The organism is Clostridium sp. AT4 (assembly GCF_001517625.2).
GTDB lineage: Bacteria > Bacillota > Clostridia > Lachnospirales > Lachnospiraceae > Enterocloster.
Genome location: NZ_LN999828.1, coordinates 1,306,719 through 1,420,994, shown reverse-complemented (window position 1 = coordinate 1,420,994; position 114,276 = coordinate 1,306,719). Strand labels below are relative to the sequence as shown.

Annotated in this window: 119 protein-coding genes, 2 tRNA genes and 2 pseudogenes (2 of these 123 running past the window's edge); 105 read left to right on the top strand and 18 right to left on the bottom strand. The window is 47.4% G+C overall.

Annotated elements, in window-relative coordinates; all coding sequences use genetic code 11:
- The 5 genes from BN3656_RS12955 to mobC form a co-directional block, all read right to left on the bottom strand.
- Positions 1–152, bottom strand: the start of a protein-coding gene (locus BN3656_RS12955) for a BlaR1 family beta-lactam sensor/signal transducer (RefSeq protein ID WP_066548918.1). It extends 1,645 nt beyond the left edge of the window; the window shows 152 of its 1,797 coding nt (coding positions 1–152); its start codon is at positions 150–152; the stop codon falls past the left edge of the window.
- Between the two features lies 1 nt (position 153).
- The gene (locus BN3656_RS12950; protein WP_066548916.1) at positions 154–540 is read right to left on the bottom strand and encodes a BlaI/MecI/CopY family transcriptional regulator; all 387 of its coding nucleotides are present in this window, start codon (positions 538–540) and stop codon (positions 154–156) included.
- A gap of 211 nt (positions 541–751) precedes the next feature.
- Entirely contained in the window at positions 752–1,099 is a 348-nt protein-coding gene (locus tag BN3656_RS12945; RefSeq protein ID WP_066548915.1) for a helix-turn-helix transcriptional regulator, read from the bottom strand.
- Positions 1,100–1,320: 221 nt separating this feature from the next.
- Positions 1,321–2,724 (bottom strand): relaxase/mobilization nuclease domain-containing protein, encoded by a 1,404-nt coding sequence (locus BN3656_RS12940; protein WP_066548914.1) that lies wholly within the window; start codon positions 2,722–2,724, stop codon positions 1,321–1,323.
- Positions 2,673–3,014 (bottom strand): plasmid mobilization relaxosome protein MobC, encoded by a 342-nt coding sequence (gene mobC, locus BN3656_RS12935; RefSeq protein ID WP_066548912.1) that lies wholly within the window; start codon positions 3,012–3,014, stop codon positions 2,673–2,675. Before mobC ends, BN3656_RS12940 begins: the two co-directional genes overlap by 52 nt.
- 649 nt (positions 3,015–3,663) lie before the next feature.
- On the opposite strand from mobC, the gene BN3656_RS12925 reads away from it, so the two are divergent.
- The 5 genes from BN3656_RS12925 to BN3656_RS12900 all read left to right on the top strand — a co-directional run bounded on the left by BN3656_RS12925 (position 3,664) and on the right by BN3656_RS12900 (position 6,921).
- A complete protein-coding gene (locus BN3656_RS12925) occupies positions 3,664–3,993 on the top strand; it encodes an HTH domain-containing protein (protein WP_066548907.1) in 330 nt (109 codons plus the stop codon).
- 533 nt (positions 3,994–4,526) lie between these two features.
- Complete coding sequence (locus BN3656_RS12915; protein ID WP_096807433.1) at positions 4,527–4,706, top strand: DUF6462 family protein; 180 nt, start codon at positions 4,527–4,529, stop codon at positions 4,704–4,706.
- A gap of 95 nt (positions 4,707–4,801) precedes the next feature.
- Positions 4,802–4,996, top strand: coding sequence for a CopG family transcriptional regulator (locus BN3656_RS12910; protein WP_066548902.1), 195 nt, complete (start codon positions 4,802–4,804; stop codon positions 4,994–4,996).
- A gap of 14 nt (positions 4,997–5,010) precedes the next feature.
- Positions 5,011–6,249, top strand: coding sequence for a tyrosine-type recombinase/integrase (locus tag BN3656_RS12905; RefSeq protein ID WP_066548900.1), 1,239 nt, complete (start codon positions 5,011–5,013; stop codon positions 6,247–6,249).
- Positions 6,250–6,435: 186 nt separating this feature from the next.
- A complete protein-coding gene (locus BN3656_RS12900) occupies positions 6,436–6,921 on the top strand; it encodes a methionine--tRNA ligase subunit beta (RefSeq protein WP_066548898.1) in 486 nt (161 codons plus the stop codon).
- Between the two features lie 380 nt (positions 6,922–7,301).
- Here BN3656_RS12900 and BN3656_RS12895 read toward each other — a convergent pair whose 3' ends face one another.
- A complete protein-coding gene (locus BN3656_RS12895) occupies positions 7,302–7,892 on the bottom strand; it encodes an IS630 family transposase (protein WP_167544881.1) in 591 nt (196 codons plus the stop codon).
- A gap of 115 nt (positions 7,893–8,007) precedes the next feature.
- On the bottom strand, positions 8,008–8,229 hold the full coding sequence (locus BN3656_RS16705; RefSeq protein WP_179297091.1) for a helix-turn-helix domain-containing protein: 222 nt from the start codon (positions 8,227–8,229) through the stop codon (positions 8,008–8,010).
- Between the two features lie 306 nt (positions 8,230–8,535).
- Between BN3656_RS16705 and BN3656_RS16910 the strand changes: the two genes are divergently transcribed.
- The 9 genes and pseudogenes from BN3656_RS16910 to BN3656_RS12845 all read left to right on the top strand — a co-directional run bounded on the left by BN3656_RS16910 (position 8,536) and on the right by BN3656_RS12845 (position 11,975).
- Entirely contained in the window at positions 8,536–8,679 is a 144-nt protein-coding gene (locus BN3656_RS16910; RefSeq protein WP_242963007.1) for a PIN domain-containing protein, read from the top strand.
- Positions 8,680–8,714: 35 nt separating this feature from the next.
- On the top strand, positions 8,715–8,939 hold the full coding sequence (locus tag BN3656_RS16905; protein ID WP_242963005.1) for a PIN domain-containing protein: 225 nt from the start codon (positions 8,715–8,717) through the stop codon (positions 8,937–8,939).
- A 36-nt stretch (positions 8,940–8,975) separates the two neighbouring features.
- Positions 8,976–9,215: pseudogene (locus BN3656_RS12875) on the top strand (lysine--tRNA ligase); the annotation flags it as partial.
- A 180-nt stretch (positions 9,216–9,395) separates the two neighbouring features.
- The gene (locus BN3656_RS12870; protein WP_081423014.1) at positions 9,396–9,692 is read left to right on the top strand and encodes a hypothetical protein; all 297 of its coding nucleotides are present in this window, start codon (positions 9,396–9,398) and stop codon (positions 9,690–9,692) included.
- A 26-nt stretch (positions 9,693–9,718) separates the two neighbouring features.
- Positions 9,719–9,928, top strand: coding sequence for a hypothetical protein (locus tag BN3656_RS12865; RefSeq protein ID WP_066548896.1), 210 nt, complete (start codon positions 9,719–9,721; stop codon positions 9,926–9,928).
- Between the two features lie 376 nt (positions 9,929–10,304).
- Positions 10,305–10,441: pseudogene (locus BN3656_RS16470) on the top strand (transposase); the annotation flags it as partial.
- 207 nt (positions 10,442–10,648) lie between these two features.
- Positions 10,649–10,855, top strand: coding sequence for a helix-turn-helix transcriptional regulator (locus BN3656_RS12855; RefSeq protein ID WP_066548890.1), 207 nt, complete (start codon positions 10,649–10,651; stop codon positions 10,853–10,855).
- Positions 10,856–10,889: 34 nt separating this feature from the next.
- Positions 10,890–11,138: a hypothetical protein gene (locus tag BN3656_RS12850; RefSeq protein ID WP_066548888.1), complete on the top strand. Its 249-nt coding sequence runs from the start codon at positions 10,890–10,892 to the stop codon at positions 11,136–11,138.
- Positions 11,139–11,246: 108 nt separating this feature from the next.
- On the top strand, positions 11,247–11,975 hold the full coding sequence (locus tag BN3656_RS12845; RefSeq protein WP_066548887.1) for a YebC/PmpR family DNA-binding transcriptional regulator: 729 nt from the start codon (positions 11,247–11,249) through the stop codon (positions 11,973–11,975).
- 278 nt (positions 11,976–12,253) lie between these two features.
- Here BN3656_RS12845 and BN3656_RS12840 read toward each other — a convergent pair whose 3' ends face one another.
- Positions 12,254–13,216 carry a DUF4397 domain-containing protein gene (locus tag BN3656_RS12840; RefSeq protein WP_066548886.1) on the bottom strand — a complete coding sequence of 321 codons (963 nt, stop codon included), beginning with the start codon at positions 13,214–13,216 and terminating at the stop codon, positions 12,254–12,256.
- A 134-nt stretch (positions 13,217–13,350) separates the two neighbouring features.
- On the opposite strand from BN3656_RS12840, the gene BN3656_RS12835 reads away from it, so the two are divergent.
- The 22 genes from BN3656_RS12835 to pgeF all read left to right on the top strand — a co-directional run bounded on the left by BN3656_RS12835 (position 13,351) and on the right by pgeF (position 35,272).
- Positions 13,351–13,626 carry a YabP/YqfC family sporulation protein gene (locus tag BN3656_RS12835; protein WP_066548885.1) on the top strand — a complete coding sequence of 92 codons (276 nt, stop codon included), beginning with the start codon at positions 13,351–13,353 and terminating at the stop codon, positions 13,624–13,626.
- 26 nt (positions 13,627–13,652) lie between these two features.
- On the top strand, positions 13,653–14,876 hold the full coding sequence (locus BN3656_RS12830; protein WP_066548884.1) for a sporulation protein YqfD: 1,224 nt from the start codon (positions 13,653–13,655) through the stop codon (positions 14,874–14,876).
- Between the two features lie 7 nt (positions 14,877–14,883).
- On the top strand, positions 14,884–15,879 hold the full coding sequence (locus BN3656_RS12825; protein WP_066548883.1) for a PhoH family protein: 996 nt from the start codon (positions 14,884–14,886) through the stop codon (positions 15,877–15,879).
- A 5-nt stretch (positions 15,880–15,884) separates the two neighbouring features.
- Positions 15,885–16,382, top strand: a complete 498-nt coding sequence (ybeY, locus tag BN3656_RS12820) for an rRNA maturation RNase YbeY (protein ID WP_066548882.1) — start codon at positions 15,885–15,887, stop codon at positions 16,380–16,382.
- A gap of 119 nt (positions 16,383–16,501) precedes the next feature.
- On the top strand, positions 16,502–18,208 hold the full coding sequence (locus BN3656_RS12815) for a polysaccharide biosynthesis protein (RefSeq protein WP_242963004.1): 1,707 nt from the start codon (positions 16,502–16,504) through the stop codon (positions 18,206–18,208).
- Between the two features lie 81 nt (positions 18,209–18,289).
- Complete coding sequence (locus BN3656_RS12810) at positions 18,290–18,694, top strand: hypothetical protein (RefSeq protein ID WP_331467965.1); 405 nt, start codon at positions 18,290–18,292, stop codon at positions 18,692–18,694.
- 63 nt (positions 18,695–18,757) lie between these two features.
- Positions 18,758–20,005, top strand: a complete 1,248-nt coding sequence (locus BN3656_RS12805) for an NAD(P)/FAD-dependent oxidoreductase (RefSeq protein WP_066548879.1) — start codon at positions 18,758–18,760, stop codon at positions 20,003–20,005.
- 22 nt (positions 20,006–20,027) lie between these two features.
- Positions 20,028–21,671, top strand: coding sequence for an FAD-dependent protein (locus tag BN3656_RS12800; protein ID WP_066548877.1), 1,644 nt, complete (start codon positions 20,028–20,030; stop codon positions 21,669–21,671).
- 85 nt (positions 21,672–21,756) lie between these two features.
- A complete protein-coding gene (gene proB / locus BN3656_RS12795) occupies positions 21,757–22,620 on the top strand; it encodes a glutamate 5-kinase (protein ID WP_066548874.1) in 864 nt (287 codons plus the stop codon).
- 15 nt (positions 22,621–22,635) lie between these two features.
- On the top strand, positions 22,636–22,857 hold the full coding sequence (locus BN3656_RS12790; RefSeq protein ID WP_066548872.1) for a DUF896 domain-containing protein: 222 nt from the start codon (positions 22,636–22,638) through the stop codon (positions 22,855–22,857).
- Between the two features lie 38 nt (positions 22,858–22,895).
- Positions 22,896–24,140: a glutamate-5-semialdehyde dehydrogenase gene (locus tag BN3656_RS12785; protein ID WP_066550850.1), complete on the top strand. Its 1,245-nt coding sequence runs from the start codon at positions 22,896–22,898 to the stop codon at positions 24,138–24,140.
- Between the two features lie 20 nt (positions 24,141–24,160).
- Positions 24,161–24,739 carry a signal peptidase I gene (gene lepB, locus BN3656_RS12780; RefSeq protein WP_066548870.1) on the top strand — a complete coding sequence of 193 codons (579 nt, stop codon included), beginning with the start codon at positions 24,161–24,163 and terminating at the stop codon, positions 24,737–24,739.
- Between the two features lie 97 nt (positions 24,740–24,836).
- Positions 24,837–26,345 (top strand): tRNA (N6-isopentenyl adenosine(37)-C2)-methylthiotransferase MiaB, encoded by a 1,509-nt coding sequence (gene miaB, locus BN3656_RS12775; RefSeq protein WP_066548866.1) that lies wholly within the window; start codon positions 24,837–24,839, stop codon positions 26,343–26,345.
- Between the two features lie 32 nt (positions 26,346–26,377).
- Entirely contained in the window at positions 26,378–29,017 is a 2,640-nt protein-coding gene (mutS, locus tag BN3656_RS12770) for a DNA mismatch repair protein MutS (RefSeq protein ID WP_066550849.1), read from the top strand.
- A gap of 6 nt (positions 29,018–29,023) precedes the next feature.
- Positions 29,024–29,947: a tRNA (guanosine(37)-N1)-methyltransferase TrmD gene (trmD, locus tag BN3656_RS12765; protein WP_066548864.1), complete on the top strand. Its 924-nt coding sequence runs from the start codon at positions 29,024–29,026 to the stop codon at positions 29,945–29,947.
- A 102-nt stretch (positions 29,948–30,049) separates the two neighbouring features.
- Entirely contained in the window at positions 30,050–31,333 is a 1,284-nt protein-coding gene (locus tag BN3656_RS12760) for a hemolysin family protein (protein WP_066548863.1), read from the top strand.
- A gap of 114 nt (positions 31,334–31,447) precedes the next feature.
- Positions 31,448–31,795 carry a 50S ribosomal protein L19 gene (rplS, locus tag BN3656_RS12755; RefSeq protein WP_066548861.1) on the top strand — a complete coding sequence of 116 codons (348 nt, stop codon included), beginning with the start codon at positions 31,448–31,450 and terminating at the stop codon, positions 31,793–31,795.
- Between the two features lie 79 nt (positions 31,796–31,874).
- Positions 31,875–32,429, top strand: a complete 555-nt coding sequence (gene lepB / locus BN3656_RS12750; RefSeq protein ID WP_066548859.1) for a signal peptidase I — start codon at positions 31,875–31,877, stop codon at positions 32,427–32,429.
- A gap of 43 nt (positions 32,430–32,472) precedes the next feature.
- Positions 32,473–33,390 (top strand): ribosome biogenesis GTPase YlqF, encoded by a 918-nt coding sequence (ylqF, locus tag BN3656_RS12745; RefSeq protein ID WP_066548856.1) that lies wholly within the window; start codon positions 32,473–32,475, stop codon positions 33,388–33,390.
- Positions 33,391–34,047: a ribonuclease HII gene (locus BN3656_RS12740; protein ID WP_066548854.1), complete on the top strand. Its 657-nt coding sequence runs from the start codon at positions 33,391–33,393 to the stop codon at positions 34,045–34,047.
- Positions 34,044–34,385, top strand: coding sequence for a YraN family protein (locus BN3656_RS12735; protein WP_066548851.1), 342 nt, complete (start codon positions 34,044–34,046; stop codon positions 34,383–34,385). Before BN3656_RS12740 ends, BN3656_RS12735 begins: the two co-directional genes overlap by 4 nt.
- Positions 34,386–34,420: 35 nt before the next feature.
- Positions 34,421–35,272, top strand: a complete 852-nt coding sequence (pgeF, locus tag BN3656_RS12730) for a peptidoglycan editing factor PgeF (protein ID WP_066550848.1) — start codon at positions 34,421–34,423, stop codon at positions 35,270–35,272.
- A gap of 68 nt (positions 35,273–35,340) precedes the next feature.
- Here the strand turns inward: pgeF and BN3656_RS12725 are convergent, their stop codons facing one another.
- Positions 35,341–36,525, bottom strand: a complete 1,185-nt coding sequence (locus tag BN3656_RS12725; RefSeq protein ID WP_066548847.1) for a ribose-phosphate pyrophosphokinase — start codon at positions 36,523–36,525, stop codon at positions 35,341–35,343.
- A gap of 234 nt (positions 36,526–36,759) precedes the next feature.
- Here BN3656_RS12725 and BN3656_RS12720 point away from each other — a divergent pair, with 234 nt between their 5' ends.
- From BN3656_RS12720 to BN3656_RS12625, 20 genes are all read left to right on the top strand, one after another.
- Positions 36,760–38,175 carry a DUF512 domain-containing protein gene (locus tag BN3656_RS12720; protein WP_081422954.1) on the top strand — a complete coding sequence of 472 codons (1,416 nt, stop codon included), beginning with the start codon at positions 36,760–36,762 and terminating at the stop codon, positions 38,173–38,175.
- 15 nt (positions 38,176–38,190) lie between these two features.
- Positions 38,191–39,519, top strand: a complete 1,329-nt coding sequence (gene der, locus BN3656_RS12715) for a ribosome biogenesis GTPase Der (RefSeq protein WP_066548845.1) — start codon at positions 38,191–38,193, stop codon at positions 39,517–39,519.
- An 18-nt stretch (positions 39,520–39,537) separates the two neighbouring features.
- On the top strand, positions 39,538–40,170 hold the full coding sequence (gene plsY, locus BN3656_RS12710; protein ID WP_066548842.1) for a glycerol-3-phosphate 1-O-acyltransferase PlsY: 633 nt from the start codon (positions 39,538–39,540) through the stop codon (positions 40,168–40,170).
- A 32-nt stretch (positions 40,171–40,202) separates the two neighbouring features.
- On the top strand, positions 40,203–41,213 hold the full coding sequence (locus tag BN3656_RS12705; RefSeq protein WP_066548841.1) for an NAD(P)H-dependent glycerol-3-phosphate dehydrogenase: 1,011 nt from the start codon (positions 40,203–40,205) through the stop codon (positions 41,211–41,213).
- 165 nt (positions 41,214–41,378) lie between these two features.
- Positions 41,379–42,587, top strand: a complete 1,209-nt coding sequence (locus BN3656_RS12700; protein ID WP_066548839.1) for an ABC transporter substrate-binding protein — start codon at positions 41,379–41,381, stop codon at positions 42,585–42,587.
- Positions 42,588–42,670: 83 nt separating this feature from the next.
- Positions 42,671–43,552 (top strand): branched-chain amino acid ABC transporter permease, encoded by an 882-nt coding sequence (locus BN3656_RS12695; protein WP_066548837.1) that lies wholly within the window; start codon positions 42,671–42,673, stop codon positions 43,550–43,552.
- 10 nt (positions 43,553–43,562) lie between these two features.
- Positions 43,563–44,624, top strand: coding sequence for a branched-chain amino acid ABC transporter permease (locus BN3656_RS12690; RefSeq protein ID WP_066548834.1), 1,062 nt, complete (start codon positions 43,563–43,565; stop codon positions 44,622–44,624).
- On the top strand, positions 44,624–45,382 hold the full coding sequence (locus BN3656_RS12685; protein WP_066548831.1) for an ABC transporter ATP-binding protein: 759 nt from the start codon (positions 44,624–44,626) through the stop codon (positions 45,380–45,382). The genes BN3656_RS12690 and BN3656_RS12685 overlap by 1 nt, the downstream gene beginning before the upstream one ends.
- Before the next feature lie 14 nt (positions 45,383–45,396).
- Entirely contained in the window at positions 45,397–46,107 is a 711-nt protein-coding gene (locus tag BN3656_RS12680) for an ABC transporter ATP-binding protein (RefSeq protein WP_066548825.1), read from the top strand.
- A gap of 53 nt (positions 46,108–46,160) precedes the next feature.
- On the top strand, positions 46,161–47,642 hold the full coding sequence (spoIVA, locus tag BN3656_RS12675) for a stage IV sporulation protein A (protein WP_066548820.1): 1,482 nt from the start codon (positions 46,161–46,163) through the stop codon (positions 47,640–47,642).
- A 105-nt stretch (positions 47,643–47,747) separates the two neighbouring features.
- A complete protein-coding gene (locus tag BN3656_RS12670) occupies positions 47,748–49,349 on the top strand; it encodes an MBL fold metallo-hydrolase (protein ID WP_347461118.1) in 1,602 nt (533 codons plus the stop codon).
- A gap of 43 nt (positions 49,350–49,392) precedes the next feature.
- The gene (rnhA, locus tag BN3656_RS12665) at positions 49,393–49,872 is read left to right on the top strand and encodes a ribonuclease HI (RefSeq protein ID WP_066548816.1); all 480 of its coding nucleotides are present in this window, start codon (positions 49,393–49,395) and stop codon (positions 49,870–49,872) included.
- A gap of 128 nt (positions 49,873–50,000) precedes the next feature.
- The gene (locus BN3656_RS12660) at positions 50,001–50,762 is read left to right on the top strand and encodes a lysozyme inhibitor LprI family protein (RefSeq protein ID WP_066548812.1); all 762 of its coding nucleotides are present in this window, start codon (positions 50,001–50,003) and stop codon (positions 50,760–50,762) included.
- A gap of 134 nt (positions 50,763–50,896) precedes the next feature.
- Positions 50,897–51,709 carry a DeoR/GlpR family DNA-binding transcription regulator gene (locus BN3656_RS12655; protein ID WP_066548809.1) on the top strand — a complete coding sequence of 271 codons (813 nt, stop codon included), beginning with the start codon at positions 50,897–50,899 and terminating at the stop codon, positions 51,707–51,709.
- 133 nt (positions 51,710–51,842) lie between these two features.
- Complete coding sequence (locus BN3656_RS12650; RefSeq protein WP_242963003.1) at positions 51,843–52,805, top strand: nucleoside hydrolase; 963 nt, start codon at positions 51,843–51,845, stop codon at positions 52,803–52,805.
- 21 nt (positions 52,806–52,826) lie between these two features.
- Positions 52,827–53,702 (top strand): sugar ABC transporter permease, encoded by an 876-nt coding sequence (locus BN3656_RS12645; protein ID WP_066548806.1) that lies wholly within the window; start codon positions 52,827–52,829, stop codon positions 53,700–53,702.
- The gene (locus BN3656_RS12640; RefSeq protein WP_179297090.1) at positions 53,692–54,519 is read left to right on the top strand and encodes a carbohydrate ABC transporter permease; all 828 of its coding nucleotides are present in this window, start codon (positions 53,692–53,694) and stop codon (positions 54,517–54,519) included. Before BN3656_RS12645 ends, BN3656_RS12640 begins: the two co-directional genes overlap by 11 nt.
- Positions 54,520–54,567: 48 nt before the next feature.
- On the top strand, positions 54,568–55,995 hold the full coding sequence (locus BN3656_RS12635; RefSeq protein ID WP_081422953.1) for an extracellular solute-binding protein: 1,428 nt from the start codon (positions 54,568–54,570) through the stop codon (positions 55,993–55,995).
- Positions 55,996–56,002: 7 nt separating this feature from the next.
- Entirely contained in the window at positions 56,003–56,824 is an 822-nt protein-coding gene (locus tag BN3656_RS12630) for an HAD family hydrolase (protein WP_066548802.1), read from the top strand.
- Entirely contained in the window at positions 56,821–57,708 is an 888-nt protein-coding gene (locus BN3656_RS12625; RefSeq protein ID WP_066548799.1) for a sugar phosphate isomerase/epimerase, read from the top strand. Before BN3656_RS12630 ends, BN3656_RS12625 begins: the two co-directional genes overlap by 4 nt.
- Positions 57,709–57,716: 8 nt before the next feature.
- Here BN3656_RS12625 and BN3656_RS12620 read toward each other — a convergent pair whose 3' ends face one another.
- Together BN3656_RS12620 and BN3656_RS12615 are read right to left on the bottom strand one after the other, a co-directional pair.
- Positions 57,717–58,250, bottom strand: a complete 534-nt coding sequence (locus BN3656_RS12620) for a flavodoxin family protein (RefSeq protein WP_066548796.1) — start codon at positions 58,248–58,250, stop codon at positions 57,717–57,719.
- A 111-nt stretch (positions 58,251–58,361) separates the two neighbouring features.
- Entirely contained in the window at positions 58,362–59,723 is a 1,362-nt protein-coding gene (locus tag BN3656_RS12615; RefSeq protein WP_066548793.1) for an MATE family efflux transporter, read from the bottom strand.
- Between the two features lie 217 nt (positions 59,724–59,940).
- Between BN3656_RS12615 and alaS the strand changes: the two genes are divergently transcribed.
- Both alaS and rpsU read left to right on the top strand, forming a co-directional pair.
- Positions 59,941–62,589: an alanine--tRNA ligase gene (gene alaS, locus BN3656_RS12610; protein ID WP_179297089.1), complete on the top strand. Its 2,649-nt coding sequence runs from the start codon at positions 59,941–59,943 to the stop codon at positions 62,587–62,589.
- A gap of 163 nt (positions 62,590–62,752) precedes the next feature.
- Positions 62,753–62,929 carry a 30S ribosomal protein S21 gene (gene rpsU, locus BN3656_RS12605; RefSeq protein WP_003504099.1) on the top strand — a complete coding sequence of 59 codons (177 nt, stop codon included), beginning with the start codon at positions 62,753–62,755 and terminating at the stop codon, positions 62,927–62,929.
- 147 nt (positions 62,930–63,076) lie between these two features.
- Here rpsU and BN3656_RS12600 read toward each other — a convergent pair whose 3' ends face one another.
- Positions 63,077–64,822 (bottom strand): NFACT RNA binding domain-containing protein, encoded by a 1,746-nt coding sequence (locus BN3656_RS12600; RefSeq protein WP_066548784.1) that lies wholly within the window; start codon positions 64,820–64,822, stop codon positions 63,077–63,079.
- Positions 64,823–65,331: 509 nt separating this feature from the next.
- Here BN3656_RS12600 and BN3656_RS12595 point away from each other — a divergent pair.
- The 13 genes from BN3656_RS12595 (at position 65,332) to BN3656_RS12535 (ending at position 74,912) form a co-directional block, all read left to right on the top strand.
- The gene (locus tag BN3656_RS12595; RefSeq protein ID WP_066548781.1) at positions 65,332–66,111 is read left to right on the top strand and encodes a hypothetical protein; all 780 of its coding nucleotides are present in this window, start codon (positions 65,332–65,334) and stop codon (positions 66,109–66,111) included.
- 13 nt (positions 66,112–66,124) lie between these two features.
- Positions 66,125–66,376 carry a hypothetical protein gene (locus BN3656_RS12590; RefSeq protein ID WP_066548779.1) on the top strand — a complete coding sequence of 84 codons (252 nt, stop codon included), beginning with the start codon at positions 66,125–66,127 and terminating at the stop codon, positions 66,374–66,376.
- 9 nt (positions 66,377–66,385) lie between these two features.
- Positions 66,386–66,562 (top strand): zinc ribbon domain-containing protein, encoded by a 177-nt coding sequence (locus BN3656_RS12585; protein ID WP_081422951.1) that lies wholly within the window; start codon positions 66,386–66,388, stop codon positions 66,560–66,562.
- Positions 66,563–66,703: 141 nt separating this feature from the next.
- Positions 66,704–67,582 (top strand): YicC/YloC family endoribonuclease, encoded by an 879-nt coding sequence (locus BN3656_RS12580; protein ID WP_066548777.1) that lies wholly within the window; start codon positions 66,704–66,706, stop codon positions 67,580–67,582.
- Between the two features lie 23 nt (positions 67,583–67,605).
- Entirely contained in the window at positions 67,606–68,238 is a 633-nt protein-coding gene (gene gmk, locus BN3656_RS12575) for a guanylate kinase (RefSeq protein ID WP_066548775.1), read from the top strand.
- A gap of 89 nt (positions 68,239–68,327) precedes the next feature.
- Complete coding sequence (gene rpoZ, locus BN3656_RS12570; RefSeq protein WP_066550834.1) at positions 68,328–68,612, top strand: DNA-directed RNA polymerase subunit omega; 285 nt, start codon at positions 68,328–68,330, stop codon at positions 68,610–68,612.
- A 111-nt stretch (positions 68,613–68,723) separates the two neighbouring features.
- Positions 68,724–70,091 carry a 30S ribosomal protein S12 methylthiotransferase RimO gene (rimO, locus tag BN3656_RS12565; protein ID WP_066550831.1) on the top strand — a complete coding sequence of 456 codons (1,368 nt, stop codon included), beginning with the start codon at positions 68,724–68,726 and terminating at the stop codon, positions 70,089–70,091.
- On the top strand, positions 70,075–70,617 hold the full coding sequence (gene pgsA, locus BN3656_RS12560) for a CDP-diacylglycerol--glycerol-3-phosphate 3-phosphatidyltransferase (RefSeq protein WP_066548774.1): 543 nt from the start codon (positions 70,075–70,077) through the stop codon (positions 70,615–70,617). Before rimO ends, pgsA begins: the two co-directional genes overlap by 17 nt.
- A gap of 1 nt (position 70,618) precedes the next feature.
- A complete protein-coding gene (locus tag BN3656_RS12555; RefSeq protein WP_066548770.1) occupies positions 70,619–71,878 on the top strand; it encodes a competence/damage-inducible protein A in 1,260 nt (419 codons plus the stop codon).
- A 15-nt stretch (positions 71,879–71,893) separates the two neighbouring features.
- On the top strand, positions 71,894–73,201 hold the full coding sequence (locus tag BN3656_RS12550; protein WP_066548768.1) for a hypothetical protein: 1,308 nt from the start codon (positions 71,894–71,896) through the stop codon (positions 73,199–73,201).
- 39 nt (positions 73,202–73,240) lie between these two features.
- Positions 73,241–73,561, top strand: coding sequence for a hypothetical protein (locus BN3656_RS12545; RefSeq protein WP_331467911.1), 321 nt, complete (start codon positions 73,241–73,243; stop codon positions 73,559–73,561).
- A 10-nt stretch (positions 73,562–73,571) separates the two neighbouring features.
- Entirely contained in the window at positions 73,572–74,474 is a 903-nt protein-coding gene (locus BN3656_RS12540) for a DUF2953 domain-containing protein (protein ID WP_066548764.1), read from the top strand.
- Between the two features lie 30 nt (positions 74,475–74,504).
- Positions 74,505–74,912, top strand: coding sequence for a GerW family sporulation protein (locus BN3656_RS12535; RefSeq protein WP_066548763.1), 408 nt, complete (start codon positions 74,505–74,507; stop codon positions 74,910–74,912).
- 365 nt (positions 74,913–75,277) lie between these two features.
- Here the strand turns inward: BN3656_RS12535 and rpmB are convergent, their stop codons facing one another.
- Complete coding sequence (gene rpmB / locus BN3656_RS12525) at positions 75,278–75,463, bottom strand: 50S ribosomal protein L28 (RefSeq protein ID WP_066548750.1); 186 nt, start codon at positions 75,461–75,463, stop codon at positions 75,278–75,280.
- A gap of 174 nt (positions 75,464–75,637) precedes the next feature.
- Here rpmB and BN3656_RS12520 point away from each other — a divergent pair, with 174 nt between their 5' ends.
- The 9 genes from BN3656_RS12520 to BN3656_RS12480 all read left to right on the top strand — a co-directional run bounded on the left by BN3656_RS12520 (position 75,638) and on the right by BN3656_RS12480 (position 82,975).
- Positions 75,638–75,994, top strand: a complete 357-nt coding sequence (locus BN3656_RS12520; RefSeq protein WP_066548747.1) for an Asp23/Gls24 family envelope stress response protein — start codon at positions 75,638–75,640, stop codon at positions 75,992–75,994.
- A gap of 13 nt (positions 75,995–76,007) precedes the next feature.
- A complete protein-coding gene (locus tag BN3656_RS12515) occupies positions 76,008–77,711 on the top strand; it encodes a DAK2 domain-containing protein (protein ID WP_066548745.1) in 1,704 nt (567 codons plus the stop codon).
- A 22-nt stretch (positions 77,712–77,733) separates the two neighbouring features.
- On the top strand, positions 77,734–78,441 hold the full coding sequence (locus BN3656_RS12510) for a Bax inhibitor-1/YccA family protein (RefSeq protein ID WP_096807420.1): 708 nt from the start codon (positions 77,734–77,736) through the stop codon (positions 78,439–78,441).
- 21 nt (positions 78,442–78,462) lie between these two features.
- The gene (locus BN3656_RS12505; RefSeq protein ID WP_066548743.1) at positions 78,463–79,344 is read left to right on the top strand and encodes an ROK family protein; all 882 of its coding nucleotides are present in this window, start codon (positions 78,463–78,465) and stop codon (positions 79,342–79,344) included.
- The gene (recG, locus tag BN3656_RS12500) at positions 79,341–81,398 is read left to right on the top strand and encodes an ATP-dependent DNA helicase RecG (RefSeq protein WP_066548738.1); all 2,058 of its coding nucleotides are present in this window, start codon (positions 79,341–79,343) and stop codon (positions 81,396–81,398) included. The genes BN3656_RS12505 and recG overlap by 4 nt, the downstream gene beginning before the upstream one ends.
- A gap of 16 nt (positions 81,399–81,414) precedes the next feature.
- Positions 81,415–81,930 carry a nitroreductase gene (locus BN3656_RS12495; RefSeq protein ID WP_066548735.1) on the top strand — a complete coding sequence of 172 codons (516 nt, stop codon included), beginning with the start codon at positions 81,415–81,417 and terminating at the stop codon, positions 81,928–81,930.
- Positions 81,931–82,077: 147 nt separating this feature from the next.
- Positions 82,078–82,281: an alpha/beta-type small acid-soluble spore protein gene (locus tag BN3656_RS12490; protein ID WP_066548732.1), complete on the top strand. Its 204-nt coding sequence runs from the start codon at positions 82,078–82,080 to the stop codon at positions 82,279–82,281.
- A 184-nt stretch (positions 82,282–82,465) separates the two neighbouring features.
- Positions 82,466–82,717 (top strand): type II toxin-antitoxin system prevent-host-death family antitoxin, encoded by a 252-nt coding sequence (locus BN3656_RS12485; protein WP_066548730.1) that lies wholly within the window; start codon positions 82,466–82,468, stop codon positions 82,715–82,717.
- 3 nt (positions 82,718–82,720) lie between these two features.
- Positions 82,721–82,975, top strand: coding sequence for a Txe/YoeB family addiction module toxin (locus BN3656_RS12480; RefSeq protein WP_066548728.1), 255 nt, complete (start codon positions 82,721–82,723; stop codon positions 82,973–82,975).
- Between the two features lie 217 nt (positions 82,976–83,192).
- Here BN3656_RS12480 and BN3656_RS12475 read toward each other — a convergent pair.
- Together BN3656_RS12475 and BN3656_RS12470 are read right to left on the bottom strand one after the other, a co-directional pair.
- Positions 83,193–83,263 (bottom strand) — tRNA-Gly (locus BN3656_RS12475).
- A gap of 66 nt (positions 83,264–83,329) precedes the next feature.
- Complete coding sequence (locus tag BN3656_RS12470) at positions 83,330–84,535, bottom strand: MFS transporter (RefSeq protein WP_242963002.1); 1,206 nt, start codon at positions 84,533–84,535, stop codon at positions 83,330–83,332.
- Between the two features lie 159 nt (positions 84,536–84,694).
- Here BN3656_RS12470 and BN3656_RS12465 point away from each other — a divergent pair, with 159 nt between their 5' ends.
- The 7 genes from BN3656_RS12465 (at position 84,695) to BN3656_RS12435 (ending at position 94,623) form a co-directional block, all read left to right on the top strand.
- Positions 84,695–84,889 carry a hypothetical protein gene (locus BN3656_RS12465; RefSeq protein ID WP_066548724.1) on the top strand — a complete coding sequence of 65 codons (195 nt, stop codon included), beginning with the start codon at positions 84,695–84,697 and terminating at the stop codon, positions 84,887–84,889.
- A gap of 98 nt (positions 84,890–84,987) precedes the next feature.
- Positions 84,988–86,907: a DNA gyrase subunit B gene (locus tag BN3656_RS12460; RefSeq protein ID WP_066548722.1), complete on the top strand. Its 1,920-nt coding sequence runs from the start codon at positions 84,988–84,990 to the stop codon at positions 86,905–86,907.
- Between the two features lie 14 nt (positions 86,908–86,921).
- Positions 86,922–89,156, top strand: coding sequence for a DNA topoisomerase (ATP-hydrolyzing) (locus BN3656_RS12455; protein WP_066548718.1), 2,235 nt, complete (start codon positions 86,922–86,924; stop codon positions 89,154–89,156).
- Positions 89,157–89,310: 154 nt separating this feature from the next.
- A complete protein-coding gene (asd, locus tag BN3656_RS12450) occupies positions 89,311–90,396 on the top strand; it encodes an aspartate-semialdehyde dehydrogenase (protein WP_066548716.1) in 1,086 nt (361 codons plus the stop codon).
- Between the two features lie 44 nt (positions 90,397–90,440).
- Complete coding sequence (locus tag BN3656_RS12445) at positions 90,441–91,505, top strand: aldose epimerase family protein (RefSeq protein ID WP_066548714.1); 1,065 nt, start codon at positions 90,441–90,443, stop codon at positions 91,503–91,505.
- Positions 91,506–91,765: 260 nt separating this feature from the next.
- Positions 91,766–93,835 (top strand): DNA topoisomerase, encoded by a 2,070-nt coding sequence (locus BN3656_RS12440; protein WP_066548710.1) that lies wholly within the window; start codon positions 91,766–91,768, stop codon positions 93,833–93,835.
- Positions 93,832–94,623 (top strand): UDP-N-acetylglucosamine pyrophosphorylase, encoded by a 792-nt coding sequence (locus tag BN3656_RS12435; protein ID WP_066548703.1) that lies wholly within the window; start codon positions 93,832–93,834, stop codon positions 94,621–94,623. Before BN3656_RS12440 ends, BN3656_RS12435 begins: the two co-directional genes overlap by 4 nt.
- Positions 94,624–94,722: 99 nt before the next feature.
- On the opposite strand, the gene upp is transcribed toward BN3656_RS12435, so the two are convergent.
- Both upp and BN3656_RS12425 read right to left on the bottom strand, forming a co-directional pair.
- The gene (gene upp / locus BN3656_RS12430) at positions 94,723–95,352 is read right to left on the bottom strand and encodes a uracil phosphoribosyltransferase (RefSeq protein WP_066548698.1); all 630 of its coding nucleotides are present in this window, start codon (positions 95,350–95,352) and stop codon (positions 94,723–94,725) included.
- A gap of 98 nt (positions 95,353–95,450) precedes the next feature.
- Positions 95,451–96,272, bottom strand: a complete 822-nt coding sequence (locus tag BN3656_RS12425; RefSeq protein WP_066548697.1) for a hypothetical protein — start codon at positions 96,270–96,272, stop codon at positions 95,451–95,453.
- A gap of 177 nt (positions 96,273–96,449) precedes the next feature.
- Between BN3656_RS12425 and BN3656_RS12420 the strand changes: the two genes are divergently transcribed.
- The 10 genes from BN3656_RS12420 (at position 96,450) to BN3656_RS12375 (ending at position 105,174) form a co-directional block, all read left to right on the top strand.
- Positions 96,450–96,647 carry a hypothetical protein gene (locus BN3656_RS12420; RefSeq protein WP_066548694.1) on the top strand — a complete coding sequence of 66 codons (198 nt, stop codon included), beginning with the start codon at positions 96,450–96,452 and terminating at the stop codon, positions 96,645–96,647.
- 61 nt (positions 96,648–96,708) lie between these two features.
- Positions 96,709–96,791: transfer RNA gene (locus BN3656_RS12415), tRNA-Leu, on the top strand.
- Between the two features lie 170 nt (positions 96,792–96,961).
- Complete coding sequence (locus BN3656_RS12410) at positions 96,962–97,306, top strand: zf-HC2 domain-containing protein (protein WP_066548690.1); 345 nt, start codon at positions 96,962–96,964, stop codon at positions 97,304–97,306.
- A gap of 21 nt (positions 97,307–97,327) precedes the next feature.
- Positions 97,328–100,075 (top strand): DNA polymerase I, encoded by a 2,748-nt coding sequence (gene polA, locus BN3656_RS12405; RefSeq protein ID WP_066548689.1) that lies wholly within the window; start codon positions 97,328–97,330, stop codon positions 100,073–100,075.
- Between the two features lie 20 nt (positions 100,076–100,095).
- Positions 100,096–100,704: a dephospho-CoA kinase gene (gene coaE / locus BN3656_RS12400; protein WP_066548684.1), complete on the top strand. Its 609-nt coding sequence runs from the start codon at positions 100,096–100,098 to the stop codon at positions 100,702–100,704.
- Complete coding sequence (locus BN3656_RS12395; protein ID WP_066548678.1) at positions 100,701–101,498, top strand: MBL fold metallo-hydrolase; 798 nt, start codon at positions 100,701–100,703, stop codon at positions 101,496–101,498. Before coaE ends, BN3656_RS12395 begins: the two co-directional genes overlap by 4 nt.
- Positions 101,499–101,565: 67 nt before the next feature.
- On the top strand, positions 101,566–101,838 hold the full coding sequence (locus tag BN3656_RS12390) for an ACT domain-containing protein (RefSeq protein WP_066548675.1): 273 nt from the start codon (positions 101,566–101,568) through the stop codon (positions 101,836–101,838).
- A 32-nt stretch (positions 101,839–101,870) separates the two neighbouring features.
- Positions 101,871–103,235 (top strand): PFL family protein, encoded by a 1,365-nt coding sequence (locus tag BN3656_RS12385; RefSeq protein ID WP_066548672.1) that lies wholly within the window; start codon positions 101,871–101,873, stop codon positions 103,233–103,235.
- Positions 103,236–103,246: 11 nt separating this feature from the next.
- Complete coding sequence (locus BN3656_RS12380) at positions 103,247–103,882, top strand: histidine phosphatase family protein (protein ID WP_066548666.1); 636 nt, start codon at positions 103,247–103,249, stop codon at positions 103,880–103,882.
- Between the two features lie 29 nt (positions 103,883–103,911).
- Positions 103,912–105,174 carry an SAM-dependent methyltransferase gene (locus BN3656_RS12375; protein WP_066548662.1) on the top strand — a complete coding sequence of 421 codons (1,263 nt, stop codon included), beginning with the start codon at positions 103,912–103,914 and terminating at the stop codon, positions 105,172–105,174.
- Positions 105,175–105,202: 28 nt separating this feature from the next.
- On the opposite strand, the gene BN3656_RS12370 is transcribed toward BN3656_RS12375, so the two are convergent.
- Positions 105,203–106,489 (bottom strand): nucleotidyltransferase family protein, encoded by a 1,287-nt coding sequence (locus tag BN3656_RS12370; protein WP_066548660.1) that lies wholly within the window; start codon positions 106,487–106,489, stop codon positions 105,203–105,205.
- Between the two features lie 214 nt (positions 106,490–106,703).
- Here BN3656_RS12370 and BN3656_RS12365 point away from each other — a divergent pair, with 214 nt between their 5' ends.
- From BN3656_RS12365 to BN3656_RS12330, 8 genes are all read left to right on the top strand, one after another.
- On the top strand, positions 106,704–108,191 hold the full coding sequence (locus tag BN3656_RS12365; protein ID WP_066548658.1) for a trypsin-like peptidase domain-containing protein: 1,488 nt from the start codon (positions 106,704–106,706) through the stop codon (positions 108,189–108,191).
- 90 nt (positions 108,192–108,281) lie between these two features.
- Positions 108,282–108,614: a cyclic-di-AMP receptor gene (locus BN3656_RS12360; protein ID WP_066548657.1), complete on the top strand. Its 333-nt coding sequence runs from the start codon at positions 108,282–108,284 to the stop codon at positions 108,612–108,614.
- 189 nt (positions 108,615–108,803) lie between these two features.
- The gene (gene pta, locus BN3656_RS12355; RefSeq protein WP_066548652.1) at positions 108,804–109,799 is read left to right on the top strand and encodes a phosphate acetyltransferase; all 996 of its coding nucleotides are present in this window, start codon (positions 108,804–108,806) and stop codon (positions 109,797–109,799) included.
- Positions 109,800–109,817: 18 nt separating this feature from the next.
- Entirely contained in the window at positions 109,818–111,014 is a 1,197-nt protein-coding gene (locus tag BN3656_RS12350) for an acetate kinase (RefSeq protein ID WP_066548650.1), read from the top strand.
- 119 nt (positions 111,015–111,133) lie between these two features.
- Positions 111,134–111,661, top strand: a complete 528-nt coding sequence (locus BN3656_RS12345; protein ID WP_066548648.1) for a DUF177 domain-containing protein — start codon at positions 111,134–111,136, stop codon at positions 111,659–111,661.
- Between the two features lie 3 nt (positions 111,662–111,664).
- Positions 111,665–111,847 carry a 50S ribosomal protein L32 gene (gene rpmF, locus BN3656_RS12340; RefSeq protein ID WP_002564324.1) on the top strand — a complete coding sequence of 61 codons (183 nt, stop codon included), beginning with the start codon at positions 111,665–111,667 and terminating at the stop codon, positions 111,845–111,847.
- A gap of 243 nt (positions 111,848–112,090) precedes the next feature.
- Positions 112,091–113,149 (top strand): BMP family protein, encoded by a 1,059-nt coding sequence (locus BN3656_RS12335; protein WP_066548639.1) that lies wholly within the window; start codon positions 112,091–112,093, stop codon positions 113,147–113,149.
- Positions 113,150–113,239: 90 nt separating this feature from the next.
- Positions 113,240–114,276 carry the 5' portion of an ABC transporter permease gene (locus BN3656_RS12330; RefSeq protein ID WP_066548636.1) on the top strand. It continues 49 nt past the right edge of the window, so 1,037 of the gene's 1,086 nt are visible here — the first part of the coding sequence; its start codon is at positions 113,240–113,242; the stop codon falls past the right edge of the window.

Below are 114,276 nucleotides of genomic sequence, written 5' to 3'. Positions count from 1 at the left end.
ACTGCTAAAAGTCCGAGTAACAGCAACCACAGATTATACTGCATCCGGCTGGACAAGTTGTTTCTGAATACCCATTTGGCTATCAAAAGAATTCCGATGATACCGCTGATCAATACATTGCATAATAAAAAGCGTATCATGAAATTAGCCATGTTAATCGCCTCCTTTTTTTCCTCTCTTGGATAGAAGAGAGCGAAGCGTTTCTATTTCTGGTTCTGTCAGTTTGTCATTTTCTATGTATGCAGATAACATAGCTGTAATATCCCCGTCATAATAACGATTAAGAAAGGAATTACTTTCTTGGCAAATATATTCACTTTCTTTTACTAATGGAGTATAAACGAAAACACGACTTTGTTTTTCATAAGTGAGTGCACCTTTAGTAACAAGACGTTTAATAAGTGTTTGTATCGTTTTAGGACTCCAGTTTGTGGACTGCAGTAATTTTTCTGTTATTTCATTGGTGTTAATTGGAGCATGTTTCCATACGATTTTCATAACTTCATATTCAGCTTCGGAAATCTGCGGCAAGTCACTCATTTAAAATCCCTCCTAAAATCTTACGGTTGTAATAAAAATATTATAAGTTCTATTTTTTCTGCTGTCAATTCAAACAAACAGGTTGGTTTAAAATCTTACTTGTGTAATAATTAAAATATTACACAAGTAAGATTTGAGAGAGGAGAAAAATATAAGCAAAAATAATTGAAAATAAGAAAACCAATAGCTTCGAATAGATTCTATTGGTTTATCAAAGAGTAGGATTATCTTGTTTTCGCAGTAATTCAAGCAGATAGCGAACCATGGGTAACAAATCATTAGCTTCATGTTCTGTGCAATCACTTAATAAGGTAAAGAGCTTCTGAAGGTTTGGTTTTTGCTCGCTATTATCCGGATAGAATATCCTATCGGCTGGTATTTTCAGGTATGTAATTAATGGATATAGTACCTCGAATTTAGGATTTCCACGTCCGGCTTCTATGTTTAATATGGTACGTTGATCAAGATTAAGAATTTCTGCCAGCTTTTCCTGTGAAAGACCGAGTTCTGTGCGGTATTCACGTACTGCGTTGGCAAGATTTTGTTTTATATCCTGCATTGTAATTCACCTCGATTGTAGTTTACATTACACATCGGCAGGAGTGAATTGCGTTAGAATACATGACAGATATGGAGTACAGTACATGGTGGAACGAAAGTGGAAAATACGAAAAAACGGAATATTAGTAGAAAAAGCAGCAAGAGTTTACTACACACATCAAGGTGTATCGCAGCGAAGTGAAAAACTTCAATGCGATACATCTTTTTTGATGGAAAAAATCAGAGAGTAGTTTGGTTCTTTTCTGTTTTCCTGTCGCTAATCTTCTGAACTGACGAATTACGGGTAAGATATTGATTCAGATTATCTAATTTTCTGTTGAGAGCATTGATTTCTTTCTCAGCAGATTTATAGGTTTTCTGTAAGGTTCCTTTCTTCAAATACAAAGATTTGTATTCGTTACGGAGCTTTTCAATATCTAGAGTTTTAGGGTTCACTCCAAGGCGTTTCAACATATTTTTTGCACCGTCATGGAGTAGAAGTTCTGTTTCGTGACTTCGCAGGTAAGCATCCGGATTTTTGGATTTTTGGTACCGGACCTGATAGATATGATTGGTCTGATATTGCTCAGCATATTTTAATATCTGCCCTAAATCCTTTAATTGATGCTCGGTTTCCACAAGACTGTTTCGTGCAGTTTTGGCAAGAACCGACTTAGCTGCAAGCTGTTTTTCCAACTCGGCAATGGAGCCTGTTTCACTGTAACTGCTGGCAGCAATTTTAAGGTTTTGGATGTCCGCCCAGTGCTTCAGACCAGGACTTTGTTCAAACTTTTCTTCCGATGTGTCAATGAGCTTTTTGGAAGAATAATCTTTGACAAGCTGCTTCTTTTTTGTAGGAAATGGAATACGCTTTTTAGGCTGTATCAATGCCTTTTCTTCGATCCGTTCCTTAATTCGTTCTTTGGTGTATTCCGAACCTAAAGAGTTGGCTCTGCCACGGATAAAATGCTCACAGTCAAGTGGTCGGAATGAGATATATTTTAAAGATTTTGCATCAAAGGTTTCGCCTTTTATCTCATATCCTTTGGCACGGATAAGGTCAAGAAAGTCCTCATAAGTATCAGCAGTTTGGATGGCTTCGTCAATGTCATTATTGAGCCTGGTTTTCCATGAGGAATTGCTTTTATTGGAGAGCCATTCCTTGTATGTTTTTCCACGCTGGTCAGTTGGTGGCAGAACGGATAACTGATACTCGGAACACAGCTCATCATTCATATGCCGGATGTGATAGTAGGTCTTTTTACAGTCATGGTATTTCTCATGATTGATGTTATCTGCAGCACAGAAAATGATGTGGTTATGAACGTGTCCTTTGTCAATGTGGGTAGCCACAATGTAAGAGTATTTTCCTTCCAGAAGTTTATCGGCAAGCTCTATGCCGATTTGATGAGCTTCCTTATAAGATACTTCTCCGGGCATAAATGCCTGTATCAGATGAAATGCTTTGTTTGGGTCTACCTGATTGGTTTTTGACAGGGCAAACTTGAAATCAAAAGCAGCAGTTTCCGGACTGCATCCAAAGGAAGAAATGAGGATGCTTTCATCTGTCTTTGCTGGGTTGCAGATGTAATCTACTGCTTTATTGACGGTTGCTTGGATAGCATGGATTTTTGTGATTGCCATACCTGTTTCATCAGCTCCTTTACTTCTTTTACATCGGCTTCATAGACGTTGCCCGTGGCGTTCATACGCTTGGCAATCTGGTTTAAATTGTTCCCGATGCGAGAGAGGATTGTGTTGTATTCCCGTAGGTGTTCGTAGTTTACATCATAGACATATCCGTACAAAATCAGATGCCGGATAAAGGCGGATTTGCTTTTCATATTGGAGGCTTTCCACTTCTGTTCTAGGATGTACTGTTCATCATCGCTCAGATATATTTTCAATTCATTTTGTCTTTCTCTTTTTGCCATTGCTTTGCCCTTTCCCTTTCTTATTTATGAAGAAAATTTTGTGATATGCCGTATCCGGCGGTGTGGTTTTTGAACGTAAAAATTCAGAAATTCCCGTGGAGTAATTGCTGGGTTTTGGAGTGCAAAGGGGGTCAGGGGGATATGCCCCATGCAAGCCAATTTTTTCAAGTTTCTACTTGGAAGAAACTTGGGGAAATGGTGCCTGTGAGGGAACACAGGCAGTGCTTGCTATCTTTGGCAAATTGCCCGAAGGGAATTTGCGAGTTTTAGGCTGCATAGGCAGCCTGTCCAAAACTCATACGAGCGTTACCGCCCATTTATGGACAGCGTCCGGCTGTTCAGTTCCGTAGAACGGCATAGGTAATAAAAAAACTGCCACAGCTCACAGCAGGCATCAGATGCCCGTGAAGCTCCATAGCAGTTTGTGTGTCTTTTTATGAATTTGTGATTTTATCCATAAAAGATTTTAGCAACCAGAAGCTGCAAAGTCAATAAGAGGAAACAGGAGAGAAAAGAGTATTTATTTTGGAATAAGATGAGTTGATTGTGTCAAAAGCGGTTGCGGGAAAAAGCGTGTTTTAATATGAAAGGTTTTTTCCGGTTCGTTTTTTACAATGAGATTGGAGAATTTACAGAAAGGAGGTAAAGCATGAATACAGCAGATCGAAGAGCTGAAATAATAAATATTCTGCTTGTCAGACGTCGCATTACGGCGAAAGAACTGGCAGACGAATTTAATGTTACGGTTCGCACAATACAAAATGATATTCAGGCTTTATCTCTTGGTTTTCCAATCTATACGAAACAGGGAGGCGATGGAGGAATTTTTGTGGGAGAGAATTATAAGCCGTACATGAATACGCTGACTACTCTTGAACTGAAAGTTTTGCAGGAAATGTATGAACTGGCAGAGGGGATACATAAGAAAGTTTTATTTCAGGTTATCTGCAAGTATGGACCCGATAGGCTGGAACTCTAATCTTGTCATTCCGCTAAAGCACATAATTTTTACAACACCGTTCATAGCAGACGGGAGTGTGCTTATGTGCTTTTTGGGCTGATAAGTCCAGAGTTGATTTTATCCAAAATGCAGGCAGGAGCCTGAGAATGTACCTTGACAATTTCATATAAAAATGCGTACAGGACGTGTGGAATATGTGGAGCCACTATGCGGACACGCCAAGAGATACCTGCTTTCTTTTATAAGAGAAGGTTCATACGAAGGAATACTGAAATCTGGTATTGAAGTTAAGGTAAGTAGCGAGGGATGTCTGGCAAAATGTGCAGCAGTTGCACGGGGCAAAGATACATATTTTTGATAATGATACTTCCGGAGAAATCCGGTCAATATGGATGACGGTGCAAGACCGATGTGGGCAGAGTAATGACCTGTCACCTGTATGGATTTTTTTGTTATCTGTTGATGAGAGATAGGAGCATGGGTTCCTGTTTGTCATGGGCAGATAAAGTGCTGCCTATTTTATTAGGAAAGAGGTGATAGTTGTGGAGCGAATGAAAAATGGAAAGAGGTTTGTTCGCTACAAAGAGGGAGCAGAAATGTATAGTATGTGCCAGAGCAAGTTTGAGCAGATGGCAAAGGATGCAAAGGCAATCTATAAGGTAGACAAGCTGGTGCTTGTAAATTGCGATATTTTTGAGGAATATTTGGAAACATTCAGATTGTATGTGTGATGATTTTTATTCAAGGGATTTTGCAGTAGAAAACACTTGACTTTTCGTATACGAAAAGTATAATGGTATATAGAAGTGATTGGAGGTGCATACGGATGGCTAAAATGGGTAGACCAAAATCTGATGCCCCAAAGCTGAATACATTAAGTGTAAGGGTAACAGATAGCGAGCTGCAAAAGCTAAAGGAATATGCGGACAGTCACGGAATGACCATAACTCAATTATTGCATACAGGTGTTGATTTATTACTTAGGACACCGGATGCAGAGGTGCAAAATCTCTTTCCTTGAAGAAAGGAGTAGAGATGGCAAAAGCAAGAAAAGACAACAAAGGCAGAGCATTACGGAAGGGGGAATCCCAGAGAACGGATAATACATATGTATATACTTACACTGATCCGTTCAAGAAACGCAGATTTGTATATGCCAAAGATTTGCAGACACTAAGACAAAAAGAAGAAGATTTGATAAAAAATCAGCTTGATGGATTAGATGTTTATGTAGCTGGTAGTGCGACTTTGAATTTTGTATTTGACAGGTATATGTCAACGAAGTATGACTTACGCAAGACAACACGTTCCAATTACAATTATATGTATGACCATTTTGTAAGGGACGGATTTGGACAGAGAAAAATCGGAGAGATAAAGTATTCCGATGTAATGTATTTTTATTACTATCTGTTGAATGAGAAAGACTTGCAGGCAAATACAGTCGATACGATTCATACGGTGCTTCACCCTACATTTCAGTTGGCAGTGCGTGACGGAATAATCCGCACAAATCCTTCTGATGGTGTCATGGCAGAAATCAAAAGAAAAGCAGGGAAGAACAAAGGCATTAGACACGCTTTGACGGTAGAGCAGCAGAGGGCTTTTATGAATTATACCGCAAACAATCCAATCTTTTATCATTGGCATCCATTATTCACAGTTTTATTGGGAACCGGATGCAGAATTGGAGAAGTGATTGGTTTAAGGTGGGAAGATTTGGACTTTGAAAACCGTCTTATCAATATCAATCATAGCGTGACCTATTATGCCAGAGAGGGCAGTAAAACACGCAAGTCAGAATTTGCGGTGTCACTTCCAAAGACAGAAGCGGGTATCCGGACTGTTCCGATGATGGATGCGGTTTACAATGCATTCAAAGAGGAATATGAGGTGCAGAAAGAAAATGGTTTCAACAGTACCGTGATTGATGGTATGACAGGCTTCATTTTTTGTAACCGCTTCGGTAATATTCATAATCCACAGACTGTTAATCGGACGATTAAGAGGATCTTGGAGAACTATAATGCTGAGGAAGTAGTCAATGCCAAAAAGGAGAGACGGCAGCCTGTTATTATTCCACATTTTTCCTGTCATCATTTACGGCATACCTTTTGTACGAGGTTCTGCGAAAAGGAAACAAACATAAAAGTCATTCAGGCTGTCATGGGACACGCTAACATCGAAACGACGATGGATATTTATGCGGAGGTCACAGACGCAAAGAAAAAAGAAGCAATTGAAAACTTATCACACAATCTTGATATATTTTAGGGAAGAGTCCTTAAAATTGAATGTGTGAATTACAACTACAAAATCATTGATTTACTACTTAGTTACTACGAATTTTGCTTGCATGGTAATGAATAATACATGATAATACGTTGCAGAGAGTTAGCAAATACGTGGTAATACTTCATAATAGGGAACAATACCTCTTCTTCTTGGGTATTCCCGACAATGAAGTCATTAGACGCAAAGAAGGGCGAGAACAAGGCAGAGAAAGCTTCTTCTGCTGCAGCGGAAGCACCGGCTGCGGCTGTAAGCGTGTCCGCACCAAGTGTACAGCTTGACCTTTCTAAGGTAAAGATCGAGCCTCTGTTTGCAGATGACGTAGACTTTGAGACCTTCAGCAAGTCTGACTTCCGTGTCGTTAAGGTAAAGGCCTGCGAGGCAGTAAAGAAGTCAAAGAAGCTGCTGCAGTTCACTCTGGATGACGGAACTGGTACAGACCGCACGATTTTAAGCGGAATTCATGAGTATTATGAACCGGAAGAGCTGGTAGGCAAGACCTGTGTGGCGATTACCAATCTGCCTCCTCGTAAGATGATGGGCATTGATTCCTGCGGTATGCTGATTAGTGCAGTGTATGAATATGATGGACAGGAAGGATTGAATCTTTTAATGCTGGATGACAGCATTCCCGCGGGGGCGAAGCTGTACTAAGGCTTAGAGAAAAAGCGTGCTTTTTGAGCAGCGTACGACAGCGGTGCGACATTTTAAAGTGGCTTAACGGGTTTTAATAAGCGATGTAAATATTTTGTACTAAGAAGGACATTTTTCTAAAAGAAATTTTAGGAAGATGTCCTTTTGTGTTATGGTCAAAAAAGAATTGAAACTATGGTTTGTTACCGGAGAGATGAAGGTAAGTGCTATTGTTCGGTAACATCACCGAAAAACGAATCAGAGAAATAGGCGTGTTTGATGAATATATGGCAAAATGGAGAGCGTGACAGAGCATGTTGAAAAATATTTCTATACAAAGCCCGATAGAATGGGTATAATAAAGGTAACAAGAGGATCATCTATTATAGCAATCCATCAAATTACCGCACATAATTGCACGAACAAAACCACCCTAAACAATCTGAAACTCGAACGGTCGAAAATGCCCTTTCGATTGCTGCTGGAAGTTCTGATGCGACTCGGACTTTTTCTTTCCTTAAATATGCTTTGAGTTTTGACCACATTTTTTCTATCGGATTTAAGTCCGGGCTATATGGCGGCAAATACGCATATTTTATCTCTGATTCATCCAATACTTGTTTCACGATTTTTGCATGATGGGAGCGCATATTATCCATAACAATAACGTCAGTTTTAGACAAGGTCGGTATCAGTTTTGTTTTCAAATATTCTGCAAACCGCTCCCCAGTCGTTCCGCCGCAATAAACCGTATAGGATGTTTTTCCATTTAGCCGTACAGAGGACAAAATAGTAGTGCTGCATGGTGTATTAACAGGAGTACTGTCTACAGCCCGTTCATTCTTTTTGGAACGAGCATAATGCCTTGTCATATTCGTATTTGTACCGCTTTCATCAAGAAATACCAGATGATTTGCATCGTTCTCCGATATATGTTCTCTCCAGCTCTTCCGTTTGGCCTGGACATAGGGGACGCTCCTGTTCTGATGCATGCAGAGATTTCTTTTTATAAACATACCCGAGTTTCAGGATGGCTTTGCGAACCGTTTCATCGCTGACATGGAGTTGTAATTTTTCCAGTACTTCATTGATTGTAATAACTGGTTGCTACTGGATTAACCGGTCTATGTTTTGGATGTCATTCTGGCTCAGGGCTGGTTTACGGCCCCGCTGAGAGGTTCTGGTTTCCACAGATCCGGTTTCACGCATTCTTTTTTCAAGCCGGTAAACTGTGCTGGTATTGACAGAAAAGCATTCTGCAATTTCTTTTGCATTGTGTGTCTTGTTCCAGGCTTCGATGAGTAATTTACGTGCTTCATTGTGTAACATAATAATCACCTCTTGACTTTATCATAAACCCTTTGTCAAGTGGGTGCAGTATTATTTTGGGATGCTATAGAATGGAAGAGGTGATAAGTAATGACAGCACTGAGAAAAGATGCGATGGATTTACTGGAACGGATGCCGGAAGATAAGCTGTATTTATCATTCAGATTATGGAATGTGTGACTGGTCTTTATGGCTCAGAATCAGAAAAAGTAAGAGAACAGGCATTTGAGCAGTTAGAGAGTCTCAGACGGAAAGCACCGCAGATAGATTATGAAAGAGAATTAGCTAGTTACAGAGAGGAGAAATATGGGACTGCGAATTTTGGTTGATACAAATGTTCTTCTTGATTATCTGCTTTGCCGCAGTCCCTATGATCGGGCCGCAGAGCAGATCGTCGTTGCTTGTAAGCAGAGACGGGTATCAGGATGTATTGCGGCACATTCCATTTAGAATATGTTCTTTATTTTGCGTAAAGACGTAAACTGTTGTTAAGCATATGCGAATTATTTGAGGTTGAAGGAATCGACAAGGCAAAGATTCTCAATGCCCTGGCAGATGAAACATTTTCAGATTTTGAGGATTGTCTGCAAAAGGAGTGTGCGGCTGCATTTCAGGCGGATTATATTGTTACAAGGAACTGTGCAGACTTTAAGAGCAGCGGAACACCCTGTATAGAGCCAGCAGAGTTCTGCAAAATGCTTTCAGAATAGCATACGCCCACTCTACGCCTGATTTACGCCCCAAAGAAGTCTGATTTCCGTGTCGTTAAGGTAAAGGCCTGCGAGGCAGTAAAGAAGCCAAAGAAGCTGCTGCAGTTCACTCTGGATGACGGAACTGGTACAGACCGCACGATTTTAAGCGGAATTCATGAGTATTATGAACCGGAACAGCGGGTAGGTAAGACCTGTGTGGCGATTACCAATCCGCTTCCTCGTAAGATGATGGGCATTGATTCCTGCGGCATGCTGATTAGTGCAGTGTATGAATATTGCCTTAAATGCGCTGTTCAATATGGATGAAAAGGGAGATGATGAGATTGGAATGGAAGATGAGAAATCTGATGCGGGCGTAGATTAGGTGGCAGATAAGCTGGTACAGAGTAACAGTTCAGCCTTGCCATAGATAAACGCAAGAAATTGAAAAAAGATTTTTTGATGATTATCCGTATGGTAGCATATAAGTGGACGTTTGAACGAAGAAAAAGTGGACATTCAAGACAAAAAGTGGATGTTGAAAGTGTACTTTCCGAAAAGGGTAGCGATTTCTCAGTAAAAACGACAGTTCATATTCAGAGACTTTTTGAGAAGTTTGGTTTTGATGAGGTGTTTGGAAGAAGTGCAGCTATGGAAGTTCTTGAGTTGAAAGCTTCAGGTGTTTCAAAACTTCTTTCCAATTTGGTGCAGGCAGATATTATTGAATCAGTATCCGGTCATGGAAAAGGAAAATATAAATTCAAGAAGTAGTTAGAAAATTTCAAGAAGCGATGGCTATGGAGAATAAATTAGAAAAAATCAGTCAAAATAGTTTTATGGATAATTTTGTTAAAACCGATGACATCTTAAAAGATATGTGTGGGATTACTGAGTCCTTACAAAAAGTTGCATATCGGACGGTCAATACAGCGCTTATACAGAGAAATTGGCTCCTTGGTTATAGAATTGCAAGTGAAGCTTTCCATATTTTCATAAACTTAAAATAGATTTATTATAATCGCCTTCTTCTGCTAATGCTCTAACTTTAGCTGATAATACCTTCGTAAAATCAAGTTTACGGCTTAACGCTATTGCTAATTCCTGTAATGACATATGACATTGTATGTTGCTTCCGGTTCTCCTTCAACCACATTTTCAATGATTTCAAAAGGTATTCTATTTTTGTTCTTTATGTTCCAACCTCGCCCATTCTTTTCTTAACTGTTTCAGTGCCGCTAGTTTCCAATCGTTTACAGTTGTACGACTTCGTCCATAGTTTTTCACGATTTTCTTGTCTGTATATCTGAAAAAGAAATACAATACTAAAACTTCCTGCCATTGTTTTGACAAAATAGCTCGTTTTTTCACCCCCTTTTTCCAAGGAGGGAACTGAAAAAGTAGGTATAGGTGGGGGAGATAATAGAAGGGCAGCTGATGCTGGCTCATGTCCATATGTTAGTGAGCATCCCGCCGATATAAGTATATTGAGTTTTATGGGGTATCTGAAGGGAAAAAGCGCATGGATTAGCGCTTTGAGGTGTGGCCAAGAAGGCCGGGCTTAGAGCCCGTGTCCCGAGTTACCCATTTTACGGATAGCAGCGGATATTATGGTAAAAAGTGAAATAAATCGGCTATATTCATTGAAAATTTAACAATTTCTATATACAATGTTAAATATGCTATTTTGGCTTGGTATTGGGACAAAAAGTGAAAAAGGGGTACGGAAGATGAAGATAAGTTATAATAAGCTTCAAAAATTGATGGCAGATAATCAAATGAAACGATCCGATTTAATGAGAGTTGCGGAATTTTCGCCGTATGCGGCAACAAAATTAAATAAAAATGAACCGGTTTCTCTTGGGGTGCTGATGCGAATCTGTGAGGTATTTCATTGTGATATTGGAGATATCTGTGAGGTTATTTTAGATGAGTAATTGGATCAGAGGTTAAAAAAGAAAGGTGATAGATATGACAAACAAAGAATTACTACAGCAAATTCACAGAGACAACAGAGAAATTAAAAGAAATTTTCAGCATCTGGCCAATATTGGACTTATGGGAGTGCTTGGAAACCTTGCTGCGGAGGCAAAGGAAAAGGGCGATGGGGAAGGAAAAACACTCATTAGAGCAGGGCTGTTCTGTATCTTCATATCTGAAATTCTGATTTTGATCAGTGAAATCAATGACTGCAGGAAAGCCAGAACGAAAGAGGAATGAAATTGAAAATCTGAGCACAATTTTCTGCTTGCAAGATGAAATGAATCGTGATAGGATAGAAAAGATATTAGTACTGAAAAAGAAGATAAAAGAAAGGGTGTTATACCAATGTCAGGACATTCAAAATTTGCCAACATTAAGCATAAAAAGGAGCGCAATGATGCTGCAAAGGGGAAAATCTTTACAGTTATCGGCCGTGAAATTGCGGTTGCTGTAAAGGAAGGCGGTCCTGATCCTGCCAATAACAGTAAGCTGCGTGATGTAATTGCAAAGGCAAAGGCAAACAATATGCCAAATGATACCATTGACCGCGGTATCAAAAAGGCTGCCGGTGATGCCAACTCTGTAAACTATGAAACTCTGACCTATGAGGGCTATGGTCCCAATGGCGTTGCAATTATCGTAGATACTCTGACCGACAATAAAAATCGTACAGCAGCAAATGTAAGAAGTGCTTTTACAAAGGGAAGCGGAAATGTAGGTACTCCTGGAAGCGTGTCCTATATGTTTGATAAAAAGGGTCAGATCATTATTGATAAGGAAGAATGTGAGATGGATCCGGATGAATTGATGATGATTGCTCTGGATGCAGGCGCAGAGGATTTTTCCGAAGAGGAGGACAGTTATGAGGTGATTACAGCCCCGGATGATTTTTCTGCTGTCCGTGAGGCGCTGGAGGCTCAGAATATCCCCATGATGGAAGCCGATGTAACCATGATCCCTCAGACCTGGGTAGAGCTTACAGATGAGGATTCCATTAAGAAGATGAACCGTATTCTGGATCTGCTTGATGAGGATGATGACGTTCAGGCGGTGTACCACAACTGGGATGAATAATTATGCGAATGACTTATTTCCTGAAAAAGGCTTAAAATCCAGCTTTTAGGGTAAGGGATTCAAGAAAATGCATAAGAGATTGCATAAAATCCGTATCAGTGATGATATACGGGCAAATTTTTAAACCCTTCGAGATGGGTGTGCAAAGACCTCTTTTTGTTTATCGTAATTGACAGACAAAAGGAGGTCTTTTTTTATCATCAGCTGCCGGCGGTATTACGGTGATTAAAAGGAGTATGGGCTGCACACCAATTTAAGTGCGGCAGCCCTTTCAGCGGTCAGTTTGATACGATCATAGCCCGCAGGCCTTCTGTAGCTGTAGGAGCATTGAAAAGATAAAGCGTATAGGAAACATTGGCTTCCAGGGTGGCAGAAGCAGCTGCTATCGCATTTCCGGGGAAAGAACCGGTACGGGAGATATAGATTTGGTACCAGTTGGGATAAACGGTAGCATATGAGGTCACATTTTTATAAGCAACATTCGTAAATGGTGTATAAGAGCCGCTGCTGTTTTCAAGGGTCACGTCAAAGGGTCCCAGATTCAGGGACAGATTGCAGGTCCTGAGGCAGGCGGAACCGGATGGTGCGCTGCAGGAAGCATCGGAGATTTCCTTGAGATCCAGTCCGGAAGCAGTGTTGATAATGGCAACCGTCATAGAGGCTCCGGGACGGATGGTAATAGATTTTTGGATATAAACATATCCGTTGGCACCAGAAATGGTCATGGTGCGCCGTCCGGAGGCTGCCTGAACGTAACTGGTGATATCTCCGTTGGCCAGCTGTCCTGCGATCATCCAGCCGCCCAGGGATACATTAAAGGGCTGATATCCGGTTGAGGCGTTAAGTACCCGCACCCGTCCGAAATTGCCGGAAGCAGTACAGTTGTAGCAGGGGAAGCTGATGCCGGGAATTACGGTAATGGAGGAGCCGAAAGCAGGAAAGATGGGACGGAATACAGGAGGGTGGAAATGGGTATGGAAATGACCATTGGTATTCCAGCCCGGTCCGTCAAAGACCGGTCCTCCTTCTCCGGGATTTGGCAAAGGGATAACAGGCTCTGCGCCATCAAAGACCGGGCCTCCTTCGCCGGGATTTGGCAGGGGAATGGCTGGTTCTGAGCCGTCATAAACCGGGCCTCCCTCGCCGGGATTTGGCAGAGGCGTTACAGGTGTATGTTCCTGACGGGTTTCAGCAGCGCTTACCAGGGTGTCAGGGTATGGGTAAATGGGATGGTTATTCATGGATACCTCCCGGTTGATTGTTCATTACAGTGTATGCTGTGCTGCTGCCTGGTGTGCAAAGGGCTGCCGGAGGTATTTTCGGATGCTGAAAGCCATATACTGTTACAGTGAACGATCAGGAGGGAGAACAGAGCATGAATGAAGAAAAAAAGCGCATGGCAGCAACGGCTCTGGGGCTTCCCAAGGATGTGGTTTTGGGAGATGTACTGGTTCGTTTTACCGGTTTTCACGAAGTTTGTATTGAAAATTACAGAAGCATCCTTATGTATACAGATACTTTGGTGAGGATCCAGGCAAGAAATTGCCGTGTAACTCTCCACGGCCGGGAACTGAGGATCCGGTATTACAATCAGGATGCAATGGGGGTATGCGGTCAGATCCAATCGATGGAATTTGAACCGCTCCTGTAGGAAACATATAAAAGGAGGGAGAGCCTTTGCTTTTGTGGCTGTTTCGCAGCATAAAGGGATATGTACGGATCTGTTTAAAAGACGGCTCGCCGGAACGTTTTTTGAATCTTTGCAGTGCAAGAGGGTTTAAAATCTGGAACATCGTCTGCCGTGATAAGGGAGAATACGAAGCATATATGACTGTGGCGGATGTCAGGAGGGTAAAGCCTCTTGTGAGAAAATCCGGTGTCCGCTTAAGGATCACAGGGCGCTTCGGTTTTCCTTTTTTTATTTTCAGAAACAGGAAACGCTGGTATTATGCAGCCGGACTGGGAACTTTTTTCATACTGTTGTATGGTATGACTCTTTTTATCTGGGATATTGAATTTGAAGGGAATTACAGGTACACAGAGGATAATCTCAGGATCTGTCTGGAAAAGATGGATCTGCATTGCGGTATTTTAAAGAAGAAGATAAACTGTGAGGAAGTGGAGACATTTATACGAACGGATCTTCCAGAGGTTACCTGGGTATCGGCCAGTGTGACAGGAACCCGTCTGGTAGTAAAGATCAGGGAAAATCAGGTTTTATCCGCTGTGCCCCAGATAGATGAAACACCCTGTGATCTGGTGGCAGGGACGTCCGGAGTGATTCGCTCTATGGTAGTCAGAAGCGGTATTGCTCAGGTATCTGTAGGAGATACGGTAGAGAAAGGACAGATATTAGTCAGCGGCCGTGTTCCTGTTACGGGAGATAACGGAGATGAGATAACATCCCATCTGGTTCGGGCAGATGCAGATATCGAAGCGGAAACAGTGATTGAGTATGAAAAAGAGATCCCATTTTCAAGAATGCTGCGGATTCCCACCGGACACACGAGAAAGGGGATTTACGTAAAGGCGGGCCCATGGTCTGCTGCTGCGCTTTTTCCTGCTTTAGGGAAAAAAGAGGAGTGGGATTATTATATGGAGGAGCACCAGGCAGTACTGTTTTCTGATTACTGTCTTCCGCTTTATCTGGGAGTGATAGAGGGAAAAAGGATGATTTCCTATGAAAAAGCCTATACGAAACAGGAATTGGCTCTTCTGGCTGAACGAAAAGAAAAGGAGGAAGCGGAAAAATTAGAGGAAAAGGGGGTACAAATTCTTGAAAATAATGATAGAATAGAAAAGAGTGTATCCGGATACCGGATCAAGGGGGAGATGGTGGCGTTAGGGCCTATCAGTCAATGCCGGCCGGTGGAGGAAATCTCTAAAGAGTCAGAGGAGTGAAGACCGAATGAGTGTAATTGAAACAATGATCGATATTCCCGCAGAACATGAACAGAATGTCTGCGGTCAGTTCGATGCGTACTTAAAGAAAATAGAGCGCACCCTTCATGTGACGATGATCGCAAGGAACGGCGAGATTAAGATCATCGGGCCGGAAAAGGCGGTATCCCAGGCGAGAAGTGTATTTAACAATCTGATCCAGCTTTCCATGCGTCAAAATGCCATTACAGAGCAGAATGTAGATTACGCTCTGTCATTATCATTTACAGAAGAAGACGGACAGATTTTGGAGATTGATAAGGATATCATCTGCCGAACCATTACGGGAAAGCCGGTAAAGCCCAAAACGCTTGGACAGAAGCATTACGTGGATGCCATACGCAAAAAGATGATCGTCTTTGGAATCGGCCCGGCGGGAACGGGAAAGACGTATCTTGCTATGGCTATGGCGATCCAGGCCTTTAAAAACGGAGAGGTTGGGCGGATCATCCTTACACGTCCGGCGATTGAGGCGGGGGAGAAGCTGGGATTTTTGCCGGGAGATCTTCAGAGCAAGATCGATCCCTATCTGAGGCCTCTTTATGATGCTCTGTATCAGATTATGGGAGCGGAGAGTTATCTGCACAATTCAGAAAAGGGGCTGATTGAGGTGGCGCCATTAGCTTATATGAGAGGACGCACCCTGGATAATGCCTATATTATCCTGGATGAAGCCCAAAATACCACTCCGGCCCAGATGAAAATGTTCCTGACCCGTATCGGCTTCGGCTCCAAGGTTATTATCACAGGTGATCAGACCCAGAAGGATCTGCCGTCAGGAGCTGTGTCCGGACTGGATACGGCCTTAAAAGTATTAAAACGCATTGATGACATCGGCTTTTGCTATCTTACCAGTTCGGATGTGGTGCGCCATCCGCTGGTTCAGAAGATTGTACAGGCTTATGATGACTATGAGAAGAAAGCGGAGCCTAAAAAGAGGACTCCCAGAGATAAAGGAAGGTAAATACGATGACCATTTCCATTGAATATGAGGCAGAAAAGAAGCTGGAGCTTCCCTATGAAACCATTATAAAGGATGTGGTGGAAGCGTCACTGGACTATGAAAAATGCCCTTATGAGGCAGAGGTAAATGTAATCCTTACGGATAATGAGACCATCCGGGAGATCAACCGGGATCACAGGCAGATTGATTCGGCTACGGATGTGCTGTCCTTTCCTATGGTAGACTATGAGGCTCCTTCAGATTTTGACCATGTAGAGGATGCGGTGGAGGATTATTTTAATCCGGAGACAGGAGAACTGATGCTGGGAGATATTGTGATCTCCGTAGAGAAGGTAGAAGAGCAGGCTGAAAAGTACGGCCATTCCCAGACCAGGGAGCTGGCATTTTTAGTGGCTCACAGCATGCTTCACCTCTGCGGTTACGATCATATGGAGGAAGAGGAACGTCTGCTGATGGAGGAACGCCAGAGAGCGATCCTGGAAACCAGGGGGTATACCCGCTGATGCAGAAAGCAGGAATGTGCCTGTTTTATCTATGACGCTTCTGACGGTCTCTATCACAGATACCAGGGACTTTGATCGGATCGTGCTTAAGTGAGATACGAAAAAGGAGCAAAAAACAGATGAAAACAATGAATAAAAAGGGAGCCAAAAGAGCTGCAGATTTTGTGGTTCAGGGCAGTATTCTGGCTATGGCAGGCATCCTGGTGCGGATCATCGGGATGCTTTACCGTATGCCCTTAAATGATATTATTGGAAAGCAGGGAAATGGATATTATACCTCAGCGTATAATGTATACAATATTCTGCTTATCCTTTCTTCCTACAGTATGCCGGTGGCTATTTCCAAGATGATTTCTTCACGCCTTGCAAGGGGAGAGTATGAGAACTGCCGCAGAATCCTGCGGGCGGGTCTTTTGTATGCCACCATTGCGGGCGGAATTGCAGGCTGTGCACTGTGGTTTGGAGCAGATTTATTTGCAGGGCTGATGAAAACGCCTTTTTCCAGCTATGCCTTAAAAACCCTGGCGCCGACGATCTGGATTATGGCCTATCTGGGAGTTTTAAGAGGTTATTTTCAGGGAACAGGCACCATGGTGCCAACGGCGGTGTCTCAGATTCTGGAACAGATTGTCAATGCAGTGGTAAGCGTAGTGGCCGCCGGCCTTTTGTTTCAGACAGGAGCAGCTATGAATGCAGCGAGAGGGGCGCAGAATTATTCCTATGCGTTAGGAGCTGCAGGAGGAACTATAGGAACAGGAGCAGGAGCAGCTACGGCCCTTATTTTTTTTGTGATGCTGACTCTTTCAAAAGGGCGGGAAGTACTGGGAGAGGAAACGGATCCGGTGCACACCGCGGATGGCTCAGGCAGGGCAAAGGCGGAAAGCTACGGCCGTCTTATGTATGTGCTGACGATCACAGTTCTTCCGATCATTGTAAGCAGCGCAGTCTATAACTGTTCCAATGTGGTGGACAACTTCTTGTTCGGACAGGGGATGGACCGTCTGGGTTATACCGGTGAGGAGATTGCAGTATTCTGGGGAGCGCTGGGCCAATACCAGCTTCTTTTTAATATTCCGGTGGCGGTTTCAAATGCGCTTTCCTCTTCTTTGATCCCATCCCTGACGCGGGCCGTATCCAGCGGAAATCAGGAGGAAACGAATCAGAGGATCGCTGCTGCCGTGCGTTTTTCCATGCTGATCGCCATTCCGGCGGCTGTGGGGATCGGTGTGCTGGCAGAGCCGGTGAGCAATCTTTTGTTTGCAGGAGAGGATAACAGTCTGCTGATCCGGCTTACCATGGCAGGAGCATTGGCCGTGGTGTTTTTTTCACTTTCTACGGTGACGAATGCGGTGCTTCAGGGCTTAAACCGGCTGGATGTGCCGGTGCGCCATGCGTTTTTGTCTCTGGCAGTTCATATTATATTGGTAGAGGTGTTCCTTATGATATTCCATATGGGGATTTTCAGCGTGGTATTTGCCAATATCCTTTTTGCATTTATGATGTGTCTGTTAAATGGACGCAGCATTGCCAGATATGCGGGATATCGCCAGGAATACAAAAAGACCGTGATCCTTCCTTCTGTCTGTTCCCTGCTCATGGGAACAGCCGCCTGGAGCATATATAAAGGACTTGTTTTTTTATGCCCGGCCCTTTTAAGCGGAGGTCGTTTGGGAATGGCTGTGCTGGTATTTCCCCCGGTGGCTGTTTCTATGGCTGTATATGGGGTGCTTCTCGTGAAGCTTAAGGCAATAGATGAAAAGGAACTTAAGGAGATGCCTATGGGAACCCGTCTGGTACGCCTGTGCAAACGGGTACGCCTGATGTAGAAAGAAAGAGATTTTCGGGCTGGACAGTTGTGTTTAAAAATCAGCAGAACGCAGATACTAGCTTTACAGGAGGTCAGGATCATGAAACGAATGTATTGCTATGCGCTGCTGTTTTTGGGAACCGCTTTTTTGTGTCTGGTTCTTATCTACGGGCTTACCAGATACCGCATCCGTCAGGAAGAGCCGATTCCCAATACCATACTGGAAACAGAGACGGTGCGGGATATGGAGGGACGGGAGGCTGTAAATCAGAGCGGGGTTCTTCCGGCAGCAAAAATGACACAAGAAGAGCCGAAGGAGGAATACTTTCTGGTATCTGAGGCAGGATTTTTACTGGTATTCTGCAGCGATAAAAGCACTATCTGTCTGTATACCCATATTCCGGTCACTGATTTTCCGGAAAGGGAGAGAGCGCGGCTGATGGAGGGAATCTGGTTTCCCTCTATGATGGATGTATACCATTATCTGGAATCGTATACAAGTTAAAAGAAAATGTTTCAGCGGGCGGAATCTGCCGCCCCTGTTGCAGTCAGGAGTAAAACAAAACAGATGAAAAACAGAACAGTTGGAATTATAGGAGGAGGGGCTTCCGGGCTGATGGCAGCAATTTCGGCTGCAAGAGCGGGAGCGCAGGTGACTCTAATCGAACATATGGACCGGGTTGGAAAGAAAATCCTTTCTACCGGGAACGGAAGATGCAATCTGACGAACTACAGGATGGAGCCGGAATGCTACCGCTGCAGCCAGAAGGATTTTCCCATGAAGGTAATTCAGGGCTTTGGCGTGGAGGAAACGCTGGAGTTTTTTAAGTATCTGGGAATCGTGCCAAAAGACAGGAACGGATATGTGTATCCTAATTCCGATCAGGCAGCGTCTGTTCTTGATGTCCTTCGGTGGGAGACGGAGCGGCTTGGGATCAGGGTGCTTCTTTCCTGTCAGGTATCTGTCATAAAGCCCCAGAGGGACGGGGGATTTCTGATCCGGAGCAGCCAGGGAACGCTTCATACAGATACCCTGATTCTGGCGGCAGGAAGCAAGGCCGCTCCTTCTACCGGTTCGGACGGAAGCGGTTATGAACTTGCGAAAGCTTTAGGCCATAAGGTAATTAAGCCTCTTCCGGCGCTGGTGCAGCTTCGGTGCCAGGGAACGCTTTATAAACAGCTGGCAGGAATCCGCACAGAGGCCAGGATCCGTCTTCTGGCGGACGGTATATGCATGGCAGAGGATAAAGGGGAGCTGCAGCTGACCGATTACGGCCTGTCCGGGATTCCGGTATTTCAGATCAGCCGTTACGCTTCAAGGGCATTGGACAAGGGTTCCAGAGTAAGAGCCAGTATTGACTTTATGCCATCTTGGAAGGAAGATGAGGCGTTCCGTCTTCTTAAAAAACGGGCAGTCATGCTGAAGGAAAAGCCAGTGGGAGAGCTTTTTACGGGAATGTTAAACAGAAAACTTGCGCAGGTGCTGATCAAACTGTCCGGTATGGATCCATCTGCTCTCTGTGAACGTCTTGGAAACCGCCAGCTGGAACGGATCCTGTATCAGCTTAAAAGCTATGAGGCCATTGTTATGTCCGTAAATCCATTTTCCAATGCTCAGGTGTGCTGCGGAGGAGTTGATACAAGAGAGGTAGATCCGGATACCATGGAGTCCAGAATAAGGACGGGGCTTTATCTGGCCGGAGAGCTTCTGGATGTAGACGGGATCTGCGGCGGATATAATCTACAGTTTGCATGGTCCAGCGGATGGATCGCCGGACAGTCGGCAGCCGGAATAGAGAAGCCGCACAGAAAATAAAGAAAGAGGAAAATAAATACATATGATACGGATCAATCAGCTGAAGCTGCCTCTGGAGTACGAAAAAGAAAAACTTTTGCAGAAAGCGGCAAAGATACTGGGGATTTCTCCTACTGATATTTTGAAAATCGATATTATAAAAGAGTCCATTGACGCCAGAAAGAAACCGGAAATTTTTTACAGCTATATTGTGGATGTGACTTTAAAATCCGGAGGCTCAAAGAGGGAAGAATCCATTGTCAGAAAAAAAAAGGACCGTAATTTATCGATCAGCCATGAGAAGCCATACTGCCTGCCGGAGTGCGGAACTTCCCCTCTGGCATACCCTCCGGTTATTATCGGGACTGGTCCGGCCGGACTGTTCTGCGGTCTGATGCTGGCAAGAAAAGGATACTGCCCCATTCTTTTAGAGCGGGGTGAGGACGTAGACGCCAGAACCAGACGGGTGGAAGCTTTCTGGAAGAACGGGGTATTAAATCCAGCATCCAATGTACAGTTTGGTGAAGGCGGAGCAGGCACTTTTTCAGATGGAAAGCTGAATACGCTGGTAAAGGATACCTTTGGACGAAACAGAGAGGTTCTTAAAATTCTTTCTCAGTTCGGTGCAGACCCTTCCATCTGCTATCAGAATAAGCCTCATATTGGAACGGATGTTTTAAGCCGGATCGTAAAATCCATCCGCCAGGAGATCGAGTCTCTGGGCGGAACTGTGCGTTTTTTAAGTCAGGTTACGGATTTTAGGATAAAGGATGGAAAGCTGTATGCTTTGGAGATTAATGGAAAAGAACTCCTGTATACAGATGCCGCTGTACTGGCAGTAGGACACAGCGCCAGGGATACGTTTGAGACACTTTACCGCCACAGCGTTCCTATGGAGGCGAAAGCCTTTGCCGTGGGACTGCGTATCCAGCATCCTCAGGCCATGATCAATATGAGCCAGTACGGCATGGAGGAGTGCAGCGCGTTAGGACCTGCCAGTTATAAGCTGACCCGGCAGACTACAGCAGGCAGAGGGGTCTATTCCTTCTGCATGTGCCCAGGCGGATATGTGGTAAATGCGTCCTCTGAGCCTGGAAGACTGGCCGTAAACGGTATGAGCTACCATGACAGGGCAGGAGAGAATGCCAACAGCGCGATCATTGTGTCTGTGACCCCAGAGGATTTTTCTCACGATAATGATGAGAAAAATCCTCTAAGCGGAATTTACTTCCAGAGAGAACTGGAGGAAAAGGCGTATCAGGCAGCCGGAGGAAACATTCCGGTACAGCTTTATGGAGATTTTATCTCGGACTGCACTTCAGATCACTTTGGCAAGGTTCAGCCGGCTTTCAGGGGGCAGTATGGGTTTGCAAACCTGCGCCGGATCTTGCCGGAGGCATTGTCTGCTTCTTTTATAGAGGCTATGGAAGGCTTCGGCCATATGATAAAGGGCTTTGACTGTCTGGATGCGATTCTGGCAGGAATTGAAAGCCGCACTTCATCTCCTGTTCGGATTCCCAGAGATGAAACGCTTGAAAGTGCGATCCGCGGCCTTTTTCCATGTGGGGAAGGGGCAGGCTATGCAGGGGGGATCACCTCCGCGGCCATGGACGGCATCAAGGTAGCGGAGGAGCTGATCCGCAGATACCGGCCTCTTAAGGAGAAAACGGGAGAACTTGAGGGATAAAAAAATTGACGGGCTATCAAATTTGGTGTAAGATAAAAAACATGGCGTTTCAGCGCCTGAAAGCAGAAGAAAAAGGAGCAGTATCATGGAAGCACAGGAACGAAAGAACCTGAAGGATAAAAAAAGAATCGTCATTAAGATTGGTTCCTCCTCTCTAACCCATCCGGAAACAGGGGAGTTAAATCTTATGAAAATAGAGAAGCTGATCCGCACCTTAAGCGATTTAAGAGGACAGGGAAAGGACGTGGTTTTGGTATCTTCCGGCGCCATTGCCGCAGGAAGACAGGCTCTGGGCCATCACAAGCGCCCGGACTCCCTGGCGGAAAAACAGGCCTTTGCCGCTGTGGGACAGGCCCGGCTGATGATGGTGTATCAGAAGCTCTGCGCGGAATACAACCAGACAGCCGCTCAGGTGCTTCTTACAAAGGATACCATGGTAAATGACGCTTCCCGCTACAATGCCCAGAATACCTTTGAGGAGCTTTTAAATCTGGGAACGATTCCCATTGTAAATGAAAACGATACCGTTTCCACCTCTGAGATTCCTTATGTGGACAGCTTTGGAGACAATGACCGCCTCTCCGCGATCGTAGCTGCTTTGATCGGAGCAGATCTTCTGATCCTTTTATCGGATATTGACGGTCTTTATACAGATGATCCCAGAACTAATAAGGAAGCCCGCTTTATCAGTTTTGTGCCGGAAATCACGAAGGAGCTTCTTTTCATGGGAAAGGGAACCTCAGGAAGCGATGTGGGCACAGGGGGTATGTCTGCCAAGCTGGCAGCAGCCCGGATCGCCACAGACAGCGGAGCGGATATGGTAATTGCCAATGGAGACCATGTAGAGGCAGTAATGGAAATTGTAGGAGGGAAAGAAACAGGAACCCTGTTTTTAGCCCATACTAATCTGGATTTTGACCTGATGCATTACTTAAATAACGAGTATTAAGGACAGGAGGAGAAAATGGACGCAAAAAAGATAGATCGGATCAACGAACTTTACCATAAATCCCAGTCTGTAGGACTGACGGAGAAAGAAAAAAGTGAGCAGGCGGCTCTGCGCAGGGAGTATCTTGCAGCAATCAGAGGAAGCCTGAGAAATAATTTAAATAATATTTCTATCGTAGAAAAGGACGGATCTGTTACAGATCTTGGAAAGAAATACGGCGGTATCAAAGAGGTGTAGCAGCCCGGAGAATGAGCGAAAAGGAGCGCAGAGGGAATATGACATTAAATGAGATCGGCGGTCAGGCCAGGGCAGTTTCCAGAATACTGAACAGCCTGGGCTCCAGAGAAAAAAATATTGGATTGGAGGAAGCAGCCAGAGCGCTGCTTGAGGGCGAGGATGAGATCCTTGCTGCAAATGAGGCAGATTATGAGACGGCACGGCAAAAGGGCATGAGCCAGGGACTTTTAGACCGTCTGCGTTTGACTCCGGCCAGAGTTCAATCCATGGCAGACGGACTTTTAAAGGTCGCTTCTCTGGAGGATCCTGTGGGAGAAGTCATCTCCATGAAGCTTCGTCCCAATGGTTTAAAAATTGGCCAGAAACGGGTGCCTTTAGGCGTGATCGGCATGATCTACGAGGCGCGTCCCAATGTGACAGCTGACGCCTTCGGTCTGTGTTTTAAGTCCGGAAATGCTGTGATCTTAAAGGGAGGAAGCGATGCCGGAGAGTCCAATAAGGCTATTGTAAGATGGATCCGCACCGGTCTTGTCCGTGCGGGACTGCCGGAGGACGCCGTGCAGCTCATTGAGGATGCCAGCCGGGAAACAACAAGAGAGCTGATGCGCTTAAATCAGTATGTGGATGTGCTGATTCCCAGAGGCGGCGCCGGACTGATCCGCACCGTTGTGGAAAACAGTACCGTGCCTGTGATCCAGACAGGAACAGGAAACTGCCATATTTTTGTAGACGAGTCCGCGGATTTCCATATGGCTCTGGATATTATCTTCAATGCAAAGACCCAGAGGATCGGGGTCTGCAATGCCTGTGAATCATTGGTGATCCACAGAAAAATTGCAGCGGACTTCCTTCCATTATTAAGGAAAAAACTGGAAGAAAAGCAGGTGGAGATCCGGGCGGATGAGGCAGCCAGAGTCATTGAACCGTCCTTTAAGCCGGCAGAGCCGGAGGACTGGGGAACGGAATATCTGGATTACATTCTATCCTTAAAGCTGGTGGATTCTCTGGATGAAGCCATCCGGCATATCAATACATACAATACCGGTCATTCTGAGGCCATTATCACCTCTGATTATTTTAACGCACAGAAGTTTTTGGATGAGGTGGATGCGGCAGCTGTGTACGTAAATGCCTCCACCCGTTTTACCGACGGAGAGGAATTCGGTTTTGGAGCGGAGATCGGGATCAGCACCCAGAAGCTTCACGCCAGAGGCCCTATGGGCTTAAAGGAGCTGACTACAACCAAGTATATCATCTACGGAGACGGCCAGATCCGCAGCTGAGAAGAGAGGAACTTATTTATATGTTAGAAGAAGAAAAGAAGGGCAGAAGCCGCAAGAAAGAAAAGGAGGAGCCCTTTGATCTGAAAAAGGAGATCATCAGCTGGATCCAGATTATTGCGGCAGCTGTGATCATTGCCCTTGTGCTGAATAATTTCATTATTGCCAACAGCCGTGTTCCCAGCGGTTCTATGGAAAATACCATTATGACCAAAAGCCGTGTGATCGGCTCCAGGCTTTCCTACTTAACCGATGACCCGGAGCGGGGAGATATCGTGATTTTCCATTACCCGGATGATGAATCCGTTTACTATGTAAAGCGCGTGATCGGCCTTCCGGGAGAAACGGTGGAGATCGTAGACGGAAAGGTTTATATTAATGGCTCTGACACACCCTTAGAGGAACCTTATCTTCCTGAGCCTATGGAGGGCTCCTACGGTCCTTACACAGTGCCTGAGGGAAGCTATTTCATGCTGGGCGACAACCGCAACAATTCCAGAGATGCCAGATACTGGGAAAACAAGTTCGTAAAAAAGGAAAAGATCATAGCAAAGGTATTATTCTGTTATTATCCTCTTTCCCAATTCGGACCTGTGGAATAAATAGAGATTACCACCGGAACCGGCTGGGCTTATCTGCCCAGCCGCCTTACGTTGCCGGAAAAGAAACATTATACCATCAGAACAGGAGTAAACATACATGGAATTATCTGCAAACATCTCTTATGAGGCGCTGCACGGCGCTCCTCCGGCCTGTGAACCGGAACGCCAGCAGTATTTTATGGAAAAAGCAAAGAAGCAGCTGGAGGTTTTTAAGGATCGTTTGGGCCGTCCTCTGACCTGCTGTATCAATACCTTTGGCTGCCAGATGAACGCCAGAGATTCGGAGAAACTTTTAGGGATCCTGGAAGCCATCGGCTATGTGGCATCAGACACGGAAGAGGCGGATTTTGTTCTCTATAATACCTGTACAGTTCGTGAAAATGCCAATTTGAGAGTTTACGGCCGTTTAGGACAGCTTGGAGCAAGAAAGAAAAAGCATCCCCATATGATGATCGCGCTCTGCGGCTGTATGATGCAGGAAAAGGAAGTGGTAGAAAAGATCAGGAAGAGCTACCGCTATGTGGATCTGATCTTTGGGACCCACAATATTTTTAAGCTGGCAGAGCTGATCAGCATCTGCCTGGAAAAACTCCAGGAAGAGCTTCTGAACGAGGAGGAAGGCGTCCATACAAAACACACCATGGTGGTGGACGTATGGAAGGACACGGATATGATCGTGGAGGATCTTCCGGTGGAGCGCAAATATTCCTTTAAATCCGGCGTCAATATTATGTTTGGCTGCAACAATTTCTGCAGCTACTGTATTGTCCCCTATGTCCGGGGCAGGGAGCGCAGCAGAAAGCCGGAGGAGATTATAAAGGAAATCAAGCGGCTGGTGGCAGACGGCGTAGTGGAGGTAATGCTTTTGGGGCAGAATGTAAACTCCTATGGCAAAAATCTGGAGACGCCCATGACCTTTGCAGAGCTGCTTCGCGAGATTGAGAAGATTCCGGGACTGGAGCGGATACGCTTTATGACCTCCCATCCAAAGGATCTTTCGGATGAACTGATTCAGGTAATGGCAGAGTCCCAAAAGATCTGCCGCCATCTCCATCTGCCCCTTCAGTCCGGGAGCTCCCGCATTTTAAAGGAGATGAACCGAAGATATACCAAGGAGCAGTTTCTGGCTCTGGCGGAAAAGATCAAGGCCGCTGTTCCGGGTATTTCCCTGACGACGGATATTATCGTGGGCTTTCCAGGAGAGACAGAAGAGGATTTTGAGGAAACCCTGGATGTGGTAAGAAACGTACGCTTTGACAGTGCATTTACCTTTATCTATTCCAAGCGCACGGGAACTCCTGCGGCGGCCATGGAAAACCAGGTGCCTGAGGACGTGGTAAAGGAACGCTTTGACCGTCTTTTAAAAGAAGTACAGGATATTTCCGCAGAGGTCTGCGGACGGGATGTGCATACGGTGCAGCAGGTGCTTGTGGAGGAGGTAAACGACCATTCTCCTGAGCTGATGACGGGCCGTATGTCAAATAATACCGTAGTACATTTTCCGGGAGATGCGTCTATGATCGGTTCCCTGGTAGATGTTTATCTGGAAGAGAGCAGGGGCTTTTACTACATGGGACGGATCCATGAGGATTCAGGGGAGGCGTGATCGTGGAGATTGATATTTCACAGCTGTCTCCCATGATGCAGCATTACATGGAGACAAAAAAAGAATATCCGGACTGTATCCTGTTTTACCGTCTGGGCGATTTTTACGAAATGTTTTTCGATGATGCCCTGGCAGCTTCCAAAGCATTGGAGATTACGCTGACCGGAAAGGAATGTGGCCTTAAGGAACGCGCCCCCATGTGCGGAGTTCCCTATCATGCAGTGGATTCCTATCTGTACCGTCTGGTTCAAAAGGGTTTTAAGGTAGCCATTGCAGAGCAGATGGAAGACCCAAAACAGGCAAAAGGGCTTGTAAAGAGAGAGGTTATCCGGGTGGTAACGCCGGGCACCATTACCAGCGCTCAGGCTCTGGATGAGACGAAAAATAATTACCTGATGGGAATTGTCTATGTGGACGGCCGCTACGGTATTTCCACCGCAGATATCAGTACGGGAGAATTTTTGGTTACAGAAGTGGATTCTGACCGGGAGCTGTTTGATGAGATCAATAAATTTTCTCCCTCTGAGATCATCTGCAACAATGCATTTTATATGTCTGGGGTAGACCTGGATGAACTGAAAAACCGGTATCAGGTCATCATATCCGCTCTGGACAGCCATTTCTTTGGGGATGAATCCTGTAAAAAAGTATTAAAGGAGCATTTTAAGGTAAATTCATTAAGCGGGCTGGGATTAGAGGACTATGCTACGGGGATCATTGCAGCAGGAGCGGTGATGGAATATATGTATGAGACTCAGAAGAGCACCTTAGAGCATATTACCTCCCTCACACCCTACCGCACCGGCCAGTATATGGTGATCGACACCTCTACCAGAAGGAATCTGGAGCTTGTGGAAACCATGCGGGAAAAACAGAAGAGGGGCACTCTTTTGTGGGTTCTTGACCGGACAAAGACAGCCATGGGCGCCAGGCTGCTGCGAAGCTATATCGAGCAGCCGCTGATCCACAAAGATGAGATCATCCGGCGGCAGGATGCGGTGGAAGAGCTGAATATGAATTATATTTCCAGGGAGGAGCTGGGAGAGTATTTAAATCCCATTTATGACCTGGAGCGCCTGATCGGACGGATCAGCTATAAGACAGCCAGTCCCAGAGACCTCATTGCCTTTAAGACCTCTCTGGAAATGCTGCCCCATATCAAACGCCTTCTTGGAGAGTTTCAGACTGGGCTTTTAAAGGAGCTTGAGAGCGAGCTGGATCCTTTGGAAGATATTTGGGATCTGATCCACCGTTCCATTGTAGATGATCCGCCCATTACTGTGAGAGAAGGCGGTATCATTAAGGAAGGCTTCCATGAGGAAGCCGACCGGCTGCGCAATGCTAAAACCGAGGGAAAGACCTGGTTAGCTGAGCTAGAAGCACGTGAAAAGGAAAAGACGGGCATCAAAACCCTGAAGGTCAAGTACAATAAGGTGTTCGGCTACTATTTTGAAGTGACAAATTCATTTAAAGATATGGTGCCGGACTACTTTGTGCGCAAACAGACCCTTACGAATGCAGAGCGCTTTACCACAGATGAGTTAAAGCAGCTTGAGGATGTGATCATGGGGGCGGAGGAAAAGCTGACAGCCCTGGAATACGATCTGTTCTGTGAGGTAAGGGATTCCATTTCCTCTCAGGTAGTACGGATCCAGCAGACGGCCAGAGCCATTGCGGGAATCGACGTGTTCTGTTCCCTGTCCTCTGTGGCGACCCGCCGCAATTACGTCAAGCCCTCTATCAATGAAAAGGGCGTGATCCACATCAAGAACGGCCGCCATCCGGTAGTGGAGCAGATGATGCGGGATGATCTTTTTGTGGCAAATGATACCTTTTTAGACAATGGAAAGAACCGTCTTTCCGTAATTACCGGTCCCAACATGGCGGGAAAATCTACCTATATGCGCCAGGTGGCTCTGATCGTGCTAATGGCACAGTTAGGAAGCTTTGTACCGGCTCAGGAGGCGGATATCGGTATCTGCGACCGTATTTTTACCCGTGTGGGCGCTTCGGATGATCTAGCAAGCGGACAGAGTACCTTTATGGTGGAGATGACCGAGGTGGCAAATATCCTTAGAAACGCCACAAGGAACAGCCTTCTGGTGCTGGATGAGATCGGCCGCGGCACCAGCACCTTTGACGGCCTTTCGATCGCATGGGCCGTGATCGAGCACATCAGCAGCACAAAGCTTTTGGGAGCAAAGACGCTTTTTGCTACCCATTACCATGAGCTGACGGAATTAGAGGGTACCATTGCAGGCGTGAAAAATTACTGTATTGCAGTAAAGGAGCAGGGAGACGATATTGTATTTTTAAGGAAGATTGTCCGGGGCGGCGCAGATAAGAGCTACGGAATCCAGGTGGCAAAGCTGGCCGGGGTTCCGGATTCTGTGATCAGCCGCGCCAGGGAGATCGCCGGAGAGCTCAGTGAAAATGATATTACGGCCCGTGCAAAGGAAATCGCTCAGGCGAATGCCAATGTGACCCAGCACAGGGCAGTTCCAAAGCCGGATGAGGTGGATCTGCAGCAGCTTACCTTCTTTGATACGGTAAAGGATGATGATATTATTAAGGAGCTGGACGGCCTGGAACTTTCTACTATGACGCCGCTTGATGCCTTAAATACCCTGTACCGGCTTCAGACAAAGCTGAAAAACCGATGGAAGGAGTAAATATACATGAATTTTCATATTCTTACCCTGTTTCCTGACATGGTTATGGATGGTCTTGGCACCAGCATCACAGGACGGGCCATGGAAAGCGGGGCCATTCAGGCAGAGGCGGTGGACATTCGGACCTATTCAAGGGACAAGCACCGCCATGTGGATGACGCGCCTTATGGCGGCGGAGCAGGCATGGTAATGCAGCCCGGTCCGGTGTGCGATGCCTATGAGGATCTGTGCCGCCGCTTAAACCGCCGTCCCAGAGTAATCTATATGACCCCTCAGGGCCAGCGGTTTAACCAGAAGATTGCGGAGGAGCTGTCTAAGGAGGAAGAGCTTGTATTCCTCTGCGGCCACTATGAGGGCATTGATGAGCGGGCTCTGGAGGCTATCGGTGCAGAGTACCTTTCCCTTGGGGATTTTGTCCTTACCGGAGGGGAGCTTCCTGCAATGGTGATGATCGACTGCATTTCCCGACTGGTGCCAGGGGTGCTGGGGAACGGAGATTCTGCAGAAATAGAGTCCTTTTATGACAATCTTTTAGAGTATCCCCAGTATACCCGCCCGGAGGTCTTTGAAGGCCGTCCGGTGCCGGAGGTTCTCCTCACAGGCCATCATAAAAATATTGAAGCCTGGAGACGGGAGCAATCCATCCGCCGCACCCTTGAGCGCCGTCCGGATCTTCTGGCAGAAGCCAGTCTGACTTTAAAGGAGCAGAAGTTTTTGGACAGCCTTAAGTCTGAACTGGGACAGGAGAGCATTTTAAAGGAACTGGAAACATACATTGAAAAGCTTGTGGATCCGGAATGCGGAGAGAGCGCCGGAAAACAGGTGCGCCGCCAGATGGCTCTGGTAAAGAAGCTTTTAAATGAAAAACAGTGCACGGCAGAGGAATTAAAGGGCTATTTTAAGGTCATGGCTTTAAAGGAAAGTATGTAAAAATTTTAACGCTTATTGACAAGGGAAGGGCTTCTAGTGTAAAATTTCTTGAAACCTGTGTAAAAATAAAAAATAAACAAAAGAAATAGGAGTTGATGAATTTTGGATCTATCAGGTGATACGGTCGTCATACGTTTGGTGTTAGTAGTGGTCTGTCTGGTGCTTTCGGCGTTTTTCTCTTCTTCGGAAACCGCCCTTACAACGGTGAATCTGATCCGTATACGAAATCTTGCAGACAACGGAGATAAGGCGGCAGCCTGGGTTTTAAAGGCCAGAAGGGATCAGAGCAAAATGCTGGGAGCCATTTTGATCGGAAACAATGTGGTTAATCTTTCTGCGTCCTCCATGCTTACCGTGCTGGTAACGGATGTATTCGGAAGCCAGGCCGTAGGAGCGGCTACCGGAGTGTTGACTCTTTTAGTGCTGCTTTTTGGAGAGATTACGCCAAAAACCATAGCTACTCTGGAGGCAGAAAAAAACGCCCTTCGCTTTGCGAGAGTAATCTGCCTTCTCATGACCATACTGACACCGGTTATTTTTGTTGTAAATCTGCTCTCCGGCGGGGTTCTGCGTCTTTTGGGCGTGGATCCCAACAAGCCGACAGACAGTATTACGGAAGATGAGCTGAGAACGATCGTAGAGGTAGGTCACGAAAAGGGTGTGATCGAATCAGAAGAAAAAGAGATGATCAACAATGTGTTCGATCTGGGAGATTCTGTTGCCAGAGATATCATGGTTCCCAGGATCGACATGAGCTTTGTAGATGTGGAGGCGTCCTATGAGGAACTGATGGAAATTTTCCGCAGGGATCATTATACCCGCCTTCCTGTCTATGAGGACAACACCGACAATGTCATCGGCATTATCAACATGAAGGATCTGATCCTTTTGGAGGACAGAGCCGCTTTTTCCGTCCGCGACTACCTGCGCCAGCCCCTGTTTACCTTTGAGTCAAAGAAACTCTCCGAACTCATGATCGAGATGCGAAAGACATCAAATAATATCGTGATCGTTCTGGATGAGTATGGTGCAACCGCAGGCCTGATCACGCTGGAGGATATCCTGGAGGAGATCGTAGGCGATATCAGGGATGAATTTGATGCAGATGAGGAAGACGAGCTTAAGGAGATTTCCAAAGGAGAATATCTGGCAGACGGTTCCATGAACCTGGACGATATCAATGACCGGCTTGGCCTGGAGCTTGTATCAGAAGATTTTGATTCACTGGGCGGTTTTATGATCGACCGTCTGGAGCATCTTCCGGCAGAAGGAGAAGAGGTGGACACAGAAGAAGTCCGTCTGGTAGTGGAAAAAGTCAATAAAAACCGGATTGACAAGGTTCATATTTATGTAAAAAAAACGGTTGCAAATGAAGCGGATCTGTGATAAACTGATTCCGTTGTGACAAAGAATAGATGGTCCTCTGCTACTGAATTGCAGTGAACACGTTTTACCGCATAGAGTATTAAGAACATCCAATAAATGAAGGAGGTTCACACAATGAACGAAATTATCAAGAATATCGAAGCAGCACAGTTAAAGGAAAGCGTACCCAGCTTCCACGTAGGTGATACCGTAAAGGTATACAACAAGATCAAAGAGGGTAACCGCGAGAGAATCCAGATCTTTGAGGGCGTTGTGATCAAGAGACAGAACGGCGGAGCAAGAGAGACCTTCACCGTTAGAAAGAACTCCAACGGCATCGGCGTAGAGAAGACATGGCCATTACATTCCCCAAGCGTAGATAACGTTGAGGTTGTCCGCAAGGGTAAAGTAAGAAGAGCAAAACTGAACTACTTAAGAGACAGAGTAGGTAAGGCTGCTAAGGTAAAAGAGTTAGTTAAATAAGTAAGACAGACAAAACGGGGACAATGAAAATTGTCCCCATTTTAGTAGCTGCGGATTGAAAACAGAATCGGGGGCAGACTTGGATTTTTATATCAATGAAGATACCGCCTGGCTTCGCAGGGCAGTCAGCTGGGTGGTGAATATTGTAGTAGTTTTAGCCTGCGCCTGGTTTTTAGTCTATGGTTATGGGGGCCAGGTGGAAATCTCAGGCAATTCCATGCAGCCAGTTTTAGACGGGGGCGACGTGGTGCTTACGGACCGGATCACTTATGTGGTGAGACGTCCCAGGCGTTTTGACATCGTAGTGTTTAAACGGGAAGATGGAAGGAAAAATGTAAAAAGGGTCATTGGGCTTCCCGGAGAAACGGTACAGATTAAAAATGGCCTTGTTTATATTGATGGAAGCCCCTTAAAAGCCCCTGAGGGACTGGATCTTGTTTCTTTAGCCGGACGTGCAGAAAGTCCGGTCCTTCTGTCGGAGGATGAATACTTTCTGCTGGGAGACAACAGGGACAGCAGTGAGGACAGTCGTTTTTCCAATGTGGGAAATGTGAAGGAAAGTCAGATCCTCGGCCGGGTATGGCTGCGTTTTCTTCCCCTGTTAAAGCTTGATTTTATCCCCGGAGGACAGTGAAAAACCGGGCAGTAAAAATGAGAAGAACGAGGAGTTATAAGCGATGAATATACAGTGGTACCCGGGCCATATGACAAAGGCCAGACGGGCAATGAAAGAGGATATGAAGCTCATTGATCTGGTGATCGAGCTGGTGGACGCAAGAGTGCCCTTTTCCAGTCGAAATCCAGATATTGACGAGCTGGCAGCCGGGAAGGCGCGGATGGTTCTGTTAAATAAGGCAGATCTGGCAGACGAGGCGAAAAATGCAGCCTGGGCCGCTCTGTTTGAATCACGGGGCATCCATGTGGCAAAGATTGACGCCAGAAATAAAGGAAGCTTAAAGCAGGTTCAGGCTGTGATCCAGGAGGCTTGTAAGGAAAAGATTGAAAGAGACCGCAGAAGAGGGATTTTAAACCGTCCCATCCGTACGATGGTAGTGGGAATCCCCAATGTTGGAAAGTCCACCTTTATCAATTCCTTTGCCGGAAAGGCCTGTGCCAAAACGGGAAATAAGCCCGGTGTCACAAAGGGAAACCAGTGGATCCGTCTGAATAAAACGCTGGAGCTTTTAGATACTCCGGGTATTTTGTGGCCCAGATTTGAGGATCAGACCGTAGGTCTGCATCTGGCTCTGATCGGCTCCATTAACGACCAGATTTTAAACCGGGAAGAGCTGGCCTGGGAGTTGATCGGGCTTTTGGAGCAGATTTATCCCGGCGTGCTCACAGAGCGCTACGGGGATGCTGCTGAGGGAGAAACGGAAGACAACAGTGCCTGGAAGGAACTGTCAAAAGAGGAGCAGAATCTGAAGGCAAGCCGGATGCTGGAGCGGATTGCGAAAAACCGTGCGTGCCTGATGAAGGGAGGAGAGCTGGATCTTGCCAGAGCCTCTGCCCTTCTTTTAGATGAGTTCCGTTCCGGAAAGCTTGGAAAGCTCAGTCTGGAGCAGGCACAGGATTACACAGACAGGGTGAAATAAATGGCGCGTGAATTAAAGGGAGAACGTCTGGAAAAGGAGCTTGCCAGACTGGAGGCGATGAAAGCCTATGAAAAAGGATATGAAGATTATACGTTGATCTGCGGGATTGATGAGGCCGGCAGGGGGCCCCTTGCAGGGCCGGTTACGGCAGGGGCAGTGATTCTGCCAAAGGACTGTCAGATCCTCTATCTGAATGATTCTAAAAAGCTGTCAGAAAAGAGGCGGGAAGAGCTTTTTCTTGAGATTAAGGAAAAGGCTGTATCCTGGTGCGTAGGGACTGCTTCTCCGGCCCGGATTGATGAAATCAATATTCTGCAGGCCACCTATGAGGCCATGAGGGAAGCAATCCGGGGGCTTTCTGCGGTACCGGAGATTCTGCTCAATGACGCGGTCCAGATTCCAAAGGTAGAGATCCCGCAGGTATCTATTATAAAGGGAGATGCAAAGAGCGTATCCATCGCTGCCGCCAGTATTCTGGCAAAGGTTACAAGGGATCACATGATGGCAGAATATGATGAAATCTATCCCGGTTACGGCTTTGCAAAGCACAAGGGTTACGGCACGGCGGCCCATATTCAGGCTTTAAAGGAGCTTGGGCCCTGTCCGATCCACAGAAGAAGCTTTATTAAAAACTTTGTTGCAGAGGAAGCAGAATGAATAAAAGAGAAACAGGCAGCCGTTATGAAGATGCAGCGGCTGCCTTTCTTCAAAGTAAAGGGCTGCGGCTTCTGGAAAAGAATTTCCGCTGCCGCAAAGGGGAGATTGACCTGATCCTGATGGACGGCGCCTGCCTTGTATTTACAGAAGTAAAATACAGATCCGGTCCGGGCTGCGGCTCTCCCCTGGAGGCCATTGATGGACGCAAACAGAAAAAAATCCGCCATACGGCCGCTTATTATATGTATATCCGCCGCATTTCTCAGGATACACCCTGCCGCTTTGACGCAGTAGGTATTATGGGAGAATCAATTCAGTGGATACAGGATGCTTTTTAAAAGAATTGATTAAAAGATACAGGGGAGAATGCTCTATGATTCAGTGGAAGTATAAAAACAGTGCGAAGGTTCTTACGACAAGAGAAAAGGGAGGAGTGCCGTATCTTTCCTTTGATGTTCTTGAAAAAACCGGCCTTGTGATCAACGGTTTTTCCACCAGGCTTGGAGGCGTAAGCAAAGGGGACTGCGCATCTATGAACTTTTCTTATACCAGAGGGGACGATCCGAAGGATGTATTGGAAAATTTTACCAGAATGGCCACGGCTCTTGGGGTAGACAGAGACCGGATGACCGTATCCTGGCAGACCCATACAGTCAATGTCCGGCGTATGACCAAGGCAGATGAGGGAAAAGGGGTGATCATTCCCAGAGATTACAGGGATGTAGACGGGATGATCACAGATGTACCCGGCCAGACCCTTGTGACCTTTTATGCGGACTGTGTGCCGCTGTATTTTGTGGATCGGACCCATAGGGCCATCGGCTTAAGCCATTCCGGCTGGCGGGGGACGGTAAAGGCCATGGGGCAGGAAACTATAAAGGCCATGAAGGAGGCCTTCGGAACACGGCCTGAGGATCTGGTGGTCTGCATCGGCCCCAGCATCTGTAAGGACTGCTTTGAAGTGGGAGAAGAGGTGGTGGAGGAATTTAAAGAAGCCTTTGCTCCCAGATGGCATTCTTCCCTTTTCACAGAAGGAAAGGCTCCGGGCAAATATCAGCTGGATTTGTGGACGGCAAATGAAATCCTTTTTCTGGAAGCTGGACTAAAAAAAGAGCAGATCCACACGGCCAATATCTGTACCATGTGCAACCATGAGGTGCTTTTTTCCCACCGGAAGGCTGGGGCTAAAAGAGGAACTCTGGCAGCATTTTTATGCCTGAAATGATACGGCAATGAAAAACCCCGTCTTCGGACGGCCCTTGATGGCGGCCCGGACGGGGTTTCATGATATCATTAGATGATCTGCTGTCTTTTTCTTACAAGCTTCTGGATCTTCTCTGTAGGAGAAAGGGTTGCTCCGATGGAACGGTCATGGTTTAAGGAGTTGATAATAGCAGCGGTGTATTTGCTCATATCTGCCTCCAGATACCACTTGCGGTCAAAGAGCTCCTTTGGACGGTAATTTAAGTTGGTTGTGATCACATAATCCAGATAACCCTTCTCAAAATACTCGTCGAACTTCTCAAGTCCATTGGTGAACAGGCCGAAGGTACAGCATACGATCGCCTTGGCAGCCTTTCTCTCCTTTAATTCTTTACAGGTATCCAGCATACTTTCACCGGAGGAGATCATATCGTCAATGATCAGAACGGTCTTGCCTTCTACGGAGGAACCTAAGAACTCATGGGCTACGATGGGGTTGCGTCCGTTTACAACCTTGGAATAGTCGCGGCGCTTGTAGAACATACCCATATCTACGCCCAGGTTGTTTGCCAGATATACCGCGCGGTTCATGGCGCCTTCATCCGGGCTGATCACCATCAGATGCTCCTTGTCGATCTTTGTGGTAGTATCGTGGGAGAACAGTGTTTTTACAAACTGATACGTAGGCAGGAAGTTGTCAAAGCCGTAAAGGGGGATGGCATTCTGCACTCTGGGGTCGTGAGCATCAAAGGTAATGATGTTTTCTACGCCCATTGCAACCAGCTCCTCCAGTGCCATAGCACAGTCTAAGGACTCGCGCTTGCTGCGCTTGTGCTGGCGGCTTTCATAGAGGAAAGGCATAATTACATTGATCCGGTGAGCTGTAGAGGAGCAGGCGCCGATAATACGCTTTAAATCCTGATAATGGTCATCCGGGGACATGTGGTTGGTGTAGCCGCATACAGTGTAGGGGATGCTGTAGTTCATTACATCAACCATTACAAATACATCGTTGCCGCGTACAGATTCATTGATCACGCCTTTTGCCTCGCCAGTGCCAAAGCGCGGGCAGTGGCAGTCCAACAGATAGGAATCCACATCATATCCGCGGTAGCGCAGGTCTGCCTTGCGGCGGGTCAGTTCCTCAATATCGTTGCGGCGGAACTGCACAATGTGATCGTTGACCTTGGAGGCGAAGTCCCGGCAGCTTTCCAGGGCAGCCAGCTTTAAAGGTGCAACGGGGAGGGAATCATTAAATACGAAATTGTTAGCCATGAAAGCTTACTCCTTTGTCCATTGTAGTGACGGTTTTCCTCAGAAAACAAGGCGGACAGGCCGTCCCTGTCTGAGGGCATACATATGATATATACCATTTCCCGCCATTCCGGTCAAGGCTTTACAGAGATTTTACTGAAAAATACATTGGGAAGTTGCCATTTACAAACATAGGTAAAATTGTTATGATAGAAAAAGAACATCAGAATACAGACAGATTGAGGTTAAAATAATATGGAAAAAAAACTGAAGGGACATCTTATTTCAAAGGTAGATCCGGGTTCCATTGGCGAAGAACTGGAGCTGGAGCCGGGAGACTGTGTCCTTACGATCAACGGAAATCCCATAGAGGATATATTCGATTATGAATACTATGTAAACAGTCCGTCCATGCTTATGACGGTGAGAAAGGCTGACGGAGAAGAGTGGGAGCTTGACATTGAAAACGATTATGAGGATCTGGGACTTACGTTTGAAAACGGACTTATGAGCGAGTACCGATCCTGCAGCAACAAGTGCATTTTCTGCTTTATTGACCAGATGCCTCCGGGAATGCGGGAAACACTGTATTTTAAGGATGATGATACCAGACTGTCCTTTCTCCAGGGAAATTATGTGACCCTTACGAATCTGAAGGAAAAAGATATCGAGCGGATCATCCGCTTTAAACTGGCTCCGATCAATATTTCCGTCCAGACCACCAATCCGGAGCTTCGCTGCAAGATGCTGCACAACCGTTTTGCAGGACAATCCCTGAAACTGATCGACCGCCTTTATGAGGCAGGTACGCCCATGAACGGACAGATTGTTTTGTGCAAGGGTGTCAATGACGGGGAGGAGTTAAAGCGCTCCATTGAGGATCTTACAAAGTATATTCCCTGTATGCAGAGCGTATCTGTGGTGCCGGTGGGGCTTTCCAAGTACAGAGACGGTCTGTACCCCTTAGAACCGTTTACAAAGGAGGACGCCTGCCAGGTCATCGATCTGATCGAAATGTGGCAGAAAAAGCTGTATACGGAGCATGGGATCCACTTTATCCACGCCAGCGACGAGTGGTATATTCTGGCAGAGCGCCCCCTTCCGGAGGAGGAGCGATATGACGGTTATATCCAGCTGGAAAACGGAGTGGGAATGCTGAGGCTTCTGGCCTCAGAAGTAGAGGAGGCGTTAAAAGGGTACTCTGATGACGGTCAAAACCGTACCGTTTCCATAGCAACCGGCCGCCTTCCCTATCCTTATATAAAGAAATATGCCGGATGGATCAATGAAAAATTCCCCGGCCGCACCATTCATATTTATCCCATAAGAAATGATTTTTTTGGAGAATCCATCACTGTATCCGGCCTTCTCACCGGGCAGGATGTGATCGCCCAGCTAAAGGGCAAAGAGCTGGGAGAATACCTTCTTCTTCCGGTAAATATGTTCCGCAGCGGCGAGACCGTTTTTTTGGATGATCTCACGGCCGAGGACGCAGAAAAGGCTTTACAAGTAAAGGTGCGTATAGTAAAATCAAGCGGGCGCGATTTTGTAAAGGCGGTTCTTTATCCAGAGCTGGAAGCAGAACAAACGGAGGATGAAGCAGGCCTTGGAGCAGACTACGGCTATGAGGGCTATGAGCTTGATGAGCTGTCGGACGAGTCATATAAGTAGGAGGAATAAAGATAAATGAGCAAACCAGTGGTAGCCATCGTAGGAAGACCCAATGTGGGAAAATCTACGCTGTTTAATGTAATTGCAGGAGATACCATCTCCATTGTAAAGGATACCCCAGGCGTTACCAGAGACCGTATTTATGCGGACTGTTCCTGGCTGGATATGAATTTCACTTTAATTGATACAGGCGGTATTGAACCGGATACCAGCGATATCATTTTATCCCAGATGCGGGAGCAGGCGGAGATCGCCATTTCCACCGCAGATGTGATCGTGTTTATCGTAGATGTGCGTCAGGGACTGGTAGATGCGGATTCCAAGGTGGCAGATATGCTCCGCAAATCCAGAAAACCGGTTGTGCTGGCTGTAAATAAAGTGGACAGCATGGCAAAATTTGGAAATGACGTATATGAGTTTTACAATCTGGGAATCGGCGATCCTGTTCCTGTTTCTGCGGCATCCCGTCTGGGGATCGGTGATCTGTTGGATGAGGTGGTAAAACATTTTGACGGAACTGCCTCAGAGGAAGAGGAGGATGACCGTCCGAGAATTGCGGTGGTCGGAAAGCCTAATGTGGGAAAATCTTCCATTATCAATAAGCTTTTAGGAGAAAACAGGGTCATTGTATCTGATATTGCCGGAACTACCAGAGATGCAGTGGATACAGAGATTGTCCACAACGGTACGCCCTATGTATTTATCGACACAGCGGGACTCCGCCGCAAAAATAAAATCAAAGAAGAACTGGAGCGCTACAGTATTATCCGTACGGTAACCGCAGTGGAGCGGGCGGACATTGTGGTTGTGGTCATTGATGCCAAGGAAGGCGTTACGGAGCAGGATGCAAAGATCGCCGGAATTGCACATGACAGAGGCAAGGGAATTATTGTGGCTGTAAATAAATGGGATGCCATTGAGAAGAATGACAAGACCATTTACCAGTATACAAATAAAATCCGGGAAACTCTGGCATTCATGCCCTATGCGGAATTTATCTTTATTTCGGCTGCCACCGGACAGCGTCTTCCAAAGCTGTTTGACATGATCGATATGGTGCGCCAGAACCAGAATCTCCGTGTAGCGACCGGTGTTCTTAATGAGATCATGACAGAGGCAGTAGCCATGCAGCAGCCGCCTTCCGATAAGGGCAAGCGCTTAAAGATTTACTACATGACCCAGGTATCTGTAAAGCCGCCGACCTTTGTGGTGTTTGTAAACGATAAGGAACTGATGCATTTCTCCTATACGAGATATCTGGAGAATCAGATCCGAAACGCTTTTGGATTTAAGGGTACCTCCTTAAAATTCATCATCCGGGAACGGAAGGAAAAAGATCAGTAATACAAGGGGATATGAGAAATGGAACGCATCATTTGTCTGGCCGCCGGTTATCTGTGCGGCCTCTTTCAGACCGGATATATTTATGGAAAACTTCACGGCATTGATATACGCAGTTACGGAAGCGGCAACTCCGGCAGTACCAATGCCCTGCGTGTAATGGGAAAAAAAGCAGGTCTTACGGTTTTTATGGGAGATTTCTTAAAAACCGTGATCCCCTGCTTTATCACGCGGCTGCTGTTTAAGGATCAGCCGGAGCTTATGTATGTGTATATGCTCTATACGGGCCTTGGAGTGATTCTGGGACATAATTTCCCTTTTTATCTGGGATTTAAGGGAGGAAAGGGAATTGCAGCCACAGCGGGAATTATTTTCTCCATTGACTGGAGACTGACTGTGATCTGCCTATCCTGCTTTATTCTGCTTGTGGCAGTGACACGCTATGTATCGTTAGGTTCTTTAGTGGTATCTGTGATCCTTCTTGTCTGGGACGCAGTCCAGAATCTCCGCGGAGCCTATGGCCTGATACCGGGAAGACTGGAGTTTACAGCTGTGACAGCCGTGATCACGGTCATGGCCTTCTGGCGCCACCGGGCGAATATCGGCCGTCTTTTAAAGGGCACGGAAAATAAAGTGGGAGCCAAAAAGCAGTAAATACATAAATACAGTAACAGGAGGGGTACGATATGTCTAAGATTGGTGTGATCGGTTCAGGAACCTGGGGAACTGCTTTAGCGGTTCTCCTTACGGGAAACGGCCATGAGGTGGAGCTGTGGTCTGCGGTTCCTGCGGAGGTAGAAGCGCTTACAGCCACAAGACGCCATCCCAATCTGGGGGATACGCCGATCCCGGAGAAGATCCGTGTGACAGGAGATCTTGAGCAGGCTATGAAGGATAAGGAGCTTCTAGTTCTTTCGGTTCCATCGGTTTATGTGAGGGAAACGGCGCACAGGATGGCTCCCTTTTTAAAGGAAGGGCAGGTCATTACCAATGTAGCCAAGGGGATTGAGGATACGACTCTTAAAAATCTGTCTGAGATCATTGAGGAAGAGCTTCCGGCTGCCAGGGTTACGGTTCTTTCCGGGCCCAGCCATGCAGAGGAGGTAAGCAGGGGACTCCCTACTACCTGCGTGGCAGGAGCGCACAGAAGACAGGATGCGGAGCTGGTGCAGAACCTGTTTATGAGCCCTGTATTCCGGGTGTATACCAGTCCGGATATGCTGGGAATTGAGCTGGGAGGCGCGCTTAAAAATGTAATCGCCCTTGCTGCGGGGATTGCGGACGGCTTAGGCTGCGGTGATAACACAAAGGCTGCATTGATCACCAGAGGCATTGCCGAGATCACCAGGCTTGGTACTGCCATGGGAGGAAGCCCGGAGACCTTTTCCGGCCTGACTGGAATCGGAGATCTGATCGTTACCTGCGCCAGTATGCACAGCCGAAACCGCAGAGCAGGTATCCTGATCGGTAAGGGATATACGATGGATGAAGCCATGAAAGAAGTAAAAATGGTAGTAGAGGGTGTATACTCTGCCAGAGCGGCCAGGGCTCTTTCTAAGAAATATCAGGTGTCTATGCCGATCGTGGAGCAGGTAAATGAGGTTCTTTTTGACGGAAAGCCTGCAAAGGATGCGCTGTATGATCTGATGCTCAGGGATCGGCGGGCAGAAAATGCTCTGCTGGAATGGAAGGAATAACTTTTCGTTATAGCAGGAATCAGGGAAAACGGTTGACAATGCAGAGGGAAATTCTTATAATCTTAAGAAAGCTTTAATACAGCAGAGCATTATAATATGCAGTGAGCAGTGTTCCAGCTTTAAAGAGGGCAGGGACAGTGTCTGGCACTGCAGGAGGAGGATATTATGAAAAAAAGACTTTTATGCGCAGGACTTGCGGCAGCAATGGCAGTTTCATTAACTGCCTGCGGAGGTTCGGCAGCCGGGACAAAAGCTGAGGGAAGTTCCGCTTCAGCAGAAGCAAAATCTGAGGGCGGAAGTGAAGCGGCGAAGGTATTTAAGATCGGCGGGATCGGCCCTGTTACAGGCGGCGCGGCTGTATATGGAATGGCTGTACAGCACGGTACAGAGCTGGCTGTAAATGAGATCAATGCAGCAGGCGGTATCAATGGCTATCCGATCGAGTTCCAGTTCCAGGATGATGAACATGATGCAGAAAAAAGTGTAAATGCGTATAATACCTTAAAGGACTGGGGAATGCAGGTGCTGGTAGGAACCACCACATCAGCCCCATGTCTTGCAGTAGCGGATAAAACAGCGGCTGATAATATGTTCCAGATCACGCCATCCGGTTCCGTTGTTGAATGTGCAGCGAATCCGAACGTATTCCGTATCTGCTACTCTGACCCGGATCAGGGTGCGGCTTCTGCTACTTATATTGGAGAGCATAAGCTTGCATCTAAGATTGCGGTAATCTATGACAGCTCGGACGTATATTCCAGCGGGGTATATGAGAAGTTTGCTCAGGAAGCTCCGGCCCAGGGGATTGAGATCGTAGCAGCAGAGGCATTCACAGCCGACAGCAACAAGGATTTCTCCACGCAGCTTCAGAAGGCAAAGGATGCCGGCGCTGAGATGGTATTCCTTCCGATCTATTACACAGAGGCTTCTCTGATCCTTCAGCAGGCCAATACCATGGGCTTTGCGCCCCAGTTCTTTGGGGTAGATGGTATGGACGGTATCCTTCAGGTAGAGGGCTTTGATACCAGTCTGGCAGAAGGGCTGATGCTTTTAACTCCATTTGCAGCTGATGCAAAGGATGACCTCACAGTAAAGTTTGTAAAGGCATATGAAGATGCTTACAAAGAGACACCGATCCAGTTTGCAGCAGACGCTTACGATGCAGTTTATGCTGTAAAGGCAGCCATTGAGGATGCAAAGGCAACACCGGATATGTCTGTCAGCGATCTGTGCGAGGCGATGAAGGCATCCATGCTGAATATCAAGCTGGATGGTCTTACTGGCACCGGAATGACCTGGACAGAGGACGGCGAGCCGCACAAGGCACCTAAGGCTGTGAAGATCGTAGACGGCGCATATGCGGCCATGGAATAAATTTTCATAACGAAAGACCCGAAAGAGGGGTGTCGCAAGACAGCCCTCTTATCTGTAGTAAACCATAGAAGAGGTGTTATAGAATGAGCTTTGTTAACTATTTGATCAACGGCGTCAGCCTGGGCAGCGTATACGCAATCATAGCCCTTGGATATACCATGGTATATGGAATCGCCAAGATGCTGAATTTTGCTCACGGCGATGTTATAATGATCGGAAGCTATGTGGTATTCGTGGCAACCGGTTCCATGGGGCTTCCTCCCTTGGCAGGTGTGCTTTTAGCAGTAGTGGTGTGCACGGTTCTGGGCGTTGTGATCGAGAGAGTGGCATATAAGCCTCTTCGTGCAGCTTCCCCGCTGGCAGTACTGATCACAGCCATCGGCGTCAGCTATCTGCTTCAGAACCTGGCTCTTTTGATCTTTGGAGCCGATACCAAATCCTTTCAGTCTGTTGTAACTCTTCCGGCTCTGCGTCTGGCAGACGGACAGCTGACGGTTACAGGAGAAACAATTGTTACGATTATAACGTGTATTATTATCATGGCGGGGCTTGTGATATTTATAAACCGCTCCAAGGCAGGACAGGCTATGCTGGCTGTATCAGAGGATAAGGGTGCTGCTACCCTTATGGGTATCAATGTGAACGGTACCATTGCCCTTACCTTTGCCATTGGTTCTGCTCTTGCAGCCATCGCAGGTGTGCTTTTGTGCTCTGCTTATCCGTCTTTAACGCCATACACCGGTTCTATGCCAGGCATCAAAGCTTTCGTGGCTGCCGTATTTGGAGGGATTGGCTCCATACCGGGAGCATTTATCGGAGGAATCCTTCTGGGAGTGATCGAAATTTTGTCAAAGGCATATATTTCTTCCCAGTTATCAGATGCCATTGTGTTCTCTGTTCTGATCGTTGTACTGCTTGTGAAGCCCACAGGTATTCTTGGAAAACAGATCAGAGAGAAAGTGTAGGTGTACCGGTATGAAAAGCACAGCAAAGAAAAAAATATTTATCAATAACATGATCACCTACTGTATGGTGATCGCTGCCTGGCTGATCATGCAGTTTATGATAAGCGGAGGGCATATTTCCAGCCTCGTCAAGGGACTTTTGGTGCCTTTCTGCATTTATGTCATTATGGCTGTGTCCCTGAATCTGACCGTAGGCATTTTAGGAGAGCTGAGCCTTGGCCATGCAGGCTTTATGTGTGTGGGCGCTTTTGCGGGTGCTCTTTTTTCCAAGTGCATGAAGGGCTCCATTGATCCCACACTTTCCCTGGTGATCGCAATTTTCATAGGAGCAGCGGCGGCGGCAGTTTTTGGGATCCTTATCGGTATTCCGGTACTGCGTTTAAAGGGTGATTATCTGGCGATTGTAACGCTTGCCTTTGGAGAGATCATTAAAAACCTTGTAAATGCCATTTATCTCGGCAGAGACAGCGCCGGTTTCCATTTTTCTTTAAAGGACTCCCTTTCTCTGGGGCTGGCACCGGACGGAGAGGTGCTGATCAAGGGTGCTCAGGGGATCACAGGCACTCCTCAGGCAGCCACCTTTACCATTGGCGTGGTTCTGGTGCTGATTACGTTGTTTATTGTTTTGAATATCATCAATTCCCGGACCGGACGGGCGATCATGGCGATCCGTGACAATCGGATTGCGGCTGAGTCTGTAGGAATCAATATTACAAAGTATAAGCTGCTGGCATTTTCCGTATCTGCGGCTCTGGCAGGCGTAGCAGGCGTTCTCTATGCCCATAACCTGACTACCTTAACGGCTCTGCCGAAGAACTTTGGTTATAATATGTCCATCATGATCCTTGTATATGTGGTTTTGGGCGGGATCGGAAATATCCGCGGTTCTGTCATCGCCGCCGTTGTTCTGTATATGCTTCCGGAGCTTCTGAGAGGACTGAGCAATTATCGTATGCTGATCTATGCAGTTGTTTTGATCCTTGCCATGCTCTTTAATTCTGCACCCCAGTTTGTAGTGCTCAGAGAGCGGATTGCTCAGAATTTCAGAAAGAAAGAGAAGGAGGCGGCATAATGGCACTGCTGGAAGTAAAAAATTTAAGCATTTCCTTTGGCGGTCTTAAGGCCGTTGACGGGTTCCATATCGATATTGAAAAAGGGCAGCTTTACGGTCTGATCGGACCGAACGGAGCGGGAAAGACTACCGTGTTTAACCTTCTTACAGGCGTTTATAAGCCAAATGCGGGAAGTATTGTGCTGGACGGCAAAAATATCACAGGAAAAAGCACCATCCAGATCAATCAGGAGGGTATTGCAAGAACATTCCAGAACATCCGCTTATTTACGGATATGTCTGTGCTTGACAATGTAAAGACGGGTCTTCACAATCATCACAGGTACTCTACACTAGAGGGGATTTTCCGGCTTCCAAGATACCATAAGACGGAAAAGGAAATGGATGAAAAAGCCATGAGCCTATTAGAAGTATTCGGGCTGGCAGGAGAGTGTGATTTTAAGGCCTCCAATCTTCCCTATGGAAAGCAGCGAAAGCTGGAAATTGCCAGAGCTTTGGCTACAGATCCCAAGCTGCTCCTTTTAGACGAGCCTGCGGCAGGCATGAATCCCAACGAGACGGCAGAGCTTATGGATACCATCCGTTTTGTCAGAGACAATTTTGATATGACGATTCTGCTCATTGAGCACGATATGAAGCTGGTAAGCGGTATCTGCGAGAAGCTTACTGTCTTAAACTTCGGACAGGTATTAAGAGAAGGCTCCACCAGCCAGGTGCTCCATGATCCGGAAGTTGTAAAAGCATATCTTGGTGAATAGGAGGAGAGGATATTATGGCTATGCTTGAAGTCAGAGACCTGGAGGTGTATTACGGTGTGATCCAGGCGTTAAAGGGAATCTCCTTTGATGTAGACCAGGGAGAGATCGTGGCTTTGATCGGCGCAAATGGTGCGGGAAAGACCACAACACTGCACACCGTTACAGGCCTTTTAAGCGCCAAGGCAGGAAAGATCGTCTATGAAGGAACGGATATTACCCGTGTACCCGGTTATAAGCTGGTAAGCATGGGAATCGCCCATGTGCCTGAGGGACGGCGCGTATTTGCTACCCTGACAGTGCTTCAGAATCTGAAAATGGGCGCTTACACCCGCAAGGATAAAAATGAGATGGAAGAAACGCTAAAGATGATCTATAAGCGCTTTCCCCGTCTGGAGGAGCGGAAAAACCAGCTGGCAGGCACTCTTTCCGGCGGCGAGCAGCAGATGCTTGCCATGGGCCGCGCTCTTATGAGCCACCCCAGGCTGATCGTTTTGGACGAGCCGTCTATGGGACTTTCTCCAATTTATGTAAATGAGATTTTTGATATCATCCAGAAGATCAATGAGGATGGAACGACCGTTCTCCTGGTAGAGCAGAATGCAAAAAAGGCCCTTTCTATTGCAGACAAGGCCTATGTTCTGGAAACAGGTACTATTGCTCTTTCCGGAGATGCAAAGGAACTGATGAACAACGATCAGGTAAAGAAGGCATACTTAAGCGAGTAATACAAGTGAACCCCCTGTGCATATATTATAAAAACGTGCAAGGGGGTATTTTTATGGACAATTTTAATGTATACAGAGATATTGAAGCCAGAACCGGGGGAGAAATCTATATTGGAGTGGTGGGGCCGGTGAGGACGGGGAAATCCACCTTTATCAAACGCTTCATGGAGCTTCTGGTTCTTCCGGCCATGGAGGACGAACATCTGCGCGCCATCAGCCGGGATGAACTGCCCCAGAGCGCTGCGGGAAAAACCATTATGACAACGGAACCCAAATTTATCCCAAAGGAGGCGGCAAAAATTTCCCTGGACGACGGGATTGAAGCCAGAGTGCGCCTGATTGACTGTGTGGGCTTTATGGTAGAGGGGGCCGCGGGTCATGTGGAGAATGAGGAGGAGCGGCTGGTAAAGACGCCCTGGTTTGACCACGAGATCCCCTTCACCCAGGCTGCAGAGCTTGGAACCAGGAAGGTGATCGGAGATCATTCTACCATCGGCATTGTGGTGACGACAGACGGCACTATAGGGGATCTGAAACGTCCGGGATACATAGCGGCAGAGCGCCAGACCGTAGAGGAGCTTAAAAAACTGGGAAAGCCGTTTGTCATTCTTTTAAATTCCGTAAAGCCCTATTCGGAAGAAACTGCCCGGCTGGCAAAGGAACTGGAGGAGACGTATGGGGTGTCTGTGCTTCCGGTCAACTGTGAGCAGCTGAAAAAAGAGGACATTTTTCATATTTTAGAGTGCGTTTTAAAGGAATTTCCGGTTACGGAGATGGATTTTCACATTCCAAAATGGCTGGAGATCCTTCCTGCATCCCACTGGCTGAAGGCTCGGGTGATCCAGACGGCAAAAGAGATTTTACAGAAGGTGGAGCACATGAAGGATGTGGCTTTAAGAATACGGGAGATGAAGGATGAATCGGGAGCCATTAAGTCTCTTTCCGTGCGGAAAATGGAAATGGCAGATGGAAGCGTGGATCTTGCAGTGGAAATGGACGACAGCTATTACTATCAGATCTTAAGCGATTATGTGGGTCTTCCTATTGGGGGAGAATATGAACTGATGCAGACCTTAAGCGGTCTGGCCCGGATGCAGAAGGAGTATGAAAAGGTCAAAAATGCGCTGGCTCAGGCACGGATCAAGGGGTATGGCGTCATGATGCCAGAGCGGGAGGAAATCCTCTTAGACGAACCACAGGTGATCCGCCACGGAAACAAATACGGGGTAAAAATGAAGGCGCAGGCTCCGTCCATTAACCTGATCAAGGCTCATATTGAGACGGAAATTGCCCCAATCGTGGGAAGTGAACAGCAGGCCAGAGACCTCATCGCCTATATTAAATCCAATGCGGGAGAAAGCGAGGAGGGCGTATGGGATGCCAATATTTTCGGGAAGTCCATTGAACAGATCGTAGAGGATGGAATCCAGGCCAAGATCTCCCAGATGACAGAGGACTGCCAGATGAAGCTTCAGGATACGCTGCAGAAGATCATCAATGATAGTAATGGGGGTATGATTTGTATTATTATATAAAATTTTTATAAATATTGCAAATCATACTGTGAATATGGTATAATACCTACAAGTTGACAGACTATTATACTTTTTATTCAACCACCTTCAGAGGGGAGAATGCATATGAAACTAACCTTTATCGGAGCAGATCATGAAGTAACGGGAAGCTGTCATTTTCTTGAGGCAGGAGGCAGTAAGGTGCTGATCGACTGCGGCATGGAGCAGGGGAATAATCCATACGTCAATGCAGAGCTGCCTGTAAGCTACAGTGAGATTGATTACGTTTTTCTCACACACGCCCATATTGACCACGCAGGCCTGCTGCCGTGGATTTATGCCAGAGGCTTTAAGGGCCGGGTCATTACCACCTATGCCACGATGGATTTATGCCAGATCATGCTTCGCGACAGTGCCCACATCCAGGAGATGGAGGCAGAATGGAAAAACAGGAAGGCTAAAAGAGCCGGACGCGGCGAGGTAGAGGCTCTTTATACGGTAGAGGATGCCGAGGGCGTACTGAGCCATTTTGAGGGCGTAGCATATGGTCAGGTGTTTAAGCTGAATGACAATCTGACCCTCCAGTTTACCGATGTGGGCCATCTGCTTGGCTCTGCTTCCATTGAAATCTGGGCCAAAGAGGGGGATGAGGAGCGAAAGATCGTATTTTCCGGCGATATCGGAAATAAAAGCAAACCGCTGATCCGTGACCCTCAGTATATTTCAGAGGCAGATTATGTGGTGATGGAATCCACCTATGGAAACAGATACCACAAAAAGACCACTACCTATGTAGAGAGCCTGACAAGGATCATCCAGGAAACGCTGGACCGTTCAGGGAATGTGGTGATTCCCGCCTTTGCCGTAGGCCGTACCCAGGAGCTTCTTTATATGATCCGCCATATCAAGGAACATAATCTGGTTCACGGCCACGATGGATTTCTGGTGTATGTGGACAGTCCCCTGGCTGTGGAGGCAACACAGGTATTTACGGAAAACCTTCTGGGCTGCTATGATGATGAGACAAAGGCACTGGTAGAGCGGGGGATCAACCCCATTGATTTTAAAGGGCTGAAGCTTTCAGTTACCAGTGATGAATCCAAAAACATCAATTTTGACATGACGCCCAAGGTTATTATTTCCGCAGCCGGTATGTGCGATGCAGGCCGTATCCGCCATCATTTAAAGCATAACCTGTGGCGCCCGGAGTGTTCGATCGTATTTGCCGGCTATCAGGCCGAGGGGACCTTAGGAAGGGTTCTTCAGGATGGCGCGCCGGCGGTAAAGATTTTCGGAGAGGAAATTGACGTGCGGGCTCACATTGAAACCATAGACGGCATCAGCGGCCATGCAGACAGAGACGGTCTCCTTGCCTGGATCTCAGCCTTTGAAAAACATCCCTCCCATGTATTTGTAGTACATGGAAATGAGGAATCCTGCACCGCCTTTACAGAGGCTCTTCAAAACCAGCTCAGGCTGACGGCGGATGCCCCGTACTCCGGTTCCCAGTTTGACCTTATAAAGAACTGCTGGATCTGCCAGACAGAGCCGGTTCTGGTTGAGAAGGAGACAGAGGCCAGACGCAAGGCCACAGGCGTTTATACCAGACTGGTAGACGCAGGCAGCCGGCTTTTGGATGTGATCAGCCATAACCAGGGCGGTGCCAACCGGGATCTGGCCCGGTTTACAGAGCAGATTCTGGCTCTGTGCGAGAAGTGGGACCGGTAAAGTGCCGCTTCCTATCAATGAACAACAGGAGAGACAAAAAACAATGACAGAAGTACAGATCTATACAGACGGTTCCGCCCGGGGAAACCCGGACGGTCCCGGCGGCTACGGCGTAGTAATGCACTATACAGACCGGACCGGAAAGCGCTACGAAAAAACCATGTCCGGCGGCTATGTCTGCACCACCAATAACCGCATGGAGCTTATGGCGGCGATTGCAGGCCTGGAAGCCCTGAACCGTCCCTGCGCGGTTTCCCTTTATTCCGATTCCAAATATCTGACAGACGCCTTTAACAAACACTGGATCGAAGGCTGGGTGGCAAAAAACTGGGATCGGGGAAAGAGCGGGCCGGTAAAAAATATTGACCTGTGGAAGCGCCTTTTAAAAGCAAAGGAGCCTCATCAGGTCACCTTTATATGGGTAAAGGGCCATGCGGGCCATCCGGAAAATGAACGCTGCGACCAGCTGGCTACGACGGCTGCCGACGGAACTGATCTGATGATCGATGAAGGACTCCAATAGGAGTCCTTTTTAGATATTACAGATATCTTACAATGTATTACTCCTTTGAAAATCGTATTCACAATTATCCGTTTTTGTGATAATGTATCACTGGAAAGTGAAATTGAGTCAGACAGGGATGATGGAATATGAAAGATAAAAGGATATGGCTGGTGATTTTGGGAATTCTGGTAATCGGCATTCTGGTGACCGGTTATACCAGGTCTGTAGTAAAAAAACAGGCAGACAGTGCCGCCTTTGAGGGAGAAATATCCACAGAGGCTTCTTTGGGGCCGTTTAAGGAACAGACAGAGGAAGAGGCTCAGAAGGAGGAGAGCGGCGCTGTGCAGGAACAGGCTCAGGCAGATACGGCAGTCCCGGAAACGGAACAAAAGGAAGAAGAGGCGGGAGAACCCGCTGCAATCTCTGAGCCTGTCCCTGCAATGGCCCGGTCAGCAGTCCTGGAAAGTGGGAGAGCGGCCACAGATTCACAGGCAGACAGTCCGTGTGAAGGCGGACTTTATAGACAGCGTCTGAATGATCTGGACGCACAGATCCAGAAAATGCAGGAGCAGGAAAGGGATCCGAACGTATACTCCATTAAAACATCTGCGGAGACCGAAGTCAAAATGTGGGACAGGGAGCTGAATGCAGTGTACAATGCCCTTTTGGGAATCCTCCCTCAGGAGGAGGCGGAGGAACTTGCAAAGGAGCAGAAGGAGTGGCTCATAAATCGTGAAACGGCTGCCGGACAGTCTGGAAAGGCGGAAGGGGTAGGAAGCATCAGTTATGCAGCCAGCCTGGTGGATTTAACCAGAAATCGCGCCTATGAACTGGCAGACCGATACGAGAAAGAGGCCTGCGGGCCGCAGGATGCTGAAAACGAAAGCGATACGGCTGTTTTGCCATAAGCAGTGAGATATATTCCTATAAGGGCGTCTGAGAAATCAGACGTCTTTTTGTATTTTACAACTTTATAAAAAATAGTTGGAAAAAACCAAAAAACTGTTATAATGAAATCAAAATACCAATATGGAGGAGAGAAATGAATAAAGCAGAGGAACGATATCAGGAAATCATAGAAATATTAAAGGAAAATCCCATTGTTACGGTGGCGGATTTTGCAGAGCGTCTTTCCGTTTCTATGGAAACCATCAGAAAGGACTTAAATATCCTGTCGGAACAGGGCAAGATCGTCCGTGTCCATGGCGGGGCCGCCCTTGCAGGGAATACGGAAACGGCTTCCCCCTTTCAGTTCAGAGAAGGCGTGCGCCGCAGGGAAAAGCAGAAGCTGGGGAAAGAGGCGGTAAAGCTGATACAGAAGGGGGATACCCTGATCATAGAGAGCAGCACTACGACGGCAGAATTTGTAAAGGAGCTTGTAAAAGCTCCGGAACTGCTGAAAACCCTGACGATTGTTACAAATTCAATTCACATCCTTACATTGGTGGAGATGGGGAAGCTGTGCAAGAGAGTGTTCCTTTTAGGCGGCTGGATCAATGAGAGAGAGGGGGCTACCAAGGGGCAGTTTATGGCGGAACAGTTAAAAAGCTTCCATGTGGATAAATGCATCCTCAGCGGGGCGGCTCTTGGAAAGAACCTGATCCTGTCCTCCTACTATGAGAGCGATATGCATTTTCAGAAGCTGGCTATGGAAAGCGCGGGAGAGACCATTCTTTTGCTGGAAGCGGGAAAATACCCGGAGGCTGCTGTGTTTTCTGTAACGGCTGCCACCAATTTTGACTATATGGTAAGCAATGTGCCCTTTAAAAAAGAGGATAAGGAGCGCTTTGCAGCAGCCGGCCTTCATCTGATCTATGTGCCTACTGGCTCCGAAGAAGCAACTGATAATGATTGAAATGTGAAAAAACAAATTAACTATTGCAAAAATATTGTAAAAAACCAAAAATGATATTGACTATTGGCGAAAATAATGATAAAAAGTAATTGAAAGTTGTCGAAACAAAATAAAAGAGAAAAGGAGTCATACCATGATACCAAATCCCTTTGGCTTTTCCTATTCAGATGATATTGACATTTCAGAAATGGAACAGTCCATCGCCCGTTTAAAACGGCCTCAGGGGCGGATTGACGTTGTGCTGGATACGGATACCTTTAATGAGGTGGACGATCAGTTTGCTCTGGCGTACCTGCTTCAGTCAGAGGATCGTCTGAACCTGAAGGCAATTTATGCAGCTCCCTTTGACAACCATCATTCCAATGGTCCCAAAGACGGCATGGAGCGCAGCTATGAGGAGATTTTCAGAGTGCTGGCGATGCTGAAAAAAAGCCAGTATGAAGAATGTACCTACAAAGGTGCAGAGCAGTTTTTAGACAGCGAGGAGACTCCTGCTGTTTCAGCGGCTGCAGAGCATCTGTGCAGTCTGGCAATGGAGTATACAAAGGAAGATCCCCTCTATGTGATTGCCATCGCAGCCTGTACCAATATTGCCTCCGCCCTTCTTATGAAGCCTGAGATTAAGGGCAGGATCTTTGTGGTATGGCTGGGAGGCCTGTCATTGGACTGGCATGATAATTTTTCCTTTAATGCAAAGCAGGATGTGGCGGCGGCCCGTGTGCTTCTTGGAAGCGGAGTTCCCCTGGTGCTTCTGCCGGGCAGAGGGGTGGTAGACCATTTTTCAACCACAGGGCCTGAGCTGGAGTACTGGCTGCGGGGGAAAAATGAGTTCTGCGATTACATCATTGACAAGACCCGTCATGAGGCAGAGATTGTAAGCGGAGAAACCTGCTGGAGCCGGCCGATTTCAGACGTAACGGCAGTGGCCTGGCTGCTTGATACCTCCTTTATGCTGGACCGTCTGGAACCAAGCCCTATTATGGAGTATGACCACCATTATGCAAAGGATAAGCGGCGCCATTTTATCCGATATGTCTACAGCATCAACCGTGACCGTCTGATGAAGGATCTGTTTGATAAGCTGGCATCTATCTGATATCGAAAGAGGAAATATGAAATGAAACGGAAGAAAAGCCTTTTAAGATGCGTTGAGCCCTATTTATACCTGCTCCCGGCTGTGGTGCTGTTTGTCCTGTTTGTGTATTACCCGTTTTTAAAAAATGAGGTTTTAAGCTTTTTCACCCTTGATAAATTCAGGACAGTAAAGGGATTTGCGGGAATCCAGAACTATGTAAGGGTCTTTGGAGATGAGAAGTTTTTACTGGCTGTAAAAAACACCCTGGTCTATGTGGCTGTGACTGTGCCTGTATCCATGGTTCTGGGGTATTTTCTGGCTCTGCTGTGCAGAAAAAAGAGAAAGAGCTCCTTTGTGTATGAAGCCATGTTTGCCCTTCCCATGGCAGTTTCGGCATCGGTTGTTGCCATGATCTTTCAGCTGGCCTACAATCCGTCCATGGGTATTATCAATAAGCTCACCGGACTGAATGTAAACTGGCTGAGCGATCAGAAGCTGGCCTTGATCAGCATTATGATCGTGCAGATCTGGGCCAATGTAGGGTACAATTTTATTTTCATCTTATCCGGCGTGAGAGGGCTTTCGGAGGAAGTGATGGAGAGCGCGGCCATTGACGGCGTAAGCGGCATCCAGATGCAGACAAAGATCATCCTTCCCATGCTTTCCCCCACCCTGCTGTTTCTGCTGGTAAAGGATGTGGCCTATGCCATGACCACAGCCAGCTTTACGCTGATCATGACTGAGGGCGGGCCCAACGGAGCCACTGAAACCATGATCTCTTATATTTACAAAAAAGCCATTACGGGAACCAATTACAACGCGGCCTTTGCGGCTACGACCGTATGCTTTGTGCTGTCGGCTCTTATGATGGCATTAAGCATGGCTTTGGAGGGAAAGAAGGTGCATTATGATCAATAAGAGAAAGCTGCAGAGCCTGATTTACCAGCTGTTTTGTATGTTTGTGGGACTGGCTGTCATTTCACCGATTATATACTGTGTCCTGGTTTCCTTTATGCAGCCGTCGGAGATCCTGACAAAAGAAGTGCATCTGATACCGGATTACATTTATCTGGTAAACTATATAAAGGCTGTGACTCAGACGGATATTTTCCGCTTTATGCTCAACTCCTTTATCGTAGCCTTTGTATCAAGCGTAGTCCGGATCATTACCTCCAGCTGCGCGGCCTATTCCTTCGCATTTTTTGAGTATCCGGGAAAAAAGTTTTTATTTTATCTCACCATCGGTACTATGATCATTCCCACGGATGTGCTGTTGGTACAGAATTATTTTACCGTTTCCGGAATGAACCTGATCAATACCTATACGGGAATGATGGTGATTTTCTTTGTTTCCGGAATGAATATTTTTGTGATCCGCCAGTATTTTTTAAGCTATTCCCTGTCTTTAAAGGAAGCGGCCCATATTGACGGCTGCGGAAACCTGCAGTTTTTCCTGCAGATCCTTCTGCCGACCACCACTCTGGCCCTGGTTACGGTTTTCATTTCCTCCTTTGTGGGAACCTGGAATACGTACCTGTGGCCCCTGATCGTGACAAATGTAAATGAAATGAGAACGGCCCAGGTAGCCATTACCATGCTCAATACAGAGGCGTCCAGTGATTTCGGCGTTGTGATGGCAGCAGCGACCATTATCCTGATCCCCTCCGTTCTGGTGCTTGCTCTTTTCCAGCGCAAGATCGTAGGCGGCATGATGGGCGGAGCTGTAAAGGGCTGATGCTACAGACGTAAACGTACATAATGACATGTAAGAAAGGAATACAAGATGATGAAAAAGAAAGTGATTGCTACAACCATTCTCTCAGCGGCAATTCTTGGTTCTCTCACCGGCTGCGGAGGCGTCAAGACAACAGATGACAGTGTTGTGTCCACCGGGGCAGCCGAGGCGGCAACAGAGGCGAAAGAGGAAACAAAGGCCACAGAAAAAGCGGCAGAGGGAGAAACAGTTGTTACCTTCTGGCACAGCTTAAACGGTTCTGCGGGAGAGGCGCTGGAGACTGTCATTTCTAATTATAATGAGGGGCAGGGAAAGGAAAAGGGCATCCATGTAAACCTGGTGTTCCAGGGCTATGAGGGAACAGATAAGGCGATTTTAGCGTACCAGACCGATGACCGGAAAAATGCTCCCGACATCAACCAGGGACTGACCTCTACCATCCCCAGCATGATGGATTTAAGCTGGACCGTCGATCTTACCCCGTGGATTGAAAAGGAAGAAAACGCAGTAAAAAAAGATGATTTCTATGAGCCTATGCTCCGTTCCTGCACAGCAGACGGAAAGCTGATGGCGGTTCCCTTTGCAAACTCCAATATGCTTCTTTACTACAATGAGGATGCGTTAAAGGAGGCGGGCTTTGATGCTCCGCCTGCTACCTGGGATGAGCTGGCACAGTATACGGAGGCGCTTACAAAGAAGGGCGCAGACGGCAGTGTAGAGCGTTACGGCTTTGAAGCTCAGATTAAGAGATACCATCTGGTGAACTATATTGTACAGCAGTCCGAGGACTCCTTTGTGGGTGATAATGAGGGCGGCCGTGCAGGAGAAATGACAAAGCTTACCATTGGTGAGGACGGCACCTTAAAAACCGTTCTGGAAAAGGTAGACGCCCTTTTAAAGACAGGCGGTTATAAGTATGTGGAAGACAGTCTGAATGAGGAATTTGCCAACGGCCTTACCGCCATGTGCATGATGTCCTCCTCCCGTCTTGCCACCATTGACGGCCTGGTAGGCGATTCCTTCCAGTGGAAGGCAGCTCCTATTCCAAAGATCACCGAAGCAGACGGAAGCGGAGCAGCTCTGGGCGGTTCCTGCCTGACCTTGTTTGATCTGGGTGATGAGAAAAAGGTAGAGGCAGCCTGGGATGTGCTCCAGTACTGCTCCTCTCCTGAGGCACAGTATATCCTTTCTACCGGTTCCGGCTATATTCCTGTCAATAACCAGGTAGAAGAAATGGATGAGATGAAAGCTTATTATGAGGAGCATCCTGAGTTTAAGGTTCCTCTGGATCAGATGAAGAGCTCTTCCCCTCTGGCACAGGAGCCTCTGGATCTGGTATACAATGAAATCAACGGCGTAATGACAGACCTGATGCTGCAGTTCTGCGAGGGGAGTCTGGCCATAGATGAAACTGTAGATGCAATCGTAGGAGAATGCAACGCTCTGTTAGACGAGTATCATGCTGCTAACGACTAGGAAAAATATGACAGAAAAAAGAAAAAAAGACATACGTCTTGTTGTGAGCGACATTGACGGAACCCTGATCCGCAGAGGAGAAGGGTTCCCTAAAGAGGTGGAGCAGGCGGCGGCAGAGTTAAAAAAGAGGGGGATCCTCTTTACCTTTGCCTCCGGCCGGCTGCCCTATATGATTACGCCTTTTGCAGAGTCACTTGGAATCGAAATCCCCGTATGCGCCTGCAATGGCACGCTTCTTTACCGGAAGGATGAGATACTGGAAAACCATCCCCTTTGCCTTTTAGAGCTTCGTCCTCTGATCGAGGCGGCGCTTTTAAGAGAAATGACCGTACTGTATTCCTTAAACGGAACAGAATACTGTATGCGGGAAAATGAAGCGGTCCGGCGCAAGCGGGCGGAGCGGGGGAGCTACCATCCAATCCGCCCGGTGAGGGAAGAGGAATGGGAAAACCTTTGGGCGGATAAGGTAAATATTTCCGATGAACAGGGCGAAATTTCCAGCCTTCTGGAATGGGAGCAGCCTCTTGAGGGAAGCTGTGAGATTACCCATTACGGAAACCAGGGCCTTGAGATTGTACGGGCCGGCTTTGGAAAGGCCTACGGCGTAAGGCAGATCTGCGCCGGGCTTGGGATTTCCATGGAGCAGGTTCTGGCAATCGGGGATAATGAAAATGACAATGAGATGCTGACGCAAGCTGGTATCGGAGCCGCAGTGGGAAATGCAGAGACAGCTACCAAAGCCTGTGCAGACCTGACTGCCAGAAAGGAAAGCGGAGCCGGGGCGGCAGAGATCATCCGCCGGATCTGTTTTGAGGAGAATGAGAAATGAAACTGTCTACTTCAACCAATATGGTGTTTGAACGCATCAATATGGAGCCTATTTCCCAGGAGCGCGGAATCCTTCTCTGTGTCCAGGCGGGATACAGGGTATTCGATTTCTGCTTCCATGACCTGATTACCTTTAAAAGCCCTTTTTTAGATGAACGCTGGGAAGCATATACGGAAAAAATGTGCGCGCTGAAGGAGGAACATGGCCTCTCTTACGAACAGGGCCATGCCAATGTATATGATTTTTTGAATCCCAAAGCCGATCATGAGTTTCACCAGACCATCATGGAGCGCTGTGTCCTGGCCTCTGAGAAAATGGGGATTCCCTGGCTTGTGGTTCATCCCTCTACGGCCTTTTCGGCAGATGCAGTTTATGCAGCCTCCCGGTCCGGCAATACAGAGTATTTTAAGCGTCTCTGCGAGTTTGCCGCAAAGCACGGCGTGGGAATCGCGGTGGAAAATATGTGGGATCTGCATATTGCGCCTAAACGCTATTATGCGGATCATGCAGAGGAGCTGTGTGAGCTCACAGACGCGGTGGGCGCAGAAAATATCGGCATCTGCTGGGACTTGGAGCATGCCAGCATCATGGGGCAGGATCAGAAAAAATCTCTGAAAATCATCGGAAACCGCCTGAAGGTCACCCATGTGTCCGACCAGACCGGCGTGGACAATATCCATGTAATGCCTTTCCAGGGAAAAACCGACTGGAAGGCTGCCATGGAAGGACTGGCAGAGATTGGATATGAAGGGAATCTGAATTTTGAGGCCCAGTGGTTTTTAAATAAAGTTCCTGAGGCGCTTTTACTCCCCTCCCTGCGCTACAGCAGAGAGGTGGGAGCGTATCTGATCGGGCTTTATGAGGAAAAAAGAAGGCTTAAATAATCGGAGGCTTAAACGCAGTATCCCATTTGATAAGCCATATTGATAAAGGGCGTTTTGCTGACAGCACCGACATCCGTAACGTCTGTCGCATAGATACGCCCTTTTATTTCGTGCTTTTCCAGATGAAAAATAAAACCGTCCAGATCTCCCAGAGAGCACTCGATGATATCGCGGCCTAAACCGGCTGTAACAATATAATAGATTTCTTTTTTTCCTAAATTCTGCCATATGGGATAGGTACGGTCGATAAAGGTTTTCATCTGGGCGCAAACTCCGTGGAAGTATACGGGCGTTGCCAATACCAGAACGTCTGCTTTTTTATATGCATCCAGGATTTCAGACATATCATCTTTTTGGACACAGACTCCATCATTTTTCATGCAAAAATCGCAGGCTTTGCAGTATCCAATGTTCTTTTCTGCCAGACGGATCAGTTTTGCGAAATTTCCGCTTTCTTCCACCCCTTTTTTAAAAGCTTCACACAACATCTGAGAATTTCCATTTTTTCTGGGGCTGCTTGAAATAATAAGTACATTTTTCATTCGGTACCTCCTGATAAAGCGTTTTTGTTTGATATTACCATAAAATACGGAGATTTTCTATCTTAAATTATAAAAAATGAAAAAGAGAGAGGGGAAACGGCAGGGGTTATGTTAAAGCACATGAAACTCCAGCCATTTTCTGCTCATATACCGTTTTGTAAAGAAGATTCCCCTCACGATCCAGTCGGAGAACATACCGATCCACACGGCGATAGGGCCCACGCCAAGGCCGCGGATGAGAAAAATACATAAGGACACCCGGCACAGCCACATGGTAAGACAGGAAACGACCATGGTATATTTTACATCTCCTGCGGCCCTCAGGCCATAAGCGGGTATGAAGGACGGTACCCAGATGATCGGTTTTACAAGGGTGATGAAGGTCAAAAGTCCCAGAAACAGACGCATGCTTTCGGGCTCCATGCCTGAAAGGGTGACAATGGGGCGGGCTAAAAGGAAAAGAAGGATACAGCTTCCGGCCACGGCGATTTCTGCTGCCACGCAGAATTTCTTTACATAATAGACCGCTTCGTCCTTTCTTCCGGCTCCCAGACAGTGTCCGGTAACGGTCATAAGGCCGATTCCCACGCCAATGCCTGCGATCCCGTTAAAGCTTTCAAAATTGGAGGCCATTGCATGGGCTGCCATGGCGGTAACGCCAAGGGTAGACACACTGGACTGGATAGCAAGCTTTCCAAACTGGAACATACTGTTTTCAATGCCTGCGGGAATACCGATATGGAGAATCCGCCGGATCAAAGGCATATGGGGGCGTATGCGGGTATAATTGGCTACATAGACCGGCTGATTTTCTCTGGGCTTTACAAGGCGCAGGAGAACCAGCAGAGCACATAAGGCCCTGGCAGCCAGAGTGGAGATGGCGGCGCCTGCTACACCCTGTCCCAGGATCAGCACCAGAATGATATTTCCGATCACATTTGCAATGTTTGCGATCAGGGACATGGCCATGGGAAAGCCGGTATTTTTCTGTGCTCTGAAGATGGAGGAACCGGCATCATACAGGGCGATAAATGGGTAGGAGAGGGATGAATAGAAAAAGTATGTACGAGCAGAGTTAAATACTTCTTCATCCACTGTCCCGAAGATCAGCCTTAAAATCTGCCGGTCAAACAGGATGCAGAATGCAGCTGTTACAAGAGAGATCAGCGTTACAATAAACAGGGTCTGTTCAGCAGAGCGGATGGCATGCCCTGTCTTTTTTTGCCCCAGATACTGGGCGCAGACAATGGTTCCGCCGGTAGACAGGGCGTAAAAGGCCTGGATCACCAGAATATTGATGGAATCCACCAGGGATACGGCAGAAATGGCATAAGAGCCTACATGGGCTACCATAAAGGTATTTACCATGCCCATAAGGGTGATCAAAAGCTGTTCGGCCATCAGGGGAAGCAGCATGGCGGTGATCTGACGGTTGGTAAAAAGATGGGTGGTTTGGGATGGGGATTGGTTCATGGGGAAAAGGATCCTTTCCGGCGCATTCGCTGCGGCGCCATATTATTCTGAGAGTAAGTGTAGCATACTCCGAAACGTGCCACAATGGAGATAATAACGAAATAGAGGGCAAATATCTTGATAAATACAAGTCAATATGGTAAAATGTCGCTTATGGTTATGATTTCAAATTAAGATGCGCGTATATTGCGCGTCAAAGGATATGGAGGAAGAGAAAGTGAAAGAACCACAGTACCGCGGAGTGAACGAACTGCGCCGTATGTTCCTTGAATTTTTTGAGAGCAAGGGACATCTGGCAATGAAGAGCTTTTCACTCGTGCCTCATAATGACAACAGCCTTCTGCTGATCAACTCCGGTATGGCTCCCTTAAAGCCTTACTTTACCGGACAGGAGATCCCTCCCAGAAGAAGAGTTACTACCTGCCAGAAGTGCATCCGCACCGGCGATATTGAAAATATCGGAAAGACAGCCCGCCACGGCACCTTCTTTGAGATGCTGGGCAACTTCTCCTTTGGCGATTACTTTAAGACAGAGGCCATTCACTGGTCCTGGGAATTTTTAACAGAAGTAGTCGGCCTGGATCCGGACCGCCTGTACCCCTCCATCTATGTAGATGACGACGAGGCTTTTGAGATCTGGAATAAGGAAATCGGTATTCCTGAAGACCGTATTTTCCGCTTTGGAAAAGAGGACAACTTCTGGGAGCACGGTTCCGGCCCCTGCGGCCCCTGCTCTGAGATCTACTATGACAGAGGCGAGAAGTTCGGCTGCGGAAAACCCGGATGTACCGTAGGCTGCGAGTGCGACCGCTATATCGAGGTTTGGAACAACGTATTCAGCCAGTTTGACAATGACGGCCACGGCAATTATTCCGAATTAAAGCAGAAAAATATTGATACCGGTATGGGACTGGAGCGCCTGGCTGTAGTGGTTCAGGGCGTAGATTCCCTGTTTACGGTGGATACAAACAAGGCTCTCTTAGACCGCGTATGCGCCCTGTCCGGCAAGGAATACCAGAAGGAGCATGAGACCGACGTTTCCCTGCGTATTGTCACAGACCATATCAAGTCCTGCACCTTTATGATTTCCGACGGCATCATGCCTTCCAACGAGGGCAGAGGCTATGTGCTGCGCCGCCTGCTGCGCCGCGCTGCCCGCCATGGACGCAAGCTGGGAATCGAAGGAAAGTTCCTGGCAGACCTTTCAAAGACCGTAATCGACCTTTCCAAGGACGGTTATCCGGAGCTGGAAGAGAAGCAGTCCATGATCTTTAAGGTATTGAGCGAGGAAGAGGATAAGTTTAATAAGACCATCGACCAGGGTCTTGCCATTCTTGCCGAGATGGAGGCTTCCATGGTTTCTGCCGGTGAAAAGACCTTATCCGGAGAAAATGCATTTAAGCTTTACGATACCTACGGCTTCCCTCTGGATCTGACAAGAGAGATCCTGGAGGAAAAGGGCTGCGACGTTGATGAGGAAGGCTTTAATGCTGCCATGAAGGAGCAGAAGGACAAGGCCCGCAAGGCCCGCAAGGCAACCAACTACATGGGTGCAGACGTGACCGTATACCAGTCCATCGATCCTGCTATTACCTCTGAATTCGTAGGCTATGACAAGCTGAGCGTGGATTCTAAGATTTCCGTTCTGACTACAGATGAGGAGCTTGTAGAGGCTCTTACAGACGGCCAGGCAGGAACCATTATCACAGATGAAACCACTTTCTATGGCACCATGGGGGGCCAGCAGGGCGATAAGGGTATCATTTCCAATGAAAACGGCGAGTTCAAGGTTAAGGACACCATTCACCTTCAGGGCGGAAAGATCGGCCATGTAGGCGTGATGACAAAGGGAATGCTCCGCGTTGGAGAAGCCGTAACTTTGTCCGTATGCGAGAGAAACCGCGCCTTAACCTGCAGAAACCACAGTGCGACCCATCTGCTTCAGAAGGCTTTAAGAACCGTTCTTGGAAGCCATGTAGAGCAGGCAGGCTCCTATGTGGACGCAGGCAGACTCCGTTTTGACTTTACCCATTTCTCCGCCATGACTCCTGAGGAGATCAAAAAGGTGGAAGATATGGTAAATGCAGAGATTAGCGCTTCCCTTCCGGTTGAAACACAGGTTATGACCCTGGATGAGGCAAAGAAGACAGGCGCTATGGCCCTCTTCGGTGAAAAATACGGCGAGAAGGTCCGCGTGGTAAAGATGGGAGATTTCTCCACAGAGCTTTGCGGCGGTACCCATGTGGCAAATACCAGCGCCATTGCTTCCTTTAAGATCCTTTCTGAAGCAGGCATTGCAGCAGGCGTAAGACGTATTGAGGCTCTTACCTCCGACGGACTGATGAAGCACTATGCAGAGGTGGAAGAGGAGCTTCATGAGGCGGCAAAGGCAGCCAAGACCACTCCTGCATCCTTAACCTCCCGGATTGAGGCTCTTTTAGAGGAAATTAAGGCTCTGAGCTCTGAAAATGAAAAATTAAAGAGCAAGCTGGCAAATGACTCCCTGGGCGATGTAATGAGCCAGGTAAAAGAAGTAAACGGCGTAAAGGTTCTGGCTTCCAGAGTAGCGGATGTAGATATGAACGGCCTGAGAAACCTGGGCGACCAGTTAAAGGATAAGCTGGGCGAGGGCGTAGTTGTAATCGCATCTGTAATGGATGGAAAGGTAAATCTGATGGCTACCGCAACGGAGGCTGCTCAGAAGAAGGGCGTTCACGCAGGCAATCTGATCAAGGCCATTGCCGGTCTGGTAGGCGGAGGCGGCGGAGGCCGTCCCAACATGGCTCAGGCAGGCGGAAAGAATCCGGCAGGAGTAGACGAGGCCCTTAAGAAAGCGGTTGAAACAGTAGAAGAGCAGACAAAATAATCCATTTTGCCCGAAAGTTTACTGTGGAAATAAAAATAAGAAAAAAATATAATTTTTTTCTTGACGTATGGGATTTTTATGCTATAATCATAGCAGTGCTAAAAATACCCAAACAGTTGTATTATGCACAATTACACAACTGGAGGGAGGTTAGGTGTGAGCGATGTCAAACGTAATTGTTAAAGATAACGAGAGCTTAGACAGTGCTTTACGCAGATTCAAAAGAAACTGTGCAAAGGCTGGCATTCAGCAGGAAATTCGTAAGAGAGAGCATTACGAGAAGCCAAGCGTAAGACGTAAGAAGAAGTCTGAAGCTGCTCGTAAGCGCAAGTATAACTAATTCACGCACGGGATTAGTTGATTTTGAGTAAAGTAAATCAGCCGGCTGTCGGGAGAGATTCCGATGGTTGGCTGTTTTATTTGTGACAGTATAAAATGATACGATAAAAAACGACAGGCCCCGGTGTGAAAATCGGGGCCTGTTTCGCTATTCTGCTTCTTTCAAATTGCAGGAGGGAATCGCAACCAAAGAATAATTGGTGTGGTAGATCACAAAGCCCGGTGCGGCTCCTGTAACCTTTTTGATATTTTTCTTCTGGATATAGTCGATTTCCACCTTCTCATTTTCACGGCCCTTGGAATAGTAGGCAGCCAGTGCGCCCGCCTCCTCAAAGGCCCGGTCCGGCAGCTCGCCTTTCCCGTCATTTTTTAAAATCACATGGGAGCCGGGTATGCCCTTGGCGTGGAACCACCAGTCATTTCCATTTGCAAACCGGAAGGTCAGCTCCTCATTCTGATAGTTGTTTTTGCCCACATAGATGTGGTATCCGTCAGAGGAAATATAATGGAAGGGCTTGCTGGTGATCTTTGGCCGCTTATCGTTTGGACGGCGCTTTTTCACATAGCCGTATTCCATCAGTTCCTCCTTGATCTGCACCAGATCATTTTCAGCCAGAGCGATATCCAGGGCAGAGCTGATGGATTCCAGATGGTCGATTTCCGCCTTTGTCTGGTCGGTCAGCTGGGTTAAGGCCTCAAAGGTCCTCTTTAATTTATTATACTTGTCAAAATGCTTCTTTGCATTGTCCTTTGCAGAAAGCTGAGGATCCAGGGGGATAGAGATTTCTTCCCCTGTGTAATAGTTGATGCAGGAAAAGGATTTCTCACCGCCTGCCAGCTCGTAGCCGTAGGTATTTAACAGTTCTCCGTAGATCCGGTACTTTTCCCGCTTTTCCGTATCCTTTAGCTGCTTTAACTGCAGATCGTATTTTTTATAATTGCGCTCCAGGGCGGTCTGGACGATCCGGCGCAGGTCGGCGGATTTCTGGCGGATCCTTGTGCGGCTGTCTCTGGAGGCATAGTAATTTTCCAGAAGAGCGCTGATGGAAGACCAGCCCTCTCTGCGGCAGCCCCTTCCTTCCAGACAGGTCAGGGGAATGGAAGCGTATTCCAGAGGGCCTTCCTCATCATAGATAATAGCAGGAGAGAAGCGTCCTTCCTTTACATCCTCCATCAGCAGGCAGAAGGTATGGGCCAGATGGGTCAGTTCTGCCTCAGACAGCCCGTTGGCAGACAGGTCGGAATCGATGGAAGCCAGATGACAGACCTCCTCTGCCACAATGGGGCTGATGCCTGTGAAATGATTGTACAGGGCCTTCTGAACCGTCATGGGCGCGGCTTTTATGATCCGGCAGAAATCCGCTTCCGTGACGGTCAGAGGATTCTCTTTTGCTACTGTTTGAGGGATAAAGTATTCCCTTCCGGGCAGAACCTCCCTTACAGAACTCATATTGGCGGACACATGCTTGATGCTGTCAATGATCGTGCCGTCTTCCTTACAGAAAATGATATTGCTGTGCTTTCCCATGATCTCTACGATCAGCTTTTTTCTGCACAAGTCGCCCATTTCGTCCAGATGCTCCAGCTCAAATTCCAGGATACGCTCCAGCCCCGGCTGGGTGATGGAAAGGATCCTGGCGCTTCCGATATGCTTTCTTAAAAGCATACAGAAATTGGGGGCGGTCAGAGGGCTGGGTTTATTATTTTCCGTGAGATAGATAAGGGGAAGGCTGGCGCTGGCGGAAATCTGCAGCCGGTAGGTTTCACGGTTATTTTTAACGGCAATGAGAAGCTCGTCCTTTTCCGGCTGGGCGATTTTTGCGATCTTTCCGCCCTCTAAGGTGCTTTTGAACTCATAAGCCAGATTTGCAATGGTAATACCATCAAATGCCATTTGATACACTCCTGTCGAGCCCATATTTGTTTGCCTGAAACGGGGCCTTGCTTATTAGAATAGCATAATTTGGGGAAATAGAAAAGCAGAAAAGGTTTGAGTTTCCGCGTTTTGCACCGCCCTCTGGAGTCTGGTGTGCAGGGCTCCGGTTTCCGGTCATAAGAAAGCCTAAGAGTCTGAACTTTTTCTAAAAACAAAAGCCATATCAAAAACTCGCTGCGCTCAAACAGGTTTGATATGGCTTTTAACAAAAAATTTAATCCTCTAAGGTTTTCTAATGACCTTCAAAGTCGCCCTGCACACCAGACCCCCAGATCACACTGTAAAATGCGGAAACTCAAGGAAAAGAGCAATATAATGGTTGTAAAAAAGAAAGGCAGGCGTTGATCCGAAAAAGGTATTCCCTCACAATCTGAGACATTTATTTGCAAAGACCTTTTATCAGGAGGGAAAAGTGTGGAAATGACGTTAAGAATGGCGCGCAGTTTTGCCCCAAATGCGGTGAAAAGATGCGTGTAAACACAGGAAGTACAAAAAAGGCAGAGAAAAAAGGCGTATCCTTCACATGGAAGCGCCCGCAGATTTCCATAAAGGCTGCAAGGCTTCTGGGAGCGGTTCTTGTGCTTGTTTTTGCCGTTCTTTTATTAAAGCCCAGTGCGGGAAAGATTGATACACAGGCTATGATGGAGGAATATTTTGCGGAGCATAGCGAATATTCGGAAAATGAAAATCTGTACCATTCCTGCTTTGACTATATGGTAAATGATCTGACCGAACAGTTTTTTCAGAATATAAAGCTTTCTCTGGGAAAGCTGGGAGAAAATTTTGAAGATAAAGAGGTAAGTGACCTTTCATCAAAACTGGGAAAGGTTCTTTCAGAGTCCTTTTCCAGAGCCGCTAATATGGAACAGCTGGCAGAGTCTGTGACCAGTCGTTCTTATTTTGAGGCGGAAAAAGCGAAAAAGAAGGACGGGATCGTCAGCGCAGCCGTAACAGTGCATTATCTGGATATCCCCGATATAAACCGTCGGGTAATAGAGGACTACACAGGCCTGTCCGAGCTTGTGAATCTGGTAATAAACAGGAAGAATCTGTGGATGAACCTGACGGATATGGCGTTTGGGGACGCTTCTCTTATACTGAACGGATTTGAAGAAAAAGCAGAAAGCAGTACGGCAGACAAAACCTATACGGGAACCGTAGAATTTACATATAATAAAGAGGAGAAGCGCTGGGAGATCAGCAGCGTTGACAGCGGGCTTTTAGACGCCTGGTTTGGAATACAGTAGGAGGATTGGGCATATGGGACTGTTTGATACGATTAAAGAAAATACCAATTTGGTCAGAGGGGAAAGCAGCCAGTCGGCCGGAAAGTTTGACCAGCAGATTGAAGCGGTGGAAGGGCAGATCAGGGAAGCGCTGATTCAGATCGGAACCGTGTATCTGGAAAAGCACAGGGAGGACTGTGAGCCGGAATACAGGGAGTTTATAAACCAGATAAAGGCTCTGGAGGAGCAGAAGGAGACGCTGGAGCGCAACAAGCTGGCGGCTTAGGGACTGCGCATGTGCGAGCACTGCCGGCAGATTATTACGCTGGACAGCGTATTCTGCAATAAATGCGGCTCTAAGCTGGAGCCTCTGGAAATATCCAGCGCAGGCGGACGGTTCTGCCCTTCCTGCGGCGCTTCGCTGGCAGAGGGGGATGCTTTCTGCACGGCCTGCGGCTCCAAGGTGAATTAAATGAGTACCATTTTATAAAGTTTTTCAGGGGAGACACGCTCAGAAGGCGCGTCTCCTCTTTTTGAAAAAAAGTTGACTTGCCCCCACAGATGAATTATAATACTGTATAACTATGTAACGATGAAAGAGAGGCATTCCTTTATGTTAAAAAGCATGACCGGCTTTGGAAGATGCGAGAATGCTACTGATGAGTATAAGATTTCTGTGGAGATGAAGGCAGTGAACCACAGATATCTGGATCTGAGCATTAAGATGCCGAAGAAGTTCAATTACTTCGAGGCTGCCATCCGTACCCTGCTTAAGAAGTACATCCAGCGGGGAAAGGTGGATATTTTTATCAATTATGAGGACTATACGGAGGGAAACCTCTGCTTAAAGTACAACCGTGCTCTGGCAGCAGAGTATATGGAGCATTTTAAACGGATGGAGGAGGAATTTCACATTCCAAACGATATCCATGTATCCACGCTTGCCAGATGCCCGGAGGTTCTGACCATGGAGCAGACCCCGGATGACGAGGAGCACCTCTGGGAGATCCTTTCATCCGCTATGGAGGAGGCCGCCGAAAAGTTTGTGGCTTCCAGAGAGATTGAGGGCGAACACCTGAAACATGACCTTTTAGGCAAGCTGGATTACATGACAGAGCTGGTTGATTTTATCGAGGCCCGTTCTCCGCAGATTATTTCCGAGTACCGGACACGCCTGGAGGAAAAGGTAAAGGAGCTGTTAAACGGAACTGCGGTAGACGAGGGACGGATTGCCTCTGAGGTGGTGATCTATGCAGACAAGATCTGTGTAGATGAGGAAACGGTACGTTTGAGAAGCCACATTGAAAATACGAAACGGGAGCTTTTAAGCGGTGAAAGTGTAGGCAGAAAGCTTGATTTTATCGCTCAGGAGATGAACCGGGAGGCCAATACCATTTTATCAAAGTCAAACGATCTGGAGCTTTCCGATAAGGCCATTGCCCTGAAAACGGAGATTGAAAAGGTAAGAGAACAGATCCAGAACATCGAATAGAGATGAAAGTGAGGAGAGATCCCATGAACCAGCAGGGAATTTTAGTGGTTGTATCCGGATTTTCGGGAGCGGGCAAGGGAACCTTGATGAAGGAGCTTTTAAGGCGTTATGATAATTATGCGCTTTCGATCTCGGCCACTACGAGAAAACCACGGGAAGGTGAAGAAAACGGAAGAGAATACTTTTTCCTTTCGGAAGAAGAGTTTAAGAAGCTGCGGGATGAGCATAAGCTGATCGAGTATGCCAAGTATGTAAATCACTATTACGGCACTCCCAAGGAGTATGTAGAAGAAAAGATGGCTCAGGGCAAGGACGTGATCCTGGAGATTGAGATCCAGGGCGCTTTAAAGGTAAAGAAGCGCTATCCTGAGGCGCTGCTTCTTTTTGTTACGCCGCCCAGCGCAGAGGAGTTAAAGCGCCGCCTGGTGGGCCGCGGTACGGAAAGCATTGAGGTGATCAACGCCCGCTTAAAGAGAGCGGCTGAGGAGGCGGACGGCATGGAAGCCTATGATTACCTCCTGATCAATGATGAGATTGATACATGTGTGGAAAAAATGCACCAGCTGATCCAGCTGCAGCACGAAAAAACCTCCTATCATCTGGATTTCCTTGGAAAGATGCGGGAGGACCTGTATCATCTGGATGAGAGAAACTAATGTCAGCAAACTGCCCTGTTAAAAGCCGGGATCATTTTCGGGCCGCAGACAGAGCGATTATATATTTAAAATTGAAAGGGGAATGTAGAATGTTACATCCATCATACACAGATCTGATCAACGTTGTAAACAGCGATATCGAACCGGGCGAGCAGCCGGTGGTACAGAGCCGCTATTCTATCGTCATTGCAGCCTCCAAGCGTGCAAGACAGCTGATTGGAGGGGAAGAACCCTTAGTTCCCGGCACAGCAGGGAAAAAGCCTCTGTCGATCGCCATTGACGAGCTGTACCATCAGCAGGTAAAGATTCTTCCGGAAGAGGAGACAACAGAGGAAGAAGAAGCTGATGCAAAAGAGGCTGCCCAAAACGAATAAGAGAAAGAAGAAGCCGTCTCCTGTGCCTGAAACGCCGGGGCGATCTACGCCCGGCAGACACGGGAAGATGGCTTAAATGTTAATCAGGAGTAAAATGCATTTATGAAGAAGATAAAATTATTCTGTGTGTCCTTAGGCTGTGATAAAAACCTGGTGGATACAGAAAAAATGTTAGGCGTAGCCGGAGGCCTTGGCGTAACCTTTACAGATGATGAAACAGAGGCGGATGCTGTTTTGATCAATACCTGCTGTTTTATCGGGGACGCCAAGGAAGAAAGCGTAAATACCATTCTGGAGATGGCCCGCTTAAAGGAAGAGGGCAAATGCCGTGCCCTGATCGTGGCAGGCTGTCTGGCTCAGCGCTATAAAGAGGAGATCACAGAGGAGATCCCGGAGGTAGACGCAATTTTAGGAACCACCTCCTACGAAGAGATCGGACGGGTTCTGACGGAGCTTTTTGGAGAAGATGAGAGGGACGGGGAAGGAACGGCTGACAGCCACATTTCAGTTTTTCACAGTCTGAGCGAGCTGCCCCACACAGCTAAAAAGCGTGTGGTGACTACCGGCGGCTACTACGCCTTTTTAAAGATTGCCGAGGGCTGTGATAAGCGCTGTACCTACTGCATTATCCCGTCCTTAAGAGGGCCTTACCGCAGCGTTCCCATGGAACGGCTGTTAGAGGAGGCCAGAGAGCTGGCTGACAACGGAGTGCGGGAACTGATCCTGGTGGCTCAGGAGACCACTCTTTATGGAAAAGACATTTATGGGGAAAAATCCCTTCCAAAGCTGCTCCATGAGCTGGCAAAGATTCCGGGGATTTACTGGATCCGCATCCAGTACTGCTATCCGGAGGAGATTACGGATGAGCTGATCGAGGCCATTAAATCAGAGGAAAAGGTCTGCCATTATCTGGATATCCCCATCCAGCATGCCAGTGACCGGATCCTGCGCCGCATGGGCCGCAGAACTCACAAAGAAGAATTAAAGGAGCGCATTGCAAAACTGCGCAGAGAGATCCCGGATATTGCCCTGCGTACTACTCTGATCTCCGGTTTTCCGGGAGAGACAGAGGAGGATCATGAGGAGCTGATGGAGTTTGTGGACGAGATGGAGTTTGAGCGTCTTGGAGTGTTTGCCTATTCGGCAGAGGAAGATACCCCTGCGTACTCCTATCCCGATCAGGTGCCCCAGGAGGTAAAGGAGGAGCGCCGGGATGCCATCATGGAGCTTCAGCAGGAGATTGCGTTTGAACACTGTGAAAAAATGGTGGGAAAAGTCCTGACTGTCATGATCGAGGGAAAGGTAGCAGATGAACCGGCCTATGTAGGCCGCACCTACATGGATGCGCCCAATGTGGACGGACTGATTTTTGTAAATGCCGATGAGATGCTGATGTCCGGCGACTTTGTAAGGGTAAAGGTCACAGGAGCCGCCGAGTATGACCTGATAGGAGAGGTGTATCATGAATCTGCCCAATAAGCTTACCGTTCTTCGTATCTGTATGATCCCGTTTTTTGTGGCCGCCCTTCTTTATGAAAATGGCGCCGATCAGACCATGCGGATCATTGCCAATGTGATTTTTATTACAGCCAGCCTGACGGATCTTTTAGACGGAAAGATTGCCAGAAAATACGGACTTGTGACAAATTTTGGAAAATTTATGGATCCCCTGGCAGATAAACTTTTAGTCTGCTCGGCCCTGATCTGCCTGATCCAGCTGGGCCAGCTTCCTGCCTGGGTTGTGATCGTTATCATCAGCCGTGAGTTTATCATCAGCGGCTTCCGCCTGGTGGCAGCAGATAACGGCATTGTGATCGCAGCCAGCTACTGGGGCAAATTTAAAACCGTGTTCCAGATGACGGCAGTAGTGCTTCTGATCTTCAACATCCCGGCTCTGTCTGTTCTGACAAGCGCTGTTTTGTGGATCGCCGTGATCCTGACGGTCGTATCCCTGGTGGATTATGTTGCAAAGAATATAAAGGTCCTGACGGAAGGAGGCCTGTAAAATGGTCGTTGAGCTGATCAGCGTAGGAACTGAGATCCTGATGGGGAATATTTTAAACAGCAATACGCAATATCTGGCGGAAAAATGCGCCCTTTTGGGGCTGGATCAGTATTATCAGGTAACGGTCGGCGATAATTACGGCCGGATGATGGAGACCGTAAAGAGAGCCCTTGACCGGTCGGATATCGTAATCCTCACAGGAGGACTTGGCCCTACAGAGGATGATCTGACAAAAGAAGTCTGTGCAGAGGCCATGGAAATGGAATTGGTGGAGGATCCCCATACCCGAAGCCAGCTGGAGGCGTTTTTTGCAGGCAATATTTATAAAGAAATCCCGGATAATAACTGGAAGATGGCGATGGTTCCCCAGGGGGCTGTTGTACTGGACAATCCTAACGGTATGGCTCCCGGACTGATATTGGAAAAAAATGGAAAAACAGCTATTCTTCTTCCGGGTCCGCCAAATGAGCTGTACCCGCTGTTTGAAGGGCAGGTATTTCCCTATCTGGAACGGCTCCAGCAGTCGGTTTTAGTGTCTCGGATGGTAAAAATCTGCGGATACGGCGAGAGCCAGGTGGAGGATAAGCTGCTGGATTTGATCGATGGCCAGACCAATCCTACCATTGCTACCTATGCAAAGACAGCGGAGGTTCATATCCGTATTACAGCCAGAGCGGCAGATTATGAAGAAGGGAAGGCTCTTGTGGCTCCTGCGATCCGGGAAATCAAGTCCCGGTTTGGGAATGCGGTTTACACCACAGATGAAAAAACCAGTCTGGAAATGGCAGTTGCCGCGCTTTTAAAGGAAAAGCAGCTTACCATGGCAGCGGCTGAGTCCTGTACCGGCGGAATGGTGGCTGCCCGCATGGTAAACGTATCCGGTGTATCGGATGTATTTATGCAGGGCATGGTGACATATTCCAATGAGGCGAAAATGCGTCTTTTGGGAGTACGGGAGGAAACCCTTGCTGCTTACGGTGCGGTCAGTGAGGAAACGGCCGTACAGATGGCAGAGGGCGGAGCGGCGGCAGCCGGGACGGATGTGTGCGTATCCATTACGGGAATTGCCGGGCCGGAGGGCGGAACGCCGGAAAAACCGGTGGGACTTGTATATATGGCCTGCTGCGTAAAAGGAAAGACAGTGGTAAAACATTACCAGTTTAAAGGGAACAGGGCCAAGATTCGGGAACAGTCTACGGTAAAGGCTCTGGATCTGGTACGCCTGTGCGTATTGGAATATGAAAACCGTTCGGATTCATAAGGAGGAATTATTTTTATGAAAGCAGCAAGAATACGCAGGCAGCTTACGGCGGCCTACCATTGCTCCTATATCAGGCTGGCGCTGAACTTTTATACAGCCTATGAGGTGGCGGCAGAGAAAAAAGGCTTTGAAAATGATCGGATTTCCGGTCTGTATGACCGATTCTGTGAACTCCTTGACGCCTGCCTGAAAGGACAGTCAGACTGCGGGGCAGATGAACTGCGCCAGGATGTGATCCGGGAGATGGAAAAGGTTACGGATTATACGGATGCGTTCCAGGCCTATGAATATGTGATGAATCGGATTGAGGGAAGATTTGCACCAAAGCTGATCGGAAAAAAGCCGGAGGATACAGAGAGCCTTACGGAAGAAATCCTGTCCTGGTTTCAAACTGCGCCCGATCCTGCATCCCTTCGCGAACGGATGCAGGTGATTACAGGACAGCTCCCGGTACGTTTTACAAAGCAGAAATTCTTTGCCCTGTTAGAGGATCATCTAAGCATCTACAAGGGGCTTCCGCGCTCCGGTTTTGAAGATATACTGTATATTTTGCGTTCCGAGGGGCTGTTAAACCGGCCGATGGCGCGGGAAGAAGCATATGGAACATTGTTTGACCGGATGAAAGCGTTTGAACAGGCAGATTTAAGACATCTTACTGCACAAGAGTATCGTCATCTGGCTTCTGAACTGGAGGAAGGAAGCCGGGAGATCAATGCTCTCAGCGGAGAAATCCTGTGCCTGATAGATATGGTAAATGATCTGTGCGTGATCCTTCTGGCGCAGGGAACGGCTGTATCTGATCTGTCCTGCGAACAGAATACAAAAGAGATTTTAAAGGGAATACAGACGCTTTTTGCATCAAAAGAGTGGGAGGACATCCCCGAAGAGGTCACAGACCGTCTTCCGGCCCTGGAAGGGAAGCAGGAGCAGTATTTTGAGCAGTGGCTCAGAGATGATATCTCTCTGGAGGAGCTTCAGGAGGAAAACGGGCCGGAGGCAGAGGCTGCCTGGAAGGCAGGTCTTCTGATGTCTGGCAGCGCGTTTATGTCCTTGGAAAAGCCGAATGCAGATGAGGCAGAGGTAGACGAAGTATTTTTCAGAGAAAAACTGGATGCGCTTTTTAAGGATATGGGAGAACGCTGGAAGGAGCTTCCAAAAGCTGTAGTGCGGGCTGCCATGGCAAAATGCCTGTCCAGCCTGCCTGCAAATTTCCAATCTCTGGATGAGGCCAGAGAATATATTCAGGGAAGACTGGACAGCTGCAGCGACGAGATAGAGCGGGAAGCCTGTGCAGATCTGATCCGCAGCCTGATGGAAGAGTAAAGCGGGAAAAGGTCATTTTGCCAAAAAGGAGGAGAGAGGATGCGTTTGTGGGATCATCTGTATATGGGACAAAATGCAGACCGGGCCAGAGAGCGGATCCTGAAAGGACTCCGCCAGGGCAGCCTTTTGCCTGATACCTATGTGATTACTCTTCCGGAAAATGGGAAACATATATTTGATATCTGTCCTGTGTCTCTGCTCACGAGGAGAGAACGGCAGGGGGAAAACCTGCTGGTTCTGGGAATCGCCAGAGGCTATCATGAGGCGGCGGAGGTTACAGGACGGATGGTAGACGATATGTACCATCAGACAGGCGGTTTTGACTGGAAGGCATATATGGATCAAATGGCCGGGAAATGAGGTGCGGATAGTGGTACACATACTGCTTTTGATTTTAAAGGCCATCGGTATCCTGATTCTGGTTCTTCTGGGCCTGGTTCTGGCTGTGGTTTGTCTGGTGCTCTTTGTTCCGGTGTGCTATGAGGCAGGCGGAAGCTGGAAGGACAAACCGGCCGGGAAAGGGAAAATTTCCTGGCTTTTCGGAGCTGTTTCCTTAAGCGCCGGATATGATGGAGATGAAAGCGGACTGACAGCCGGAGTAAGGCTGTTTGGACAAAAGCTCTGGGAAATGGGCGAAGAGAAAGAAACACCAAAAGCCCCCCGGCCATTGGATGAGGAAACGCTCAGAGGTACAGATACAGAAAGGAAAGAGCCGGAAGATAGAAAAAAGCCGGAAGAAAAGGAAACTGCCCTTTGGGAAGAGAACCAGCAGCCCCGACCGGAGCCTGAAGACAAAAGACATACAGAGCATAAAAAGAAGGATGTATTCGGCCGCATAAAGGTTTTTCTTGAAAAACTTAAGTTTTCTTTTCAGTCATTTTGTGATAAGCTTAAGAATATGCAAAACATTGCAGAAGAAAAGAAAGCCTGGCTGGAGGATGAAGAAAATCAGGCGTCGCTTAAGCTTCTCTGGAAGCAGACGGGCCGTTTTCTGCGCCATGTATGTCCCAGAGGAGGGAAGGGATCCGTAACCTTTGGGTTTGAAGAACCTTATCTTACGGGACAGGTATTGTCGGCGTCAGCTCTTATCTATTCTTTTTTTGAAGGGAATCTGGAAATCTGCCCGGTGTTTGATGATACGGTATTTGAGGCAGAAGGCAGCTTTAAGGGACGCATCCGGGCGGGATATCTTTTGTGGCTGGGTCTTGGGATCCTGCGTGATGGGCATACCAGGCGCATGCTGTTTGGTTTTTTAAAGGGAAGCGCAGTCTAGCGCGTTGAGAAAAGGAAGAGGAAAGACGGTATGGCAGAAAATCATTTTTCATCTATGATTGATACATTATTTAAGGGGATGGATCAGTTTGTCACTTCAAAGACAGTTGTAGGCGAACCGGTGCAGGCAGGAGATGCCATTATCGTCCCTCTGATTGATGTGACCTGCGGCATGGCGGCAGGAGCATTTTCAGAAAAAACAAAGGAAAAGCAGAAGGGCGGCGGCGGAATGAGCGCCAAGATGAGTCCCAGCGCCGTTCTGGTGATACAAAACGGAGTCACAAAGGTGGTAAACATCAAAAACCAGGATGCCATCACAAAGGCGATCGATATGGCTCCCGACCTGATTAACCGTTTTATGGGCGGAAAACCGGCTGTATCGGAGGAAACCCGCGCAGCGGCTCAGGATGCTGCGGCTGAATATGACAAACGGGATTAAAACAGGAATATGACATTATTACGGTCCTGCGTCTGCAGGGCCTTTTGCTATCTCGGAGAGGGCATATGAAAGCTTCGGGGGAATGGGAAGGAACGCTTTTGCATAAGATAAAGAGAAGGGAGCGTTTTGATATGAAAAGGATATGCGGACTGATGCTGTTCTGTTTCGGCCTTGGGATGGCGGTGCTTTTATTTATACCCGAGACCATATTTACCTTTTTCTTTGTGGTATGCTGCCTTGTGCTTGGGTATAATCTGTTTTGCTGCTGATTTCTGGAAGCTGCAGAACCGGTATCATTAAATAGACGATCCAGACAGAAAAAAGCTCCTGACCATCACAGTCAGGAGCTTTTGCTCTGCATTTAATTAGGCTCTTTCTACAAGGCCGGAACGTAAGCAGGAAGTACATACGTACATTCTCTGGGTTCCGCCATTTACTTTAACCTTAACAGATTTTACGTTTGCTTTCCACATCTTGTTGGACCGTCTATGGGAATGGCTCACTTTGTTTCCGAAATGAGCTGCCTTTTCACAGATTGCACACTTAGCCATACTATTGCACCTCCTTAAACGTTACTTGGATTTCTTGTAGAAAATAGAAAAATCCACAACAAAAGTAATGATACCAGATGTTTTCAATTTTTGCAAGTGAAAAAACAAAAATTTATTTCTTTTTTTCGGGAAATAGTGTATACTGTCCTTAATATGAAAACAGGAGGCGTGTATATGAAGGGACGAATCAGCAATAAGATGGGCGAGATCCAGATCAGCCCGGAAGTGATTGCTTTATATGCAGGAACCATTGCAGTAGAGTGCTTCGGTATCGTGGGTATGGCGGCCGTAAGTATGAAGGACGGTCTTGTGAAGCTGCTGAAAAGAGAGAGCCTGACACACGGCATCACTGTGGATATCAGAGAAAACAGGATATCCATTGACTTTCATGTGATCGTATCGTATGGGGTCAGCATTTCAGCGGTGGCTGACAATCTGATCGAAAGTGTGAAGTACAGAGTAGAAGAATTCACCGGCATGGAGATCGAAAAGATCAATATCTTTGTAGAAGGTGTCAGAGTGATTGATTAGGAGGAAGCAACCCGTGGGTATAAGTACAATTGATGCCGGGATGGTAAAAAAAGCCTTTCTGGCAGGAGCAAAGGGCCTTGAGGCCAAGAAAGACTGGATCAATGAGCTGAATGTTTTTCCGGTACCGGATGGAGATACCGGGACGAATATGACGATGACGATCATGGCGGCTGCCAAAGCGGTAGCAGAGCTGGAAGACCCGGATATGGAGCAGCTGGCAAAGGCTATTTCTTCCGGCTCTTTAAGAGGCGCCAGAGGAAATTCCGGAGTTATCCTGTCACAGCTTTTGAGAGGCTTTACAAAGGAGATCCAGGGCACAGCGTCCATTGATGTGACCATTCTGGCAAATGCCATGGTGCGCGGTACAGAAACCGCCTACAAGGCAGTTATGAAGCCAAAGGAAGGTACCATTCTTACGGTTGCCAAGGGCATGGCGGACAAAGCCATCGAAATGGCCGCTCAGACGGATGATATTGAAATTTTTGCAAAGGCAGTCATTGAGGAGGGCGACTACGTTTTAAGCCAGACACCGGAGATGCTTCCCGTATTAAAGCAGGCAGGCGTAGTGGATTCCGGCGGTCAGGGCCTGATGCAGGTAGTAAAGGGAGCTTTTGACGGCCTTACGGGAAAATGCAGTGATTTCTCCTTTGAGGACGCAGGCATTTTAAAACCTTCTTCTGAAAAAGCCCCTCAGTCTGCCGGAGCTTCCAGAACGGATATTGACACAGCGGATATCCGCTTCGGTTACTGTACCGAATTTATCATTAAGCTTGAAAAGGAATATAACCAGAAGGATGAAGATGAGCTTAAGAAGTATCTGGGCTCGATCGGAGATTCTCTGGTAGTGGTCTCAGATGATGAGATCGTAAAGATCCATGTTCACACCAATCATCCGGGACTGGCCTTTGAAAAGGGACTTACCTACGGCTCTCTTTCACGTATGAAGGTTGACAATATGCGGGAAGAGCATGAGGAGCGGGTGATCCAGGATTCAGAGCGTTTGGCAAAGGAGCAGGCCGCCCAGCCCAACCCTGCAGAGGAGGAAACCGGCGAGCGGAAGCCCTATGGATTCATTACCGTATCCTGCGGCGATGGCTTAAGCGAGATTTTCAAGGGAATCGGGGCCGATTACCTTATTGAAGGCGGACAGACCATGAACCCCAGCACGGAGGACATGTTAAACGCCATTAAAAAGGTCAATGCCGATCACATTTTCATTCTCCCGAACAATAAAAATATTATCATGGCGGCCAATCAGGCTCGTGATCTGACGGAGGATAAGGAGATTATCGTTATTCCTTCTAAAACCGTGCCTCAGGGCATCACGGCTCTGGTGAATTTCATCCCCGATCTGACGCCGGAGGAGAATCTGGAAAATATGACAGCCGAGATGGAGCGGGTGCAGACAGCCCAGATTACCTATGCGGTGCGAAATACCTCCATCGACGGCATGGAAATCCATGAGGGCGATATTATGGCAATCGGCGATCATGGGATGCTGGCAGTGGACACATCTGTTTTAGGAGCAGCGAAGGCGGCTCTTGAGGCGATGTTAAATGAGGACAGCGAGCTGGTTACTATTTATTATGGAAGCGATGTGACCGAGGCAGATGCAGAAGCCTTCAGAAAGCAGGCCGAAGAGGAATTCCCGGATAAGGAAATCGAACTGCAGTACGGCGGTCAGCCTATTTATTATTATATGATATCTGCAGAGTAGAAATGAAAGGAGAAAAGCAAGTATGAACGATGAATTCAGAATGGAACAGAGGACAGTCAATCAGGCGGGGGAATCTCTGGGGCGATACACTGCTAAAACCTTTGGCTGGATGTTTGCGGGACTGCTTATAACATTGATCGTTGCCATCAGTATGTATGTTACAGGAGCATTTATCTATGTAATCCGGATTCCGGCATGGAACTTCCTTCTGCTGGCGGCTGAACTGATTTTAGTAATTTCGCTGTCTGCCAGACTGGAAAAGATGTCTGTAACTGCAGCGAAAAGTATGTTTTTCCTGTACTCTGCTGTAAATGGTATCGTATTCAGCATGTATTTTCTGATGTTTGACCTTCTTTCCCTGTGGCTGGCATTTGGAATTACAGCTATGTTTTTCGGGGTGATGGCACTGATCGGGTATTTTGGAAATATCAATTTTTCCGCTCTGCGTCCTTTTATGACAGGCGGCCTGATCTTCCTGTTTGTTTTCTGGCTGTTAGCCATGTTTATTGATTTAAGCGCTTTTGAAACAATGGTCTGCGGTGTGGGAATTTTCCTGTTTTTAATTATTACAGCTTACGACGCAAAGAAAATCCAGGCATACTATGCTTATTACGGACAGAATTCCGAGATGGCAGCAAAGGCTTCCGTTTTCTCAGCACTGCAGCTGTATCTGGATTTCATTAACCTGTTTATCTATATTCTGCGTTTTGTAGGAAACAGAAAAGACTGATAAGAGGGGGATAAAGCCAAAATGATAATCGGAGCACTGGAAGCAGGGGGAACCAAGATGGTCTGCGCCCTGGGAAGGGAAGACGGGAGTATTATAGACCAGATCTCCATTCCGACTACCACACCGGAGGAAACCATTCCAAAGATCATTGAGTATTTTAAGGATAAGGGGATTAAAGCCCTTGGCATCGGAGCCTTCGGCCCGGTGGGAGTGGATCCTGCTTCTGAACACTACGGATATATACTGGAAACTCCTAAGCTGGCCTGGAGAAATAAGGATCTTCTGGGTAGCCTGAAAAAAGGGCTTAAGGTTCCCATGGCCATTGATACGGACGTAAACGGCTCCTGTCTGGGAGAAGTGACCTATGGCTGCGCCAAAGGTTTAAACAGTGTGATTTATATTACCATCGGAACGGGAGTTGGCGTAGGCGTGTGGGTAAATGGAGGACTTCTCCACGGGATGCTTCATCCGGAGGGAGGCCATATCCTGTTAAACCGCCATCCCGAAGATACAAAGGGAGGAGTCTGCCCCAGCCATCCAAACTGCTTTGAGGGCTTTGCCAGCGGCCCTTCCATTGAAGCCAGATGGGGAAAAAAGGCAGTTGATTTAAAGGAGCAGTCTGAGGTATGGGAGCTTGAAAGCTTCTATATTGCTCAGGCTCTGGCAGATTATATTATGATTTTGTCGCCCCAGAAGATCATCCTGGGCGGCGGCGTTATGCATCAGGAGCAGCTGTTCCCGTTAATCCGAAGGAAGGTAAAGGAGCTTGTAAACGGCTATATCTGCTCCAAAGAGCTGGATGATATTGACAATTACATTGTTCCTGCAAGCTTAAATGACGATCAGGGAATCATGGGCGCGATCCGCCTGGGATTAAATGCCCTTGAGCAGGAAAAATCATGAGCGGCCATCAACCTGTAAGCGCTTTAAAGGGAATTGGAGAGAAAACAGGAAAACTGTTTGAAAAGCTAGGGGTCATCACCATTGATGACCTCATTTCCTATTATCCGAGAGCATATGACACCTATGAAGAACCTGTTCCCATTGGACAGTTAAAGGAACAGACCGTAATGAGCGTGGCTTCTGTGCTTTCAAAGCCGCCGGATCTTCTGCGCACCGGAAAGGTGCAGATGGTATCAGCGATGATCCGTGATCTGACAGGAACACTGCAGCTTGCCTGGTTTAATATGCCCTATATGCGGGCAAATGTAAAAAGCGGCCAGATGTATGTATTCCGGGGGCGGGTGGTAAAAAAACGGGGCCGCCTGATGATGGAACAGCCGGAGGTTTTTACAAGAGAGGCCTATGATGCGCTGGAGCATTCCATGCAGCCGGTATACGGGCAGACCAGGGGGCTGAGCAATAAAACCATTGTGAAGGCCCAGAAACAGGCGCTTGAAATGCGCCGGCTGGAACGGGAATATATGCCGGCCGTTCTCCGCAGAAAATACGAGCTGGCAGAGATTAACTATGCGCTGGAGCATATCCATTTTCCATCTGATGAAAAGGAGCTTCTTTTTGCAAGACGCCGCCTTGTGTTTGATGAATTTTTCATGTTTCTTGTAGGCGTCAGACGGCTGAAGGAGCACAGGGAAAAAGAAATGTCTTCCTGGGGCTTAAAGGAATGCCCGGAGGTTTTAAAACTCAGGGAAAGGCTTCCCTATGCCCTTACAGGAGCTCAGGAGAGGACTTTAAAAGAGGTATTTTCTGATATGGCGGGAGGCCGGGTGATGAACCGGCTGATACAGGGAGATGTAGGCTCCGGAAAGACTATTATTGCCATACTTGCCCTTTTGCAGGCTGCTTATAACGGCTGCCAGGGAGCTCTTATGGTGCCTACGGAGGTGCTTGCCAGACAGCATTTTGAATCCATGCAAAAGCTGTTTACGGAAAATGAAATTGACAAAGTTCCTGTGCTTGTTACCGGCTCCATGACCGCAAAGGAAAAGCGGCTGGCTTATGAAAAAATCGCTTCCCATGAGGCGGATATTATCGTGGGAACCCATGCGCTGATCCAGGAAAAGGTGGTCTATGACCGTCTGGCGTTAGTGATTACGGATGAGCAGCACCGGTTCGGTGTGGGCCAGAGAGAGCTTTTAAGCAACAAGGGAAATACGCCCCATGTACTTGTTATGAGCGCAACCCCCATTCCAAGAACCCTGGCAATTATCCTTTATGGGGATCTGGATATTTCCGTGATCGACGAGCTGCCTGCGGGACGGCAGGAAATTAAAAACTGCGTGGTGGATATCAGTTACCGGCCAAAGGCATATGCATTTATCCAGAAGCAGGTGGAAATAGGCCATCAGGCCTATGTGATCTGTCCCATGGTAGAGCCAAGCGAGATGATCGAGGCGGAAAATGTGGTGGATTACACGAAAAGGCTGAAAAAAGCATTTCCTGAATCAATTTCTGTTGAATATCTCCACGGAAAAATGAAGGCAAAAGAGAAGAATAAGATCATGGAACGCTTTGCTGCCGGAGAGATTGATGTGCTGGTATCTACCACTGTCATAGAGGTTGGGGTGAATGTCCCCAATGCCACTGTCATGATGATTGAAAATGCAGAGCGCTTCGGACTGGCTCAGCTTCATCAGCTCCGGGGCCGCGTGGGCCGTGGGAAAGCCCAGTCCTACTGTATTATGGTGAATGGAAACGGCGGTAAGGATACCATGGAACGGCTGGATATTATGAACCGTTCCAATGACGGTTTTTATATTGCTTCTGAAGATTTAAAGCTTCGCGGGCCGGGAGATATCTTCGGCGTACGCCAGAGCGGGGAGCTGGAGTTTAAACTGGCAGATATCTTTACGGATGCCAATCTTCTAAAACAGGTATCAGAGGAAGTAAATGCGATACTGGATCAGGATCCCGGTCTTGAAGGGGAGGAATACAGGGAGCTTAAGCAGAAAATTGAGCAGTACCTTGGAGACCGGGAGGAACATTTAAATCTTTAAAAAGGAGACGGTGAAGATGAACGAAACAATGCAGACAATCCTTACAAGAAGAAGTACAAGAAAGTTTAAGGTTCAGGAGATTCCGCAGACAGATCTGGATCAGATCCTTAAGGCGGCTCTTCATGCTCCCAGCGGAATGGGAAAACAGACCTGGCAGTTTACCGTGGTAAAGAACAGAAAAAAGGTGCAGAGGCTGGCAGAGGCCGCAGGGAAGATACTGAGCCGGGAAAATTATGATATGTACCAGCCGGAGATTTTGATCATTCCTTCCAATCAGAGGGATAATCCTCATGGAAAAGAGGACAATGCCTGCGCTATGGAAAATATCTTTCTGGCCGCTCATTCTCTTGGGATTGGCTCTGTGTGGATCAATCAGCTTCAGGGAATCTGCGATGAGCCTTCCATTCGTGAAATTTTAAATGATTTTGGCATTCCGGCAGATCATATCGTATATGGAATGGCTGCTTTGGGATATGCAGATGATGTAAAAGCAGAAAAAAAGCGGATCGGAAAAGTAGTTGTAGTGGAATAGACAGATATTTTCTATATTTTGACATTTTACGCAAAACATTCTAGTGTATTATGTTCAGAAAATCACATAATAACAACGTAACAACAAACAAGCTTCAAGCGGAACAAAAACCGCAGGAGCAGATCTGTTATAAGGAGGCGTTTTATTATGTCTAACAACACAAACAAAACAAACGTACCTGAGGCAAAGGAAGCAATGGATCGCTTTAAGATGGAGGTCGCAAGCGAGCTGGGAGTACCGTTAAGCAACGGCTACAACGGCAACCTGACTTCCGCACAGAACGGTTCCGTAGGTGGCTATATGGTCAAAAAGATGATCGAGGCCCAGGAGCGCCAGATGGCAGGTAAGTAAAACTCCTTAAAAAGAAAGATGCAGCCCGGCGGGGGATTTCCTGTCGGGCTGCATTTTTCTTTTGATGCAGTAAGTTGCTGATGGCGAGGATCAGAGCAGAAGGTTGTGAATATATTGGTTCGTTCTAAAACTATTGACGTACAAAAAATTGTACGCTATAATAAAAGAAAAAGGAGTGAATGATATGTTCGCTGTAAATTATTCAACGCTTAGGGAAAATATGAAAGAATGTTTTGACCGTGTAGCGGATGGGTTTGAAACGATGATCGTGACACGAAAAAAGACAAATATGGTTGTCATGTCTGAAAATAGTTATAACAGTTTAATGGAAACCGTATATTTGCTGGGCAATAAGGAGAATCATGATCACCTGATGAAATCTTTAGAACAATACAGGAATGGGGGCACCTCCATACATGAAATGATGGAGGATTAACCTATGCTTTTATGGACGGATGAAGCCTGGGCTGATTATGTGTATTGGCAGTCACAGGACAGAAAAACCATAAAAAGAATCAATCAGCTAATTAAAGACATTGAGCGGAGTGGAAATATGCAGGGAATTGGAAAGCCGGAACCTCTGCAATATGAATTACAGGGATTTTTCAGCCGAAGAATTGACGAAAAAAATCGTCTTGTATACGTCAAAGAGGGGGATGCTTTAACTATTTTGTCATGTAGATATCACTATTAAATTTAGATCAGAAAGAAGGCCTTCAGGGTTTTCAGTGATACTGCATCGATATTAAAATTCGTGTGATACTCGTGTGATATTTGGATACATTTAGGATGTAAAAAACGGAAAAATACTTCCTAAAGTCACACAAAAAAATAAGTGTAAACCAAGAAAAAACCTTGCATTTATCAGCTTTTTCCGATAAATACAAGGTTTCTCCCTGCCAAGGGTGTAGAGCAGATGACGGGAATCGAACCCGCCTCCTCAGCTTGGGAAGCTGATATTCTACCGATGAACTACATCTGCGTGATAGAATTATTATATCAGCCCCAAACGGTTTTTGCAAGAGAATTTTTGGAAAAATTTATAATTTTATAACAATTTAGAATATAATCCCATAAGTATCAGAGCGCCGCCGGATCCGACCATGATCCAGGAAAGGGGGAAAGCGTCTGCCATGGGACCAAAGAGGGCCATTCCCAGGGGAAGAAAGCCGGAATACATGGTTCCCAAAAGACCGAATACACGGCCCTGCATGGAGACGTCTGTGTGTTTCTGGATAAGCGTGGTGATGGAGGTTTGCACCACGGTCAAAGCAATTCCATAGAAAAACATCATGATAAGATAGGGAATAAAATAAGCAGACAGTCCCATCCCAACAGCAAAGGCTCCAAAGCTGAAAAGCCCCCATGATAAAAGGCGGGTTTTGCTTTGACCGTTATTTTTAAGGCTCATCAGGATCCCGCCCAGGATCATTCCTCCAAAGCCGATCACCTCCACGGCGGTAAGGTACCAGTAGGTATTCCCAAAGCTTCTGCGCACAAAAAGTCCGGCTAGGAAGCCCGCAGGGACGCACAGGAAGGTAAAAAGACCATATAGGATCAGAAGCCTTCCGATAGTACGATGGGAAAAGGCATAGTTCACTCCGGCCTTCATATCCTGAATAAATGAGGAACACTGTCCCTGGCTTTTACAGGAGGGAATGGACAGGCAGGATAAAAGGCCGATTCCCAAAATGGCAGTCACAATATCGATCATCAGGGTTGTATCCAGGGTGCTGACTGTAAAGATGGCTCCGGCGGCAGCAGGAGCGGCAAACTGTACCGCAGACTGCATGGCTGCATTGATTCCGTTGCAGCGCATCAGGTGCTCCTCTGGTACCAGCTGAGGAATAACTGCATTGACAGCAGGGGTCTGTATGCCGGCTCCAAGGGAACGGATGACAGACATTAAAAGAAGACCTCCAAGAAAAAAAGGTTTGGAGGTGATGTGCGGGACTGCAAGCAGCATGGCCAGAGTAGCCAGCGCCGTAAGGGCATCTGCTCCTGCGATCAGCAGTTTTCTGCTGTACCGGTCCGCCCATACGCCTCCTGAAAAGGAGATGAGAAACTGGGGCAGATAGGAGCACACTGTAAATGCTGCAACCCAGGCTCCGCTTGCCGTTTCCATGGTGGCGTACCAGACCACGGCCATCTGTACCAGGGTGGAACCAAATAGGGTAATGCACTGGCTGGTCAGAAACAGGATTGTCCGTCTCTGCCAGCCGCTTGGTTTTGTTTCATTCATTGTTTGTTTCATTGAATCGTATCCTCCTGTATTTTTAGCCGCGGATGTTCCATATTAGCAGACTTTTTCTAAAAATACAAGTTTTTATTTCCGGATTCAGCCAGAGGTATAATCAGGAATAGATCCGGCCATTCTTTTTATAAAAGAATAATTTTTCAGAAGGGAAATGTTATGTACAAAAAGGATATCTGTGAAAAAGAGAAACAGGAAAGAGACTGCCTTGTTATGGATCTTGATCTTGTGATCGGCGGCCGCCCGGATCGCGTCCGGGAGCTTTTAGCACACCTTGATTTTGATATGCATCCTCCGGGGCCGGAGCTGAAACGCCTTGCAGAAGAGCTGGAAAAGAAGCTTGAGGCCCAATGAACTTGAAAAAATCTTTCAAATATGATTTAATACTATGAGACAAACCGGCGCGCTCCTTAATTTTTAAGGGGCGTGCTTCATGAATATGGAGGATAAGAATGGCAACAGAACAATATAATGCGGACAGTATTACCGTCTTAGAGGGCCTGGAGGCCGTCCGCAAGCGGCCGGGTATGTACATAGGCGGCGTTGGTACCAAGGGACTGAACCATCTGATCTATGAGATTGTAGATAATGCAGTGGACGAGCATCTGGCTGGCTTTTGCTCTAAGATCTGGGTGAAACTGGAAAAGGACGGTTCCTGCACTGTAAAGGACAATGGACGAGGGATTCCGGTGGAAATGCACCAGAAAGGCGTTTCGGCAGCCAGAATCGTTCTTTCCACCCTTCATGCGGGCGGCAAGTTTGACAATGAGGCATATAAAACCAGCGGCGGTCTTCACGGCGTAGGCTCCTCTGTGGTAAATGCCCTTTCGGAATATATGGATGTAAAGATCAGCCGGGGCGGTCTGGTCTATCATGATGCCTATGAGAAGGGCCGTCCGGTGGTTGAGCTGGAGCAGGGCCTTCTTCCGGTTGTGGGAAAGAGCAGGGAAAGCGGCACCCAGATTAATTTTCTTCCGGATGGAGAAATCTTTGAAAAGACACGCTTTAAGGCAGACTGGCTGAAAAGCCGTCTCCATGAGACAGCCTATCTGAATCCCAATCTGACGATTTTTTATGAGAATCACCGGAGCGGAGAAGAGGAAGCCATTACTTATCATGAGCCGGAGGGAATTATTTCTTATGTGAAAGAATTAAATTCAGGAAAAACTCCCGTTCATGAGCCCATTTATTTTAAAGGAGAGGTAGACCGGGTAGAGGTTGAGGCAGCCATCCAGTTTGTAGATACCTTCGAGGAGAATATCCTTGGCTTCTGTAATAATATTTTCACCCAGGAGGGCGGCACCCATCTGGCAGGCTTTAAAACCCGTTTTACTGCTATGATTAATTCTTATGCCAGAGAGCTTGGTATTTTAAAGGAAAAAGATCCTAACTTTACGGGAGCGGACACCCGAAACGGTATGACAGCTGTGATCGCAGTGAAGCATCCGGACCCTATCTTTGAGGGACAGACCAAGACAAAGCTGGCAAGCGCAGACGCTACCAAGGCAGTATTTACCGTAGCGGGAGATGAGCTGCAGCTGTACTTTGACCGGAATGTGGAGGTCTTAAAGGGAGTGATCGGCTGTGCGGAAAAGTCTGCAAAGATCCGCAGGGCTGAGGAAAAGGCAAAGACAAATATGCTGACCAAATCCCGTTTTTCTTTTGACAGCAACGGAAAGCTTGCAAACTGCGAGAGCCGGGACGCTTCCAAATGTGAAATTTTTATCGTAGAGGGAGATTCTGCCGGCGGCTCTGCAAAGACAGCCAGAAACCGGCAGTATCAGGCCATTCTGCCTATCCGCGGAAAGATTTTAAATGTAGAAAAGGCTTCTATGGATAAGGTGCTGGCAAATGCGGAGATCAAGACCATGATCAATTCCTTTGGCTGCGGCTTTTCAGAGGGTTATGGAAATGATTTTGATATCACGAAGCTGCGCTATGACAAGATTATCCTCATGACGGATGCGGATGTGGACGGAAGCCATATTGATACGCTGCTTCTTACCTTTTTATACCGGTTTATGCCGGAGCTGATCTATGACGGCCATGTGTATATTGCCATGCCGCCTCTGTTTAAGGTAATCCCCAAAAAGGGGGAGGAGCAGTATCTGTATGATGAAAAGGAGCTGGAACGTTATCGCAGGACCCACAAGGGTGATTTTACCCTGCAGCGCTATAAGGGTCTTGGTGAAATGGATGCGGAGCAGCTCTGGGAAACGACCCTGGATCCGGAACGCCGGGTATTAAAGCGGGTTGAGATCGAGGACGCAAGGCTGGCTTCTGAGGTGACAGAGATGCTGATGGGCAGCGAGGTAGGCCCCCGCCGCCAGTTTATCTATGAGCACGCCGATGAGGCTGAGATCGACGCATAACAGGAGAGGACAAAATGGCAGAAAAGATATTACGGACAGAATACAGCGAGGAAATGCAGCGCAGCTACATGAATTATTCCATGAGCGTCATTACTGCAAGAGCGATTCCCGACGCCAGGGACGGCTTAAAGCCCGTTCAGCGCCGGGTGCTCTATGATATGAGCCAGCTGCGCCTGGATTACGACAAGCCCCACAGGAAATCCGCCCGTATCGTAGGCGATACCATGGGTAAATACCATCCCCACGGCGACAGTTCTATCTATGATACGCTGGTAGTTATGAGCCAGGAATTTAAAAAGGGAATGGCTCTGGTAGACGGCCATGGCAATTTCGGCTCTATTGAGGGTGATGGAGCGGCGGCTATGCGATACACGGAGGCAAGGCTGGAGAAATTTGCCCAGGAGGTCTATTTAAAGGATTTGGATAAGACCGTAAATTTCGTTCCCAATTATGATGAAACGGAGAAGGAGCCGGAGGTTCTTCCCGTCCGGGTGCCGAACCTTCTGATAAACGGAGCTGAGGGAATTGCGGTAGGCATGAGCACCAGTATCCCCCCTCACAATCTGGGAGAGGTAATTGATGCGGTAACTGCCTATATTGACAATCCCGCAATCACTGCGGCAGAGCTGATGGAGCATATGCCGGGGCCGGATTTCCCCACCGGAGGCATTATCGCAAATAAGAGCGACCTTCCGGAGATCTATGAAAGCGGAACGGGAAAAATAAAGCTCAGAGGCCGTTTTGAGGTGGAACTTGGAAAGCGCAAGGCAGATAAGGACAAGCTGGTGATCACGGAAATTCCCTATACCATGATCGGAGCAGGTATTAATAAGTTTCTGGTGGACGTAGCCGATCTGGTAGAGTCTAAAAAGCTTACGGATGTGGTGGATATTTCCAATCAGTCCAATAAGGACGGGATCCGTATCGTACTGGAGCTGAGAAAGGACGCGGATATTGACCGGATCAAGAACATTTTATATAAGAAGACAAAGCTTGAGGATACCTTTGGCATCAATATGCTGGCTATTGCGGACGGACGTCCGGAAACGCTGAATTTAAAGGGGATTCTCCGCAATTTTCTGGAATTCCAGTATCAGAATACGGAGCGTAAATACAATGTGCTTCTGGAAAAGGAACTGGAAAAGAAGGAAATTCAGGAGGGTCTCATAAGCGCCTGTGACTGCATTGACCTGATTATCGCAATTTTAAGAGGTTCTAAAAGCTTAAAGGATGCGAAGGCCTGTCTGGTATCTGGTGATGTGAGCAATATCCATTTCCGGATGCCGGGATTTGAGGAGGAGGCAAAGAAGCTCCACTTTACAGAGCGCCAGGCGTCTGCTATTTTGGAAATGCGGCTGTACAAGCTGATCGGTCTGGAAATTCTGGCTCTGGAAAAGGAGCATAAGGAAACCTTAAAACGAATTGAAAGCTACAAAAAGATCCTGGGCAGCCGTGGGGTGATGAACCGAGTGATCAAGGACGATCTGGCAGCTATCCGGAAGGAATTTGCAGTCCCAAGACGGACGCGGATCGAGGACGGCCCAGAGGCAGTTTATGTGGAAAATGCAGTTCCGGTTCAGGAGGTTGTTTTTGTGATGGATCGTTTCGGCTATTGTAAGCTTTTGGATAAGTCTACTTACGAACGGAATCAGGAAACGGTGGATACGGAGCAGGTATATGTAAAGCGCTGCCTGAATACGGATAAGATCTGCCTGTTTACGGCCTCAGGAACACTGCATCAGATCAAGGCATTGGATATCCCCTCAGGAAAGCTGAGAGATAAGGGTGTGCCCATTGAAAACTTGAGCAAATATGATGGAAGAGAAGACCGGATCTGTCTTCTTACCTGCGCCCAGGAGCTGAAAGGAAGAAAGCTCGTGTTTGCCACAAAGCTTGCTATGGTAAAGCAGGTGCCGGGAGAAGAGTTTGAGACTAATAACCGCATGGTGGCAGCTACCAAGCTTCAGGAAGGGGACGAAGTCCTGTCTGTAGCGCTGGTAGAGGAGCAGACAGCTACCGTCGTGCTTCAGACCACGGGGGGATATTTCCTGAGGTTCCCGTTGGAGGACATTTCCGTACTTAAAAAGGCATCCAGAGGTGTCAGAGGCATAAAGCTTTCCAAAAATGAAGAGCTGGAGCAGCTTTATCTGCTGGGCGATGAGCCGTATGCCATTACCTATAAAGACAGGGAGATCAATTTGAGCGGAATGCGGATCACTAAGCGGGATGCGAAAGGCACAAAGAAGTAAAAAGTACGCCATGGAAATACAAATGTGCGCAAAACACGAATTTCTGGTTGCATTTTTCTTTACTTTGGTATAGGATAGGAAATAATCCTACAGGGGAGGCTTCCCATATCATCAGCGGAAGGATTATGAAAAAGAAAGACGAGGAGAGCGAGACATGGAAAGAAAATTAAGAGTGGGCATATTAGGCGCAACAGGTATGGTAGGGCAGAGGTTTATCGCCCTGCTGGAAAATCATCCATGGTATGAGGTAGTGACAGTGGCTGCCAGCCCCAGATCTGCCGGAAAGACTTACGAAGAGGCTGTAGGAGGCCGCTGGAAGATGACAACTCCTATGCCTGAGGCGGTAAAGAACCTGATCGTAATGAACGTAAACGAGGTAGAAAAGGTAGCTGCAGGCGTTGATTTCGTATTCAGTGCAGTGGATATGACAAAGGAAGAGATCCGTGCCATTGAGGAGGCTTATGCCAAAACGGAGACACCTGTGGTTTCCAACAACAGCGCTCACCGCTGGACGCCGGACGTTCCCATGGTAATCCCGGAGGTAAATCCGGAGCACTTTGATGTGATCGAATTTCAGAAAAAGCGTCTCGGCACCACCAGAGGCTTTATTGCCGTTAAGCCCAACTGTTCCATTCAGAGCTATGCTCCCGTACTGACTGCCTGGAAGGAATTTGAGCCTTATGAGGTAGTGGCTACTACATATCAGGCGATTTCCGGCGCCGGAAAGACTTTTAAGGACTGGCCGGAGATGGAAGGAAATATTATCCCCTATATCGGCGGAGAGGAAGAAAAGAGCGAGCAGGAGCCTCTGCGTATCTGGGGCCATATTGAAGACGGTGTGATCGTAAAGGCCCAGTCTCCTGTGATCACCTGCCAGTGCATCCGCGTGCCTGTATTAAACGGCCACACAGCGGCTGTGTTTGTAAAGTTTAAAAAGAAGGTTACAAAGGAAGAACTGATCGAAAAGCTGGAAAGCTTTAAGGGCCTTCCTCAGGAATTAAAGCTTCCAAGCGCCCCTGCTCAGTTTATCCGTTATATGGAAGAGGATAACCGTCCTCAGGTAAGCCTGGATGTGGACTTTGAAAACGGAATGGGAATTTCTGTGGGACGTTTGAGAGAGGATGCGGTTTACGATTATAAATTTGTAGGACTTTCCCATAATACTGTCCGCGGCGCTGCCGGCGGAGCCGTTCTCTGCGCAGAGCTTCTGACTGCAAAGGGATATATTAAGGAAAAATAAGCAAAGGACGCGCTTTGCATAAACGGAAGGGGTAAATAGCAATTATGGCAATTACAAAACGGGCATTCGGTGTGATGCCGTCCGGAGAAACAGTCTATAAGTATACGCTGACGAATCATCACGGAGTCAGTGCAGACTTTATCACCCTTGGAGGAACCTGGGTGACCATGAATGTGCCGGATAAAAAGGGAAAAATGGCAGATGTGATCCTGGGATATGATAACTTGGAGGGGTATCTGTCCAACAATCCTCATTTTGGCGCAATTATCGGAAGAAACGCCAACCGTATCGGGGGGGCAGTGATTACCATTGACGGAAAGGACTATAAGCTGGAAGCGAACAACGGGCCAAATAATCTTCACAGTGCTCCGGATCTCTATCACAGACGCCTTTGGGACTGTGAGGCCGCAGAAACCGACGAGGGAAGCTGCCTTACTTTTTCTTTAAAGAGCCCGGACGGAGATCAGGGATATCCGGGAAACGCATCCATCCAGGTAAGCTATACGCTGACAGAGGATGACAGCATCCGGATCCATTACCATATGATCTGTGATGCAGATACCATTGCCAACTTTACAAACCACTGCTACTTTAATCTGGCGGGCCATGATGGCGGTTCTGTTATGGATCAGGAGGTATGGCTGGCCGCTTCTAAGTTTACTCCTGCAGATGAGGTATCCATTCCTACCGGAGAGATTCTTCCGGTAGAGGGAACCCCTATGGACTTTACGGAAATGAAGCCTCTGGGCCGTGATATTGATGAGCCATATGAAGCATTGATCCTGGGACATGGTTATGACCATAACTGGGTATTAGATCACGATCCGGGGATTTTATCTCTTGCAGCAAGAGCGAAGGATCCAAAGAGCGGACGTATGATGGAGACGTATACGGATCTTCCCGGTATCCAGCTTTATACAGCCAATTTCCTGAATGATCCGGTTCCCGGAAAAGGCGGTGTCCGCTATGAGGGACGCCATGCATTCTGTTTTGAAACCCAGCATTTCCCGGATGCCTGTCATAAACCTGAGTTTCCGTCCCCGATCTTAAAGGCAGGAGAGGTGTACGATACAACGACGGTTTATAGGTTCTATACAGAAACGGAATAAAAAGGCAGATATTAAAATTCACATAGAAAAGGGCTTTTTGATGAGATAAAAACTCACAAAGGGCTCTTTTTATTTGTGTGGATTCCATCAAAGATAAAAATAATCGTGAGATTTTATCTCATAAACTGCAAAACCACAAAGAATGATTGAATTTAACATGAGATTTTTACTCAATTATTGCTATATTTTCTATTTAATGGTATACTAGCTAAATATGCCTGCATGCAGGCATTTATATTAAAAGGAAAATGAGGGATCGCATGTCAAAATCATTGTACATCGCGGAAAAGCCCAGTGTAGCCCAGCAGTTTGCAGATGCATTAAAGATCCGGGGACGGCGGGGAGACGGATATATTGAATCCGAGGACGCCATTGTAACCTGGTGTGTGGGCCATCTGGTGACGATGAGCTATCCGGATGCCTATGACATGAAATTTAAACGCTGGAGCCTGCAGACCCTGCCGTTTCTGCCGAAGGAATTCAAATACGAGATTATTCCCGGCGTAGCCAGGCAGTTTGCAGTGGTAAAGGGGCTTTTAAACCGTCCGGATGTGGATACGATCTATGTCTGCACGGACTCCGGGCGGGAAGGAGAATATATCTACCGTCTGGTGGCTCAGATGGCAGGAGTAAAAGACAAGCGCCAGAAACGTGTGTGGATCGATTCCCAGACAGAGGAGGAGATCCTCAGGGGAATCCGGGAAGCAAAGGATGAGTCGGAATATGATAATCTTTCTGCTTCTGCCTATCTGCGCGCAAAGGAAGATTACCTGATGGGGATCAACTTCTCGCGGGTGCTTACCCTGCGGTACGGTCCTGCCATGTCAAACTATCTGGGAACCAAATTTACGGTTCTTTCCGTAGGTCGTGTGATGACCTGTGTGCTGGGAATGGTTGTCCGCAGGGAGAGGGAGATACGAAGCTTTGTAAAGACTCCCTTTTATCGTGTGATCGGAACCTTTGACGCAGTGGCAAAGGATGGCCGAGCCCTTCCGCTGGAGGCTGAATGGAAGGCGGTGGAAGGTTCCAGATATTTTGGAACGCCCTGCCTTTATAAGGACAACGGCTTTAAGGAGGAAGAACGGGCCAGAGAACTGATCGCATATCTAAAGGAAGGGGAACCGCTTACAGCTGCCGTTGTTTCAAAGGAAAAGAAAAAGGAAACAAAAAATCCGCCGCTTCTTTACAATCTGGCAGAGCTTCAGAATGACTGCTCAAAAATGTTTAAGATCAGCCCGGATGAAGCGCTGAAGGTCGTTCAGGAGCTGTATGAAAAAAAGATGGTTACCTATCCCCGTACGGATGCCAGGGTTTTATCCACGGCGGTAGCAAAAGAGATCCGAAAAAACATAAGCGGACTCTCCGGCTACAGCCCCATGAGTGCCTTTGTTCAGGAGATTTTGCAGGGAAGCAGCTGGCAGAACCTGGCAAAAACCAGGTATGTCAACGACAAACAGATCACAGACCACTATGCGATCGTTCCTACGGGCCAGGGACTGGGCAGCTTAAGACAGCTTACACCCTTGCAGGAAAAGGTCTATCAGGTGATCTGCCGCCGTTTTTTAAGTATTTTTTATCCGCCTGCCGTTTACCAGAAGTATACCCTGGAGCTGGAGCGGAAAAAGGAGCATTTTTTTGCGGGATTTAAGGTGCTTTCCGAGCCCGGATATTTGAAGGTGGCGGATGTGAATCTGGCAAAAAAACCAGGGGTTGAAGAGACCTTTGAGGACCAGAAAGAGGAGAATCCCGATAAAAATAATACAGAATCCCCAAAAGTTGACAGAACAGAACTGTTACAGGTGCTTGCAGATTTGAAAAAAAATGATATACTTACTGTAGCGGACCTGCGGGTGAAGGAAGGGGAAACCTCACCTCCCAAGCGATATACCTCAGGCTCTATGATCCTGGCGATGGAAAATGCGGGCCAGCTCATTGAGGATGAGGAGCTGCGGGCCCAGATCAAGGGAAGCGGTATCGGTACCAGCGCCACCCGCGCGGAGATTTTAAAAAAACTGGTGAGTATCCAGTATCTTTCTTTAAATGGAAAGACACAGGTGATCACGCCGTCCCTTTTAGGGGAAATGGTGTATGATGTGGTGGATCATTCCATCCGCCAGCTTTTAAATCCGGAGCTTACAGCCAGCTGGGAAAAGGGATTGACCTATGTAGCCGAGGGTTCCATTACCTCCGGCGAATATATGGAAAAGCTGGAACGCTTTGTAGCAGGAAGAACCGTCAATGTGATCCGCCTGAACAATCAGTACGATCTGAGAGGACTTTTTGACGCGGCTGCTGTATTTTATAAACAAAAAAGGAGAACTGATCAATGAAATTGGAAGAAATGAAGATGAAAGAGCTTTTTGACATGAGCCATACCATTGCAGAAAGGATCTTTGACAATCACGCATATCCATGGGAGGTACTGCCGGAGATCGGCGATTTCATCCGTTCTTTGGGATCCCTTCTTCCTGAAAATGAGTATCGGAAGATCGGTAAAGATATCTGGATCCATAAAACTGCAAAGGTTGCGCCTACGATTATGATGACAGGCCCTATGATCATATGTGCGGGAGCCAATGTGCGCCACAACGCATTTTTAAGAGGCAATGTAATCATCGGTGAAAAGGCTGTAGTAGGAAACTCCTGTGAGTTAAAGAATGCCCTGCTGTTTGACGAGGTTCAGGTACCTCACTTCAACTATGTAGGCGATTCCATCCTGGGCTACAAGGCACATATGGGCGCAGGCGCAGTGACCTCTAATGTAAAGTCTGACAAGAGCCTGGTAAAGGTTCACGCAGAGGACGGCGATGTGACGACTGGATTTAAGAAATTCGGCGCAATCTTAGGAGACTGTGTTGAAGTTGGCTGCAACAGCGTATTAAATCCGGGTACCGTAATCGGAAGAAACAGCGTTGTATATCCTCTTTCCAGTGTAAGAGGCTGTGTAGCGGCAAATTCCATTTACAAGAATCAGGAAAATGTGATCGTAAAGGAAAACAGAGATGCAGAAGCTGAAGCCGTTAAGGCAGAGGCAGAAGAGCCTGCTCCAAAGCCAAAGAGAACCAGAGCAAAGAAGAGCACAGCAGCTTCCAGCAGCACTGTAAAGGTAGTAAAGTAAATAGAAGATAAGATTTAACGCATGATGCGCATAAAAAGACCTCCTCTCAATCCGGGAAAACCTGTGAAAGAGAGGAGGTTTTTTATGATGGGAACGGGATTATTTTGTGCCGAAAATACGGTCGCCTGCATCGCCCAGACCCGGACAGATATAGGCATCTTCATTCAGGCAGCGGTCCAGATGGCCTACATAGATCTGGATATCTGGATGTGCCTTGTGAAGGCGCTCTAAGCCCTCGGGAGCAGCGATGATCGCCATAAATTTGATTTTTTTCCCGCCATGCTGTTTGATGAAATCAACAGCAGACACGGCGGAGCCTCCGGTTGCCAGCATGGGATCGGTGACAATGATGGTGCGCTCCTCAATGGGGCTTGGAAGCTTGCAGTAATACTCATGAGGCTCATGGGTTACCTCGTCGCGGTAAAGGCCGATATGGCCGATCTTTGCGCTGGGAACCAGGGCCAGAATGCCGTTTACCATGCCAAGGCCAGCGCGCAGGATGGGAACTACAGCCAGCTTGCGTCCGGCGATCATAGGCGTCATGCAGGTCTCTAAAGGTGTCTCTACCTCAACATCCTCTAAAGGAAGATCTCTTAAAGCCTCGTATCCCATAAGCATGGCAATCTCTTCGATCAGGGCGCGGAATTCATTCGTTCCGGTACTCTTGTTGCGCAGGATTGAAATTTTGTGCTGAATCAGCGGATGATTAAAAACCATTATCTGTTCCATAAAAGCAGTGCTCCTTTGTATATTTTTTAACGTACATTCATTATACTGGATAAAAGGCCGGGGTGCAATGGAAAACTCAAGGAATTATCGTTTAACGCTTATTTGGTGGCCGGATCAAATTCTACGATCACATAGTCTCCCAGAGCATGGTGGACGGGAAGAGAGAAGTAAATCCGGCCCTGTTTTTCATAGCTGAAGGATTCCGGCCAGGTTTCTTTCCCGGAAAGCGGGAAATCTGCATTTTCAAAAACAGCGGTCAATGCTTCCATAGACTGTGTGCTCCGGTATTCCAAGGCAGCGCTTGTTTCCTCGGCATTCAGCTTTGGAAAACGTACGTCTTCACTTAGCACATAGCCTGCCATGGTATAGGCGTCTGTGAAGTCATTCAGTCCCATATCCTTCATCTGGTTCAGATTCAGTGTATTGGTGTAAAAAATGCGGCTGGGATGAGCGCCGCCTTCGATGCTCAGTTCTCCGGTATATACAGCGGTGAGACGCTTGGGATCGGCGGATATGATTTCGCAGGAAACAGAAAGGGTATCTGCACTTTCATTGATCTCATAAGCATCCAGAATGGACAGGGCATTTGCCTTTAAATGTTCATTGATCCGGCTCTGCTTTTCCTCATCCTCCATCTGCTCAATCGCCGGATATTCAATAGATACCTTTCCGGAGGTATAGGTCATCACGTTTGCAGAGATGGCGGTTACCGATTCTTCAGGTGCCTTTGATGGTTCTGTTTCAGGTGCTTTTGTTTCCTGCGGTTTGTTTTCTGCGGGAGCTTCCGTTGATGCTTCTGTATGAATGGTAGAAAGATCCGCTTTTGGCGGCGTACGTCCCAGGATCAGTCCGATGATCACACCTCCGGCCACTACCACAGTGCCGATTGCTCCGATCATTATTTTCTTGCTTTTATCCATAGGGTCCTCCTTTTTTCATTTGTAATAAAATAATTATACCTGAAACTCATGGACAGGGTTTGAAGAAAAACTTACAAATTCGTGAAGGAAAGGAAAAAACAGTCATATTTTTCATGGCTGATGCATATAGTATTAAAGCGTGTAAAGAAAGTGGGGGCAAGAAGGAGGAAAAAGGCCATGACATACCTTGAACTGATCGCCAGGGTCGGGACCAGTCCCATGGATGTGGTGAAAATGTATTTTAAAGGGATGATTACAGAAAAGGAGTTAAGCAACGTGATCGGACGAAACAGGGCCGGGATCGTGGAGGAATATAAAAATCAGGCACAAACATCTGTTCTGGAAGTGGCATGCACAGGGGACAAGAAAAAATAAACAGAAAAGCACTTGCCAAAATCTGACGTTTATGGTAAAATAACAACCGTTGTGAAACAATGCCGGCGTGTCGGAATGGCAGACGATGCAGACTCAAAATCTGTTGCGGGTAACCGCGTGCGGGTTCAAGTCCCGCCGCCGGCAGGATGAAAAGTCTTAAAAGCTTGAAAATACAGCTTTTGAGGCTTTTTTGTTTTTCAGGAATGGATTTTTGGAAATGCAGTAGGGGACTTTGGTTGAAAACCATATTTTTTTATTGTATGATATAAAGCATGGATTTACATTCACAGCGGCCCAAAGGAGGTGCCATTTATATGACCTGTGAGGAAGCGGAGCGTCTTGTGATGCCCTATATCAATGGAAGTATTACCGATCAGGAGCTGGAAGGCTTTTTAAAGCATATCGATCACTGCCCGGAGTGCAGGGAGGAGCTGGAAATCTATTTTACCGTAGATGTGGGGATCAGGCAGTTAGATGAGGGAAGCGGAACGTACAATATAAAGGGCGCTCTGGAAACAGCCCTGGAGCTGTCCAGGCAGAGAATTCACTCACTGGATATTCTGCGCACGGCGGTTTATGCAGTGAACACATTATGCTTCTGGTCGGTGCTTCTGGTTCTGATCCTGCAGCTGCGCATCTGGGGATTCTTTGGCGTTTAGAATAGGAGGAATTGAAAAAATATGGACAAACTTGTACTGATCGACGGACACAGTATATTAAACCGTGCCTTTTACGGAGTACCGGATCTGACCAATGCAGAGGGGCTGCATACCAATGCGGTATACGGCTTTTTAAATATTATGCTGAAGATTTTAGAGGAGGAGAAGGCGGATCATCTGGCAGTGGCCTTTGACCTGCCTGAGCCTACTTTCCGCCACAAAATGTTTGATGCATACAAGGGGACCCGAAAGCCTATGCCCGAAGAGTTAAGAGAGCAGGTGCCTCTTATAAAAGAAGCCCTGACTGCCATGGAAATCCCGATCCTGACTCTGGCCGGCTATGAGGCCGACGATATTCTGGGAACCGTGGCAAAGCGGTGCCAGGAGAAGGGCGCTGAGGTATCGGTTGTTTCGGGAGACCGGGATCTCTTACAGCTGGCAGACAGCCATATTAAGATCCGTATTCCCAAAACCAGCCGGGGAACGACAGAGATCCATGATTATTATCCGGAAGATGTAAAGCGGGAGTATCAGGTTTCCCCGGAAGAATTTATTGATGTAAAGGCTCTTATGGGCGATTCCTCTGATAATATACCGGGAGTTCCTTCCATTGGAGAAAAGACGGCGACCAGTTTGATCGTGTCTTATGGTTCCATTGAAAATGCCTATGCCCATCTGGAGGAGATCCGTCCGCCTAGAGCACAGAAGGCCCTGGGAGAACATTATGATTTAGCACAGATGAGCAAGGAGCTTGCCACTATCTGCACCCACTGTCCGGTGGAATTTTCTTATGAGGATGCAAAGGTGGAGAATCTGTACACCCCTCAGGCGTTCCGGTTTATGAAGCGTATGGGCTTTAAGTCCATTTTAAGCCGTTTTTCTCCGAATGCGGCAGGGGAAAATCCTCTGGAAATCAAAGAACAGTTTCAGGTTATTACCGGAAGGAAGGAGGCAGAGGCGGTCTTAAAAAAGGCCCGGAATGCAGCTGTAACAGGAATGCAGCTGATTTTTGCCTCTACAGTGCTTCCTGAGGAAGAAGGCAGTGCAGGAGAAGAACAGCTTTCCTTTTCTTTCGATGATGCAGGCGGCCTTAAGCCGGATGAAACAGAAGAAAGCGAGGTTTTTGCAGCGGCAGGTATGGGGCTTTGTCTGGGAGAGAAGGAGATTTACTGTATCCGTACCGGGAAAGAGATAAGCAGTAAGGATCTGATCCGGGAGGCAAAAAAAATCTGCGGCGGTTCTCATCCGGTGTGGGTTCTGGATTTAAAGGCTATGCTTCCTGTGCTGGAACTGGAAGATTCAGCACCTGTTTATGATGCGGGAGTGGCGGGCTATCTTTTAAATCCCTTAAAAGATACCTACGATTATGATACCCTTGCAAAGGATTACCTTTCAGAAGACCTGCCTTCCCGGACGGATCTTCTTGGAAAAGGCCAGATCGGTGATCTGCTGGTTCAGGAAGAGGAAAAGGCGGCGGACTGTGCCTGCTATATGGCCTATGCGGTATGGAAATCCGCAGGGATTTTGAAAAAACGCCTTTTGGATGAAGAAATGTATACACTGTACACAGAGATTGAAATGCCGCTGATTTACAGTCTGTATCATATGGAGAAGGAAGGCATACAGGTTCAGCGAGAAAAATTAAAGGAATACGGAGACAAGCTAAAGGTTGGGATTGCCCGTCTGGAAAAAGAAATATATGAGGATACGGGAAGAGAATTTAATATCAATTCCCCTAAGCAGCTGGGAGAGATTCTCTTTGGTGAAATGAAGCTTCCGGGTGGAAAAAAGACAAAGACGGGCTATTCTACGGCGGCAGATGTGCTGGAAAAGCTGGCGGCAGACCATCCGGTGGTGCAGAAAATCCTGGATTACCGCCAGCTTGCCAAGTTAAATTCCACCTACGCGGAGGGTCTGGCCGGATTTATCAGAGAGGACGGGCGCATCCACGGCAAATTTAACCAGACCATTACAGCTACAGGCCGCATCAGCAGTACAGAACCCAATCTTCAGAATATACCCGTCCGTATGGAGCTCGGACGGGAGATACGCCGGGTATTTGTGCCAAAGGAAGGCTGTATTTTTATTGATGCGGATTATTCTCAGATCGAGCTTCGTATCCTGGCCCATATGTCCGGGGATGCAGGGCTGATCGAGGCTTACAGAGAGTCCAGGGATATCCACGCAGCTACGGCTTCCCAGGTATTCCATGTGCCTCTGGATAAGGTGACGCCTCTTCAGCGGCGCAACGCCAAGGCGGTCAACTTCGGCATTGTTTACGGCATCAGTGCCTTTGGACTCAGCGAGGACTTAAGCATCTCCCGAAAGGAAGCAAAGGAGTATATTGAACGATATTTTGAATCCTATCCCGGAGTAAAGGCCTTTTTGGACGGTCTGGTAAAGCAGGGAAAGGAGCAGGGCTATGTGACTACCCTTTACGGACGGCGCAGGCCCATACCTGAGTTTAAGTCATCCAATTTCATGCAGCGTCAGTTTGGAGAGCGTGTGGCTATGAATTCCCCCATCCAGGGTTCCGCGGCGGATATTATGAAGATTGCCATGATCGATGTGGATCGGGAGTTAAGGAAAAGAGGGCTGCGTTCCCGGATTGTCCTGCAGATCCACGATGAACTTTTGATCGAAGCTCCGTTAGAGGAAGAGGAAGAGGTAAAAAATCTTCTGACAGACCGCATGAAGCATGCGGCCAGCTTACAGGTCGCTCTGGAGGTGGAAGCCCAGACAGGAGCCTCCTGGTTTGATGCCAAATAGAACATTCAGGAGGACAGACGATGGCAGAAAAACAGACATTTATCCTTGGCCTGATCGGAGGTGTGGGGGCGGGAAAGAGCACGGTTCTTACCCTTTTGAAAGATCACTACGGTTTTTATGTGATTCAGACCGATCTTACGGCCAGGAGGCTTTTGGAGCCGGGGGAGGCAGCATTTGAAGAGATAGCTGCTCTTTTTGGCCGGGACATTTTAAGGCCCGACGGCAGGATTGACCGGGCCCGACTGGCAGAGCAGATCTTTAAGGATCCACAAAAACGAAAACAGGTAAATGCGATCACACATCCGCTGACCTGGAACGCGGTCCTTACGGAGGCATATTCCTGCGGCAGTGAGAGGGTTGTCATAGAAACAGCCCTTCCTTCAAAAGAATTTCGTGACAAGTGCGATGAAATGTGGTATCTTTATACATCAGAAGAAAACCGTATATCCCGCCTGATGGAAAGCCGGGGCTATTCTTTGGAAAAGTCGATGGCAATTATGGAAAGCCAGGCTTCGGATGAAGAGTTTCGTGCTCTGGCAGATGCGGTGATCGATAACAACCACAGTCAGGAATGTACAGCCGCGCAGGTAAGGGAGCTGCTGCACGGACGGGAAGGAATAGATACATGAGAATGGTAAGCATAGCAAGCGGAAGCAGCGGAAACTGTATTTATATCGGCTCCGATCAGACTCATATCCTGGTAGATGCCGGAATCAGCAATAAACGCATCATGGCAGGGTTAAATGAGCTTGGGCTGGCAGGAGGCGATATGGCAGGGATTCTGATCACTCATGAACATTCGGATCATATCCGGGGGCTTGGGGTGATTTCCAGAAAGTATCATCTGCCCATTTACGGTACGCGAAAGACTCTGGCGGGAATCGCCTCTTGCAGCAGCCTGGGAAATTTTGACAGACAGCTTTTAAAGCCCGTTGATCCTGATGTGGATTTTATGGTGGGAGATCTTAAGATACATCCCTTTAAAATTGATCATGATGCAGCAGATCCGGTTGCATACCGGGTAGAGCACCAGAAAAAATGCGTAGCCGTGGCCACGGACATGGGCCATTTTGATGAATACATTGTAGAGAACCTTAAGGGCCTTGACGCAGTGCTTTTAGAATCTAATCATGATGTCCGGATGCTGGAGACAGGCCCTTATCCTTATCCTTTAAAACGCAGGATCCTGGGAGATCACGGCCATCTGTCCAACGAAAACGCAGGACGTCTTTTAAACCGGATCCTCCATGACCATTTAAAAAAGATCTTTTTAGGCCATCTGAGCAAGGAAAACAATTATCCGGAGCTGGCTTATGAAACGGTCCGCCTGGAAATTGATGAGGGCGACTGCCCCTACGGAGCATCTGATTTTTCTATCTCCGTAGCATCCAGAGACAGGATGAGCGATATTGTTTATTTATAATTATTCTTGCTATTATTAGCAAGTTTAATATATAATATAGCCATTACAATGAAAGAGGAGAATGAGCATGAGCAAAGCAATCATTACAGTAGTTGGAAAAGACACAGTAGGAATTATTGCAAAGGTATGTACCTATCTGGCAGAGCACCGCATCAATATTCTGGACATTTCCCAGACCATTGTACAGGGATATTTCAACATGATGATGATCGTGGACATCAGTGCTCTGGACAGTTCCTTCGGACAGGCGGCAGAGGAGCTTGAAAAGCTGGGAGAGGGAATCGGCGTTTCTGTTAAGATCCAGAGAGAAGAAATCTTCACAAAGATGCACAGAATCTGATAAGCGCAAAAAAGGGAAGGAACAGACGGGCTATGATAAATATTTATGAAGTAAATGAAACAAACAACATGATTGAGCATGAAAAACTGGATGTCCGCACGATCACCATGGGTATCAGCCTTTTAGACTGTGCGGACAGTGATCTGGATGCGCTGAATGAAAAAATTTACACAAAAATCACCACTCTGGCAAAGAATCTGGTTTCCACCGGAAAGGATATTGAACGCGATTTCGGGATTCCCATCGTGAATAAGCGTATTTCCGTTACCCCTATTGCGCTGGTGGGCGGTGCAGCCTGCAAAAGGCCGGAGGATTTTGTGACTATTGCAAAGACTCTTGACCGGGCGGCAAAGGAAGTGGGAGTAAACTTTATCGGAGGCTATTCTGCACTGGTAAGCAAGGGCATGACCACAGCAGATAAGAATCTGATCCTTTCTATCCCCCAGGCCCTGGCTCAGACCGAACGGATCTGCAGCTCTGTCAACGTGGGTTCTACAAAGACAGGCCTGAATATGGACGCGGTAGAGCTTATGGGACGGATTGTGACGGAAACGGCTGAGGCAACAAAGGAGAATGACTCCTTAGGCTGTGCCAAGCTGGTGGTATTCTGCAATGCTCCCGACGATAATCCCTTTATGGCAGGTGCATTCCACGGCGTTACAGAGGCTGACGCCATTATCAATGTAGGTGTCAGCGGCCCGGGCGTTGTGAAGGTGGCTCTGGAAAGGGTGAGAGGTGCTAATTTTGAGGTGCTCTGTGAAACCATCAAAAAGACGGCCTTTAAGATCACCCGCGTAGGCCAGCTGGTAGCCCAGGAAGCTTCCAGACGTCTGGGTATTCCCTTTGGCATCATTGACCTTTCTCTGGCCCCTACTCCTGCGGTAGGCGACAGCGTGGCAGAAATTCTGGAGGAGATCGGCTTAGAACGGGTAGGCGCTCCTGGCACCACAGCGGCTCTTGCCATGTTAAACGATCAGGTAAAGAAGGGCGGCGTTATGGCGTCCTCTTATGTAGGCGGTTTAAGCGGTGCATTTATCCCGGTCAGTGAGGATCAGGGCATGATCGATGCTGTAAGCCTTGGCGCCCTTACCATTGAGAAGCTGGAGGCCATGACCTGCGTCTGCTCAGTAGGCCTCGATATGATCGCCATTCCCGGTGACACACCAGCTTCTACCATTGCCGGCATCATTGCGGATGAGGCTGCCATTGGTATGGTAAACCAGAAAACAACCGCAGTACGCCTGATCCCTGTGATCGGAAAAAAGGTAGGAGATACGGCGGAATTTGGCGGACTTTTAGGATATGCTCCGATTATTCCCGTTAATACATTTTCCTGCGAGAAGTTTGTGACAAGAGGCGGACGGATTCCTGCTCCTATCCACAGCTTTAAGAATTAAGAGGCCGGTTTATGGAGCTGTATCTTATACGTCATGGCCGCCAGAGCAGCAGGCTCTGTAATGTAAATGTGGATCTTTCCCCGGATGGCCGCCGTCAGGCTATCCTTCTTGGCCATAGGCTTGCAGACTGGGGAATTGAGGTTCTTTATTCCAGCAGCCTGATCCGGGCGGTACAGACGGCTGAGGAGATAAACCGTTTTTTACGCCTGCCTCATCAGGTCTGTCCGGAACTTGGAGAGATTTCTTTTGGGGAAATGGAGGGGCTTCCAGATGAAGAGATCGCAGTCCGCTTCCGGGAATTTAAAGAGCGTCAGGCTGCCATGACAGAGGATCTGTCCTATCCGGGCGGAGAATGTGCGGCAGATGTGATCCGCAGGGCAGGCCCGGTTTTGGAACGGCTTGCAGAGAGTAGTCATGAGAGGATTGCCGTGGTGACTCACGGCGGAGTGATCCGAACCATGGCAGCCTGGTATCTGGGGATGCCTCTGGAAAAATGGAGGCTTCTTGGAAAGGATCTGGAAAATACAAGTATCACACAGTTAAAATGGGACAGAGGCCACAGGCGTTTTACACTGGAACGCTTTAATGACTATGCCCATCTGGAGGCCTGTCCGGAGCTTTTAAGAAAAAACTGGAAGGAAGGCTGAAACAGACTGAAATAAAAAGGAGTGTTCCCATGGATCAGAATGAACGCAAAAAGCTGGAAGAAGGGCTGGAGCTATTTTTAGATGAGGGGCTGGAGCGGCTGCTTTTAAGCCATCCCACAGAGCCTTCCGGGTGTAGCCGCAGCCGGATCCGTCCCCTGCATTTAAAGGGGGAGCTGGTATTTCAGGCAGAGGAACAGATAGGAAAACAGGCCTTTCACCGAAACCTGACGAAAGAAGAGGCGGTCGCCTATGTCTGCCAGATGCTTAATAAGAATTTCAGACAGGCAGAGATGAGCGGTATTCATGGAACCGGAGTGGTTCTGGTGAGCAAAAAGGGAAAAATAACCGTAAAAATCCGAAGGAAGGGACGGATAGAGGCTGCCGGTTCTGAAAAAATCCGTCCGCGCTTTGACGGACAGGAAAACGGGCTGCGCCTTTTGGAGCACAACCGCAAAAAGCGTTATATTCTGGAAGAGGGAATCCCGGTTCCTTTTTTAGTGGATCTGGGGGTTATGACGGCAGAAGGAAAGGTTGTCCGCAGCCGTTATGATAAATACCGCCAGATCAACCGGTTCCTGGAATTTATCGAAGATATTCTCCCAAATCTGGATCCTGCGAGAGAGTCTGTGATCCTAGATTTTGGCTGCGGAAAGTCCTATCTGACCTTTGCTATGTATTATTATCTGAAGGAGCTAAGGGGGTATCCGATCCGGATTATCGGCCTTGACTTAAAGGAAGATGTGATCTGCCGCTGTGATACTCTGGCAAAATCCTATGGTTATGACCGCTTAAGCTTCTGCTGCGGGGATATTGCTTCCTACGAAGGCGTAGATCGGGTGGATATGGTTGTAACCCTTCATGCCTGTGATCTGGCTACGGACTACGCCATGGAAAAGGCTGTGGGATGGGGAGCAAAGGTGATTTTGTCTGTTCCCTGCTGCCAGCATGAGTTAAACCGCCAGATTGAAAATCCGTTAATGAAGCCGGTATTTGGCTATGGCCTGATCAAAGAGCGTATGGCTGCCCTGTATACGGATGCCATCCGGGCTCAGGTACTGGAGTACCGGGGCTATCGTACCCAGATTTTGGAATTTATCGACATGGAACACACTCCCAAAAACATCCTCATTCGGGCAGTCCGCCAGGGAAATGACGCTGCTTTCAAAAAGGCACGGGAGAAGACCGGCACAGAACTTAGAAAGCTTCTGGAATTTCTCCAGGCAGATCCGGCGATCGTACGGCTTCTTGCGCCGGAACTTGGAACAGGAGAACGTGCAGGAACAGATGAATGATGCCGGAAAGAAGGGCAGGACTGACCGGCTATATAATGCAGATGGGCTGATTAAATTCGTTTCGCCCGGTCTGTCCATACTTTGCTGCTTCCATACTCTGGCGTACATGGGAGGCAAACAGATCCTGTTTAAAAAGCGTCATGGCTTCCTCAGTAAGGATTTGTGAGGCATTTGCAGTTTTTGTAATAAGCGGGATCTCAGACTGTTTCTTTAAAAGAGACAAAAGAGATCCTGCCTCTTTTTTAAAGCCCAGGATCCTGGCATAGGGGGAATAGCCCAGTTCCTTGGCCTTTAATACCTGCGCATCTGTGATTTCCAGAAGAATATGGGTCAGAGAGCGGCTGATCCGCGTATAGGTATACTGCTTTGTTTTTAACTGGCGGATCCTTCCTTCCCAGCCCTCATACTGCAGCAGCTGTCCGGTGAGCCGGTCAGCCAGTTCCTTAGATACATCTGAAAACGCAGTCAGATCCTCCCCCTTATGGAACAGGGAAAGAAGGCGGTAGTTTAGAAGCCCTGCGCAGTCTTCAGGCCCAAGAATCCTTCCTTGGGAATAAAGCGGGAGAATGTGGGGAGGAATGTGGGACGATAAAGAAATGGGAGGCTCCCAGGAAACACAATCTTCGTGAGACCGGGCTTTTTTTTCCGGCTGAGATGCAAGAAGGCTTTTTCGGATCGCAGATGCGGATGCCTGTCCCGATTCCAGCGTTTTATCGTGATATCCCTGTCCCTTTCTCTGGATGGTTACAGGACGGATGGTGCTGCGGCAACGGAAAATGGCTTTGCAGTATTCAATTCCCAGAAGATTGTTTGGAGATCCCAGAAGGCGGCTTAATGAATCCTCCTTGAAACAGGAACATATGTCCATGGAAAGAAGGGCTCTGTTTCTTGCCTGGGGCCAGCTTAAGCCCAGCTTTAATCCTTCCCGCAGACGGGCTGAAAAATCAGGGCTTTCATCGGATAAAATCTTTGCAGCGGCCTGGATTCCTTCCAGATTTCCATCCTCACTTCCGAAGCAGAGATGGGTTATGGCTCCCAGCCGGCTTAAAAGATTTACCCCGCAGGCGGCAAAGTCTTCGGCGCTGCTGACCGCAAAGACGGAGGGCAGCTCAATCACAAGATCTGCCCCTCCCATCAGAGCCATTTTTGTTCGGAGGTATTTATCAAAAACAGCCGGTTCTCCCCGCTGGACAAAATCCCCGCTCATAACGACAATGCAGTAATCGGCATTTGTCTTTTTTTTTGCTTCTTCTATATGAAAACAGTGTCCTCCGTGAAAAGGGTTATATTCTGCAATAATTCCGGTTATATTCATAAGCTGCTCCTTTAGCGGCAGAACTGCCGTATTCTCACTATTATATTACCTGTTTTTGCAAAATTATCAACCGGAAACTTAAAACGGCCTGCAGTTTAACAGGCAGGAACATAAACACAAGGACACAAAATTTCCACAATTTCGTCACAAATCAAACAATTCTCTTTCGTATGATTGAACCATCAAAAGGAAGTGTACGAAAGGAGCATTCGTTATGTACGAAGAAAAAGATAGAGAGCAGATGAATCAGGATGAAAGAGAGGAAAGAAAGGTAAACTGGACTACGCCCCAAAAGCTGGAGGAGGGACGCAGCACAGATGAGTCCCGGAGCAGAGAAACAGAACCGCTGCAGAACCATCCTTCCGGTGAAAATGCATCCTGGAGGGAAAATACCCCATATAATAACCAGTTCCGACAGGACAGGGATTTTTCCGGGGACAGCCGGAAATATGAAAAAAAGAAAAAAACATCTTCTGGAAAGCGCATGATACGTAGGGCAGCAGGGATTACTGCGGCAGCTGTCCTGTTTGGCACGGTATCCGGCGGTGTGATGACAGGCGTTAACTATGCAGGTTCCAGACTGATGAATATGACAGGGATCATGGCTGATGTACAGGAACAGCCGCAGGCTGCAACAGAGGCTCAGGAAACGGCGCCAAATACTATGCCGGGCAGCGGAAACACAACCACAGTTTCCACTGTAACGGATGTTTCCGCGATTGTGGAGAAGGCCATGCCGTCTATTGTAGCGATTACAGATACCATGACCATCCAGCAGAGGGATTTCTTTGGAAGGACACAGGCGTACCAGACACAGAGCAGCGGTTCCGGCATTATTGTAGGAAAGAATGACACAGAGCTTCTTATTGCCACCAATAACCATGTAGTAGCTGGTTCTACCGATCTTACAGTTACATTTTCAGACAACAAAGACGTTTCTGCCGCTATTAAGGGTACAGATTCAGCCACGGATCTGGCGATCATCGCTGTAAAACTTTCAGATATTCCTTCCGATACCATGAGCAAAATCCAGATTGCTGCTATGGGAGATTCGGATAATGCAAAAGTAGGACAGCAGGTAATTGCTATCGGAAATGCTCTGGGGTATGGCCAGTCTGTTACCGTAGGCTATGTCAGTGCCTTAGATCGCCAGATCACGGATGAAAACGGCATTGTCCATACCTATATCCAGACCGATGCGGCCATTAATCCCGGAAACAGCGGCGGCGCCCTCATTGACCTTCAGGGAAATGTGATCGGTATCAATGCAGCCAAAACTGCTTCCACAGAGGTAGAAGGTATGGGCTTTGCAATCCCTATTACCAGTGCCCGGGAAATTTTAGACGGTCTGATGACCAAGAAAACAAGAGAAGCGGTAGATGAAGCATCTCAGGGCTACCTTGGCATTCAGGGAACCAATATTGATGCAGGAACCTCACAGGCTTATGGCATGCCGGTAGGCGTATATGTATACAAGATTGTTCCTGGAGGTGCAGCAGCATCTTCGGATCTGAAGGAAAAGGATATCATTACCAAATTTGACGGCCAGTCCATTACCACGATGGAGGAGCTGAAGGATATGCTGGCCTATTATGAGGGAGGGGATGAAATTACTCTTACGGTACAGTCTCTGGTAAACGGTGCATACGTAGAGCATGAAGTGTCCATTACACTGGGAACAAAGCCGGCAGCCAACTCATAAAAATAATCCGTAAAAATAAAAATTTTTACACCATTTTTCAGAATTGTGTGATATAATAGCTTCAATAAACCGAAAAAGGAGGTTTGGCTTATGAAGTTAATATATGCAATCGTACGCAATGACAATGAGGATGATGTGGTAAGCCAGCTTACACAACACCGCTACAGCGTAACCCGCCTGTCTACCACCGGAGGTTTCCTGAAAAAAGGAAATACCACACTGATGATCGGTGCAGAAGACGATAAGGTAGAAGAGGTTATTTCCATCATTAAGCAGGAGTGCGGACAGCATCAGAAGCTGACTGTAAATATGCCCTATATCTCCGGTACGACAATGGTAAATTATGCAACGATGCCCATGACGGTAGATGTGGGCGGCGCAACCATCTTTGTGATAAATGTAGACCGTTACGAAAAAATCTGACCGCCCCCGCGGCGTATCGGCAGTGAAAGCCCCCGGAAGAGAAAAACTCATTTTCGGGGACTTTTTGTGTTCTGCGGTACAGGTATTCAAAAAAATGCAAAAATTTATGAAAATCGACTTGTTTCCGGTTACGGGTGCGTATATAATAAGACTATATGCTTTAACATAAGGAAAGGGGTAAATAAGATTATGGCAGTAATCGATATTATCAAAGAAAAAGCAAGAGCAGATAAAAAAACCATCGTTCTTCCGGAGTCCATGGATCGCAGAACATGGGTAGCTGCTGAAAAGATTTTAAAGGAAGGACTGGCTAACCTGATCATCATCGGTACGCCTGAGGATATCGGCGAGCACAGCGAGGGCCTGGATGTTTCCGGCGCTACCATCGTAAACCCTCAGACCTATGAGAAGACTCAGGAATATATTGATTTATTCGTAGAGCTGAGAAAGGCAAAGGGGATGACTCCTGAGAAGGCAAGGGAGACTATCTTAAGCGATTACGCTTACTATGGCTGCCTGATGATCAAGAACGGAGATGCCGACGGAATGGTTTCCGGCGCCTGCCATTCTACCGCCAATACTTTAAGACCCTGCCTTCAGGTTATTAAAACAGCTCCCGGCACCAAGCTGGTTTCCGCTTTCTTCTTAATGGAAGTGCCGAACTGTGATCTGGGCGACAACGGAACCTTTGTATTCGCTGACTGCGGTTTGAACCAGAATCCGAATCCGGAAGAGCTGGCAGCGATCGCTGTTTCCTCTGCAGAGAGCTTTAAGATGCTTACGGGTCATGAGCCAAAGGTTGCCATGCTGTCCCATTCTTCCAAGGGAAGCGCAAAGCATGCTGACGTTGACAAGGTAGTAGAAGCTACACGGATCGCAAAGGAGATGGCTCCTGAGCTTGCTTTAGACGGCGAGCTTCAGCTGGATGCTGCGATCGTTCCTGAGATCGGCGCTTCCAAGGCTCCTGACAGCAAGGTAGCAGGCCATGCAAACGTTCTGGTATTCCCGGATCTGGATGCAGGCAACATCGGCTACAAGCTGGTTCAGAGACTTGGCAAGGCAGAGGCTTACGGCCCAATGTGCCAGGGCATTGCCAGACCTGTAAACGATCTGTCCAGGGGCTGCTCTGCTGACGACATCGTGGGTGTTGTGGCAATTACAGCCGTACAGTGCCAGAATATGTAAAAGGAGAAAATATCTATCATGAAGATTTTAGTTATCAACTGCGGAAGTTCCTCTTTAAAGTACCAGCTGATCGATATGGAAAATGAAAACGTAATCGCAAAGGGCCTTTGCGAGCGTATCGGTATTGACGGATCCAAGCTGACCCACCAGCCAGAGGGCAAGGACAAGTTCGTGCTTGAGCAGCCGATGCCAAATCATACCGTAGCGATCAGCCTTGTTATGGAAGCTCTGCAGGATGCAGACCATGGCGTGATCACAAACACAGATGAGATTTCTGCGATCGGCCACCGCGTACTTCACGGCGGTATGGTATACAGCGATTCCGTTGTTGTGAATGATGACGTAAAGCGTGTGATCCGCGAGTGCTTCGACCTTGGACCTCTGCACAACCCTGCAAACCTGATGGGTATCGAGGCCTGCGAGGAGGCTATGCCCGGAAAGCCAAACGTAGCTGTATGGGATACTGCCTTTGGTATGGCTATGCCTGAGAAAGCTTATATGTATGCGATTCCTCATGAGTATTTTGAGAAATACAGCATCCGCCGCTACGGCTTCCACGGAACCAGCCACATGTTCGTATCCGGCGAGGCGATCAAGTTCGGCGGTCTGGATCCGGAGAATGCAAAGGTGATCGTATGCCATTTAGGAAACGGCGCCAGTGTATCTGCTTCCATCGGCGGCAAGTGCGTGGACACCAGCATGGGACTTACTCCTCTTGAGGGCCTGATCATGGGTACCAGAAGCGGTGACGTAGACCCTGCTGTGGTACAGTTTATTGCAAATAAAGAGAACATGGATGTAAACGAGGTTCTCAATGTATTAAATAAGAAGTCCGGCGTTCTGGGCATGACAAACGGTATCTCCAGCGACTTCCGTGATATTGAGAATGCTGCAAAAGAGGGCAACCATTTAGCAGAGGTAGCTCTGGATGCATTCGTATATCGTGTAGCTAAGTATGTAGGCGCTTACACTGCAGCCATGAACGGTGTGGATGCCATTGCCTTTACAGCCGGCGTAGGTGAGAATGACAAGGCAACCAGAAAGAAAGTCTGCGAGTACCTGGGCTATCTGGGCGTAAAGATCGACGATGCTGCTAATGATGTAAGAGGAAAGCGCACCGTTATTTCTGCTCCTGATTCTAAGGTTAAGGTAATGCTGATCCCAACCAATGAGGAGCTGGCAATCGCAAGAGAGACCCTTCGCCTTGTAAAGTAAAGCTGCTTGACAGCGGTTTTTGCCTGTAAAAAAGAGTTCGGTAAAAATATGGCAAAATTTTGTTGACAAACCCCATGCACCTATGTATAATAACAAAGGTGCATATCAAGGAGTATGATATGCTGATCAACTTATCAGAATTGTTTCCCGTTGAGGGAAAGTCCAGAACTTACACAGTCCCATTGGAGATGACTTCATTTCACGCTGCTGACGGAGACTATGAGATTGTGGAAAAGGAACCCGTAACGCTGACTGTTACAAATGAGGGTAATAAGGTGTTTACCGTGATCGGAGAGGCAGCGCTCACGCTGTCGATGGTCTGCGCCAGATGCCTTGAACCTGTAAGGGTTTCCTTTAATCTTGTGATCGATCAGGAAGTTGATATGAAGCAGACCGGTGAAGACCGGATTGCAGATCTGGATGAGCAGTTCTATATCAAAGGTTATAATCTGGATGTCGACCAGCTGGTTGGTAATGAGTTAACCCTGAACCTGCCTATGAGAGTTCTCTGCAGTGAAGACTGTAAGGGAATTTGCAATAGATGTGGCACAAATCTCAACCGTGGGACTTGTGACTGCGCAGGCAAGTCACTGGACCCGAGAATGTCAGTTATCCAGGATATTTTTAAACAGTTGAAGGAGGTGTAAACCATGTCTATTTGTCCAAAGAATAAATCTTCTAAAGCAAGAAGAGACAGCCGTAGAGCAAACTGGAAGATGAGCGCACCAAATCTGGTTAAGTGCAGCAAGTGCGGAGCCCTGATGATGCCTCATAGAGTATGTAAAGCTTGCGGAAGCTATAATAAGCGCGAGATCGTAAGCGTAGAGGACTAATTTCTCCTTACTCAATTAAAAATAAAAAGATCTTCGGAAGCAATTCTGGAGATCTTTTTTAATTTCTGCATTTCGCTTTATTTCCTTTATTTTTCGTGTTTTTCGTTCTTTTTTATAAAAAAAGAGTTAATATATTGACAATTTTATCCAGATTTGCCATAATAGAGGTGTTAAGTAATTGATGTTTCTCAAATCCCCATTTCTTGCGAAAAAGGAGGGAAAAACAAAAAGGAGGACAGATTTATGAAAAAATTAACAGCACTGATGCTTGCGGCAGCTATGTCAATGACAGCACTGACCGCTTGTGGCAGCAAAACAGAGGAGTCTGCAGCAGCTCCGGCATCTACCGAGGCAGCGAAGGAAGAGGGCGGCAAGGCCGCTGAAGGCAAAGAGGCGAAGGATGCTTCCGGCTTAAAAGTTGCAGCTATCTTTGGCGGAGCGATCAACGATGGAAACTGGAACGAAACTCAGTATAATGGATTAAAGTCCATCGAAGAAGCCGGTGCTGAAATTGCCTATATGGAAAATATCAGCGATACAGATGCGGCTGAGGCAGCCCGTACATACGCTTCTGAGGGCTTTAACCTGGTTTATCTGACAACGAACTCCTATCAGGATTACTGTACTCCTGTTGCAAAGGATTTCCCGGATACAACCTTTGTACAGATCAACGGAACCATCGTAGACGGCAACTTTATTTCTGTCCGCATCGCAGATGAGGAGCAGGGCTTTTTGCAGGGTGTTGCAGCAGCTCTCCTGTCTGAGACTGGAAAGGTTGGCTTTGTAGGCGGACAGGAGATCAATCCCATTAAGCTGGGATCCTCCGGTTTCCAGCAGGGTGTTGACTATGTCAATTCCACCTACGGCTTGAATGTAGAAGCAACCCGCATCAACACGGGAAGCTTTACAGATGTAAACCAGGCAAAGGAAACTGCCATCTCAATCATCGAGGGCGGAGCCGATGTTATTTCTCCTATGGCAAATGACGCCAGCGTAGGCATCATGGAAGCAGGAGAGGAGAAAGGCGTTATGGCGGTTGGCTGCGGCCTTGGACAGGAATCATCTGCTCCTACTGCTACTAAAATTATCATTGTAAAGGATGTTGCCATTGCAATTAAGTCTACCTTTGACGCATATGCAAAGGGTGAGTTAAATCCAACCGAGGTAGAAACCTATGGAGCAAACAAGGGTGTTGTTTATGCAACCGAGTGGTTCGGTGATGTAAACGATGAAGCAAAGACAAGGCTTCAGGAAACCATTGACAAGATGGCAAAGGGAGAGGTTGAGATTTCTCTTCAGTAATTGAACCATGGTCATTGAATTGGAGCTGTCAGGAACGTTTCTGGCAGCTCCTTTTGTCAAAAGTGCCTGAACAAAAGGATGGAAAAAGATATGCAGAAAGAAATTGTGAAAAAATTAAAGGAATTAACCTTTCCGCTTGCCTCAATTGTCGTTGCGCTGGTGCTGGGAGCGGTCATACTGTCAGCTATGGGCTATGATGCAGGAAAAGCGTATTCCAGCTTGTTAAAGGGGGCATTTGGAAGCAAAAACTCCATTGCAGAAACCCTGATCCAGACAACCCCTCTTATTTTCACTGCTCTCAGCTATGCTATTGCCCTGCGCTGCGGTATGGTAAACCTGGGCGCGGAGGGGCAGCTTTATATCGGAGCGATTCTGGGTTCTCTGGCCGGCTCCCATATCCATGGACTTCCGCCAGTGATCCATATCTTGTTCGTTCTTCTGTGCGGCTTTATCGGCGGTGCTTTGTGGGGATTGATCGTTGCGGTTTTAAAGATGAAATTTGGAGCCAGTGAGCTGATCACCACGATCATGCTCAATTATATTGCTCTGGAGTTTGTAAGTTTCTGCGTGACAAATCCGCCTTTCCGTGATGCAACTCCGGGAGCTGCGCCCCGTATGCCTTCCGTTGTAGATGCAGTGAAGCTTCCGATCATTCTTCCTCAGACCAGGCTTCATCTGGGTATCATCTTTGCTTTGATCGCAGTGCTCATTTACTATGTATTCATGTGGAAGACGACCAGAGGCTATGAGATGCGTGTGATTGGCATGAATCCCAACGCAGGCCGGTATTCCGGTATGAATATCCCCGTCAACTCTATCTTGTCCATGTTTTTGGCAGGTGGCTTTGCGGGTCTTGGCGGTATTATCAATATTATCGGCCTGCAGTACTTCCTTACAGAGGGCTTTTCCAATAACTTTGGCTTCAGCGGTGTTGCAGTGGCCCTTCTTGGCGGCTGCAGCCCGGTGGGGATCATCGTATCGGGTATTCTGTTCGGAGCCCTCAATGCAGGAGGTGTGAAGATGCAGCTGCTTGCAAAGGTTCCTTCTGCTTCTATTTATATGATCCAGGGTATGATCATTATCTTTGCTGTCAGCCGGGAACTGTTTATCTGGTTTGGCAGGAAGTT

Excerpts from the sequence above, each read along its gene's own strand:
- BN3656_RS12510 (WP_096807420.1), top strand. The coding sequence starts at position 77,734 with ATGAACGATGAATTCAGAATGGAACAGAGGACAGTCAATCAGGCGGGG.
- BN3656_RS12495 (WP_066548735.1), top strand. The coding sequence starts at position 81,415 with ATGAACGAAACAATGCAGACAATCCTTACAAGAAGAAGTACAAGAAAG.
- rpoZ (WP_066550834.1), top strand. The coding sequence starts at position 68,328 with ATGTTACATCCATCATACACAGATCTGATCAACGTTGTAAACAGCGAT.
- BN3656_RS12825 (WP_066548883.1), top strand. The coding sequence starts at position 14,884 with ATGAGTGTAATTGAAACAATGATCGATATTCCCGCAGAACATGAACAG.
- trmD (WP_066548864.1), top strand. The coding sequence starts at position 29,024 with ATGAATTTTCATATTCTTACCCTGTTTCCTGACATGGTTATGGATGGT.
- recG (WP_066548738.1), top strand. The coding sequence starts at position 79,341 with ATGAGCGGCCATCAACCTGTAAGCGCTTTAAAGGGAATTGGAGAGAAA.
- BN3656_RS12375 (WP_066548662.1), top strand. The coding sequence starts at position 103,912 with ATGGATCAGAATGAACGCAAAAAGCTGGAAGAAGGGCTGGAGCTATTT.
- BN3656_RS12800 (WP_066548877.1), top strand. The coding sequence starts at position 20,028 with ATGATACGGATCAATCAGCTGAAGCTGCCTCTGGAGTACGAAAAAGAA.
- BN3656_RS12615 (WP_066548793.1), bottom strand. The coding sequence starts at position 59,723 with ATGAACCAATCCCCATCCCAAACCACCCATCTTTTTACCAACCGTCAG.
- BN3656_RS12345 (WP_066548648.1), top strand. The coding sequence starts at position 111,134 with ATGCTGATCAACTTATCAGAATTGTTTCCCGTTGAGGGAAAGTCCAGA.
- BN3656_RS12505 (WP_066548743.1), top strand. The coding sequence starts at position 78,463 with ATGATAATCGGAGCACTGGAAGCAGGGGGAACCAAGATGGTCTGCGCC.
- BN3656_RS12620 (WP_066548796.1), bottom strand. The coding sequence starts at position 58,250 with ATGAAAAATGTACTTATTATTTCAAGCAGCCCCAGAAAAAATGGAAAT.
- BN3656_RS12625 (WP_066548799.1), top strand. The coding sequence starts at position 56,821 with ATGAAACTGTCTACTTCAACCAATATGGTGTTTGAACGCATCAATATG.
- BN3656_RS12660 (WP_066548812.1), top strand. The coding sequence starts at position 50,001 with ATGAAAGATAAAAGGATATGGCTGGTGATTTTGGGAATTCTGGTAATC.
- BN3656_RS12470 (WP_242963002.1), bottom strand. The coding sequence starts at position 84,535 with ATGAAACAAACAATGAATGAAACAAAACCAAGCGGCTGGCAGAGACGG.
- BN3656_RS12655 (WP_066548809.1), top strand. The coding sequence starts at position 50,897 with ATGAATAAAGCAGAGGAACGATATCAGGAAATCATAGAAATATTAAAG.
- BN3656_RS12740 (WP_066548854.1), top strand. The coding sequence starts at position 33,391 with ATGGCGCGTGAATTAAAGGGAGAACGTCTGGAAAAGGAGCTTGCCAGA.
- BN3656_RS12805 (WP_066548879.1), top strand. The coding sequence starts at position 18,758 with ATGAAAAACAGAACAGTTGGAATTATAGGAGGAGGGGCTTCCGGGCTG.
- BN3656_RS12650 (WP_242963003.1), top strand. The coding sequence starts at position 51,843 with ATGATACCAAATCCCTTTGGCTTTTCCTATTCAGATGATATTGACATT.
- BN3656_RS12365 (WP_066548658.1), top strand. The coding sequence starts at position 106,704 with ATGTACGAAGAAAAAGATAGAGAGCAGATGAATCAGGATGAAAGAGAG.
- BN3656_RS12445 (WP_066548714.1), top strand. The coding sequence starts at position 90,441 with ATGGCAATTACAAAACGGGCATTCGGTGTGATGCCGTCCGGAGAAACA.
- upp (WP_066548698.1), bottom strand. The coding sequence starts at position 95,352 with ATGGAACAGATAATGGTTTTTAATCATCCGCTGATTCAGCACAAAATT.
- BN3656_RS12785 (WP_066550850.1), top strand. The coding sequence starts at position 22,896 with ATGACATTAAATGAGATCGGCGGTCAGGCCAGGGCAGTTTCCAGAATA.
- BN3656_RS12425 (WP_066548697.1), bottom strand. The coding sequence starts at position 96,272 with ATGGATAAAAGCAAGAAAATAATGATCGGAGCAATCGGCACTGTGGTA.
- BN3656_RS12895 (WP_167544881.1), bottom strand. The coding sequence starts at position 7,892 with ATGCATCAGAACAGGAGCGTCCCCTATGTCCAGGCCAAACGGAAGAGC.
- BN3656_RS12870 (WP_081423014.1), top strand. The coding sequence starts at position 9,396 with ATGGTAGCATATAAGTGGACGTTTGAACGAAGAAAAAGTGGACATTCA.
- der (WP_066548845.1), top strand. The coding sequence starts at position 38,191 with ATGAGCAAACCAGTGGTAGCCATCGTAGGAAGACCCAATGTGGGAAAA.
- BN3656_RS12865 (WP_066548896.1), top strand. The coding sequence starts at position 9,719 with ATGGAGAATAAATTAGAAAAAATCAGTCAAAATAGTTTTATGGATAAT.
- BN3656_RS12595 (WP_066548781.1), top strand. The coding sequence starts at position 65,332 with ATGCGTGTAAACACAGGAAGTACAAAAAAGGCAGAGAAAAAAGGCGTA.
- coaE (WP_066548684.1), top strand. The coding sequence starts at position 100,096 with ATGGCAGAAAAACAGACATTTATCCTTGGCCTGATCGGAGGTGTGGGG.
- BN3656_RS12420 (WP_066548694.1), top strand. The coding sequence starts at position 96,450 with ATGACATACCTTGAACTGATCGCCAGGGTCGGGACCAGTCCCATGGAT.
- BN3656_RS12335 (WP_066548639.1), top strand. The coding sequence starts at position 112,091 with ATGAAAAAATTAACAGCACTGATGCTTGCGGCAGCTATGTCAATGACA.
- BN3656_RS12670 (WP_347461118.1), top strand. The coding sequence starts at position 47,748 with ATGAAACTAACCTTTATCGGAGCAGATCATGAAGTAACGGGAAGCTGT.
- BN3656_RS12600 (WP_066548784.1), bottom strand. The coding sequence starts at position 64,822 with ATGGCATTTGATGGTATTACCATTGCAAATCTGGCTTATGAGTTCAAA.
- BN3656_RS12380 (WP_066548666.1), top strand. The coding sequence starts at position 103,247 with ATGGAGCTGTATCTTATACGTCATGGCCGCCAGAGCAGCAGGCTCTGT.
- BN3656_RS12460 (WP_066548722.1), top strand. The coding sequence starts at position 84,988 with ATGGCAACAGAACAATATAATGCGGACAGTATTACCGTCTTAGAGGGC.
- BN3656_RS16910 (WP_242963007.1), top strand. The coding sequence starts at position 8,536 with ATGGGACTGCGAATTTTGGTTGATACAAATGTTCTTCTTGATTATCTG.
- BN3656_RS12630 (WP_066548802.1), top strand. The coding sequence starts at position 56,003 with ATGACAGAAAAAAGAAAAAAAGACATACGTCTTGTTGTGAGCGACATT.
- pta (WP_066548652.1), top strand. The coding sequence starts at position 108,804 with ATGGCAGTAATCGATATTATCAAAGAAAAAGCAAGAGCAGATAAAAAA.
- BN3656_RS12815 (WP_242963004.1), top strand. The coding sequence starts at position 16,502 with ATGAAAACAATGAATAAAAAGGGAGCCAAAAGAGCTGCAGATTTTGTG.
- miaB (WP_066548866.1), top strand. The coding sequence starts at position 24,837 with ATGGAATTATCTGCAAACATCTCTTATGAGGCGCTGCACGGCGCTCCT.
- BN3656_RS12395 (WP_066548678.1), top strand. The coding sequence starts at position 100,701 with ATGAGAATGGTAAGCATAGCAAGCGGAAGCAGCGGAAACTGTATTTAT.
- BN3656_RS12535 (WP_066548763.1), top strand. The coding sequence starts at position 74,505 with ATGGCAGAAAATCATTTTTCATCTATGATTGATACATTATTTAAGGGG.
- rnhA (WP_066548816.1), top strand. The coding sequence starts at position 49,393 with ATGACAGAAGTACAGATCTATACAGACGGTTCCGCCCGGGGAAACCCG.
- BN3656_RS12520 (WP_066548747.1), top strand. The coding sequence starts at position 75,638 with ATGAAGGGACGAATCAGCAATAAGATGGGCGAGATCCAGATCAGCCCG.
- BN3656_RS12705 (WP_066548841.1), top strand. The coding sequence starts at position 40,203 with ATGTCTAAGATTGGTGTGATCGGTTCAGGAACCTGGGGAACTGCTTTA.
- BN3656_RS12645 (WP_066548806.1), top strand. The coding sequence starts at position 52,827 with ATGAAACGGAAGAAAAGCCTTTTAAGATGCGTTGAGCCCTATTTATAC.
- BN3656_RS12845 (WP_066548887.1), top strand. The coding sequence starts at position 11,247 with ATGTCAGGACATTCAAAATTTGCCAACATTAAGCATAAAAAGGAGCGC.
- BN3656_RS12925 (WP_066548907.1), top strand. The coding sequence starts at position 3,664 with ATGAATACAGCAGATCGAAGAGCTGAAATAATAAATATTCTGCTTGTC.
- BN3656_RS12905 (WP_066548900.1), top strand. The coding sequence starts at position 5,011 with ATGGCAAAAGCAAGAAAAGACAACAAAGGCAGAGCATTACGGAAGGGG.
- BN3656_RS12940 (WP_066548914.1), bottom strand. The coding sequence starts at position 2,724 with ATGGCAATCACAAAAATCCATGCTATCCAAGCAACCGTCAATAAAGCA.
- mutS (WP_066550849.1), top strand. The coding sequence starts at position 26,378 with ATGATGCAGCATTACATGGAGACAAAAAAAGAATATCCGGACTGTATC.
- BN3656_RS12680 (WP_066548825.1), top strand. The coding sequence starts at position 45,397 with ATGGCTATGCTTGAAGTCAGAGACCTGGAGGTGTATTACGGTGTGATC.
- BN3656_RS12585 (WP_081422951.1), top strand. The coding sequence starts at position 66,386 with ATGTGCGAGCACTGCCGGCAGATTATTACGCTGGACAGCGTATTCTGC.
- asd (WP_066548716.1), top strand. The coding sequence starts at position 89,311 with ATGGAAAGAAAATTAAGAGTGGGCATATTAGGCGCAACAGGTATGGTA.
- BN3656_RS12950 (WP_066548916.1), bottom strand. The coding sequence starts at position 540 with ATGAGTGACTTGCCGCAGATTTCCGAAGCTGAATATGAAGTTATGAAA.
- BN3656_RS12350 (WP_066548650.1), top strand. The coding sequence starts at position 109,818 with ATGAAGATTTTAGTTATCAACTGCGGAAGTTCCTCTTTAAAGTACCAG.
- proB (WP_066548874.1), top strand. The coding sequence starts at position 21,757 with ATGGAAGCACAGGAACGAAAGAACCTGAAGGATAAAAAAAGAATCGTC.
- BN3656_RS12725 (WP_066548847.1), bottom strand. The coding sequence starts at position 36,525 with ATGGCTAACAATTTCGTATTTAATGATTCCCTCCCCGTTGCACCTTTA.
- BN3656_RS12640 (WP_179297090.1), top strand. The coding sequence starts at position 53,692 with ATGATCAATAAGAGAAAGCTGCAGAGCCTGATTTACCAGCTGTTTTGT.
- BN3656_RS12485 (WP_066548730.1), top strand. The coding sequence starts at position 82,466 with ATGTTCGCTGTAAATTATTCAACGCTTAGGGAAAATATGAAAGAATGT.
- BN3656_RS12545 (WP_331467911.1), top strand. The coding sequence starts at position 73,241 with ATGCGTTTGTGGGATCATCTGTATATGGGACAAAATGCAGACCGGGCC.
- plsY (WP_066548842.1), top strand. The coding sequence starts at position 39,538 with ATGGAACGCATCATTTGTCTGGCCGCCGGTTATCTGTGCGGCCTCTTT.
- BN3656_RS12850 (WP_066548888.1), top strand. The coding sequence starts at position 10,890 with ATGACAAACAAAGAATTACTACAGCAAATTCACAGAGACAACAGAGAA.
- BN3656_RS12550 (WP_066548768.1), top strand. The coding sequence starts at position 71,894 with ATGAAAGCAGCAAGAATACGCAGGCAGCTTACGGCGGCCTACCATTGC.
- ylqF (WP_066548856.1), top strand. The coding sequence starts at position 32,473 with ATGAATATACAGTGGTACCCGGGCCATATGACAAAGGCCAGACGGGCA.
- BN3656_RS12580 (WP_066548777.1), top strand. The coding sequence starts at position 66,704 with ATGTTAAAAAGCATGACCGGCTTTGGAAGATGCGAGAATGCTACTGAT.
- BN3656_RS12700 (WP_066548839.1), top strand. The coding sequence starts at position 41,379 with ATGAAAAAAAGACTTTTATGCGCAGGACTTGCGGCAGCAATGGCAGTT.
- BN3656_RS12435 (WP_066548703.1), top strand. The coding sequence starts at position 93,832 with ATGAAATTGGAAGAAATGAAGATGAAAGAGCTTTTTGACATGAGCCAT.
- BN3656_RS12915 (WP_096807433.1), top strand. The coding sequence starts at position 4,527 with ATGAAAAATGGAAAGAGGTTTGTTCGCTACAAAGAGGGAGCAGAAATG.
- BN3656_RS12735 (WP_066548851.1), top strand. The coding sequence starts at position 34,044 with ATGAATAAAAGAGAAACAGGCAGCCGTTATGAAGATGCAGCGGCTGCC.
- BN3656_RS12590 (WP_066548779.1), top strand. The coding sequence starts at position 66,125 with ATGGGACTGTTTGATACGATTAAAGAAAATACCAATTTGGTCAGAGGG.
- BN3656_RS12555 (WP_066548770.1), top strand. The coding sequence starts at position 70,619 with ATGGTCGTTGAGCTGATCAGCGTAGGAACTGAGATCCTGATGGGGAAT.
- BN3656_RS12835 (WP_066548885.1), top strand. The coding sequence starts at position 13,351 with ATGAATGAAGAAAAAAAGCGCATGGCAGCAACGGCTCTGGGGCTTCCC.
- BN3656_RS12480 (WP_066548728.1), top strand. The coding sequence starts at position 82,721 with ATGCTTTTATGGACGGATGAAGCCTGGGCTGATTATGTGTATTGGCAG.
- BN3656_RS12690 (WP_066548834.1), top strand. The coding sequence starts at position 43,563 with ATGAAAAGCACAGCAAAGAAAAAAATATTTATCAATAACATGATCACC.
- pgeF (WP_066550848.1), top strand. The coding sequence starts at position 34,421 with ATGATTCAGTGGAAGTATAAAAACAGTGCGAAGGTTCTTACGACAAGA.
- rpmF (WP_002564324.1), top strand. The coding sequence starts at position 111,665 with ATGTCTATTTGTCCAAAGAATAAATCTTCTAAAGCAAGAAGAGACAGC.
- rplS (WP_066548861.1), top strand. The coding sequence starts at position 31,448 with ATGAACGAAATTATCAAGAATATCGAAGCAGCACAGTTAAAGGAAAGC.
- BN3656_RS12455 (WP_066548718.1), top strand. The coding sequence starts at position 86,922 with ATGGCAGAAAAGATATTACGGACAGAATACAGCGAGGAAATGCAGCGC.
- pgsA (WP_066548774.1), top strand. The coding sequence starts at position 70,075 with ATGAATCTGCCCAATAAGCTTACCGTTCTTCGTATCTGTATGATCCCG.
- BN3656_RS12790 (WP_066548872.1), top strand. The coding sequence starts at position 22,636 with ATGGACGCAAAAAAGATAGATCGGATCAACGAACTTTACCATAAATCC.
- BN3656_RS12490 (WP_066548732.1), top strand. The coding sequence starts at position 82,078 with ATGTCTAACAACACAAACAAAACAAACGTACCTGAGGCAAAGGAAGCA.
- BN3656_RS12370 (WP_066548660.1), bottom strand. The coding sequence starts at position 106,489 with ATGAATATAACCGGAATTATTGCAGAATATAACCCTTTTCACGGAGGA.
- BN3656_RS12840 (WP_066548886.1), bottom strand. The coding sequence starts at position 13,216 with ATGAATAACCATCCCATTTACCCATACCCTGACACCCTGGTAAGCGCT.
- BN3656_RS12410 (WP_066548690.1), top strand. The coding sequence starts at position 96,962 with ATGACCTGTGAGGAAGCGGAGCGTCTTGTGATGCCCTATATCAATGGA.
- lepB (WP_066548870.1), top strand. The coding sequence starts at position 24,161 with ATGTTAGAAGAAGAAAAGAAGGGCAGAAGCCGCAAGAAAGAAAAGGAG.
- BN3656_RS12910 (WP_066548902.1), top strand. The coding sequence starts at position 4,802 with ATGGCTAAAATGGGTAGACCAAAATCTGATGCCCCAAAGCTGAATACA.
- BN3656_RS12635 (WP_081422953.1), top strand. The coding sequence starts at position 54,568 with ATGATGAAAAAGAAAGTGATTGCTACAACCATTCTCTCAGCGGCAATT.
- BN3656_RS12385 (WP_066548672.1), top strand. The coding sequence starts at position 101,871 with ATGATAAATATTTATGAAGTAAATGAAACAAACAACATGATTGAGCAT.
- rpsU (WP_003504099.1), top strand. The coding sequence starts at position 62,753 with ATGTCAAACGTAATTGTTAAAGATAACGAGAGCTTAGACAGTGCTTTA.
- spoIVA (WP_066548820.1), top strand. The coding sequence starts at position 46,161 with ATGGACAATTTTAATGTATACAGAGATATTGAAGCCAGAACCGGGGGA.
- ybeY (WP_066548882.1), top strand. The coding sequence starts at position 15,885 with ATGACCATTTCCATTGAATATGAGGCAGAAAAGAAGCTGGAGCTTCCC.
- BN3656_RS12360 (WP_066548657.1), top strand. The coding sequence starts at position 108,282 with ATGAAGTTAATATATGCAATCGTACGCAATGACAATGAGGATGATGTG.
- BN3656_RS12685 (WP_066548831.1), top strand. The coding sequence starts at position 44,624 with ATGGCACTGCTGGAAGTAAAAAATTTAAGCATTTCCTTTGGCGGTCTT.
- BN3656_RS12810 (WP_331467965.1), top strand. The coding sequence starts at position 18,290 with ATGAAACGAATGTATTGCTATGCGCTGCTGTTTTTGGGAACCGCTTTT.
- gmk (WP_066548775.1), top strand. The coding sequence starts at position 67,606 with ATGAACCAGCAGGGAATTTTAGTGGTTGTATCCGGATTTTCGGGAGCG.
- BN3656_RS12945 (WP_066548915.1), bottom strand. The coding sequence starts at position 1,099 with ATGCAGGATATAAAACAAAATCTTGCCAACGCAGTACGTGAATACCGC.
- polA (WP_066548689.1), top strand. The coding sequence starts at position 97,328 with ATGGACAAACTTGTACTGATCGACGGACACAGTATATTAAACCGTGCC.
- mobC (WP_066548912.1), bottom strand. The coding sequence starts at position 3,014 with ATGGCAAAAAGAGAAAGACAAAATGAATTGAAAATATATCTGAGCGAT.
- BN3656_RS12390 (WP_066548675.1), top strand. The coding sequence starts at position 101,566 with ATGAGCAAAGCAATCATTACAGTAGTTGGAAAAGACACAGTAGGAATT.
- BN3656_RS12720 (WP_081422954.1), top strand. The coding sequence starts at position 36,760 with ATGGAAAAAAAACTGAAGGGACATCTTATTTCAAAGGTAGATCCGGGT.
- BN3656_RS12440 (WP_066548710.1), top strand. The coding sequence starts at position 91,766 with ATGTCAAAATCATTGTACATCGCGGAAAAGCCCAGTGTAGCCCAGCAG.
- BN3656_RS12695 (WP_066548837.1), top strand. The coding sequence starts at position 42,671 with ATGAGCTTTGTTAACTATTTGATCAACGGCGTCAGCCTGGGCAGCGTA.
- rpmB (WP_066548750.1), bottom strand. The coding sequence starts at position 75,463 with ATGGCTAAGTGTGCAATCTGTGAAAAGGCAGCTCATTTCGGAAACAAA.
- BN3656_RS12465 (WP_066548724.1), top strand. The coding sequence starts at position 84,695 with ATGTACAAAAAGGATATCTGTGAAAAAGAGAAACAGGAAAGAGACTGC.
- BN3656_RS12855 (WP_066548890.1), top strand. The coding sequence starts at position 10,649 with ATGAAGATAAGTTATAATAAGCTTCAAAAATTGATGGCAGATAATCAA.
- BN3656_RS12900 (WP_066548898.1), top strand. The coding sequence starts at position 6,436 with ATGAAGTCATTAGACGCAAAGAAGGGCGAGAACAAGGCAGAGAAAGCT.
- BN3656_RS16705 (WP_179297091.1), bottom strand. The coding sequence starts at position 8,229 with ATGTTACACAATGAAGCACGTAAATTACTCATCGAAGCCTGGAACAAG.